Source organism: Actinomadura craniellae (genome assembly GCF_003289645.1).
Taxonomy (GTDB): Bacteria; Actinomycetota; Actinomycetes; order Streptosporangiales; family Streptosporangiaceae; genus Actinomadura_D; species Actinomadura_D craniellae.
This window is the reverse complement of sequence record NZ_QLYX01000016.1, coordinates 1-111,785: the sequence shown is the minus strand read 5'-3', so window position 1 is coordinate 111,785 and position 111,785 is coordinate 1. Positions and strand designations below refer to the sequence as shown.

111 protein-coding genes, 1 tRNA gene, 1 pseudogene and 1 riboswitch are annotated in these 111,785 nt (G+C 72.8%); of the genes and pseudogenes, 63 read left to right on the top strand and 50 right to left on the bottom strand.

Going from position 1 to position 111,785, the window contains the following annotated elements:
* Window positions 1-331 precede the first annotated feature (331 nt).
* Entirely contained in the window at window positions 332-703 is a 372-nt protein-coding gene (locus DPM19_RS28280) for a hypothetical protein (RefSeq protein ID WP_111871102.1), read from the top strand.
* Window positions 704-722: 19 nt separating this feature from the next.
* On the opposite strand, the gene DPM19_RS28275 is transcribed toward DPM19_RS28280, so the two are convergent.
* The 10 genes from DPM19_RS28275 to DPM19_RS28230 form a co-directional block, all read right to left on the bottom strand.
* Window positions 723-2,786, bottom strand: coding sequence for a transglycosylase domain-containing protein (locus DPM19_RS28275; protein ID WP_158566921.1), 2,064 nt, complete (start codon window positions 2,784-2,786; stop codon window positions 723-725).
* Window positions 2,787-3,078: 292 nt separating this feature from the next.
* Entirely contained in the window at window positions 3,079-4,209 is a 1,131-nt protein-coding gene (locus DPM19_RS28270) for an FKBP-type peptidyl-prolyl cis-trans isomerase (RefSeq protein ID WP_111871100.1), read from the bottom strand.
* Between the two features lie 182 nt (window positions 4,210-4,391).
* Window positions 4,392-5,444 carry an MSMEG_0565 family glycosyltransferase gene (locus DPM19_RS28265; RefSeq protein ID WP_111871099.1) on the bottom strand — a complete coding sequence of 351 codons (1,053 nt, stop codon included), beginning with the start codon at window positions 5,442-5,444 and terminating at the stop codon, window positions 4,392-4,394.
* 7 nt (window positions 5,445-5,451) lie between these two features.
* Window positions 5,452-6,279 carry a carbon-nitrogen hydrolase family protein gene (locus DPM19_RS28260; RefSeq protein WP_111871098.1) on the bottom strand — a complete coding sequence of 276 codons (828 nt, stop codon included), beginning with the start codon at window positions 6,277-6,279 and terminating at the stop codon, window positions 5,452-5,454.
* Complete coding sequence (locus tag DPM19_RS28255; protein ID WP_111871097.1) at window positions 6,276-7,118, bottom strand: carbon-nitrogen hydrolase family protein; 843 nt, start codon at window positions 7,116-7,118, stop codon at window positions 6,276-6,278. The genes DPM19_RS28260 and DPM19_RS28255 overlap by 4 nt, the downstream gene beginning before the upstream one ends.
* Complete coding sequence (locus DPM19_RS28250; RefSeq protein WP_111871174.1) at window positions 7,115-8,497, bottom strand: MSMEG_0567/sll0787 family protein; 1,383 nt, start codon at window positions 8,495-8,497, stop codon at window positions 7,115-7,117. Before DPM19_RS28250 ends, DPM19_RS28255 begins: the two co-directional genes overlap by 4 nt.
* Before the next feature lie 5 nt (window positions 8,498-8,502).
* Entirely contained in the window at window positions 8,503-9,573 is a 1,071-nt protein-coding gene (locus DPM19_RS28245; RefSeq protein WP_111871096.1) for an MSMEG_0568 family radical SAM protein, read from the bottom strand.
* A 10-nt stretch (window positions 9,574-9,583) separates the two neighbouring features.
* Window positions 9,584-10,096, bottom strand: a complete 513-nt coding sequence (locus DPM19_RS28240; RefSeq protein ID WP_111871095.1) for an MSMEG_0572/Sll0783 family nitrogen starvation response protein — start codon at window positions 10,094-10,096, stop codon at window positions 9,584-9,586.
* 19 nt (window positions 10,097-10,115) lie between these two features.
* Entirely contained in the window at window positions 10,116-10,931 is an 816-nt protein-coding gene (locus DPM19_RS28235; protein WP_111871094.1) for an amidohydrolase family protein, read from the bottom strand.
* Window position 10,932: 1 nt separating this feature from the next.
* Entirely contained in the window at window positions 10,933-12,222 is a 1,290-nt protein-coding gene (locus DPM19_RS28230; RefSeq protein WP_233510841.1) for an MSMEG_0569 family flavin-dependent oxidoreductase, read from the bottom strand.
* A gap of 308 nt (window positions 12,223-12,530) precedes the next feature.
* On the opposite strand from DPM19_RS28230, the gene DPM19_RS28225 reads away from it, so the two are divergent.
* Window positions 12,531-13,280, top strand: a complete 750-nt coding sequence (locus DPM19_RS28225) for a potassium channel family protein (RefSeq protein ID WP_111871092.1) — start codon at window positions 12,531-12,533, stop codon at window positions 13,278-13,280.
* 307 nt (window positions 13,281-13,587) lie between these two features.
* Here DPM19_RS28225 and DPM19_RS28220 read toward each other — a convergent pair whose 3' ends face one another.
* On the bottom strand, window positions 13,588-14,397 hold the full coding sequence (locus DPM19_RS28220) for a maleylpyruvate isomerase family mycothiol-dependent enzyme (RefSeq protein ID WP_199485327.1): 810 nt from the start codon (window positions 14,395-14,397) through the stop codon (window positions 13,588-13,590).
* 17 nt (window positions 14,398-14,414) lie between these two features.
* Complete coding sequence (locus DPM19_RS28215) at window positions 14,415-14,978, bottom strand: NADPH-dependent FMN reductase (protein ID WP_111871090.1); 564 nt, start codon at window positions 14,976-14,978, stop codon at window positions 14,415-14,417.
* 81 nt (window positions 14,979-15,059) lie between these two features.
* Between DPM19_RS28215 and DPM19_RS28210 the strand changes: the two genes are divergently transcribed.
* The 6 genes and pseudogenes from DPM19_RS28210 to DPM19_RS28185 all read left to right on the top strand — a co-directional run bounded on the left by DPM19_RS28210 (window position 15,060) and on the right by DPM19_RS28185 (window position 17,997).
* Entirely contained in the window at window positions 15,060-15,524 is a 465-nt protein-coding gene (locus DPM19_RS28210) for a MarR family winged helix-turn-helix transcriptional regulator (RefSeq protein WP_111871089.1), read from the top strand.
* A gap of 256 nt (window positions 15,525-15,780) precedes the next feature.
* Complete coding sequence (locus DPM19_RS28205) at window positions 15,781-16,053, top strand: hypothetical protein (protein WP_111871088.1); 273 nt, start codon at window positions 15,781-15,783, stop codon at window positions 16,051-16,053.
* Between the two features lie 28 nt (window positions 16,054-16,081).
* Entirely contained in the window at window positions 16,082-16,423 is a 342-nt protein-coding gene (locus DPM19_RS28200; RefSeq protein WP_111871087.1) for a cupin domain-containing protein, read from the top strand.
* Window positions 16,424-16,451: 28 nt separating this feature from the next.
* A complete protein-coding gene (locus DPM19_RS28195; RefSeq protein ID WP_199485326.1) occupies window positions 16,452-16,892 on the top strand; it encodes a hypothetical protein in 441 nt (146 codons plus the stop codon).
* A 5-nt stretch (window positions 16,893-16,897) separates the two neighbouring features.
* A pseudogene (locus tag DPM19_RS36510) lies at window positions 16,898-17,356 on the top strand (nucleotidyl transferase AbiEii/AbiGii toxin family protein); the annotation flags it as partial.
* 503 nt (window positions 17,357-17,859) lie between these two features.
* Window positions 17,860-17,997 carry an integrase gene (locus DPM19_RS28185; RefSeq protein ID WP_233510840.1) on the top strand — a complete coding sequence of 46 codons (138 nt, stop codon included), beginning with the start codon at window positions 17,860-17,862 and terminating at the stop codon, window positions 17,995-17,997.
* 66 nt (window positions 17,998-18,063) lie between these two features.
* Here DPM19_RS28185 and DPM19_RS28180 read toward each other — a convergent pair.
* Window positions 18,064-18,137, bottom strand: a tRNA-Arg gene (locus DPM19_RS28180).
* A gap of 56 nt (window positions 18,138-18,193) precedes the next feature.
* A complete protein-coding gene (locus DPM19_RS28175) occupies window positions 18,194-19,543 on the bottom strand; it encodes an FAD-binding oxidoreductase (protein WP_111871085.1) in 1,350 nt (449 codons plus the stop codon).
* A 45-nt stretch (window positions 19,544-19,588) separates the two neighbouring features.
* On the opposite strand from DPM19_RS28175, the gene DPM19_RS28170 reads away from it, so the two are divergent.
* From DPM19_RS28170 to DPM19_RS28160, 3 genes are all read left to right on the top strand, one after another.
* On the top strand, window positions 19,589-20,809 hold the full coding sequence (locus DPM19_RS28170) for a CobD/CbiB family cobalamin biosynthesis protein (RefSeq protein WP_111871084.1): 1,221 nt from the start codon (window positions 19,589-19,591) through the stop codon (window positions 20,807-20,809).
* A 186-nt stretch (window positions 20,810-20,995) separates the two neighbouring features.
* A complete protein-coding gene (locus DPM19_RS28165) occupies window positions 20,996-22,492 on the top strand; it encodes a cobyric acid synthase (protein WP_111871083.1) in 1,497 nt (498 codons plus the stop codon).
* Window positions 22,493-22,544: 52 nt separating this feature from the next.
* Window positions 22,545-23,141: a DUF1444 family protein gene (locus DPM19_RS28160; protein ID WP_111871082.1), complete on the top strand. Its 597-nt coding sequence runs from the start codon at window positions 22,545-22,547 to the stop codon at window positions 23,139-23,141.
* On the opposite strand, the gene DPM19_RS28155 is transcribed toward DPM19_RS28160, so the two are convergent.
* On the bottom strand, window positions 23,138-23,614 hold the full coding sequence (locus tag DPM19_RS28155) for a DUF3592 domain-containing protein (RefSeq protein WP_146779017.1): 477 nt from the start codon (window positions 23,612-23,614) through the stop codon (window positions 23,138-23,140). The two genes, DPM19_RS28160 and DPM19_RS28155, sit on opposite strands and share 4 nt — an antisense overlap.
* A gap of 65 nt (window positions 23,615-23,679) precedes the next feature.
* Window positions 23,680-24,723, bottom strand: coding sequence for a Gfo/Idh/MocA family oxidoreductase (locus tag DPM19_RS28150; RefSeq protein WP_111871080.1), 1,044 nt, complete (start codon window positions 24,721-24,723; stop codon window positions 23,680-23,682).
* Between the two features lie 126 nt (window positions 24,724-24,849).
* On the opposite strand from DPM19_RS28150, the gene DPM19_RS28145 reads away from it, so the two are divergent.
* The 4 genes from DPM19_RS28145 (at window position 24,850) to DPM19_RS28130 (ending at window position 28,304) form a co-directional block, all read left to right on the top strand.
* Complete coding sequence (locus DPM19_RS28145; protein WP_111871079.1) at window positions 24,850-25,203, top strand: VOC family protein; 354 nt, start codon at window positions 24,850-24,852, stop codon at window positions 25,201-25,203.
* Window positions 25,204-25,252: 49 nt separating this feature from the next.
* Complete coding sequence (locus DPM19_RS28140; protein WP_111871078.1) at window positions 25,253-25,471, top strand: hypothetical protein; 219 nt, start codon at window positions 25,253-25,255, stop codon at window positions 25,469-25,471.
* A gap of 339 nt (window positions 25,472-25,810) precedes the next feature.
* Complete coding sequence (locus DPM19_RS28135) at window positions 25,811-27,286, top strand: outer membrane protein assembly factor BamB family protein (protein ID WP_111871077.1); 1,476 nt, start codon at window positions 25,811-25,813, stop codon at window positions 27,284-27,286.
* Between the two features lie 58 nt (window positions 27,287-27,344).
* The gene (locus DPM19_RS28130) at window positions 27,345-28,304 is read left to right on the top strand and encodes an alpha/beta hydrolase (RefSeq protein ID WP_111871076.1); all 960 of its coding nucleotides are present in this window, start codon (window positions 27,345-27,347) and stop codon (window positions 28,302-28,304) included.
* 11 nt (window positions 28,305-28,315) lie between these two features.
* On the opposite strand, the gene DPM19_RS28125 is transcribed toward DPM19_RS28130, so the two are convergent.
* On the bottom strand, window positions 28,316-29,278 hold the full coding sequence (locus DPM19_RS28125) for a quinone oxidoreductase family protein (protein ID WP_111871075.1): 963 nt from the start codon (window positions 29,276-29,278) through the stop codon (window positions 28,316-28,318).
* Between the two features lie 244 nt (window positions 29,279-29,522).
* Between DPM19_RS28125 and DPM19_RS28120 the strand changes: the two genes are divergently transcribed.
* Both DPM19_RS28120 and DPM19_RS28115 read left to right on the top strand, forming a co-directional pair.
* Window positions 29,523-29,795: a hypothetical protein gene (locus DPM19_RS28120; RefSeq protein ID WP_233510837.1), complete on the top strand. Its 273-nt coding sequence runs from the start codon at window positions 29,523-29,525 to the stop codon at window positions 29,793-29,795.
* A 110-nt stretch (window positions 29,796-29,905) separates the two neighbouring features.
* Complete coding sequence (locus tag DPM19_RS28115; protein WP_111871074.1) at window positions 29,906-30,184, top strand: DUF6504 family protein; 279 nt, start codon at window positions 29,906-29,908, stop codon at window positions 30,182-30,184.
* A 3-nt stretch (window positions 30,185-30,187) separates the two neighbouring features.
* On the opposite strand, the gene DPM19_RS28110 is transcribed toward DPM19_RS28115, so the two are convergent.
* The 5 genes from DPM19_RS28110 to DPM19_RS28090 form a co-directional block, all read right to left on the bottom strand.
* On the bottom strand, window positions 30,188-30,877 hold the full coding sequence (locus tag DPM19_RS28110) for a DUF4328 domain-containing protein (RefSeq protein WP_111871073.1): 690 nt from the start codon (window positions 30,875-30,877) through the stop codon (window positions 30,188-30,190).
* A 74-nt stretch (window positions 30,878-30,951) separates the two neighbouring features.
* Complete coding sequence (locus DPM19_RS28105; RefSeq protein ID WP_146779016.1) at window positions 30,952-31,347, bottom strand: hypothetical protein; 396 nt, start codon at window positions 31,345-31,347, stop codon at window positions 30,952-30,954.
* An 81-nt stretch (window positions 31,348-31,428) separates the two neighbouring features.
* Window positions 31,429-32,454, bottom strand: a complete 1,026-nt coding sequence (locus tag DPM19_RS28100) for an LLM class F420-dependent oxidoreductase (RefSeq protein ID WP_111871071.1) — start codon at window positions 32,452-32,454, stop codon at window positions 31,429-31,431.
* A 99-nt stretch (window positions 32,455-32,553) separates the two neighbouring features.
* Window positions 32,554-32,751 (bottom strand): DUF397 domain-containing protein, encoded by a 198-nt coding sequence (locus tag DPM19_RS28095; RefSeq protein WP_111871070.1) that lies wholly within the window; start codon window positions 32,749-32,751, stop codon window positions 32,554-32,556.
* A 6-nt stretch (window positions 32,752-32,757) separates the two neighbouring features.
* A complete protein-coding gene (locus DPM19_RS28090; RefSeq protein WP_111871069.1) occupies window positions 32,758-33,594 on the bottom strand; it encodes a helix-turn-helix domain-containing protein in 837 nt (278 codons plus the stop codon).
* A gap of 170 nt (window positions 33,595-33,764) precedes the next feature.
* Here DPM19_RS28090 and DPM19_RS28085 point away from each other — a divergent pair, with 170 nt between their 5' ends.
* Window positions 33,765-34,262, top strand: coding sequence for an ATP-binding protein (locus DPM19_RS28085; protein ID WP_111871068.1), 498 nt, complete (start codon window positions 33,765-33,767; stop codon window positions 34,260-34,262).
* 7 nt (window positions 34,263-34,269) lie between these two features.
* On the opposite strand, the gene DPM19_RS28080 is transcribed toward DPM19_RS28085, so the two are convergent.
* Window positions 34,270-34,893 carry a TetR/AcrR family transcriptional regulator gene (locus DPM19_RS28080; RefSeq protein ID WP_111871067.1) on the bottom strand — a complete coding sequence of 208 codons (624 nt, stop codon included), beginning with the start codon at window positions 34,891-34,893 and terminating at the stop codon, window positions 34,270-34,272.
* A 72-nt stretch (window positions 34,894-34,965) separates the two neighbouring features.
* A riboswitch (cobalamin riboswitch) is annotated at window positions 34,966-35,089 on the top strand.
* 56 nt (window positions 35,090-35,145) lie between these two features.
* On the opposite strand from DPM19_RS28080, the gene DPM19_RS28075 reads away from it, so the two are divergent.
* The 17 genes from DPM19_RS28075 to DPM19_RS27995 all read left to right on the top strand — a co-directional run bounded on the left by DPM19_RS28075 (window position 35,146) and on the right by DPM19_RS27995 (window position 55,617).
* Window positions 35,146-37,158 (top strand): putative cobaltochelatase, encoded by a 2,013-nt coding sequence (locus DPM19_RS28075; RefSeq protein ID WP_111871066.1) that lies wholly within the window; start codon window positions 35,146-35,148, stop codon window positions 37,156-37,158.
* A gap of 16 nt (window positions 37,159-37,174) precedes the next feature.
* Complete coding sequence (cobO, locus tag DPM19_RS28070) at window positions 37,175-37,777, top strand: cob(I)yrinic acid a,c-diamide adenosyltransferase (protein ID WP_111871065.1); 603 nt, start codon at window positions 37,175-37,177, stop codon at window positions 37,775-37,777.
* 4 nt (window positions 37,778-37,781) lie between these two features.
* Complete coding sequence (locus DPM19_RS28065) at window positions 37,782-39,149, top strand: cobyrinate a,c-diamide synthase (RefSeq protein WP_199485325.1); 1,368 nt, start codon at window positions 37,782-37,784, stop codon at window positions 39,147-39,149.
* Window positions 39,150-39,488: 339 nt separating this feature from the next.
* The gene (locus DPM19_RS28060; protein WP_111871064.1) at window positions 39,489-40,106 is read left to right on the top strand and encodes a cobalt-precorrin-5B (C(1))-methyltransferase; all 618 of its coding nucleotides are present in this window, start codon (window positions 39,489-39,491) and stop codon (window positions 40,104-40,106) included.
* Window positions 40,103-41,374 carry a precorrin-6y C5,15-methyltransferase (decarboxylating) subunit CbiE gene (gene cbiE, locus DPM19_RS28055; protein ID WP_111871063.1) on the top strand — a complete coding sequence of 424 codons (1,272 nt, stop codon included), beginning with the start codon at window positions 40,103-40,105 and terminating at the stop codon, window positions 41,372-41,374. Before DPM19_RS28060 ends, cbiE begins: the two co-directional genes overlap by 4 nt.
* Window positions 41,371-41,868 carry a cobalamin biosynthesis protein gene (locus DPM19_RS28050; RefSeq protein ID WP_233510829.1) on the top strand — a complete coding sequence of 166 codons (498 nt, stop codon included), beginning with the start codon at window positions 41,371-41,373 and terminating at the stop codon, window positions 41,866-41,868. Before cbiE ends, DPM19_RS28050 begins: the two co-directional genes overlap by 4 nt.
* Window positions 41,865-42,473: a precorrin-8X methylmutase gene (locus DPM19_RS28045; protein ID WP_111871061.1), complete on the top strand. Its 609-nt coding sequence runs from the start codon at window positions 41,865-41,867 to the stop codon at window positions 42,471-42,473. The genes DPM19_RS28050 and DPM19_RS28045 overlap by 4 nt, the downstream gene beginning before the upstream one ends.
* A 93-nt stretch (window positions 42,474-42,566) precedes the next feature.
* Complete coding sequence (gene cobC, locus DPM19_RS28040) at window positions 42,567-43,595, top strand: Rv2231c family pyridoxal phosphate-dependent protein CobC (RefSeq protein ID WP_111871060.1); 1,029 nt, start codon at window positions 42,567-42,569, stop codon at window positions 43,593-43,595.
* Entirely contained in the window at window positions 43,588-44,667 is a 1,080-nt protein-coding gene (cobT, locus tag DPM19_RS28035) for a nicotinate-nucleotide--dimethylbenzimidazole phosphoribosyltransferase (RefSeq protein WP_233510828.1), read from the top strand. Before cobC ends, cobT begins: the two co-directional genes overlap by 8 nt.
* A 92-nt stretch (window positions 44,668-44,759) precedes the next feature.
* A complete protein-coding gene (gene cobA / locus DPM19_RS28030) occupies window positions 44,760-45,998 on the top strand; it encodes a uroporphyrinogen-III C-methyltransferase (protein ID WP_233510826.1) in 1,239 nt (412 codons plus the stop codon).
* 173 nt (window positions 45,999-46,171) lie between these two features.
* Window positions 46,172-47,830, top strand: coding sequence for a GTPase family protein (locus DPM19_RS28025; protein WP_233510824.1), 1,659 nt, complete (start codon window positions 46,172-46,174; stop codon window positions 47,828-47,830).
* Window positions 47,827-49,482, top strand: a complete 1,656-nt coding sequence (locus tag DPM19_RS28020) for a GTPase family protein (RefSeq protein ID WP_111871056.1) — start codon at window positions 47,827-47,829, stop codon at window positions 49,480-49,482. Before DPM19_RS28025 ends, DPM19_RS28020 begins: the two co-directional genes overlap by 4 nt.
* A gap of 115 nt (window positions 49,483-49,597) precedes the next feature.
* Window positions 49,598-50,197 carry a single-stranded DNA-binding protein gene (locus tag DPM19_RS28015; RefSeq protein ID WP_111871055.1) on the top strand — a complete coding sequence of 200 codons (600 nt, stop codon included), beginning with the start codon at window positions 49,598-49,600 and terminating at the stop codon, window positions 50,195-50,197.
* A 543-nt stretch (window positions 50,198-50,740) separates the two neighbouring features.
* The gene (locus DPM19_RS28010; RefSeq protein WP_111871054.1) at window positions 50,741-52,063 is read left to right on the top strand and encodes a sensor domain-containing diguanylate cyclase; all 1,323 of its coding nucleotides are present in this window, start codon (window positions 50,741-50,743) and stop codon (window positions 52,061-52,063) included.
* 56 nt (window positions 52,064-52,119) lie between these two features.
* On the top strand, window positions 52,120-53,784 hold the full coding sequence (gene ettA / locus DPM19_RS28005; RefSeq protein ID WP_111871053.1) for an energy-dependent translational throttle protein EttA: 1,665 nt from the start codon (window positions 52,120-52,122) through the stop codon (window positions 53,782-53,784).
* A 197-nt stretch (window positions 53,785-53,981) separates the two neighbouring features.
* A complete protein-coding gene (locus DPM19_RS28000) occupies window positions 53,982-54,419 on the top strand; it encodes an acyl-CoA thioesterase (protein ID WP_111871052.1) in 438 nt (145 codons plus the stop codon).
* A gap of 34 nt (window positions 54,420-54,453) precedes the next feature.
* Complete coding sequence (locus DPM19_RS27995) at window positions 54,454-55,617, top strand: MFS transporter (protein WP_233510822.1); 1,164 nt, start codon at window positions 54,454-54,456, stop codon at window positions 55,615-55,617.
* A gap of 201 nt (window positions 55,618-55,818) precedes the next feature.
* On the opposite strand, the gene DPM19_RS27990 is transcribed toward DPM19_RS27995, so the two are convergent.
* The 4 genes from DPM19_RS27990 to DPM19_RS27975 form a co-directional block, all read right to left on the bottom strand.
* Window positions 55,819-57,363 carry a glycoside hydrolase family 13 protein gene (locus tag DPM19_RS27990; RefSeq protein WP_111871170.1) on the bottom strand — a complete coding sequence of 515 codons (1,545 nt, stop codon included), beginning with the start codon at window positions 57,361-57,363 and terminating at the stop codon, window positions 55,819-55,821.
* Window positions 57,364-57,408: 45 nt separating this feature from the next.
* A complete protein-coding gene (locus DPM19_RS27985; protein ID WP_111871050.1) occupies window positions 57,409-57,792 on the bottom strand; it encodes a globin in 384 nt (127 codons plus the stop codon).
* A 36-nt stretch (window positions 57,793-57,828) separates the two neighbouring features.
* Window positions 57,829-58,836 (bottom strand): mechanosensitive ion channel family protein, encoded by a 1,008-nt coding sequence (locus DPM19_RS27980; RefSeq protein ID WP_233510819.1) that lies wholly within the window; start codon window positions 58,834-58,836, stop codon window positions 57,829-57,831.
* A 92-nt stretch (window positions 58,837-58,928) separates the two neighbouring features.
* The gene (locus DPM19_RS27975; protein ID WP_111871049.1) at window positions 58,929-59,213 is read right to left on the bottom strand and encodes a hypothetical protein; all 285 of its coding nucleotides are present in this window, start codon (window positions 59,211-59,213) and stop codon (window positions 58,929-58,931) included.
* Between the two features lie 310 nt (window positions 59,214-59,523).
* On the opposite strand from DPM19_RS27975, the gene DPM19_RS27970 reads away from it, so the two are divergent.
* Window positions 59,524-61,113, top strand: coding sequence for a tetratricopeptide repeat protein (locus DPM19_RS27970; RefSeq protein ID WP_233510816.1), 1,590 nt, complete (start codon window positions 59,524-59,526; stop codon window positions 61,111-61,113).
* Here the strand turns inward: DPM19_RS27970 and DPM19_RS27965 are convergent.
* Window positions 61,061-61,843, bottom strand: a complete 783-nt coding sequence (locus DPM19_RS27965) for a class I SAM-dependent methyltransferase (protein WP_233510814.1) — start codon at window positions 61,841-61,843, stop codon at window positions 61,061-61,063. The genes DPM19_RS27970 and DPM19_RS27965 overlap by 53 nt on opposite strands.
* Before the next feature lie 46 nt (window positions 61,844-61,889).
* Complete coding sequence (locus DPM19_RS27960) at window positions 61,890-64,043, bottom strand: prolyl oligopeptidase family serine peptidase (protein ID WP_111871048.1); 2,154 nt, start codon at window positions 64,041-64,043, stop codon at window positions 61,890-61,892.
* A 127-nt stretch (window positions 64,044-64,170) separates the two neighbouring features.
* On the opposite strand from DPM19_RS27960, the gene DPM19_RS27955 reads away from it, so the two are divergent.
* The 4 genes from DPM19_RS27955 to DPM19_RS27940 all read left to right on the top strand — a co-directional run bounded on the left by DPM19_RS27955 (window position 64,171) and on the right by DPM19_RS27940 (window position 66,022).
* A complete protein-coding gene (locus tag DPM19_RS27955) occupies window positions 64,171-64,647 on the top strand; it encodes a DUF11 domain-containing protein (RefSeq protein WP_111871047.1) in 477 nt (158 codons plus the stop codon).
* Window positions 64,648-64,908: 261 nt separating this feature from the next.
* Window positions 64,909-65,418 (top strand): HNH endonuclease, encoded by a 510-nt coding sequence (locus DPM19_RS27950; RefSeq protein WP_199485324.1) that lies wholly within the window; start codon window positions 64,909-64,911, stop codon window positions 65,416-65,418.
* 20 nt (window positions 65,419-65,438) lie between these two features.
* Window positions 65,439-65,657, top strand: coding sequence for an FmdB family zinc ribbon protein (locus tag DPM19_RS27945; protein ID WP_111871046.1), 219 nt, complete (start codon window positions 65,439-65,441; stop codon window positions 65,655-65,657).
* The gene (locus DPM19_RS27940) at window positions 65,657-66,022 is read left to right on the top strand and encodes a cupin domain-containing protein (RefSeq protein WP_111871165.1); all 366 of its coding nucleotides are present in this window, start codon (window positions 65,657-65,659) and stop codon (window positions 66,020-66,022) included. The genes DPM19_RS27945 and DPM19_RS27940 overlap by 1 nt, the downstream gene beginning before the upstream one ends.
* A 39-nt stretch (window positions 66,023-66,061) precedes the next feature.
* On the opposite strand, the gene ilvD is transcribed toward DPM19_RS27940, so the two are convergent.
* Both ilvD and DPM19_RS27930 read right to left on the bottom strand, forming a co-directional pair.
* Window positions 66,062-67,924 (bottom strand): dihydroxy-acid dehydratase, encoded by a 1,863-nt coding sequence (gene ilvD / locus DPM19_RS27935; RefSeq protein ID WP_111871045.1) that lies wholly within the window; start codon window positions 67,922-67,924, stop codon window positions 66,062-66,064.
* Between the two features lie 169 nt (window positions 67,925-68,093).
* Entirely contained in the window at window positions 68,094-68,879 is a 786-nt protein-coding gene (locus DPM19_RS27930) for a nuclease-related domain-containing protein (protein WP_111871044.1), read from the bottom strand.
* A 245-nt stretch (window positions 68,880-69,124) separates the two neighbouring features.
* Here DPM19_RS27930 and malQ point away from each other — a divergent pair, with 245 nt between their 5' ends.
* Window positions 69,125-71,176, top strand: coding sequence for a 4-alpha-glucanotransferase (gene malQ, locus DPM19_RS27925; protein WP_111871043.1), 2,052 nt, complete (start codon window positions 69,125-69,127; stop codon window positions 71,174-71,176).
* Between the two features lie 110 nt (window positions 71,177-71,286).
* Here the strand turns inward: malQ and DPM19_RS27920 are convergent, their stop codons facing one another.
* Window positions 71,287-72,297: a hypothetical protein gene (locus DPM19_RS27920; protein ID WP_111871042.1), complete on the bottom strand. Its 1,011-nt coding sequence runs from the start codon at window positions 72,295-72,297 to the stop codon at window positions 71,287-71,289.
* 64 nt (window positions 72,298-72,361) lie between these two features.
* A complete protein-coding gene (pepN, locus tag DPM19_RS27915) occupies window positions 72,362-74,908 on the bottom strand; it encodes an aminopeptidase N (RefSeq protein WP_111871041.1) in 2,547 nt (848 codons plus the stop codon).
* A gap of 166 nt (window positions 74,909-75,074) precedes the next feature.
* Here pepN and DPM19_RS27910 point away from each other — a divergent pair, with 166 nt between their 5' ends.
* The 8 genes from DPM19_RS27910 (at window position 75,075) to DPM19_RS27880 (ending at window position 81,366) form a co-directional block, all read left to right on the top strand.
* A complete protein-coding gene (locus DPM19_RS27910; protein WP_325050293.1) occupies window positions 75,075-75,665 on the top strand; it encodes a mycothiol-dependent nitroreductase Rv2466c family protein in 591 nt (196 codons plus the stop codon).
* Between the two features lie 115 nt (window positions 75,666-75,780).
* On the top strand, window positions 75,781-76,470 hold the full coding sequence (locus DPM19_RS27905) for an energy-coupling factor ABC transporter permease (RefSeq protein WP_199485323.1): 690 nt from the start codon (window positions 75,781-75,783) through the stop codon (window positions 76,468-76,470).
* A 5-nt stretch (window positions 76,471-76,475) separates the two neighbouring features.
* The gene (locus DPM19_RS35885; RefSeq protein WP_199485322.1) at window positions 76,476-76,784 is read left to right on the top strand and encodes a PDGLE domain-containing protein; all 309 of its coding nucleotides are present in this window, start codon (window positions 76,476-76,478) and stop codon (window positions 76,782-76,784) included.
* Between the two features lie 2 nt (window positions 76,785-76,786).
* Entirely contained in the window at window positions 76,787-77,539 is a 753-nt protein-coding gene (gene cbiQ, locus DPM19_RS27900) for a cobalt ECF transporter T component CbiQ (RefSeq protein WP_325050292.1), read from the top strand.
* Window positions 77,536-78,300, top strand: coding sequence for an energy-coupling factor ABC transporter ATP-binding protein (locus DPM19_RS27895; RefSeq protein WP_111871038.1), 765 nt, complete (start codon window positions 77,536-77,538; stop codon window positions 78,298-78,300). The genes cbiQ and DPM19_RS27895 overlap by 4 nt, the downstream gene beginning before the upstream one ends.
* A gap of 82 nt (window positions 78,301-78,382) precedes the next feature.
* On the top strand, window positions 78,383-79,321 hold the full coding sequence (locus DPM19_RS27890; protein WP_199485321.1) for an ATP-binding protein: 939 nt from the start codon (window positions 78,383-78,385) through the stop codon (window positions 79,319-79,321).
* Between the two features lie 40 nt (window positions 79,322-79,361).
* Window positions 79,362-80,840, top strand: a complete 1,479-nt coding sequence (locus tag DPM19_RS27885) for a hypothetical protein (RefSeq protein WP_146779015.1) — start codon at window positions 79,362-79,364, stop codon at window positions 80,838-80,840.
* Window positions 80,841-80,895: 55 nt separating this feature from the next.
* Window positions 80,896-81,366, top strand: a complete 471-nt coding sequence (locus tag DPM19_RS27880) for a ribose-5-phosphate isomerase (protein ID WP_111871035.1) — start codon at window positions 80,896-80,898, stop codon at window positions 81,364-81,366.
* Between the two features lie 148 nt (window positions 81,367-81,514).
* Here DPM19_RS27880 and DPM19_RS35475 read toward each other — a convergent pair whose 3' ends face one another.
* Complete coding sequence (locus tag DPM19_RS35475) at window positions 81,515-81,673, bottom strand: hypothetical protein (protein WP_158566920.1); 159 nt, start codon at window positions 81,671-81,673, stop codon at window positions 81,515-81,517.
* A 188-nt stretch (window positions 81,674-81,861) separates the two neighbouring features.
* Between DPM19_RS35475 and DPM19_RS27875 the strand changes: the two genes are divergently transcribed.
* A complete protein-coding gene (locus tag DPM19_RS27875) occupies window positions 81,862-82,980 on the top strand; it encodes a PP2C family protein-serine/threonine phosphatase (protein WP_111871034.1) in 1,119 nt (372 codons plus the stop codon).
* A gap of 14 nt (window positions 82,981-82,994) precedes the next feature.
* Here DPM19_RS27875 and DPM19_RS27870 read toward each other — a convergent pair whose 3' ends face one another.
* Both DPM19_RS27870 and DPM19_RS27865 read right to left on the bottom strand, forming a co-directional pair.
* On the bottom strand, window positions 82,995-84,596 hold the full coding sequence (locus tag DPM19_RS27870) for a serine/threonine-protein kinase (RefSeq protein ID WP_158566919.1): 1,602 nt from the start codon (window positions 84,594-84,596) through the stop codon (window positions 82,995-82,997).
* A 693-nt stretch (window positions 84,597-85,289) separates the two neighbouring features.
* On the bottom strand, window positions 85,290-87,623 hold the full coding sequence (locus DPM19_RS27865; protein WP_111871032.1) for an ExeM/NucH family extracellular endonuclease: 2,334 nt from the start codon (window positions 87,621-87,623) through the stop codon (window positions 85,290-85,292).
* 286 nt (window positions 87,624-87,909) lie between these two features.
* On the opposite strand from DPM19_RS27865, the gene DPM19_RS27860 reads away from it, so the two are divergent.
* Window positions 87,910-88,902 (top strand): DUF2637 domain-containing protein, encoded by a 993-nt coding sequence (locus DPM19_RS27860; protein WP_111871031.1) that lies wholly within the window; start codon window positions 87,910-87,912, stop codon window positions 88,900-88,902.
* Window positions 88,903-88,943: 41 nt separating this feature from the next.
* Entirely contained in the window at window positions 88,944-89,762 is an 819-nt protein-coding gene (locus DPM19_RS27855; protein ID WP_111871030.1) for an ATP-grasp domain-containing protein, read from the top strand.
* A 205-nt stretch (window positions 89,763-89,967) separates the two neighbouring features.
* On the opposite strand, the gene recQ is transcribed toward DPM19_RS27855, so the two are convergent.
* A complete protein-coding gene (recQ, locus tag DPM19_RS27850; protein ID WP_111871029.1) occupies window positions 89,968-91,818 on the bottom strand; it encodes a DNA helicase RecQ in 1,851 nt (616 codons plus the stop codon).
* 109 nt (window positions 91,819-91,927) lie between these two features.
* Between recQ and DPM19_RS27845 the strand changes: the two genes are divergently transcribed.
* The 3 genes from DPM19_RS27845 to DPM19_RS27835 all read left to right on the top strand — a co-directional run bounded on the left by DPM19_RS27845 (window position 91,928) and on the right by DPM19_RS27835 (window position 96,055).
* On the top strand, window positions 91,928-92,554 hold the full coding sequence (locus DPM19_RS27845; protein WP_111871028.1) for an alpha-ketoglutarate-dependent dioxygenase AlkB: 627 nt from the start codon (window positions 91,928-91,930) through the stop codon (window positions 92,552-92,554).
* A gap of 635 nt (window positions 92,555-93,189) precedes the next feature.
* The gene (locus tag DPM19_RS27840; RefSeq protein ID WP_146779014.1) at window positions 93,190-94,200 is read left to right on the top strand and encodes a hypothetical protein; all 1,011 of its coding nucleotides are present in this window, start codon (window positions 93,190-93,192) and stop codon (window positions 94,198-94,200) included.
* A gap of 328 nt (window positions 94,201-94,528) precedes the next feature.
* Complete coding sequence (locus DPM19_RS27835) at window positions 94,529-96,055, top strand: PepSY-associated TM helix domain-containing protein (RefSeq protein WP_158566918.1); 1,527 nt, start codon at window positions 94,529-94,531, stop codon at window positions 96,053-96,055.
* Window positions 96,056-96,102: 47 nt separating this feature from the next.
* Here the strand turns inward: DPM19_RS27835 and DPM19_RS27830 are convergent, their stop codons facing one another.
* Window positions 96,103-96,870: a crotonase/enoyl-CoA hydratase family protein gene (locus DPM19_RS27830; RefSeq protein WP_111871025.1), complete on the bottom strand. Its 768-nt coding sequence runs from the start codon at window positions 96,868-96,870 to the stop codon at window positions 96,103-96,105.
* 513 nt (window positions 96,871-97,383) lie between these two features.
* On the opposite strand from DPM19_RS27830, the gene DPM19_RS27825 reads away from it, so the two are divergent.
* Window positions 97,384-97,908, top strand: coding sequence for an ATP-binding protein (locus DPM19_RS27825; RefSeq protein ID WP_111871024.1), 525 nt, complete (start codon window positions 97,384-97,386; stop codon window positions 97,906-97,908).
* A gap of 153 nt (window positions 97,909-98,061) precedes the next feature.
* Window positions 98,062-99,102, top strand: coding sequence for a DUF4331 family protein (locus DPM19_RS27820; protein ID WP_111871023.1), 1,041 nt, complete (start codon window positions 98,062-98,064; stop codon window positions 99,100-99,102).
* Between the two features lie 26 nt (window positions 99,103-99,128).
* On the opposite strand, the gene DPM19_RS27815 is transcribed toward DPM19_RS27820, so the two are convergent.
* The 6 genes from DPM19_RS27815 to DPM19_RS27790 form a co-directional block, all read right to left on the bottom strand.
* Complete coding sequence (locus DPM19_RS27815) at window positions 99,129-100,985, bottom strand: DUF2075 domain-containing protein (protein ID WP_233510812.1); 1,857 nt, start codon at window positions 100,983-100,985, stop codon at window positions 99,129-99,131.
* Between the two features lie 145 nt (window positions 100,986-101,130).
* Window positions 101,131-101,487 (bottom strand): nucleotide pyrophosphohydrolase, encoded by a 357-nt coding sequence (locus DPM19_RS27810; protein ID WP_111871022.1) that lies wholly within the window; start codon window positions 101,485-101,487, stop codon window positions 101,131-101,133.
* A 26-nt stretch (window positions 101,488-101,513) separates the two neighbouring features.
* The gene (locus DPM19_RS27805; RefSeq protein WP_111871163.1) at window positions 101,514-101,708 is read right to left on the bottom strand and encodes a DUF397 domain-containing protein; all 195 of its coding nucleotides are present in this window, start codon (window positions 101,706-101,708) and stop codon (window positions 101,514-101,516) included.
* 34 nt (window positions 101,709-101,742) lie between these two features.
* Window positions 101,743-102,915 carry an ATP-grasp peptide maturase system methyltransferase gene (tgmC, locus tag DPM19_RS27800; protein ID WP_111871021.1) on the bottom strand — a complete coding sequence of 391 codons (1,173 nt, stop codon included), beginning with the start codon at window positions 102,913-102,915 and terminating at the stop codon, window positions 101,743-101,745.
* Window positions 102,916-103,056: 141 nt separating this feature from the next.
* Entirely contained in the window at window positions 103,057-103,245 is a 189-nt protein-coding gene (locus DPM19_RS27795; RefSeq protein WP_111871020.1) for a DUF397 domain-containing protein, read from the bottom strand.
* Window positions 103,246-103,259: 14 nt separating this feature from the next.
* A complete protein-coding gene (locus tag DPM19_RS27790) occupies window positions 103,260-104,123 on the bottom strand; it encodes a helix-turn-helix domain-containing protein (RefSeq protein WP_111871019.1) in 864 nt (287 codons plus the stop codon).
* 301 nt (window positions 104,124-104,424) lie between these two features.
* On the opposite strand from DPM19_RS27790, the gene DPM19_RS27785 reads away from it, so the two are divergent.
* Window positions 104,425-104,886, top strand: a complete 462-nt coding sequence (locus DPM19_RS27785; protein WP_111871018.1) for an ATP-binding protein — start codon at window positions 104,425-104,427, stop codon at window positions 104,884-104,886.
* On the top strand, window positions 104,883-105,452 hold the full coding sequence (locus DPM19_RS27780; RefSeq protein ID WP_111871017.1) for a hypothetical protein: 570 nt from the start codon (window positions 104,883-104,885) through the stop codon (window positions 105,450-105,452). The genes DPM19_RS27785 and DPM19_RS27780 overlap by 4 nt, the downstream gene beginning before the upstream one ends.
* A 155-nt stretch (window positions 105,453-105,607) precedes the next feature.
* Here DPM19_RS27780 and DPM19_RS27775 read toward each other — a convergent pair whose 3' ends face one another.
* The 3 genes from DPM19_RS27775 to DPM19_RS27765 form a co-directional block, all read right to left on the bottom strand.
* On the bottom strand, window positions 105,608-106,213 hold the full coding sequence (locus DPM19_RS27775) for a DUF6879 family protein (RefSeq protein ID WP_111871016.1): 606 nt from the start codon (window positions 106,211-106,213) through the stop codon (window positions 105,608-105,610).
* On the bottom strand, window positions 106,206-106,475 hold the full coding sequence (locus tag DPM19_RS27770) for a hypothetical protein (protein WP_111871015.1): 270 nt from the start codon (window positions 106,473-106,475) through the stop codon (window positions 106,206-106,208). The genes DPM19_RS27775 and DPM19_RS27770 overlap by 8 nt, the downstream gene beginning before the upstream one ends.
* 107 nt (window positions 106,476-106,582) lie before the next feature.
* Complete coding sequence (locus tag DPM19_RS27765) at window positions 106,583-107,536, bottom strand: ribonuclease HI (RefSeq protein WP_158566917.1); 954 nt, start codon at window positions 107,534-107,536, stop codon at window positions 106,583-106,585.
* A gap of 373 nt (window positions 107,537-107,909) precedes the next feature.
* Between DPM19_RS27765 and DPM19_RS27760 the strand changes: the two genes are divergently transcribed.
* The 3 genes from DPM19_RS27760 (at window position 107,910) to DPM19_RS27750 (ending at window position 109,590) form a co-directional block, all read left to right on the top strand.
* Entirely contained in the window at window positions 107,910-108,443 is a 534-nt protein-coding gene (locus DPM19_RS27760) for a hypothetical protein (protein WP_199485320.1), read from the top strand.
* A gap of 207 nt (window positions 108,444-108,650) precedes the next feature.
* Window positions 108,651-109,010 (top strand): hypothetical protein, encoded by a 360-nt coding sequence (locus DPM19_RS27755; protein ID WP_111871012.1) that lies wholly within the window; start codon window positions 108,651-108,653, stop codon window positions 109,008-109,010.
* A gap of 172 nt (window positions 109,011-109,182) precedes the next feature.
* A complete protein-coding gene (locus DPM19_RS27750; protein ID WP_111871011.1) occupies window positions 109,183-109,590 on the top strand; it encodes a YccF domain-containing protein in 408 nt (135 codons plus the stop codon).
* Between the two features lie 61 nt (window positions 109,591-109,651).
* Here DPM19_RS27750 and DPM19_RS27745 read toward each other — a convergent pair whose 3' ends face one another.
* Window positions 109,652-109,891, bottom strand: a complete 240-nt coding sequence (locus DPM19_RS27745) for a helix-turn-helix domain-containing protein (protein WP_111871010.1) — start codon at window positions 109,889-109,891, stop codon at window positions 109,652-109,654.
* Window positions 109,892-110,208: 317 nt separating this feature from the next.
* Window positions 110,209-110,718, bottom strand: a complete 510-nt coding sequence (locus DPM19_RS27740; RefSeq protein ID WP_111871009.1) for a DinB family protein — start codon at window positions 110,716-110,718, stop codon at window positions 110,209-110,211.
* Window positions 110,719-110,825: 107 nt separating this feature from the next.
* Between DPM19_RS27740 and DPM19_RS27735 the strand changes: the two genes are divergently transcribed.
* Complete coding sequence (locus DPM19_RS27735; RefSeq protein ID WP_111871008.1) at window positions 110,826-111,044, top strand: hypothetical protein; 219 nt, start codon at window positions 110,826-110,828, stop codon at window positions 111,042-111,044.
* 21 nt (window positions 111,045-111,065) lie between these two features.
* Here the strand turns inward: DPM19_RS27735 and DPM19_RS27730 are convergent, their stop codons facing one another.
* Window positions 111,066-111,533, bottom strand: a complete 468-nt coding sequence (locus DPM19_RS27730) for an NUDIX domain-containing protein (RefSeq protein ID WP_111871007.1) — start codon at window positions 111,531-111,533, stop codon at window positions 111,066-111,068.
* Window positions 111,534-111,785 lie beyond the last annotated feature (252 nt).

Here is a 111,785-nt window from a genome sequence, read left to right as displayed (position 1 = left end):
CACCCCTTGTGCTCAGCTCGCCTCGTAGGTTCCCCTGAGGCGGTTGCGGACCCGACTACGCTACACGGGCGAACCGTCATAAAACTGTCAGGCCGGTGATGGATGATCGTCCCCCGGGCGCCCGCGCGGGCCGGTGCGATCGGACCCGATCGCCATGCCTGTGCGGGTCGTGCGATCGCCGGTCCGCCGCGTTCCCGGGCCGGCCTCCGGACAGCGTAGGCGCCCCGCGCCGCGCGTTCCACCCGTCCAACGTGATTGCCGTTGCGGTGAACCAATGCTGTCCGGTGCGCGATCATATGAGGTGCTTACGGGGTTCATCCGGGAGGATTTAATGGGAAATGTCACGGGGATTGTCCTTGCCGGAACCTGTGCGACGCTGCTCCTCACCGGCTGCGGGCTGATCGGCGGCGGTAACAAGGACACCATCTGCCAGCAGGCGACCGTGGCGTTCGACCGGTTCGCGAGCTCCGTACGCAGTGCCCCCCCGACGGACAAGGCCCGGTGGAAGCAGTCGGCCGACGCCTTCGCCGCCCGGATGGACGCGCTCGCCGGCCAGGCCGAGGACGCCAAGCTGAAGAAGGCCCTCCAGGACGAGTCGGCGGACGCCCGCACCGCCGGGAGCGCCCTGGCCACCGGCGACGCGGCTCCGTTGCAGCGGCTCGTCACCGCCACCCCGGCGCGCGTCGGCGCCGCCTGCGCCTGAGCGCCCCGGCCGGGCACGGCTAGGGGGCGTACGGCCAGTCCTCCGCGGGCTCGCCGGGGTCGTACGGGTCGTCGGGGAACGGCGGCCGGGTCGGCAGGGAGGGCCGCTCGGTGGGGAACTCCGGCGGCGGGGACGGCTCGGGCGGCTCCACCGGCGACTCCGGGCCTTCGGTGGGCGGCCCGGGCCGTTCGGAGGGTGAACTGCTCGGCGACTGCGGCGGGCCGCCCAGGTAAACGGACGGCGAGCCGAACTCCTTGACCGGAATGTCCTTGATGGCCACGGCCTCGCCCATGTACGACCGCCAGATCTGCGCCGGCAGCACCCCGCCATAGATGGAGTAACCGGGGATCTCCAGCGGCTTGTTGTCGACCCGGAAGATGCCCACCGAGGTGGCGAGCTGCGGAATGTAGCCGTTGAACCAGATCGCCCGCCCCTGGACGCCGGTGCCGGTCTTGCCCGCGACGGGCCGCCCGTCCGGCAGGTTCGCGGCGGTGCCCGTGCCGCCCTGGACGACCTGCGCCATGGCGTAGGTGGCGTCCCGGGCCACCCGGGAGTCGAAGACCCGCACCCGCTTCTCGCTGAACTTCTGGACGTTCCCGTCAGGCCGCTCGACCCGTTTCACCACGTACGGCCGGCGGAACGCGCCCTCGGCGGCGAACGCGGCGTACGCGCCCGCCTGCTGGGCCGGGCTGACCGCGGTGACACCGAGCGACAGGGTGGGCGCGGTGTCGCCGCCGTTGGCGGTGAGCTGCTTGCGCGGGATGCCCAGGCTCTCGGCCATGTCGGTGACCTTGTCGAGGCCGACCTTGAGGCCGAGGTTGACGTACGCGGTGTTGACCGAGTTCTGGGTGGCGCCGACCAGGTTCAGCATCCCGTAGCTGGTGCCGCTGTCGTTCTGGATGCGGGCGCCGTTGAAGTACTGCGGCGAGCCGCCGTTGACGACGGTGCTGAGCCCGTATCCGGCGTCCAGGGCCGCGGCCAGCACGAACGGCTTGAAGCCCGAGGCGGCCTGCGCCCGCGACCCGAAGGAACTGCTGAGCTGCCGGTCGAGGTAGTCGCGCCCGCCGTACATGGCCACCACCTGGCCGGTGCCCGGGTCGACCGAGACCAGCCCGGTGAGCACGTTCTTGTCGGTCTTGTCCGGCAGGATGGACTTCACGGCGTCGCCGGCCGCGTCCATCAGCCGCTTGTCGAAGGTGGTGACGATCTTCAGCCCGGCCCGGTTGATCTCGTCCTCGCTGAAGCCGCGGCGCTCGATCAGCTCCTTGCGGGCGATGTTGACCATGTAGCCGACCTGGCCCCTGAGGATGTCGTGGTTGGACTGGCGCACCGGGACGGGGAACTTCATCGCCGCGGCGTCGGCCTCGGTGAGCACGCCCGCCTGCACCATCCCGGTGACCACGGTCCGCCACCGCTGCTCGGCGTAGGGCCGCCGCTCGCCGGCGGCGTCGGCGAACTCGGTGGGCCGCTGGATGGCCGCGGCGAGGAACGCGCCCTGCGCGGGGGTCAGGTCGCCGACGTCCTTGCGGTAGTAGGCCTTGGCGGCGGCCTGGATGCCGTAGGAGTCGCGGCCGAAGTAGATGGTGTTGAGGTACTGCTCCAGGATCCAGTCCTTGGACTTCTCCCGGCCGACCTTCAGCGAGACCATGACCTCCTTCACCTTGCGGGTGAGGGAGCGCTCCTGGCTGAGGCCGCTGTAGTAGTTGCGGACCATCTGCTGGGTGATGGTCGAGCCGCCCTGCACCTGCTCGCCGGAGACGGTCGACCAGAAGGCGCGGGCCGTGCCCCGCACCGACACGCCGGGGTCCTCGTAGAAGGTGCGGTTCTCGGTGGCGATCACCGCGTCGCGGATGTGCCGGGGCACCTCGGCGAGCGGCACGGCGTCGCGGTTCACCCCGGTCTTGGCGATGGGCGTCTTGCCGTCGGCGTAGTAGAAGACCGGCCCCTGCGCCTTCGCCTTGGCCTGCGGCGAGGGGATGGGCGTGAACAGGTAGGCGACGGCGAAGATCGCGACGACGAGGCCGAGGAAGGCGAGTAAGCCGAGCCCGAACCGGCGGGCGAGCCTGACCCGCCGTGACCCCACGGCGGGAGGTCTCTCCCTCTCGGAATCCGGTTCCGGCTCATGATCCTCGGAACCGATGTCGCTGCTGCTCACACGCCCCCCGTGATGTGTTCGTTACAGACCCTACCCGAGGCGGTTCACCCTCTAGAGGACGGCCACGGATACGTCTCGGTTGACGGTTACCCCCTGGTAATCGAAGGAATCATGGAACGCCGACGGCGGGGCACCGGACCCGGTGCCCCGCCGTCGGTAAGGCCGTATCAGGCGGGTTCGGCTCGCCTTCACCTCCGCGAACCGCCCGCCCCTCCCTGGCTCAGGCGGGCATCGCCCCCAGGATGTCGACCACGAACACCAGGGTGTCGGTGCCCTTGATCCCGGCCTGCGGGTTGCCTTCCTTGCCGTACCCGTCCCCGGGCGGGATGACGAGCAGCACCCGGCTGCCGACCTTCTTGCCGACCAGGCCGTTGTCCCAGCCCTTCACCACCTTGCCGACGCCGATCGGGAAGGTCGCGAACTCGCCGCGCTGCCAGCTGGAGTCGAAGACCTTGCCGCCCTTCCAGATGCGCCCCTCGTAGTGGGCGACCAGCGTCTGGCCCTTGGCGACCACCGGGCCGGTGCCCTCGATCAGGACCCGGGACTCCAGCTTGCCGGGCGGATCGGCGTCGGGCACGGTCACCTTGGGCGCCTCACCGGCCTTCTTCGGCTTGGTGACCTCGGGCAGGTCCGGGTCGGACAGCTTCTTCTCGGTGCCGGACACCGCCGCGCCCTTCGGGACGGCACCCACCACGTCCATCACGAACACCAGCGTGTCGGTGGGGGCCACGTTGAGCTGCGGGTTGCCCTCCTTACCGAAGGCGTCGGCGGGCGGCAGCTCCATGATCAGCCGGCTGCCCGCGGTCTTCCCGAGCAGGGCCTTGTCGATGCCCTTCACGCCGCTCTTGCCCACCACCATGTTGGTGGCCTCGCCGCCCTGCTCGTAGGTGGAGCCCAGCTTCTCGTGGACGCTCTTGTCGCCACGCTTGTCCGCGCCGTCCTTGCCCCACTTGAAGAAGATGAACTTCACGTAGGCCGAGTCGCCGTTGGCGAGCTTGTGCCCCTTGCCCACGACGGGCGCGGACACCTTGAACCCGGTGGGCAGGGCCTTCTTGGGGATCTCGACCTTGGGCTCCTTGCCGAACGCCCCGCTCGCCTCGATCACCGGGGCGGGCCGGGTCACCATGTACGTGGTGCCCGCCGCCACGGCGAGGATCACAACGAGCACCCCGGCGGCCGTGAGGCGGCGCCGCTTCTTGGCCTGGGCGGCGGTCATGCCGGAGGGCCGGTAGCCGCCACCGCGCTTGGAGTTGATCCCGTGGGGGGTGAACTCCGAGCGTCCGATGTTCTTCGCGGCCGGCAGCTTCGCCTTCACCACCGGTTTGCCGCGGGGCTTGTCATCCTCAGACATGTTCCTCACTTGTTTCCGGCTCGACGACACGACGGGGGCCCTGCACAGCCTTGCACCCTCGACCTAAGCTCGCCGTGAAATCGGGGCAAGGCAGACCGTCCCGGAAATCTACCGGCACCGCCGGGGTCCGCACACCGCGGCCAAGTCTCGTGCCCCGCACCCCCCGCTGTCACGCCCGCAGTTCACAGCGCGCGGTAGAAGTCGAGATGCGCCCGCGCCGCCGCGGTCCAGGTGTGCCGGGCGGCGAGCGCCCGGCCCGCCGCCCGGCGGGCCGGATCGGGCACCGTCAGCGCCTCGCGCAGCCGCGCGGCCAGCGCGGGCGCGTCGCCGCCGTACCGGGCGGCCGGACCGAAGACCTCGCGGAAGACCGGCAGGTCGCGGACGACCAGCGGGGTCCCGGCGGCCAGCGCCTCCAGCGCGGCCATCCCGAACCCCTCCTTGACGGACGGGAAGGCGAACGCCGCCGCCCCGGCGACCAGGGCGGGCAGTTCGTCGTGTCCGACCGGGCCCAGCACCAGCGGATCGGCGTCCAGCTCGGCGGCCCGGCGCTCCCACCGGGCGCGGTAGTCGCGGTAGTCGAACAGGGTTTCGCCGCCGGCGATCACCAGCCGGACCCCGGGCAGCCCGGCCCGCAGCAGCGCGTACGCCTCCAGCAGGTCCAGCGAGCCCTTGCGCGGCTCGATGCCGCCCACCGTCAGCACGTACCGCCCGTACCGGGTGCTCTTCGGCGCTCCGGCGAACCGTTCGGCGTCCACCCCGTTGGGGATCACCGTCGCGGTGATCCCCCAGCCCGCGGCCAGCTCCGCCGCGACGGCGGCGGACACGCAGATATGGGCGAACGGGGTGACGACGGCCCGCTCGTGGCAGGCGGCGAGCTCCGGGGTGGTGAACGCGTCGAGGTGGTGCACGGTCCGCACGCACCGGTCCACCGCGTTGGCGCTGATGCAGTCCTGGGCGTGCACCACGTCGTACCCGCCCGGGTCGAACGCGGCGCGCAGCGCCGCGATCGAGCGCAGCACCCGGCCGCCCACGTCCTCGCCGGGCCGGTCCGGGAACGGGACGACGCGCAGCCGGACGGCCGGGTCCACCGGCCGGAAGAACCCGGTGTCGCCGCCCCGGCCCAAAGTCCACACCGTGACGTCCTGCCCCAGCCCGGCCAGCGCCTCGGCCAGGGCGAGGGTGTGCACCACCCCGCCGCGCGGCCGGGTGGAGTAGCTCAGCAGGGCGATCCTCACCAGGGCCTCACCGGGCCGTCCCGTAGGCGTCGGGGCGGCGCTCGCGCAGGTGCCCGAGCACCCGGCGGGCGCGGGCGACCTCCGCGCCGACGTCGATCTCCGCCACCGCCAGCCCGGCCTTGGCCCAGGTCCGGGCCAGGACGTCCCCGCCGGGGCCGACGACCTTGGCCTGGCCGAGGAAGCGCATCCCGCCCAGGGTGCCGGTCTGGTTCGCCGAGGCCAGCACCACCTGGTTCTCGGCGGCCCGCGCCCGGTCGTACAGGTCGAACAGCCGCGCCTGCCGGTCCTGCGCCATCCGGGGCGCCCGGTTGGTGACACTGGTCGGCCACGCCGACAGGCAGGCCAGGATCTCGGCGCCGTCCAGGGCGAGGGCCCGGGCCGACTCGGGGAAGGTCTTGTCGTAGTCGATCATCATGCCGAGCCGGCCGACCGGGGTGTCGAACGCCGCGAACCGGTCGCCCGCGGCGTAGGCGACGGCCTCCCCGGCGGGCAGGTGCACCTTGCGGTGCCGGCCGAGCACGCCGTCGCCGCTGACGCAGACGGCGGCGTTGTAGCGGTCGGCGCCCGCCGCCTCGCAGTAGCCGAGGCAGACCACCATCTCCCCGGCCAGCGCCGCCACCCGCAGCAGCAGCGGGTCGTCGGCGGGCAGCGCCGGGGGCAGCGCCTCCGGGTCGGGCCGGCGCAGGTCGGCGAGGTAGCCGCCCAGCGCCGCGTCCGGCAGGACCAGCAGGGCCACCCCCGCCTGCCGGGCGTCGGAGATCAGCTTGGCGATCCGCCGCAGGTCGAAGTCCAGGTCGCGGCCGAAGTGCGCGGCGGCGGCCGCGATCCGGATCATCCGGCGGGCACCGGCCTGCCGTAGGCGTCCGGCCGCCGGTCGCGCAGGTGCCCCATCGACCGGCGGGCCGTGGCCAGGGCGGCGGGCACGTCCAGCTCGGCGACGGCCATGCCGCCGTCGGTGCCGGTCCGGGCCAGTACCTCGCCGCCGGGCCCGACGACCTTGGCGCTGCCCACGAACCGCAGCGAGCCGAAGGAACCCGACTGGTTGGCCGACAGCCAGACGATCTGGTTCTCCAGCGCCCGGGCCCGGTCGAACAGGTCGAACCGGTGGGTCCACCGGTCGTCGGCCAGGTCGGCGGCCGGCCGGGTGCGGCTGGCCGGCCACGCCGAGACGCAGACCGCGATCTCGGCGCCGTCCAGGGCGAGGGCCCGGGCCGACTCGGGGAACGCCTTGTCGTAGCAGATCATCATGCCGAGCCGGCCGACCGGGGTGTCGAACGCCGCGAACCGGTCACCCGCGGCGAACGACGCGTCCTCCCCGAGCGGCTGGTGGACCTTGCGGTGCCGGCCGAGCACGCCGTCGCCGCTGACGCAGACGGCGGCGTTGTAGCGGTCGGCGCCCGCCGCCTCGCAGTAGCCCGCGCAGATCACCATCTCCCCGGCCAGGGCCGCCAGCCGGCGGATCTCCGGCCCGGCCGGATCGAGCGGCGGCGGCCCCTCGTCGGCGGAGCCGCCGTCCAGGCTCGCCAGGTAGCCGCCCAGGCACGCCTCGGGCAGCGCGAGCAGCCGCACGCCGACCTGCCGGGCCCGGGCGACCAGCTCCGCGATCCGGACGAGGTCCGCCTCCAGGTCCCGGCCGAACGGGGCGGCGACCGCGGCCATCCGCAGCGCGCTCATGCCGTCCCCAGCCCGGTCACGCCGCCGGCGACGGCCTCGGTCAGCTCGCCGTCCGGCCAGCGCAGCAGCACGCCCGAGCCGGCGGTCAGCTCGCCGCACTCGGCCCCCACCGCGGGGCCGCCCGGGAGCCGCGGCCCGCCCGCCGTGATCATGGCGAAGCCGGGGAAGCAGGTCAGCCAGTCGCCCATGCTGGCCGCGGCGGGCCGGGGCACCCGGTCCACGTCGAGGACGGCCGCGCAGCCGCTCGCCTCGGCCAGCATCCCGAGGGTGCCGGCGATCCCGGCCATGGACACGTCCTTGGCCGCGGCGGGCCGGGCCCGCGCGACCGAACCCAGCATCCCGCGCAGCTCGGGGGCGCTCCGCCCGGTGGTGGAGTCCCACTGCCGGCCGGCGTACCCGCGCCGCCAGCCGCCCGCCAGGTCGGCGGTCACCCGCACCCGGTTACCGGGCCGGCCGCCGCCGCCCGGGATCGGGTCGGCGGTGCGCCCCAGCGCGGTCACCGCCAGCGACGCCGGCACGCCGAGCTGGGTGTGACCGCCGAGGACCGGCACCCCGTACGCCTCGCTCGCCCGGCGCAGCCCGGCGAGCACCCGGCCGGCGAACGAGCGGTCCCGGGCGCCCAGCGCGTCCAGCAGCCCGACCGGCTCGGCGCCCATTGCGGCCAGGTCGTTGACGTTGACCAGGACCGAGCACCAGCCCGCCCACTCGGGATCGCGCTCCACCATCGACGGGAGGATCGCGTCGCAGGCGGCGACGAGGTCGCTGTCGGGCACCGGGGCGCCGTCGTCGCCGACGAACCCCGCCCCGCCGGGCGCCAGCCCCCGCAGCAGCGGGCCCAGCCCGCTCTTGGTGGCGGCGGCCTGGGCGGCGATCCGGCCGATCGGCCAGCGCATCAGCAGGTGCGGCCGGCCGGCGACCGGCACGGGCCGGACCCGGCGCCAGCCCAGCCGGGCGAACAGCCGCTCGTACCGCAGCTGGACGGTCGCCTCGAAGCGCAGCGCGCCCGCCTGCTCGGCCCGGGCGCAGGCCGCCCGGATCAGGGCCGGCGCGACGCCCTGGGCGCCCCGCGCGGCCGGATGGACGACCAGCCGCCCGCCCGCCCACCAGCCCAGGTCCGGGCCCTCGCCGACCGGGCCGAGCCGGACGCCGCCCACCACGGTGCCGCCGCGGTCCCGGGCGAGCAGGACGACCGTGCGGGGGTCGCGGTCGCGCTCGTCCCGGTCGGAGCGCTCGAAGAGCCGCTGCTCCTCGACGAACACCCGGGTGCGCAGGGCGTGGTAGGCCGCCAGGTCGGCGGGGCGCTCGGCCGCCTCGACCCGCAGCGCGGGCCGGCGGCGCAACGTGTTGCGGTCGCCCAGCAGGGCGAGGGTGTCCTCCATCTTGATCATCCTCCCGCGGCCCGGAGCGCGCTGCACGCGCCACAGGCCGCACAGCCCGCGCCCTGCGCGGCACCGGTCATGCCCGCCCGGGCCAGCAGCGCGGCCACCCGCCCGGTCACCTCGCGGACCAGCGCCGGGGCGGGGCCGGGCACCCCGTCGCGGCGGGCCAGCGAACCCACCAGCGGCCGGAACGGGACCACGAACGGGTACACGCCCCGTTCGATCAGCCGGCCCGCGCCCGCGACCAGCTCGTCAGGGTCCTCGCCGAGCCCGATCAGCAGGTAGGTGGAGACGCGGTTACGGCCGAACACGCGGACGGCCTCGTCCCACGCCTCCGCGTAGCGTTCCAGCGGTACGGTCGCCTTGCCGGGGGTCCACCGCCGGCGCAATTCCTCGTCCAGGGTCTCGACGTGGATGCCGATCGCGGTGGCGCCCGCCCGGCGCAACTCGCTGATCCAGCCGAGGTCGGCCGGGGGCTCGCACTGCACCTGGACGGGCAGCCCGGGCACGGCCGCCAGCACGGCCCGCACCGACCGGGCCAGCACCCGGGCGCCCCGGTCGGGGCCGTGGGTGGTGCCGGTGGTCAGCACCATCTGCCGCACCCTGTCCAGCCGGACCGCCGCCGCGGCCACCTCGGCGAGCTGGTCGGGCGTCTTGGCCGCCACGGTGGAACCCGCGCGCAGCGACTCCTCGACGGTGCAGAACCGGCAGCGGTCGGGCTCGGCGTACCGGACGCAGGTCTGCACCACGGTGGTGGCCAGCACGTCCGCCCCGTGCAGCCGGGCGATCTTCTCGTAGGGGACGCCGTCGGCGGTGGCCAGGTCGTAGAAACGGGGCCGCCGCACCGGCTGCACGGCGAGCCCGGTGTCGGCCCCGCCGCGCCACAGCCGGCCGTCGCGCACCTCGAAGGGGCTGCCGGGGTCGACCGGGAGCGCGGCGCCGGCACCGTCGAGCACGAGGTGGCCGTCGTCGCTGGGGCCCGCCCCGCCGTGCCGGTGGACCGGGACGGTCGATCTGATGCCCCGGACGGCGACCTCCGCCCTGATGTCGAGCCGCCCGTCGGTGCCAGCGCTCACGGGGACCCCCTCAGAACATGTAGGTGGAGTTGATGATGGCGCCCTTGCGGGCGTAGTGGATCAGCGCGTCCTGCACGTCCAGCGGGTGCGTGGGGATGACGCCCTCGATCAGGTCCTCCTCGCGCGCGCCGTGCAGCGAGAGGCCGAACCGGCAGCAGTAGACCTTGCCGCCCTCGGAGATGAACGTGGCCAGCGAGTTGTTGATGTTGTGCTCGCCGGGGAAGGCGGAGTTCCCGGTGGTGGGGAAGCCCCGGGTGGCCAGGCAGTTGAGCGAGCCGGGCCCGTAGAAGTAGATCGCCGACTCGAATCCCTTCCGCAGCGCCCGGGTGGCCTGGAGGATCGCCACGAAGCTGACGGACGACTCGTGCGCGATGCCGTGCACCAGCGTGAAGTACGTCTCGCCGTCCTCGGCCTGGTAGTCGGGGAAGACCTTGGTGCCGCCGTAGATGCTGGACCCCTCCGGCAGCGAGGGGTGCGGTACCTCGGTGAGGCTCTGCTTCTCCAGGTCGGTGAGCTCGGTCATCTCTGCGCTCCTTGATCGTTCAGTCGTACAGTTCTTCGAAGTTGCCGCGGAAGACGCGGCCGGCCAGTTCGGGGTCGCCGACGGCCGCGCGCAACCGCGCGTGCTCCCCGGCGTGGTCGCCCCAGGGCTCGTCGCTGGCGAACAGCACCCGGTCGTGGCCCAGCCCGCGCCGTTCGATCTCGGTGGCCAGCCAGCGCGGGGCGAACCCGATCGCCCAGGACAGGTCGGTGTAGACGCGCTTGCCGGCGGCGATCCAGTCGAAGAACCGGCCGCCGGCCAGCTTGATGTGGCCGCTCATCCCGCCGCCGAAGTGCACCAGGTGGATCCGCGTCCCGTCGCCGTACCGCTCGACCAGGTCACCGACCCGGTCGATGTCGGAGGCGGCGCCGGGGGAGGTGTGGACGTGCACGGTCAGGTCGTGCGCGCGGGCGGCGGCGAAGATCCGGTCGAGGGCGGGCCGGCAGCCCGCGTCGTCGGGGCGCCCGCCGAGCAGGAAGCTGAGCTTGAGCGCGCGCACGCCCCGCTCCGCGACCAGGCCCAGCGCGTGCTCGGTGCGGGCGGCGTCCTCCGGCCGGGGCGAGACCCACAGCCCCGCGCGGACCCGGTCGTCGGCGCCGGCGGCCTCCACGACCAGGTCGTTGAAGCCGAAGGCGACCGCCGGGTCGGGGACGCCGTAGTTGGGCAGCACCAGGGCGCGCTCGACGCCCTGCTCGTCCAGGTCCTTCAGCAGTTCGGCGACGGTGCCGCGGGCGGTCGTGTCGGGGTGGACCGGCGGGCCGCCGTAGAACGGGTGGGCGGGGAGCCGGCCCAGGTGCCGGTGCGCGTCGAAGTGCATGTCACGTCCCCAGCAGTTCGGGATGGACGCGGTAGTCGGCGTGGATCCGGTAGCGCGGCTCCTCCGGGGCGGCGCCGCGCAGCAGCGCGGCCAGGTGCTCGGCGTCCCGCCCCACCCCGGAGAACCGGCCCGAACCCCAGGTGTGCTGCCAGGGCAGGCCCAGGAAGTACAGCCCCGGGAAAGAGGTCACCCCGCGGTGGTGGACGGGGTAGCCGGTGCCGTCGAAGACCGGCACGCGCAGCCAGGAGTGGTCGCGGCGGAACCCGGTGCACCAGACCACCGCGGAGATCCTGTCCAGGGGTGGGGACCCCGGTTCCGCCGGGGGGTGCCAGACCGGGACGTAGCGGTCCTCCGCGGGGGCCTGCCGCCCCGTGTCGGCGATGAACGCGTCGATGGCGTCCTTGATGCTCTCGCTCACCCGGTCGGCGTGGTCGAGGTCGGCGGCCAGGCCGTCGCCGCACCTCAGACCGTCCGGTTCGATCCCGGCGAGCCGCCCGTACAGCCGCATACCGGTACGGGCCAGGGCGCGCAGGTCGATGTCGCGCCCGCCGTCCCGGCCGGTGACGTAGTGGTTGGCGCGGGCCCGCACCGCGTCGTGGTCGTCGAACTCGTCGATGCCGCGGTCGTAGTAGCCCATCAGGTCGAGCCAGGCGACGACGTCCCGACCGCGGTAGCGGCGGGCCACCCGCGGGGCGCTCCCCACGCACAGGTGCACGGCGCGGCCGGCCAGGTGCAGGTCCTCGGCGATCTGGCAGCCCGACTGGCCGGTGCCCACGACCAGCACGTCGCCGGGCGGCAGGGCGCCCGGGTTGCGGTACTCCGCGGAGTGCAACTGCCGGATCCGGGCCGGCAGCCGCTCGGCCGCCCGGGGGATCACCGGCCGCTGGTACGGGCCGGCGGCCACCACCACCCGGTTCGCGGTCAGCGTGCCGCGGTCGGTCCGGACCAGGAACCGGTCACCGTCGGCGCGCACCTCGGTGACGGTGACGCCCTCCAGGACCGGGGGGTCGAACGAGGCCGCGTACCCCTCCAGGTAGCGGACGATCTCGTCGCGTCCCATGAAGCCGTCAGGGTCCTCGCCCTGGTAGGGGAAGCCCGGAAGCCGGCACTGCCAGTTGGGGGTGACCAGGCAGAACGTGTCCCAGCGGCGCTCGCGCCACTCGGCGGCGATCAGGTCGCGCTCCAGCACCACGTGATCGAGGCCGTCGCGCCGCAGGCAGTGGCTCATCGCCAGGCCCGCCTGCCCGCCGCCGATCACGACCACGTCGTGGCGGGCCCCCGCGGGGATCACCGAAGCCGCCTCTGGGGCACCCGGACCTCCTGGTGAGAGCCCTGAACCTGATATCCACAGTCCATTCATCGGCGGTTTCCCGATGGTTTCATCCGGAACAAACGCCGGTTACCGCGATCCGCCGCGGATTGCTGCGAGATGTCGGGCAGCTCACGTAATGTCCGCACGGGTCACAGCGGCGTCGCCCCGGCGGCAGGCCATGCTTCCCGGCTCCTCCGGCTCCCGGCCGGGCGACTGGACGGGGAAGTGCCGCCGGAGCGGTTCGATACCGTCCCCTTCGAGTGATTTGCCTGGGGGAGAGGTCTGTTATGTCCGGACCGGGTAGGGAAGATCGTCGGCTTGCCTGGGAGCGGCGGGCGGAGATACCGCTGCTGGTCGCCGCGACGGTTTTCCTCGCCGCCTACGCGGTGCCGATCGTGTGGCCGGACCTTTCCCCGGCCACCGACCGCACGGCCGAGCTGGTGATCGTCGGGGTGTGGGCCGTGTTCGGGGCCGACTACCTGGTGCGGCTGGCCCTGGCCGGTGAGCGGTGGCGGTTCGTCCGGACCCACCTGCTCGACCTGGCGCTGCTCGTCCTGCCGTTCCTGCGGCCGCTGCGGCTGCTACGGCTGGTGTTCGTGCTCCAGGTGCTGCACCGCCGGGCCCAGTTCACCTTCCGCGGCCGGGTGGTCACCTACACGGTCGGGGCGGTGGCCTTCGTCGTCCTGATCGCCAGCCTCGCCGTGCTGGACGCCGAGCGCCGCAACCCCGAGGCCAACATCCAGAACATGGGCGACGCCCTGTGGTGGGCGCTGACCACCATCACCACCGTCGGCTACGGCGACCACGCGCCGACCACCGGGGAGGGCCGGCTGGCCGCCGCACTGCTGATGGTCGCCGGGATCGCCCTGCTCGGTGTCGTCACCGGCTCGCTGGCCTCCTGGTTCGTCGAGCGGCTGCGCGGCGTCGAGCAGGCCGAGGAGCGCACCCAGGCGGCCCTCGCCGAGATCCTCACCGAGATCAGGTTCCTGAACGCCCGCCTGGACGCCCTCGAACGGAGGCCTTCACCCGGCGACTGATCCCGGCCAATGCGTCTGACCAGCCGGTTCCGTCCGTCGGCTGAAGGCCCGCGACGTCGTCCACCGGGGACGGGGCTCCCGTGGGGGAGCGGCCCGGCGTGGTCAGGGCGCGGGCCGCGGCCGGGCGTTCCCGGCTACGCCCCGAGGGCCGCGCTCGAGTGTCCCCGGCTGTGCATCGAGGCCCGCGGCCGAGTGTTTCCGGCCGCGCCTCGATGGCCGCGACCGAACCTCACCTCTCGGTGACCGTCCCGGCCCGGAGCGGTCACCCGGCGGCCGCGTTCGATCGCGTGCTGCCGTGACCGGTGGGTCACCCCAGGGTGAGGCGGCCTGGGGCTGGCGGATGCGGCCAGGGCGGCGGCGCGGGGAGCGGCCCGTCCGGGCGTACGGCCAAGCCGTCCGGGTGGACGGCCAGGTCGGTGCCGTCGGCGCGGCCGCTGAGCCAGCCGAGCAGCAGATGCGCGGGCCCGGTGACCTCGGGGCCGCCCGGGGCGTGGTCGAACGTGGCGGCGAGGTCCAGGTCGGTGGCGGCGACGCGCGCTCCCGCCAGTTCGCCCAGCTTGTCGCCGGGCAGGACGGTCAGGCCGGCGAGCGTGTCGTCCAGCGCCCACCGCACGTACGGCCCGGACCAGTCGGCCACCCGGTGGCCCGCCGCCAGGTCCACGTGGTGGGCCTCGACCTCCTGCCACCGGCGGTACACGGTGAACCAGGCGGGGTGCGACCAGCCCGCCAGCGCCTGGACGGGGGCGTGCCAGGCGTCCTCGGGGAGCGCGCGCACCTGCCCGGCCAGCCGTGCCGCCGACTCCTCGACGTCGTCGGCCAGGGCCGCGGCCGGCCGCCCGGCGCCGGACTCGATGTCGGCGTTCCGGGCGGCCGGGCTCGGGTACTGGGCGATCTCCGTCCCCGTGCGGGCCCACTCCAGCAGGTTCCACAGCGAGTCCGCGTTGCGGGCGATGTGCGTGGCCAGGTGCCCCCGGCTCCACCCCGGCAGCGCGGACGGTGCCCGCATGTCGGCGTCCGCCAGCCCCCGCAGTGTCGTGACGAGCCGTCCGGTCGCCGCGGTGACCTCGTCGAAGTCGGTCCGCCAGTCCATGCCCGCACCCCCGTCATCTCCCGCCATCAGGGGGATTGTACGGATCAGGCGGCGGTGCGCAGCGGGGCGAGCGCGGTGCTCCACGCCACGACCTGGTCCAGCGTGGCGGTGAGCGCGTCGAGCTGGTGGACGCCGGGCTTGAACACGCTGAAGTTCTCGAAGTCGGTGTGGAGGGACAGCGCCACCTGGTTCCGCACGTCCGCCATCATGAGCTCACCGGCGATCAGGCGCAGGTGCTCCACGGCGCGGGCGCCGCCGACCGTCCCGTAGCTGACAAAGCCGACGGCCTTGTTGTTCCACTCGGCGAAGAGGAAGTCGATGGCGTTCTTCAGCGCGCCGGACGTGGAGTGGTTGTACTCGGGCGTCACCATCACGAAGCCGTCGAACGAGGCGATCTTGCTCGCCCAGTTCAGCGTGTGCGGCTGGCTGTACTGGCCCATCGACGGCGGGTATGCCTCGTCCAGGTGCGGGAGCTTGTAGTCGAGCAGGTCGACGAGCTCGAACTCGGCGTCGGTGCGCCGCGACGCGATCTCGTGCACCCAGCGGGCGACGCCCTCGCCGTTGCGGCCGGGGCGGGTGCTGCCGAGGATGATCCCGATCCTGGTCATATGGTGACTTCTCTCTGTGAGTTGATTGCTTCGTCAAGCAACATACTCATGCTTTCTTCGTCAAGCAAATAGAATGTCGGCATGCCAGCCGCCACAGAGCCACCCGTGCGCCCCCTGAACGCCGAGGAAGACGCGGTGCTCCGCGCGCTGGGCCGGATGATGAACGTCCTGCCCCGCGTCATGGACGCCGAGCTGGTGCGCGAGCAGGGACTGCCGCTCACCGAGTACCTGGTCCTGATGTACCTGTCCGAAGCCCCGAACCGGCGGCTGCGGATGAGCGAGCTCGCCGCCGCCTGCGCCCTCTCGCTGAGCGGGATGACCCGCATCGTCACCCGCCTGGAAGCGCAGGACCTGGTCCAGCGGGTCAAGTGCGACGAGGACGCCCGCGGCCTGAACGCCGTCCTCACCGACACCGGCCTCGCCCGCCTGGAGCAGGCGTGGCCCTCCCACCTGGCCAGCGTCCGCCGCAACGTCTTCGCCCACCTCGACGGCCTCGACCTCACCCGCCTCGCCCACGCCCTGGAACACATCGGCACCCCCGGCTGACGCACTCCCGGCCTTCGCGGCTCCCTCGGCTGCCGGGGCCTTTCCGAGCGCAGTGCTTGGACGACCTGTGGCGCTGCTCTCTTTCCGTGGCGACCCCGGCTTGGTCGGCGGATCCAGGATTCGGCCTCGGCGACTGTCCGCGAGAACCTAAGCATCCCTTTTCGGACTGCCGTCGGCAGTTGACCTCAACCAGAGTCGAGGTTTTACGGTACTGATCGACTGGCAGGAAGTCGTCCCCCGTGCTGAGGAGCAGGTAGTGATCGTCACCATCGCCAGGGTCGCCGACCCTCACCGGTTCCTGGAGGTCTTCGAGACCGTCGGAGCGGAGAAGCGGCGGGAGCACGGCTGCCGGGGCGCCCGGGTCTATTTCGATCCCGACGACGCGCACCGGGTGTGGTCCGTCTTCGACTGGGACGCGAAGGACTACGACGAGTTCCTCGCGGACCCTGAGATCCCGGCCATCGCACGCGAGCTCGGGATCCAGGCGCCTCCCGTGCACGCCGTCGCCGCGACCGAGCTCGACGCCTGACCACTATGTAGGGAGAGAAGGTTTCAGAATGGCTGTTACGCCCTTGCGGGCTCGCAGGTTCAGCTCGGCGATCGGCGACGACGCCGTCCGCTTCGGCGACCGGATCCTCATCGCGTCCGCCCTCGACAAAGAGGCCGGCGGGTCGATGAGCGCCTACACATCCTTCCTCTACGCAGGGGCGCGCGCTGACCTGCCGGCCTCCTACGCGGAGGTCTGGGTGGTGCTCAGCGGAGCGCTACGAGTGGGCACCGAGAGCGACGCCGTGACAGTGCGCGCAGGCGACTTCGTGCACGTTCCAGAGCAGGCGCCCGGGGTCGTCGAGGCACTCGAGGACACCACGATGGTCTGCGTGTCGGTGCCCGCTCACTGATGGGGGCGGCGGTCACTTGATCCCCGGCATGGTGATGAACCGCAAGGCGGTAGAGGCGCTGCTGATTACCGGCCGCATGAGACATGCCTTCGGGAAAGAGCCGGACCGGCGCATTGGCAAGCTGCGCGGGGCTGGGGAGGGGTGGGGCACACTGGGTTGTATGCGGTACGCGGACAGTCGGGCTTATGCGTTGCCGGAGGATCTGGCCCTGTTGGAGGGGCCGGTCTCCGGTGTTGTCGAGCTGCCTCGTCGTCTCGACTGGTCGGAGCAGCATGTCTATGACCTGGACGATCCGGCTCAGCTGGGTTTGATGTATGAGCGGGTGATCCGTGAGGCGTCCTCGCAGGAGGATCTCGCCGCCTACCTCAACGCCCAGGTCCTCGCCGCCTGCTGGGGTCGGCTCTATCTGCCGGTGCAGGTGCGCCGGCTCTGGGAGAGTCGTTTCCCGCTCCTCGCCGCGGCCGCGTAGCCGGGATGGACCCTCTCCATGAACGGGTGACGCGCATCGGTCTCGCCGCGACCGGTGAGTACGGGTTCGCGCTCGCCGGCGGGTACGCCGTCCAGGCGCACGGCTTCCTCGACCGGGTGTCCGAGGACGTTGACCTCTTCACCGTGAACGAAGCCAGAGCCCAGTTCCAAGAGGCGGTCACCGCTGCGATCGACGCCTACCGCAGGGAGGGGTTCGGCGTTGAGACGGCCCTGGCAGGAGATGGTTTCGTCCGGTTGCTGCTCACCTCGTCGGATGGCCGGTCGGTGAAGGTGGAACTGGGCATCGACTGGCGTGCACATGCTCCCGTCACGCTGGCGGTCGGCCCCGTTCTCCATCCTGACGACGCGGTGGGCAACAAGGTCGCCGCCCTGTACGGCCGGGCAGAGGTACGTGACTTCGTCGACGTCGAGGCGATCCTCCGCAGCGGCCGCTACGCCACCCAGGATCTACTGCGCCTCGCCACCACCGCGGACCCGGGTTTCGGCCGGACATGTTCCTGCTCGCCCTCAACGCCCTCGACCGGCTTCCCGACCAGGCGTTCACGGTCCACGGCCTCTCTTCGGCCCGCACTCACGAACTCCGCCAGCGTTTCAAAGCCTGGGCAGCCGAGATCGCCCACTAATGGCCCAACGGCACGAGCACCCCAGAAACGATCAAGACCCGGGCCGGGGATCATGTCCCTGGCCTGGGCCTTCGGTGTGGAGCGGGTGACGGGAATCGAACCCGCGCTATCAGCTTGGGAAATTACAACCCACGAATGCTGCTTACCTGCGGCATCGCTGACCTGCATGAACACCGCCAACGAAGATCAACAACGGGGATTGCTCAAGGTTGATCAGGTCCCACAGCGCGCCCAAGCGGGGCGAGAAGCCCGCGAACCCGCTGCCCCCTGCCGGGGCTGCACGGCCTTCGCCACGTCCACGCCACGACGCTCCTGCTCGCTGGCGTGCCGGTCCACGTGGTGGCGGCCCGGCTCGGCCACGCTGACCCGGCGATCACGCTCCGGGTCTACGCACATGTGATCAACGAGCAGATGGCCTCGGCCGCCGACGTGTTCGCCGATGCCGTCGAGCAGGCCGGATAGCGGCCTGTTAGCAAGACCGTTGGCAAAAGCGCCTCTTCCATGATCGGAAGGGGCCTTTGACGTGGGCGCCCCGGGCAGGACTCGAACCTGCGACCATCAGATTAGAAGTCTGGTGCTCTATCCGGCTGAGCTACCGGGGCCGGTACCGGACGAAAGGGTAGCGTCCGCCGTCCAGACAGGCGAGCAAGTTCCCGGCTCACCCTTGACCGGACGGCCGGGCAGGGAAGAGAACCCCGGGGTTGAGCAGGCCATACGGGTCCAGGGCCCGCTTCACGGCCCGCATGGCGGCGATCTCGGTGGGGGAGCGGGTGAGGTCGAGCCAGGGCACCTTGGCGGTGCCGATGCCGTGTTCGGCGCTGATGCTGCCGCCGGCCCGGCCGACCCGGCGCAGCACCGTTTCGGTGACGGCCTCGGGGTCGGCGGCGCCGAGCAGGTTGACGTGGGCGTTGCCCTCGGCGAGGTGGCCGAAGAGGTACGGGGTGGCCGGCAGGGATTCCATTTCGGTCACGAAACCGGCCAGGTCGGGCAGGGGCACGGTCACGTCGAGCTTGACGGGGACGCCGGCGGCGGAGATCGCCTCGGTGTGGGCCTCGCGGTAGGTCGCCAGCCGGTGCCGGTCGGCGGAGTCGGCCGCGACCACCGCGTCCCGGAGCCGCTCCAGGTCCGCCAGCAGGTCGAGTACGGGGGGCGCGGGGGCCGCGTATTCCACCAGCACGTACGCGCCGTGCGGTTCGGTGAAGGGCGCGGGCAGGCCGGTGTGCTCCCGGACCAGGGCCAGCCCGGTGGGCAGGAAGAACTCCGCCAGTTCCAGCGAGTCGAGCGAACGCAGCGCGTCCAGGGACGCCACCGCGTCGGCGAGGGAGCCGAAGGCCAGCAGCGCCGTGGTCCGCTCCGGCGGCCGGGGGACGAGGCGCAGCCGTAGCGCCGTGACGATCCCGAGGGTGCCCTCGCTGCCGACCAGCAGGCCGGTCAGGTCGTAGCCGGCGTTGTCCTTGGGCAGCCCGGACAGCCGGTCGATCGCCGAGCCGTCGGCGAGCACCGCGGACAGGCCCGCCACGTTGGCGCGCATCGTCCCGTACCGCAGCACCCGTTCCCCGCCCGCGTTGGTGGCGGCCATCCCGCCGACGGTGGCCGAGTCGCGGGCGGCCAGGTCCACGCCGAAGTCCAGCCCGGCCGTCCGGGCGTGCCGCTGCACGGCGGTGAGGGTCGCCCCGGCCCCGGCGGTGAGCTGCCGGGCCGTGCCGTCCACCGGGCCCAGCCCGTCCAGCCGGCGCAGGCTGAGCAGCACCTCGCCCGAGCGCGGCACCCCGCCGCCGGCCAGCCCGGTGTTGCCGCCCTGCGGGACGACGGGAACGCCCTCCGCGGCGCAGATCCGCACCACCGAGGCGACCTGCCCGGTGTCGCCCGGCCGCACCACCAGCCGGGCGGGCCCGCCGAACCGCCGGGTGAAGTCGGTGGTGTAGGACGCGGTCAGCGCGGGGTCGGTGAGTACGTGCGCGGCCCCGACGACCTCGGCCAGCCGGGCGGCGAGCGGATCGTTCTGCATCGCCCCATCGTCCCCCACACCGGACACGCTCTATCGTCTATCCCCGTGTCTAGAGATCGGAAGGCGGAGGCCGCGGCGCGGGCGGCGGGGCTGCTCGCGGGCGTGGCGCTGGACGCCGTGTTCGCCGACCCCCGCCGCAGGCACCCGGTGGCGCTGTTCGGCCAGGCCGCGGGGGCGCTGGAGCGGCGGCTGCACGCGGACTCCAGGGCGCGCGGCGCCGCCTTCGCCGCGGCCTGTGCGGGCGCGGCGGCGGGGCTCGGGCTGGCCGGTGAGCGCGCCGTCCGGGGACGTCCCCTGGCCCGTGCCGCGCTGACCGCCGCGGCGACCTGGGCCGTGCTGGGCGGCACGTCGCTGGGCCGGGAGGGCACCCGGATGGCCCGGGCCCTGGAGGACGGCGACCTGGACGCGGCCCGGGCCCGGCTGTCGCACCTGTGTGCCCGCGACCCGGCGGGGCTGGACGCCGCCGCACTGGCCCGCGCCACCGTCGAGTCCGTCGCCGAGAACACCTCCGACGCCGCGGTCGCCCCGCTGCTGTGGGGGGCGGTGGCGGGCGTGCCCGGCCTGCTCGCCTACCGGGCGGTCAACACCATGGACGCGATGGTCGGCTACCGCAGCCCGCGGTACGCCCGGTTCGGCTGGGCCGCGGCCCGCCTCGACGACGCCGCCAACTGGGTTCCGGCCCGGGTGACGGGCCTGCTCACGGTGGCGGTCGCTCCCGTCGGCGCCCGCCCGTACACCTCGGGGACGCGGCGGGGCGTCCCGGCCGTCCGGGCCGGGGAGGAGACGCGGCGGTGGCCGGCCCCCACCCCGGAGGCCAGGCGCGGGGTCCTACGGGCGGGGGAGGACGCGCGGCGGCCCGCCGCCGTGCGCGAGTACGTCACCGCGGAAGACCGGCCGGTGGCGCGTCTCCAGGAGCCGCCCGGCTGGTACGAGGGGCGGCACCGGCGCGCGTTCCGCGGCCAGGTGCTGGGCGCGGCCGACCGGGCGCGCCGGGCCTACACCACCCTGCGCCGGGACGGCGCTGCGCACCCCAGCCCCAACGCCGGCCGGTGCGAGGCCGCGTTCGCGGGCGCGCTGGGCGTGCGGCTGGGCGGCGCCAACGTCTACGCCGGCCGGGTCGAACACCGCCCCACGCTCGGCGACGGCCGCCCGCCCGAGCCCGCCGACATCCACCGCGCGGTGCGGCTGTCCCGCGCCGTCGTCGTGGGCGCCGCGCTGCTGGCGGGCGCGGTCGCCGCCACCCGGCGGCGGGACGCGCGGCGATGAGGGGCGCGCCGCTGGTCGTGGGGACGACACCAGATGCGGGCAAGAGCGTTTCGATGGTGGGGTCGGGCCGGTGGCCGGCTCGGAGTAGTGGGCTGCGGTGAGGGGTGTGCTGCTGGTCGCGAGGGCGACGTCGGACGCTGGTAAGGGCGCCCTGATCGCGGGGTCGGGCCGGCGGGGTGGGCCGCGGTGAGGGGTGCGCTGCTGGTCGCGGGGACGACGTCGGACGCGGGTAAGAGCGTCCTGACCGCGGGGCTGTGCCGGTGGCTGGCCCGCCGGGGTGTGCGGGTGGCGCCGTTCAAGGCGCAGAACATGTCCCTCAACTCCATGGTCACCGCGGACGGCGCGGAGATCGGCCGCGCCCAGGTGATGCAGGCCCAGGCCGCCGGGATCGAGCCGACCGCGCACATGAACCCGGTCCTGCTCAAGCCGGGCAGCGACCGGCGCAGCCAGGTGGTGGTGCTGGGCCGCCCGGTCGCCGACGTCGACGCCGTCGGGTACCGCGCGCACAAGGACCGGCTGCGCGAGGTCGCGCTGGCCTCCCTGGCCCGGTTGCGCGCCGAGTACGACGTGGTGATCTGTGAGGGCGCGGGCAGCCCGGCCGAGATCAACCTGCGCGCCGGCGACATCGCCAACATGGGGTTGGCCCGGGCCGCCGGCCTGCCCGTGCTGGTGGTCGGCGACATCGACCGGGGCGGGGTGTTCGCCGCCCTGTACGGGACGATCGCGCTGCTGGAACCCGCCGACCAGGCGCTGGTCGCGGGCTTCGTAATCAACAAGTTCCGTGGCGCGCCCGAGTTGCTGGCGCCGGGGCTCGACCAGATCACCGCGCTGACCGGCCGTCCCGTGCACGGGGTGCTGCCCTGGCTGGACGGCCTCTGGCTGGACGTCGAGGACTCCCTGGCGCTGGACGGCCCCCGCCCGCCGACCCTGCCCCCGCACGGCGCGCAGACCCTGCGGGTGGCCGTGGTGCGCCCACCCCGCATCTCCAACTTCACCGACCTGGACGCGCTGGCCGCCGAGCCGGGGGTGGCGCTGCGGTACGCCACCTCGCCGGGGGAACTCGCCGACGCCGACCTGGTCATCCTGCCGGGCTCCCGCGCCACCGTCGCCGACCTGGGCTGGCTGCGCGCCCGGGGGCTGGCCGCCGAGATCGTCCGCCGGGCGCGGGCCGGCCGCCCGGTGCTCGGCATCTGCGGCGGCTTCCAGATGCTCGCCGGCGAGATCGTGGACGACGTCGAGTCGTGCGCCGGGCCGGTCGAAGGGCTCGGCCTGCTGCCCGTCCGGGTGGAGTTCGCCCCGGAGAAGACGCTCGGCCGGCCGGAGGGCCGGGCGTACGGCGAGCCGGTCCGGGCCTATGAGATCCATCACGGGGTGGTCGCGGTGGAGGGCGGCGAGCCCTTCCTGGACGGCTGCCGCGCCGGCGCGGTCTGGGGCACCACCTGGCACGGCGCGCTGGAGAACGACGGCTTCCGGCGGGCCTTCCTGCGCGAGGTGGCGGCGGCCGCGGGGCGCGACTTCACCCCGGCCCCGGACGTCTCGTTCGCCGCCCTGCGTGAGGCCCGGCTGGACGCGCTCGGCGACCTGGTCGAGCGGCACCTCGACACGGCGGCGGTGGAGCGGCTGATCGAGCGCGGCGCCCCGGACGGCATGCCCGTCGTCCCGCCGGGCGGCCCGCCAGGGTGAACCGGCCGGTGCGGGTATCGTGATCCACTCTGATCCCGCTAGGAGAACATGCATGCCCGAAACGCGGCAGAGCCTGATCGTCCCGCTGATGAAGGCCCACGTGCCGGTGGAACTGCAGCTGGAGTTCCCGCTGCCCACGGAGGAGGAGCCGATCCGCGAGCCGTTCGCCGGCGAGCTGTACGTCTCGTACGCGCTGGAACTCCCCGAGCGGTTCGAGTACATCGCGTCCCGGCACTGCGTCGAGCTGGGCCTGCCGGCCGCGGAGCTGCGCGAGCGCGCCGCGGCCAACCTGCGGATCCGCCGCCCGGAGCTGACGCTGAACTGGTACCCGGACGCCAGGGCGGTCTCGATCGGCTGCGGCGGCGACCTGGAGGCCGGGCTGCTGCTCGACGACGGGTTCCTGGAGAAACTGTCCCAGGACGTCGAGGGCGACCTGGTGGTGGCGGTCCCGGCCCGGGACGCCTTCGTGGCCTCGGGCACCGGCCACCCGGACGGCCTGGAGAAGCTGCGCTGGGCGGTCGACCGGGTGTGGTCGGACTCCCGCCCCGGCGCCTCCGCCGAGTCGCTCACCGGCTCCTCCCCGCACCCCCTGCTCACCCGCGACCTCCTGGTCCGCCGTGCCGGCGCCTGGCAGGTGCTGCCCGCCTAGATGCCGCCGGTCCAGATCAGGACGCCCCACGCGCCCATCGCGAAGGCGGAGACGCAGCCGACCGGGACGCACACGCAGACCAGGGCGGTGCCGGGCCAGCTCATCCGCATCGCCTTGCCGGGGTCGTCGGGCGGGTACACGACCTTCGCCTTCGCGCCCACGGAGGGCCGGTAGTTCCCGGATCTCAGCTCGCTCATGGGGACGGCCGAAACCCGCTGCCCCGTGCGCGTGGTGTAGTCGACGTACGCGGTGAAGGTCTTGATCCGCCCGGTGTCCGGATCGGGGTTGGACCCCTCAACCCGGACGATGCGCGCGGTCGCCGTGTGGCCGCGCAGCCGCAGGGAGACCGGCCGGTAGATGTGCCACACGACGAGGTAGACGACCGCCGCGGCCTGGCCCAGGCCCACGGCGACGAAGAAGACACCGGCCAGTAGCCGCATGGTGCGCTCCAGGCCCCACACCGCTGCGCCCACGGCACCGGCAGGGTGCCCATCGGACGCGCCCGGGACCGGGACGGTTCCCCGGAATCCGGGAGGGGTCAGCCGGCCGGGGCGGTGAGGCGCGCGGCCTGGAGGGCCGTCTCGATGACCTGGAGGCCGGTGATCGCGTCCTCCAGGGCGACCGGCGGGGGCTCCCCCCGGCCGATCGTGCGGGCCACGGCGGCGTAGAACTCCTGGTAGGCGCCGGGCAGGGTGGTCACCGCCCGGGTCGAGCCGGGGGTGCCCAGCAGCCCGTACGACTGCGGGCCGCCCTCGCCCCAGCCCTCGTCGAGCGGGGTGCCGCCGGCGCGCAGCGCGTCCTCCTGCGGGTCCATCCCGTACACCATGTAGGCGGAGTGGTCGCCGAGCACCCGGAACCGCGGCCCGAACTGGGCGGCGACCGCGCTCATCCACAGGTGCACCCGCACCCCGTGTTCGTAGCCGAGGGCCACGAACACGTCGTCGGGCGCCAGCGCGCCCGGCCGGCGCGTCTCGATCTCGGCGTACACCCCCGTCGGCGGGCCGAACAGCACCAGCGCCTGGTCGATCAGGTGCGAGCCCAGGTCGTAGAGGATGCCGCCGGCGTCCGCCGGGTCGGAGCTCTCCTTCCAGCCCTCCCGGACCTCCGGCCGCCACCGCTCGAACCGGGACTCCAGCCGCAGCGGCGTGCCGAGGGACCCCTCGGCCAGCAGCGCCTGGACGGTCCGGAAGTCGCCGTCCCAGCGCCGGTTGTGGAACGGGATGACCGGCAGCGCCCTGGCGGCGGCCAGTTCGGCCAGCCCGCGGGCCTCGGCGGCGGTCGTCGCCACCGGCTTGTCGACCACCGCGGGCAGCCCGTGCTCCAGCGCCGCCCGGGCCAGCGGGACGTGCAGCCGGTTCGGTGTGCTGACCACCACCAGGTCGTAGGCCGCGGCGCTCTCCCAGAGAGTCTCGGGCCGGTCCACCACCCGGGTGTTGAGGTAGCGCTCCCGGACGGCCTCCTGCCGCTCGGGGCTGCTGGTGACCACGGCGGCCAGGGTCAGGTCCGGATCGGCGTCGATCAGCGGGGCGTGGAACACCGCGCCCCCGACCCCGTATCCGATGAGTGCGACGCGCAAGGACATACCTCGATCATCCCCCATTCCTGATCGCGTTAGCGCAGCTAGCCGTCCCGCAAGATGATCGTCCCGGCTCCACCGGATCCGCCCGGACCCGGGAGAACGACGGTGGGGCGCGGTATACAGGGCCGCATGGACTCCTCTCCGATCACCGGGTTGCGGGCGCTGGCGTTCGACTGCGCGGACCCGCCCGCGCTGGCCGGGTGGTGGCAGCGGCTGCTGGGTGGGTCGATCGAGATCGACTCCTACGGGGACGCGTCGCTGCACACCCCGGACGGGCTGACGATCGACTTCCTGGCCGTGCCCGACGAGAAGGTCGTCAAGAACCGGCTCCATCTCGATCTGGGCACCACCGACCTGGCCGAGGCCACCGAACACGCCCTCGCGCTCGGCGCCACCCGCGCCGACGACGTCTACGCGGGCCCCCGCTGGCAGGTGTTGCGCGACCCGGAGGGGAACGAGTTCTGCCTGCTGCGCCCGCGTTGAGCCCGCTGTTCGTACCCGTCAGGCGGCGGGTGGGCGCATACTGGTGGCAATGAAACCGTCGCGGCGCCACCTGCCTTCCAGTCCCTTCAACGTTCCCGACGTCGACCCACCGCCCCTGGAGGAATTCGCCCTCCAGGATCGGGTGAGTCACGACAAGTACGGCCTCGGTTCGGTCATCGGTGTGGAGGAGGGGGTCGCGGTACTCGTCGACTTCGGCTCGCACCGGCAGCGGATCCTGGCCCCCTATCCCAAGCTCGTCAAGCTCTGACCCGATGCTCCCCCGCCCGGCGGTCCGGGCGGTGGAGTCATCGTGCCCGAACCTCCGTGACGGGCGGCCTTTCCTGAGAACGACGAGGTCCACGGCCTCGGCCTGATTCCTCTCCGAGCGCGACCGGCACGTGCTGCGCCACGACGGCGATCTGCCCGGTATCAAAGAGATCCGCTGGAGCGATAGTCCCTGATGAGCCCCGGACCTGAACCGGGGCGAACGGGGAGAACGCTGCCAACCTTCCGGGCTGGCCGTGAGTCTCACGGACTGGTGCGGAGGCGGTCGGGCGGCGCGGTCCGGTCGCCCCCGCACCAGTGATGCGACGGAGAGGAACGTGTCATGGACGTGCGGCGGATCAGGTCGGTCTCCCTGGCGGTGGGGGTGGTGGCGGCGGTGCTGACGGGCATCGCGCTCACCCTCCTGATCAGGAGCTTCGTGGCGGTGGGGGTGGAGGCCGAAGGGTCCTGCGGCGGCGGGGCGAACTCCTGCCCGCGCGGCACCGGCTGGATGCTCGGCCTCTCCATCCCGCTGCTGTGCATCGCCTCGCCCCTGCTGTTCATCGGGCTCGCCAAGTCCGGGCTCGGCGGCCCGTTCGCCACGCTGGCCGCCGTGCTGAGCCTCGCGGTGGGCGTCGTGCCCGGGTGGGCCGTCTACGGGTGGGCGCACGGCGAGACGCTCAAGCGGGTGTGGGCGGCCCCGCCCGAGCGGCCCAACTCCGTGGCGGGCGAGGGGTCCTGGCTGCACGGCGGGACGATCATCCGGGGCCGGTTCGACGGGCTCGTCGGGTACGACGTGGCCACCGGCCGGCAGCGGTGGTCCTACGACGTGCCGCAGACCGACGTGCTGTGCGGGATGAGCCAGACCACCGCCGGCGGGGTGGGCCTGGTCGCGCACGCGGTCGAGCACCGGCCCTGCACCGGCATCGTCGCGGTCGACCTGGAGACCGGCCGCCCGCTCTGGCAGAAGCGGCTGGGAGAGGTGCCGGGGCTCTCGCAGAACATGGAGCCCGGCACGCTCGCCGTGGCGGGCGGCACCGCGGTGGTGCAGGCCTACGAGCTGCTGACCGGCTACGACCTGCGGACGGGCGCCCAGCGCTGGGAGAGCCGGGCGCCCGAGGGGTGCCGCTTCGGCGGGACGGCCGCCGGCGGCGACCAGGCGCTCACCGAGCTGAACTGCCTCCCCGGGCAGCCGAAGGCGCGGGCGCTGGACCTGGCCACCGGCCGCGTCCGCTGGGAGGTCCCGGTGCCGTTCCGCGGTGCTTCCGCGAACATCAAGCTGCTGTCGGCGGCCCCGCCCGTCCTGCACGTGACCGGGGGCGGCCAGCGCGGGGCGAACGCGCTGATCTCCTTCGGCGCCGGCGGGCGGGTCACCGCGACGATCCCGGTGGACGGCGGTGACCAGCGGCTCGACATCAACGAGTACGGCTTCGACGCCACCCCGCTGCGCAGGCTCGTCGTCCACGGCGACCTGATCATCGCCGTCACCACCGAAGTCGGGGGAGCCGAGAAGGAGGTCATCGCCTACGGCCTGGCCGACGGCCGGATGCGCTGGCGCACCGAGGTCAGGGACACGATGGCGATCACCATGGCCGGCGACCGCCTGCTGGCGCTGGAGGGCGGCGGCCTCAACGCCCCGAAGCTGCACTCCCTGGCACTGCGCGACGGCCGCCCGACCCACCTGGGCGCCATCCTCGTCGACGTGTTCGCCGACGAGGTCGGCCTCTACGCGCAGGGCCCGCACGTCATCCTGGTCAAGGAGCGGGCCACCAGCGACGACGAGCACCCGATCGCGGTCTTCCGCACCGCCGCCGACTGAACCGTCCCGCCCCGGCCGGACCCTGCGCGGCACCGGCCGGGGCAATACCCTGACGCCCATGACAGCCCCCACGGAAGACGTACTGGGCCCGGAGTACGAGGCGATCGAACTGCCCCTGGGCGAGGACGCCGAGGGCGAGGTGGTCGCCACCCTGGTCCGGCGGCGGGGAGAGGCGGTGAACGACCGGGCCGTGCTGTACGTGCACGGGTTCGTCGACTACTTCTTCCAGCGGCACCTCGCCGACTTCTACCTGGCACAGGGGTACGACTTCTACGCCCTCGACCTGCGCAAGTACGGCCGCTCGCTGCGCCCGCACCAGACGCCCAACTTCGTCGACAGCCTCACCGACTACTTCCCGGAGATCGACGAGGCCGTCCGGATCGTCCGCGAGGAGGACGGCCATGACGTCCTGCTGGTCAACGGGCACTCGACCGGCGGGCTGGTGGCGGCGCTGTGGGCCGACCGCAGCGGCGACCGGCTGGACGGGCTCTTCCTCAACAGCCCCTTCCTCGACCTCAACGTCCCGGCCCTGACCCGCCGGGTGGGCTCCGGGCTGGCCTGGACGCTGCGCCGGCCGTTCCCCCGGGCGACGCTGCCCGCCGCGGTCTCCGAGCTCTACGCGCGCAGCCTGCACCGCGACCACGACGGCGAGTGGGAGTTCGACCTGGCCTGGAAGCCGCTCACGGGCTTTCCGGTGCGCGCCGCCTGGCTGGCCGCCATCCGCCGCGGCCAGCGGCGGGTGCACGCCGGGCTCGGCATCGACGTGCCGACCCTGGTGATGGCCTCGACGCGCAGCGTCAGGCCCCGGCCCGGGGTGGTCGACCTGTCGAGCGCCGACGCGGTGCTCGACGTGGAGCACATGGCCCGCTGGGCGCCCCGGCTCGGCTCGCACGTCACCCTCGTCCGGATCGAGGGCGGCATGCACGACCTGGTCCTGTCACCCGGCCCCACCAGGGACCGGGTGTTCACCGAACTGGCCCGCTGGATGCGCGGCTACCTCCCACCCCCCACCGCCTGATCGGCGGAGGGTCAGGGGAGCAGGAGGAGTTTGCCGGTGGTGCGGCGGCCGGCCAGGTCCTCGTGGGCGGTGCGGGCGTCGGCGAGCCGGTAGCGCCGGCCGATGTGCAGCCGCAGTTCGCCGCGGGCGATCCGGGTCAGCACGTCGGTGGCCCGGGTGGTCAGCTCCTCGCGGGTGGCGATGTGGTGCACCAGGGTCGGGCGGGTCAGGAAGAGCGAACCGCTCGGGGCGAGCCTGGCCGGGTCGAAGGGCGGTACCGGGCCGCTGGCGGCCCCGTACAGCGCCAGCGTGCCGCGTCGGCGCAGCGCGGCCAGGCTGTCCTCGAAGGTGGCCTTGCCGACCCCGTCGTAGACGACCGGGACGCCCTCGCCGCCGGTCAGCTCGCGGACGGCGGCGGCGCACCCCGCGTACCCCACGATCTCGTCGGCCCCGGCCTCCCGGGCGAGCCGCTCCTTGTCCGGGGTGGAGACCGTGCCGATTACCCGGCCGCCCAGGAGCTTGACGTACTGGGTGAGCAGCAGCCCCATCCCGCCCGCCGCGGCGTGGACGAGCACCGTGTCCCCGGGCTGCACGGCGTAGGTGGAGTGCGTCAGGTAGTGGGCGGTCATTCCCTGGAGCATCGCGGCGGCGGCGTCCTCGGCCGACAGCGCCGCCGGTACCGGCACGGCCCGGTCCGCGTCGATCACCGCCCGCTCGGCGTACGCCCCCCGCACGTCGGAGGAGGCGACCAGGTCCCCGGCGGACAGGCCGGTGACGTCGGGGCCGACCGCGGTCACGGTGCCCGCAGCCTCGATGCCGGGGGTGAACGGGAGCGGCATCTTGTAGTGCCCGCTGCGGTGGTAGATGTCGATGAAGTTGACGCCCGCGGCGGCGACGTCGATCACCACTTCCCCTGGTCCGGGGACGGGATCTGCGCGGTCGGCCGGGGCGAGCACCTCGGGTCCGCCGGTCCGTTCCACCACGATCGCGCGCATCGGGTTCCACCTCTCCGTCGAGTTGATCAGATCCAGCTTCTCAGGTCGCGGCTTTCTCCCACCGATTGCGCTGACAGAGCGGGCGCGGAGCCGCCGAAGGTGTCAGAATTCGGGGTGACCGACCTGGTCGAACAGCTTGTGCGAACCCCTCCCGGGAGTCATCCTGAATACCGAATGTTGCCGTACGGACACCGCAGGCCACGCGCGGCGACGTCTCCACCCCTTCGAAGGCGGCTGATCCATCGTGGCGGTGCTCGGGTCCGACGAACTGGCTGAAGCCCGGCGCTATCACTTGGCGGCCCTGGCCCGTGAGGTTGAGGTACGCGGGCTGCGCTGGCGGCTCGCCGGGGCCGAGGAGTCGGTGCTCAGGGTGGTCAATCCGCACACCCGGCGGCAGGCGATGGTGCTGGCCAGCCTGGTCGGTGACGGCTGGTGCTACCTGTGGCCCGGGGGCGGCATGGGTGATGCCCGTGACCCCTCCTACGCCGCCGACCAGATAGCCCGCCTGCTCGCCTGATCGTCTTGCCTCCCGGCCGCGGGGGTGCCTAGACTGCCGTGCGAACGTCTGTTCGAACAGGCCGTCTGTCTTCCCCCGACGGCTGGGCCGTGAAGGGGGGCGGGCACTGGATGAGCCGTGTTTTCGGCGACCCCGTGAACGTGTGGGTGGACGAGACCGGCCGGCCGACCAGGTTCATCTGGCGGGAGCAGCTCCATCCGGTGCGGCGGGTGCTGGAGCACTGGGTGGCCACTCGCGACTGGTGGCGGCGGCGCGATCCCGACGCCGACGACCATGGCGAGCGGGAGTTCTGGCGGGTCGAGGCGTCCGCCGGTGACTCGATCATGATCTGCGAGCTGCGTTTCGACGCGGCCACCCGCAGTTGGCTGCTCTCCCGGGTGTGGGACTGAGCCTCACCGGATGACGGTGGGGTGCTCGATCTGCAGGCGGGTGATGTGGAAGACGGTCGCCATGCAGAGCGCGGCGGCCAGCGCCTGCATCGCGGCGGCGGCGATCCCGATCTGCACGCTGAAGCGGGCCGAGGCGAGGCTGTCGAACCCGACCGAGGGGAACAGCCGGGTCAGGAAGATCGCGGCCAGCAGGGTCAGCCACCAGGCCGCCACAACCATGCCGGCCGCGTGCCGATCGGCCGTGCGCAGCCGTCCGCTGCTGACCCACACGTCGTGGACCAGCCGGGGCGGCACCCACAGGTTGGCGATCGGGCAGAACCAGCCGGCGACCACCCAGCTCCGGCGGTGCCGGCGGGGTCCCGACGCATGTGCGTGCGCCCGCCACAGCCAGGCCAGGTAGAGCACCCCGGTGACGGCGGCGAGCGCGCCGGAGATCGTGAAGACCTCGCCGTAGGGGGCCAGCACCCGGCCGGCCACCACCGGGTCGAAGGTGTCCCGGGTGATGTGGTCGAGCGGCCGGACCAGCCGCAGCATGCCGATCGCGGTGCCCAGCGAGACGAAGGCGTTGAACCCGAGCATCATGAAGACGGCCACACCGACGGCGCGGAAATCGCGCCGTCTGGCCCACGCGCCACACGCGGGACAGCGGGTGACCTGGGTGGGGATGATGTCGCCGCAGAGCGTACAAGGCATGGCCGACCTCCGGGACTTTACCGTCCGTATCACCGGATACTACGTACTCTTTGGCGATGCCATGGACGTGCAGGTCAGAACAGTAGCCGGAGCGTCGCGTACGTCATTGTGACGGTAACGCCGAGCCAGGCGGCGAGCAGCCCGCCCGCGCCGCCCGCCGGGTCGAGCAGCCGGGCGGGGCGCAACCGGGTCAGCGCGGCCAGCGCCCACCAGCCGGCGGTGGCCGTGGCGATGCCGTACAGCAGGCCCTGGCCCAGCGACGCGCAGAACAGCACCAGCCCGGGCGGGGTCAGGGCATGCACGGTCAGCGCGGCCTTGCGCCGCGTTCCGGCAGGCCAGCGCCACAACCCGGCCGCGACCACCACCCAGCCGGCCACCGCGCAGAGCCACAGCGTGGTCGGGACGAGGGCCGGCGACAGCGCGCTCACCCGGCCGCCCGGCGGGCGGCGATCGGGCCGAACATCAACCATCTCCCCGAGATCGCGGCATCGGTGTCCCTACCGCCACCATCTTCCCAATCTCGGCGGGGTATTCCGTCCCGGGCAGGCGGCTCAGCCGTGGACGGCGTCGCGGATGGCGCGCAGCGTGGGCTCGTCGCGGACACCGGCGATCAGCAGGGTGGTGACCGGGCTGTCGCGCCAGAGCGCGACCCGCTCCTTGATCCGCTCGATCGGGCCGAGCAGCGAGATCGAGTCGGCCAGCTCGTCGGGCACGGCCTTGATCGCCTCGTTCCGCCGTCCGGACAGGAACAGTTCCTGCACCCGGGCGGCCTCCTCGGCGTACCCGAGCCGTCCGATCAGGTCGAGGTGGAAGTTGCGGTCCTTGGCGCCCATCCCGCCGATGTAGAACGCCAGCGGGATCTTCGCGAGCTCCAGCGCGCCGGCCAGGTCGTCGGTGACGATCGTCGTCACCGTGGCGGCGATCTCGAAGCCCTCAGGCCGGCCGGCCAGAGACGCGCCGAACAGCGGCTCGATCTGCTCCGGATCGACGAAGAGCGGCAGCCAGCCGGCCGCGAGTTCCGCGGTCATGGCGATGTTCTTCGGCCCCTCGGCCCCCAGGTAGACGGGGATGTCCGGGCGGACGGGATGCGCGATCGAGCGCAGTGGCTTGCCCAGCCCGGTGCCGCCCGGGTACGGCAGCGGGTAGTGCGGCCCGGGGGAGGTCACCGGAGCCTCGCGCCGCCACACCTGGCGGACGATGTCGAGGTACTCGCGGGTACGGGCGAGTGGCTGCGGGAACGGCACGCCGTACCAGCCTTCCACCACCTGCGGGCCGGAGACGCCCAGCCCGAGGATCACCCGCCCGCCCGACAGCGCGTCCAGGGTGAGCGCGTGCATCGCGGTGGCGACCGGGGTGCGGGCCGAGATCTGCACCACGGCGGTGCCCAGCTTGATGGTCGAGGTGCGGGCGGCGTACCAGGTCAGCGTGGTGAAGGCGTCGGAGCCATAGGCCTCGGCGGTGAAGACCGAGTCGTACCCCAGCCGCTCGGCGGCCAGCACGGTCTCGGTCTGGTCGTCGGGGTCTCGCTGCCAGTAGCCGACGTTGATGCCCAGCTTCAGCTCTTCGGTGGCCGTCATGGCCGCGCCCCCTCGGGTCGGTCGATGGGGGCAATAGTAGAACGAGTTCTAGTTTTTGGGGAGGGCCGGGCCCGGAGGTCCGGGCCCGGCCGGCAGGCTTCAGCCCCTGAGGGAGCCGACGAACGCGCGCCACTCGGCGCCCGTGAACAGCAGGACCGCGCCGTGCGGGTCCTTGGAGTCGCGGACCGCGCGCGGTCCGGAGGGGAGGGCGGCGACCTCGACGCACTGGTCACCGCTGCCGCTACGGGAGGACTTGCGCCAGGCGGCGCCGGCTATTTCGCGTGGTAGATCGATCACTACGAGTTACTCCTCGGCCGCCTCGGAGATGAGGCGGATGGAATCTGCGGGGGACAGGGCCGAACCGGCGATGCGGTCGAACCGCTCCCTATGTTGCCCTGTTTCCGACGCACTTTCGAGGTAAACGTCGCCCATAGTGCCCTCTACGTAGGCGATATCGGGGTCGGCGGGGTCCGGATACGACAAAATCGTGAACCTACCGTCGAGTCCGGCATGAGCGCCCGCCTCGTACGGCAGTACCTGGATCGTGACCCGGGGCCGCCGGGCGGCCTTGTTCAGCGCCCGCAACTGGGCGCCCATCACGGCGGGCCCGCCGATCGGGCGCCGCAGCACCGCCTCGTCGAGCACCACGTGCAGATGCGGGGCGTTGGTCCGGTCGAGCAGCGCCTGGCGGGCCTTGCGCGCGGCGATCCGGCGATCGACGTCGGCCGTGGTGGGCAGCATCCGGCCGGTGCCGATCACCGCCCGGGAGTAATCCTCGGTCTGCAGCAGGCCGTGGATCAGCAGGGCGTCCCAGGTGCGGATCTCGGACGCCTCGTCCTCCAGCGCGACGTAGCTGCCGGTGAACACGTCGACGTAGGCGGTCCACCAGCCGCGCTGCCCGGCCTGGCGGGCCAGCGCGATCAGGGCGTCCCGCTCGGGGCTGGGCACGCCGTACAGGTCGAGCATGTCGGCCACGTCGCCGTGGCGGGGACGGGTCTGCCCGGTCTCCAGCCGGGACACCGTCGCGCGGGACCAGCCGAGCCGGTCGGCGACGTCCTGCAGGGTCAGGCTCTTCTCCTCGCGCAGCCTGCGCAACTCTCGCGCCAGCCGGCGGCCTCGTACGGTGGGCCGGTAGGTCATGGGCACAGTCTGCTTGCGCCGATCACCACCGCACAACGAGAACGGCGACTCCGGTCAGGCCAATCTGGCCAAGAGAGTTGCAGGAGCGCAATTCTCGCGCCAGGCTGTCTCGTACTCGCTCGGGGACGCAGAGTGATCATGCGGGTAGTAGGTGACCGTGGAGGGACCCCGTGGTAGCGCCATCAGAGATCAGCGACCCGCACAGACGCACGGACCCGGACGGCCTCGTCCGGGTCCTCCCCACCGACGCCACCTGCGCCCGGGTGGCCCGGGCGCAGGTGGCCGAGACGCTCCGCGAGCTGGGCTTACCGCCTGAGACGGTGGCCGACGTCCAGCTCATGGCGAGCGAACTGGCCACCAACGCCCACCGGCACGCCGCCGGGTACGGGCCGCCCGAGCTCTGGCTGACCGGCGGCGACGGCGAACTGCTGTGCGGTGTCTTCGACGGCCACACCGAGTGCGTCCTGCCCGGCTACTCGTGGACCTCGGGCGACCACGGCCGGGGGCTCGACGTCGTCGCCACCCTGGCGGAGGGGCGCTGGGGCAGGCGGCCGGCGCGCTCCCGGCGGTGTGGCCGGCCGGGCAAGCTCGTCTGGTTCGCGGTCCCGGTGCCGCCCGCGGTCGCCGAGCGGCTGGGCGACCGCGCCGAGCGCGCCGCCGGCTTCTGAACGGCGCTCAGCCCCGGCGTTCGAGCGCCGGCGCGATGTCCTGGATCATGGTCAGCAGCGACCGGGCGAGCAGCGTGTGCACCTGGTCGCGTTGGAGCGTTCCCTGCTGGAGCCACTCGCGGGTGGCGGCCTCGGCCAGGCCGGAGTAGACGCGCAGCACCGCCCGCAGGACGTCGGTCGGCCCGGGCGGCCGCAGCACCACGAGCATCTGCTCGACGGTGCGGTCATGGGTGCGGTCGACGATCCGCCGCAGTTCGGGGTCCTGGCCGAAGCCCTCGGCGTCCAGGGCGGCGAACCAGGTCGTGGCGTTGGACTCGGCCGCGTCCAGGAACAGGTCCACGCAGAGGTCCACCAGTTCCGGCAGCGGGCGCTCCCCGGCGGGCGGCGCGGCGCGGGCCGCGATGTTCGTCACGTCCTCGGTGAGCCGCCGGACGACCTCCAGGAACAGCTCGCGCTTGGCGCCGAAGTAGTAGTGGATCAGGCCGCGGCGGACGCCCGCCTCGGCCGCGATCGCCGTCGTGGAGACCTTGGCATAGGGCAGCTCGGTGAACATCCGCCGGGCGACCGCGAGGATCTGCCCCCGGCGCTCGTCCCGGGCGAGCCGGCGGTACCGAGGCCGTGCTTGCACCATTTTCCCAGCTTAGTGCGACCACGGGTTGGGCGCTGCCGGGCGGTATGCCATTCTTGGCGGGCGACGGACGCGGAGGAATCCGGTGCGAATCCGGGGCTGTCCCGCAACTGTGACCAGGGAGCCCTGCCCCATCACGAGCCACGGCGGAGCCGCCGGAAGGCCGGGGCAGGGCAGCGATCTGGGAGCCAGGAGACTCCGGCCGTCGGACCTGGCCGCCACGGGCGTGGACACCCGAGGAAAGGATCTTGAGGCATGCCGCCGAGCGCATCCGGAGCGGGGGAGGGCTACCCCTTCTCCGCCGTCGTGGGGATGGACGACCTCAAGCTCGCCCTGCTGATCAACGCCGTCTCCCCCGGGGTGGGCGGCGTCCTCGTCCGGGGCGAGAAGGGCACCGCCAAGTCGACCGTGGTGCGCGCGCTGGCCCGGCTGCTGCCGCCGGTCGAGGTCGTGCCGGGCTGCCGGTTCGCCTGCGACCCCGCCGACCCCGACCCCGGCTGCCCCGACGGGCCGCACGGCGCCGGGACGGACGTCCGGCCCGCCCGGCTGGTCGAGCTGCCGGTCGGCGCCTCCGAGGACCGGCTCACCGGTTCCCTCGACATCGAACGGGCGCTGACCGAGGGCGTCCGGGCCTTCGAACCGGGCCTGCTCGCCGCCGCGCACCGCGGGGCGCTGTACGTGGACGAGGTCAACCTGCTGCACGACCACCTGGTCGACCTGCTGCTGGACGCCGCCGCGATGGGCCGTTCGTACGTGGAGCGCGAGGGGGTCTCGGTCCGGCACGCGGCCCGGTTCCTGCTGGTCGGCACCATGAACCCCGAGGAAGGCGAGCTGCGCCCGCAACTGCTGGACCGGTTCGGGCTGACCGTCGAGGTCGCGGCCACCCGCGACCCCGCCGAGCGCGCCGAGGTGGTCCGCCGCCGGCTGCGCTTCGACGCCGACCCCGCCGGCTTCGCCGCGCGGTGGGCCCCCGCCGAGGCGGAACTGGCCGGCCGGATCGCCGCCGCCCGCGACCGGCTGTCCGAGGTGGCGCTGACCGACGCCGCGCTGCGGCAGATCACCGCCGTCTGCGCCGCGTTCGAGGTGGACGGGCTGCGCGCCGACCTGGTCACCGCGCGGGCGGCGATCGCGCTGGCCGCCTGGTACGGCCGGACCGAGGTGACCGCCGAGGACGTGCGCACGGCGGTCCGGCTGGCGCTGCCGCACCGCCGCCGCCGCGACCCCTTCGACGCCCCCGGCCTCGACGAGCGGAAACTCGACGACGTGCTGGCCGAGCACACCGACCCCGAACCCCCGGACGACCCGGGCTCCGGCGGCCCCGACTCCGGCGGCTCCGGCCCCGACGGCCCGGGTTCCGGCGGTCCCGCCCCCGAGGATCCCGGCGAGGGCGTGACCGTGCCCGCCCCGGCGGAGCCCCCGCCCGGCGCCGGGGAGGACGCCCCGGCCCGGAGCGAAGCGCCCGCCGGCGAGCAGGAGGCGGTGGCGCCCGCCGACGCGACGTACCGGCCCCGGCTGTTCACCGTCCCGGGGCTGGGCAGCGGGGCACCCGGCCGCCGCTCCCGGGCGCGCACCGCGCACGGGCGGGTCGCCGGCGCCCGCCCCGGCGCCCGGGGGATCCACCTCGCCGCCACCCTGCGCGCCGCGGCCCCGCACCAGCGGACCCGGGGGCGCGGCGGCCCCGGGCTGGTGATCGCGCCCGGCGACCTGCGCGAGCCGGTCCGCGACGGGCGCGAGGGGAACCTGGTGCTGTTCCTGGTCGACGCCAGCGGCTCGATGGCCGCCCGGCGCCGGATGCAGGCGGTGAAGGGCGCGGTGCTGAGCCTGCTGCTGGACGCCTACCAGCGGCGCGACAAGATCGGGCTGATCACTTTCCGGGGGACGTCCGCCGAACTGGCGCTGCCACCGACGTCCTCGGTGGAGGCCGGTGCCCGCCGGCTGCGCGAACTGCCCACCGGCGGCCGGACCCCGCTGACCGCGGGGCTGCTGCGGGCCGCCGAGGTGCTGCGCGTCGAGCGGCTGCGCGACCCGGCCCGCCGCCCGCTGCTGGTCGTGGTCACCGACGGCCGGGCCACCCACGGCCCCGACCCGCTGCTCGCCGCCGGGGCGCTGGCCGGGATCGCGAGCGTGGTGGTCGACTGCGAGTCCGGCCCGGTCCGGCTGGGCCTGGCGGCCCGGCTGGCGGAGCGGCTGGGCGGCGAGTCGCTGCGCCTGGAGGAACTGGCGGCCGACGCGCTCGCGGGCCTGGCCCGCGAGCGGCGGGTCGCGTGAGGGAGAGGATCCGCTGATGCCGCAGGGGAAGCCGGAGTACGTTCCGGAGGACGGGTTGACCACGCGCCAGCGCCGCAACCGGCCGCTGGTGGTCGTGCACACCGGGCCCGGCAAGGGCAAGTCCACCGCCGCGTTCGGGATGGCGCTGCGCGCCTGGAACCAGGGCTGGCCGGTCGGGGTGTTCCAGTTCGTCAAGTCCGCCAAGTGGCGGATCGGCGAGGAGCAGGCGCTCCGGGTGCTGGGGGAGTCCGGCGCGGGCGGCCCGGTGGCCTGGCACAAGATGGGCGAGGGCTGGTCGTGGATCCAGCGCCCCGGCACCGCCGAGGACCATGCCGAGGACGCCCGCGAGGGCTGGGCGCAGATCAAGCGCGACCTGGCCGCGCAGACCTACCGGTTCTACGTGCTGGACGAGTTCACCTACCCGATGAAGTGGGGCTGGATCGACGTCGCCGAGGTGATCGAGGTGCTGCGCGACCGGCCCGGCGCGCAGCACGTGGTGATCACCGGCCGGGACGCCGCCCCGGAACTGCTGGAGTTCGCCGACCTCGTCACCGAGATGACCAAGGTCCGGCACCCGATGGATCAGGGGCAGAAGGGCCAGAAGGGCATCGAATGGTGACCGGATGGTGAGGGTGCCCCGGCTGGTCGTCGCCGCCCCGGCCTCCGGCGCGGGCAAGACGACCGTCGCCACCGGGCTGATGGCCGCGCTGGCCGCCCGTGGCCTGGCCGTGTCCCCGCACAAGGTGGGGCCCGACTACATCGACCCCGGGTACCACGCGCTGGCCACCGGCCGGCCCGGCCGCAACCTCGACCCGTTCCTGACCTCGACCGACCTGCTCGCGCCGCTGCTGGCGCACGGCGCGGCGGGCGCCGACGTCGCCGTGATCGAGGGGGTGATGGGGCTGTACGACGGGGCCGGCCTGGACGATTTCGCCTCCACCGCGCACGTCGCCCGGCTGCTGGGCGCCCCCGTGGTGCTGGTCGTCGACGCCGCCGCGGCGGGCCGGTCGGTGGCCGCCACCGTGCACGGCTTCCGCACGTTCGGGGACGTCCGCATCGGCGGGGTGATCCTCAACCGGATCGGCTCCGACCGGCACGAGGAGATCTGCCGCACCGCGGTGGAGGAGCTGTCCGTGCCGGTGCTCGGGGCGCTGCGGCGGGACACGGGCGTGGACACCCCCTCCCGGCACCTGGGTCTGATCCCGGCCGCCGAGCGCCGCGCCGACGCGGTGGCGGCGGTCGCCCGGCTGGGCGAGCTGGTCGCCGCGGGCTGCGACCTGGACGCGCTGCTCGCCCTGGCCCGCACCGCGGAGCCCCGCCCGGCCGTCCCCTGGAGCCCGGCCGGGGCGCTCACCGCCGAGCCGGTCCCCGGCCGGCCGGTGGTGGCGGTGGCCGGCGGGGCCGCGTTCACCTTCGGGTACGCCGAGAACGAGGAGCTGCTGGCCGCGGCCGGGGCCGAGGTGGTGCGGTTCGACCCGCTGCGCGACGAGTCGCTGCCCGAGGGCACCGCGGGGCTGGTGATCGGCGGCGGGTTCCCGGAGATGTACGCGGCGGGGCTGTCGGCCAACGCGCCGCTGCGCGCCGAGGTCGCCGCCGCCGCGCGGCGCGGGCTGCCGGTGTACGCCGAGTGCGCCGGGCTGCTCTACCTGGCCCGGGAACTCGACGGCGCCCCCATGTGCGGGGTGATCGACGCCACGGCGGCGATGACGCCGCGACTGTCGCTGGGGTACCGGGCGGCCGTGGCGGTCGCCGACTCGGTGGCGGCCCGCGCGGGCGAGCGGGTGCACGGCCACGAGTTCCACCGCACCGCGGTCGAGCCCGGCCACGGCACCGTACCGGCCTGGCAGTGGACGCCGGCCGGCCCGGAGGGTTTCGCCTCGGCGTCGTTCCTGGCGTCGTATCTGCACCTGCACTGGGCCGGCGCCCCGTCCGTCCCCGGCCGCCTGGTCGCGGCCGCCGCGGCGTCGCTCGCCCAGGGCCCGCGTCGGTGAGCTCGCCGGCCGGGGCGGTTCCGGGACGGGCTGGTGGAGAGTGGCCATCCGCAGGACACTCCCTGTGTGGTCGCCTACCAGTGCTCCCGGCCCGACGTGCCGGCCCTCGAGTGCGTTCCCGGGCGACACCGGCGAGGAGCACTGCCGGGGAAGCACGCCTTGGCGCCGGCCGCCGGCGGCACCCGCTCGCGCCTTCGCCACCCGGGCGCTTCCACGGCTGCCGGCACCCGCTCGCGCCCCTGCCGCCCGGGCAGTTCCGCGGTTTGCGGCGCGCCGACCGCACGCCCCGCCGGTGACTCCGGGAGGCTCATCGCCCACGAATCCCCGAAAGAGGCGGACATGAGCGAGGAACCCGAGCAGCCGCGTACCGGCCGGACCGCGGAACCCCCCGAGTCCCGCCGGCCCGGCGGCGTCGAGCAGGCCGTCTCGGCGTCGGCCGCACAGGGCGAACGGACCCTGGTGCTGTACACCGGCGGGCCCACCGGGAAGGGCGCCAGGAAGATGCTGCCCAAGCTGCCCGAGGTGTGCTTCGTGGCGGTGGGCGACTCCACCGGGGCGGCGCTGCGGCGGGCGGTCGAGCACGGAATACCCCAGGTGATCTTCGTGGGGACGGCCGACGACCTGACCGGACTCGCCGCCGGGGCGTTGGTCTCCACCGAACCGCTGGGCGAGATCACCGCCGAGATGGGTGGCTCCCCGGAACTGGCCGCCGAGGTCGGTGCCGCCGGCACCGTCCGGCACGCCTACGAGCTGTGGGAGGCGGCCGGGCTGCTCGGTCCGTGCGGCCGGGAGCTGTGCCGCCGGGCCGCGGGCGTGCTGGAGCGCTTCGCCGCCGGGGAGACCGCGGCCGACCCCGCCCTCGCCGCCGCGCCGGGCGGGCCCCTGGCCGTCCAGGTCGTGCTGGTCGACTTCACCGGCGGGCGCATGGTCGGCATGTACGGGCGGCTGGCACGATGATCACCGTGGTGGGGTATGACGGCGGGCCGCCCCCGGAGGTGGCGCTGGAGCGGCTGGCCGCGGCCGATCTGGTGGTGGGCGGGGCCCGGCACCTCGCCGCGCTGCCGCCCCCCGGGTCCGCCCGCACCGTCGTGCCGGGCGATGTGGACGCGGCGCTGGAGGAGATCGACGCCGCCGCCCGGGAGGGCAACACGGTGGTGCTGGCCGGCGGCGACCCCGGGTTCTTCGGCATCGTCCGGGCACTGCGTGCGCGCGGCCACCGACCCGAGGTGATCCCGGCGGTCTCCGCGGTGGCCGCGGGGTTCGCCCGGGCCGGGCTGCCCTGGGACGACGCGCTGGTGGTGTCGGCACACGGCGGGGAGCTGCGCCGGGCGGTCAACGCCTGCCGCGCGCACCCCAAGGTGGCGGTGCTGACCGCACTTGGCGCGGGCCCCGCCGAGCTGGCCCGGGCGCTGTTCCCTCAGCACCCCCGCGCGTTCGTGGTCTGCGAGGACCTGGGCGGCCCTGCCGAGCGGGTCGTCCACTGCCGCCCGGCCGAGGCCACCACCCGGCCCTGGCGCGACCCCGACGTGGTGCTCGTGCTCGACTCCACCGCCCCGCCCGCCGGGCGGGGCTGGCTCGCCGGGGCCCGGCCGGGCCCGGCCGGCTGGGCGCTGCCCGAGGACGCCTTCGAGCATCGCCACCCGGTGGTCACCAGGGCCGAGGTGCGGGCGTTCGCGCTGGCCCGGCTGGGCCCCCGGCTCGGCGACCTGGTCTGGGACGTGGGCGCGGGCAGCGGCTCGGTCGCGATCGAGTGCGCCCGGTTCGGGGCCGCCGCCATCGCGGTCGAGCGGGACGAGGAGTCGTGCGAGCGGATCCGCCGCAACGTCAGGGCGCACGGCGTGAAGGTCGCGGTGTCGCGGGGCATCGCCCCGGCGGTGCTCGACCACCTGCCCGACCCGGACGCGGTCTTCGTCGGCGCCGGCGGGATCGAGGTGGTCGAGGCCTGCGCCGCCCGGGCGCTGCGGGCGGTGGTCGTCGAGCTCGCCCCGGTCGAACGCGTCCGCCCCGCCCTGGAGGCGCTGCGCGCGGCGGGCTTCACCGCCGGCGCGGTCCAGCTCCAGGCGGCCCGGCTGTCCCCGCTCCCCGGTGACGTGCACCGCCTGGCCGCGATGGATCCGGTCTTCGTCGTCTGGGGGGTGCGGCCCGGGCCGGAGCGTCCCCCGGTGCCCCCGCCGGCCCCGTCCCGTCCCGCCGCCATCGCCGAGCTGCCCGAGGAGAACGCGTGACCGCCCGCGGTGCCAGAGCGGGCGAGGCGCCCCGGGGCGGGCGCGGCGGGCCGGTCCGCCGGCCACCGTCCCTGGTGGTCGGGGTCGGGGCGGTGCGCGGGGTCACGGCGGCCGAGGTCGGCGCGCTGATCGACGCGGCGCTGGCCGGCGCCGGGCTGGCCGCCGCGTCCGTGCGGTGCCTGGCCACGATCGACCGCAAGGCCGCCGAGGAGGGCATCCTGGCCGTGGCCCGGGCGCGCGGGCTGCCGGTGGAGACCCGGCCCGCGGCGGTGCTGGCCGGGGTCCGGGTGCCCAATCCGGCGGAGACGGTGCGAGCGGAGACCGGCACGCCGAGCGTGGCGGAGGCGGCGGCGCTGCACGTGGCGCGGTCGCTCGGCCGGTCCGCCGAACTGGTCGTGCCCAAGCGCGCGTCGGCGAACGCCACCGTCGCCGTCGCCCGGCTCGCCGAACGTACAGAGATCTGCCCGGCCGACGCCATCGAGGAGCTCTCATGACCGCTCGCCGCCCGCACCCGATCGAGGTGCGCTCGTACCAGATACTGCGGCAGCGGGTGGACCTGTCTCCGATGCCGCCGCTGTGGCGGGCGGTCGCCGAGCGGGTGATCCACGCCACCGCCGACCTGGACTACGCGGTGGACCTCGTCACCGACGAGGCCCATCTGGAGCGGGGGCTGGCCGCGCTGCACGCCGGCGTGCCCATCGTCACCGATGTCGTGATGGTCGCCGCCGGCATCACCGCCCGGGACGCGATCTGCCAGGTCGACGTTCCCGCCGCGGCCCGGCTGGCCAGGGCCGCCGGCATCACCCGGTCCGCCGCCGGGGTGCGCCTGGCGTACGCCGAGGTGGGGCCGGGCGCGGTCTGGGTGGTGGGCTGCGCGCCGACCGCGCTGGAGGAACTGATCCGCCGGGACGTCCGGCCCGCCCTGGTGATCGGGCTGCCGGTCGGCTTCGTGGGCGCGGTCGAGTCCAAGGCCGCGCTGCGGGCCAGCGGCCTGCCCCAGCTCAGCAACGTGTCGGAAAAGGGCGGCTCCACCGTCGCGGCGGCCGCCGTCAACGCCCTGCTCTACTACGACTTCGGCCGCCGAAGGGGGAGCATATGAGGACCGATTCGCCGCCGCGGGCCGGCCGCGGTTTTACCGGCCCGGACACCGAGGTGCACGAGGTCGCCCGGCCGTTCCGGAAGGGGTACGGGCATGTCGGGCACTGAGCACGACCTGCGGCACCACGGCGATGCCGAGGTGGGCGGAGGGCTGGCCGACTTCGCGGTGAACGTGCGGACCGGTACCCCGCCGCCGTGGCTGGCCGACCGGCTGCGCGCGTCCGTCGCCGACCTCGCCGGCTACCCCGACCAGACCGCCGCGCGGGCGGCGGTGGCCCGGCGGCACGCCCGCCCACCCGAGGAGGTCCTGCTCACCGCGGGCGCGGCGGAGGCGTTCGTGCTGCTCGCCCGGGTGCTCGAACCGCGCCATGCCGTGGTTGTCCACCCCCAGTTCACCGAACCGGAGGCCGCGCTGCGCTCGGCCGGGCACCCGGTCGGTCGCACGGTGCTCGGCGGCGACTTCACGCTCGACCCGGCGCTGGTGCCCGACGCCGCCGACCTGGTGATGGTCGGCAACCCGACCAACCCCACCTCGGTGCTGCACCCGGCGGAGACGATCACCGCGCTGTGCCGGCCAGGCCGCACGGTCGTGGTCGACGAGGCGTTCATGGACTGCGTGCCGGGCGAGCCCGAGAGCCTGGCCGCCGACCGGCGTCCCGGGCTGGTGGTGCTGCGCAGCCTCACCAAGACCTGGGGCCTGGCCGGGCTGCGGGCGGGCTACGTCCTGGCCGGGCCGGACCTCGTCGCGGCGCTGGCCGAGGCCCAGCCGCTCTGGGCGGTGTCCACCCCCGCCCTGGTGGCGATGGAGGCGTGCAGCGACCCCGCCGCGGTGGCCGAGGCGGAGGCGTGGGCCCGGGAACTGGCCCCCGAGCGCGCCCGGCTGGCCGCCGCGCTGGCCGACCGCGGCCTGCACGTGGTGCCCGGGGCGCGGGCCTCCTTCCTGTGTGTGCGCGCCGCCGACGGCATCGGGCTGCGCGGGGCCCTGCGCGAGCGCGGATACGCCGTGCGGCGCGGCGACACCTTCCCCGGACTGGGACCCGGCTGGTTGCGGATCGCGGTCCGCGACAAGGCCATGAACGACGCGCTACTGGAGGCACTGGATGAGCTCGGACCCCATGAGTGACCTGATCGAACGTACCGTCGCCGCCGTCCCCCGGCCCGACGAGGCCGCGATGCGCGACGCCCGCGCCCACCAGGACCGGCTGACCAAGCCGCGGGGCGCGCTGGGCGCGCTGGAGGACGTGTCGGTGCGGCTGGCCGGGCTGGCCGGGACGTGCCCACCCCCGCTGCCCGCCCCCGCCGCGGTGGCGATCTTCGCCGCCGACCACGGCGTGCACGCCCAGGGGGTGAGCCCGTGGCCACAAGAGGTCACCGCGCAGATGGTGGCCAACTTCGCGGTCGGGGGAGCGGTGGCGAACGCCTTCGCCAGGCAGGTCGGCGCCGAGGTCGTCGTGGTGGACGTGGGCGTGGCCGCCGACCTCCCCGCCGCGCCCGGCCTGCTGGACCGCAAGGTGGCCCGCGGCACCGCCGACCTCTCCCAGGGCCCGGCGATGACCGCCGAACAGGTCCGGCGGGCCGTCGCCGCGGGCATCGAGGTGGCCGGGGGACTGGCCGACGCCGGCCACCGCTGCCTGATCACCGGGGACATGGGGATCGCCAACACCACCGCCTCGGCCGCGCTGATCGCCGCCTTCACCGGGCTGCCCGCCGAGCGGGTCACCGGCCGCGGCACCGGAATCGACGACACCGTGCACGCCCGCAAGATCGAGGTCGTCCGCACGGCCCTCGCCCGGCACGGCCTGCCCGGCGGGGACCCGCTGGACGTGCTGGCCGCGGTCGGCGGGCTGGAGCACGCGGCGCTGGCCGGGTTCATCCTGGGCGCCGCGGCGCGCCGGGTGCCCGTGCTGCTCGACGGGGTGATCGCCGGAGCGGCCGCGCTGGCCGCCGCCGCGCTCTGCCCGGACGTGGTGGCCGCCTGTGTCGCTGGTCACCGTTCCGTCGAGCCGGGTCACGCCGCTACCGTGGAACACCTGGGACTTCGTCCCCTGGTCGATCTTGAGCTGCGGCTCGGTGAGGGCACCGGCGCCCTGCTCGCCCTGCCGCTGGTACAGAGTTCGGTCCGGGTGCTGCACGAGGTCGCCACGTTCGACTCCGCCGGTGTCAGCGACAAAGAATCACGCTCGGCTATCGACTGAAGCCGAGCACTCTCCATGTCCACCCGATCCCGAGTACCTTTGGTCCGCGAACGCTCATGCCCGCCACACCGCATCCTGATCGAGAGAACACCGTGCCCCCCTACCTGATCGGCCTGCGCCTCGACGGGCGACGCGTCGTCGTCGTCGGCGGCGGCCGGGTCGCGGGTCGTCGCGTGCCCGCCCTGGTGGCGGCCGGGGCCGATGTGGTTCTCGTCTCACCTGAGATCACCCCCTCGCTGGAGGACCTGGTCGTGGCCGGGCGCATCGTCTGGCACGACCGCCCGTACACCGACGGCGACTGCGCGGGCGCCTGGCTGGTGCACGCCTGCACCGACAAGGCCAAGGTCAACGCCGAGGTGGCCGCCGCGGCGGAGGAACTGCGCGTGTGGTGCGTGCGGGCCGACGACGCGCAGGCCTCCGCGGCGTGGACGCCCGCCACCGGCCGGGTCGGCGAGACCACGGTCGGGGTGCTCGCCGGTGGCGACCCGCGGCGGGCCGCCGGCCTGCGCGACGCCGTGGTCGACGGCCTGCGCGACGCCACGCTGGCCGCCCGGCACTCCCGGGCCAAGCCGGTGGGGGTGGCGCTGGTCGGCGGCGGCCCCGGCGACCCGGGGCTGATCACCGTGCGCGGCCGGCAGTTGCTCGCCCAGGCGGATGTGGTCGTCACCGACCGGCTGGCCCCCCGGCTGCTGCTCGACGAGCTGTCGCCGGACGTCGAGGTGATCGACGCCGCCAAGATCCCCTATGGCCGCACCGTGGCCCAGGAGCGCATCAACGACCTGCTGGTCGAGCACGCCTCCCAGGGCCGCTTCGTGGTCCGGCTCAAGGGCGGTGACCCGTTCGTCTTCGGCCGGGGCTCCGAAGAGGTGTTGCACTGCGCCCGGCACGGCATCCCGGTGACCGTGGTGCCGGGCATCACCAGCGCCGTGGCGGTGCCGTCCGCCGCGGGCATCCCGGTCACCCACCGGGGCGTCGCGCAGGAGTTCCACGTGGTGTCCGCGCACCTCGCCCCGGACGTCCCCGGATCGACGGTCGACTGGGCCGGCCTGGGCCGTTCCACCGGCACCCTGGTGCTGTTGATGGCGGTCGAGCGGATGGGCCTGATCGCCACCGCGCTGATGCGCTATGGTCGGTCGCCTGACACGCCTGTCGCCGTGATCCAGGACGGTACGCTTCAGGATCAGCGGACACTTACCGCCACATTGGGCACGGTGGCGGATGAGATGGTCGCTGCGGGTGTGCGGCCACCGGCCATCGTGGTCATCGGCGATGTGGTGGACGTGGCGCGACAGATCGACATGACAAGAGCCGACATGGGACGGGATCCGTGACATCCCCGGCAGATCAGAGCGCTGTGGACGCCGGAGCCGAAACCGGCCCCGAGCGCGATGCCTCTTCGACAGCCCCTTCGCCAGCTCCTTCGTCACCCAAGGAGGCCGACACGTCCGCTTCGGGGGCCGATGAGAACGCGCCGCCGCCGCACGCGCGGCCGGATCTGGGGCGCGTGCTGACCGAGCTGCGCGACCAGATCGACTCCCTCAGCTTCGTCCTGGAGGTGCCGGGCGTCGCGGAGGCTCGCGAGGCGCAGTCGGAACTGCGCAACCAGCTCGAGGACTACGTGCTGCCCCGCATCAGCGGGAAGGGCACCCCGCTGCTGGTGGTGCTCGGCGGGTCCACCGGTGCGGGCAAGTCGACCCTGGTCAACACGCTGGTCGGCTCCCGGGTGAGCGCCACCGGCGTGCTCCGCCCGACCACCAGCAGCCCGATCCTGGTCTGCCACCCCGACCACACCGAGTGGTACCTGGAGGGCCCGCTACTGCCGGGCATGGGCCGGGTCCCCGGGCCCGCGCCCGACGCCATCGCCGGCGACCAGCTCGTGATCATCGGCAGCGACACGCTGCCCGAGGGGCTGGCACTGCTCGACAGCCCCGACTTCGACTCGGTCTTCGAGGACCACTACGAGTTCGCCACCAAGCTGATGGCCGCCGCCGACCTGTGGCTGTGCGTCACGACCGCCGCGCGCTACGCCGACGCCCAGGTGTGGCAGATGCTCCAGCGCGCCAAGGAACACGGCGCCACCATCGGGGTCGTGCTCTCCCGGGTGCCGCAAGGCGCCGGGTCCGAGGTCGTCGAGCACTTCGCCGCGATGCTGGAGGAGCACGGGGTCGGAGAGGCCCGCCGCTTCACCATCCCCGAGACCCGCATCGAGAACAGCCGGCTGCCCGAGGAGGCAGCCGAGGAGATCCGCGAGTGGCTGCTGCACCTGGTCGAGGACGGCTCCCGCCGCACCACGGTCATCGGCGACACCCTCAGCGCGGTGCTCGACAGCTACCGCACCCGGGTTCCCGAACTGGCCAAGCAGGTCGAGCTCCAGGTGGAGAAGCGCGGTGAGCTCCGCCAGGAGGTGGAGGCCTGCTACGCCACCGCACTCGCCGAACTCGACGAGGCCACCCGCAACGGCTCGCTGCTGCGCGGCGAGGTGCTGGCCCGCTGGCAGGACTTCGCCGGCACCGGCGACCTGGTCCGGGCGCTGCACGTCCAGCGGCCCCGGCTGCCCCGCAAGGGCGGCCGGCGCCGGCGCACCCCGGCCCGGGTGCGCTCGCTCAAGGCCGCGCTGCGCAGCGCGCTGGAGTCGCTGATCCTCTCCGGCGCCGAGAGCGCCGCCGAGCAGGTGATCGCCCGCTGGCGGGCCAATCCGGCCGCGGGTGAGATGCTCGCCGAGCCGGCCACCGAGCTCGGCCTGGTCTCGCCCGAGCTGTCCCGCCGGGTGACCCGGGCGGTCAGCGCCTGGCAGGACCACGTCCTCGAACTCATCCGTACCGAGGGCGTCACCAAGCGATCCGTGGCCAAGCTCGTCTCCTTCGACGAGGACGCGCTGTCGCTCGTCCTGATCGTCGGGCTGCTCGGCTACGGCACCACCGATGTCACCGTCGAGGGCGGCACCAGCGCGGTGTCCCAGCGGCTGCTCAAGGCGCTGTTCGGGGCCGAGTCGCTGCGCGGGATGAGCGCCAAGGCCCGAGCCGATCTGCGCAGCCGGATCGGCATGTTGTTCGACGAGGAGGCGATCCGGTTCGGGCAGGCCCTCGACTCCGCCGGCATCGCCGACGAATCCACCGCGGTCCAGCTCTACCAGGCCACGTACAACCTCGAGGTCGCGCGATGACCACGACCACCACCCCCGAGATCGCCGAAGAGCCCGCGTCCGGGCGCTCGGAGCCGGGGCTCACCGAACGGCTCGACGGCCTCGACCGGCTCGTCACGCTCGGCGCCGGCCGGCTCGACGAGCCCCTGCTGGACGAGGCCGGCGAGTTGCTGACCAGGGCCGGCGAGCGGCTCCGGCTGTCCGGCGGCCACACCGTCGTCACCCTGGCGGGCGGTACCGGCAGCGGCAAGTCCTCGCTGTTCAACGCCATCTGCGGGCTGCAGCTGTCGCCGACCGGGGTGCGCCGCCCGATGACCTCCCAGGCGCACGCCTGCGTCTGGGGGCTGGACGGCGCGGGCCCGCTGCTCGACTGGCTCGCCGTCGACAAGCGCCACCGGTACGCGCGGGCCAGCGCGCTCGACCGGTCCGACAGCTCGCTGCAGGGCCTGGTGCTGATCGACCTGCCCGACCACGACTCCATCCAGGCGGTGCACCGGGCCGAGGTCGACCGGTTCGTCACCGTCGCCGACCTGCTGGTCTGGGTGGTCGACCCGCAGAAGTACGCCGATGCGGCGCTGCACCGCAACTACATCGTCCCGTTCGCCCAGCACGCCGACGTCACGCTGGTGGTGCTCAACCAGGTCGACCGGTTGCAGCCGGGTGAGGCCGAGGACTGCGTGTCCGACCTGCGCCGGCTGCTGGAGGCCGAAGGGCTGGCCGACCCGCGCATCGTGACGACCAGCACGGTGACCGAGGACGGCGTGGCCGATTTCCGCGAGGTGCTGGTCGACGCCGTGGCCGCCCGGCGGGCCCGCAGCCGGCGGCTGATCGCCGACATCGACCGGATCGCCGAGCGGTTCGTCGAGTTCCGGGGCGAGGCCGAGCCGCCCGCCCAGATCGAGCCGCGCCGGGCCGCCCGGCTGGTCGAGGCACTGACCGACGCGGCCGGCGCGCCCGCTGTCGCCGAGGCGATGGAGAGCGCCTACGAGCTGCGCGCCGTCGACTACGTCGGCTGGCCGGTCGCCAAGCTGGTCGACCGGCTGCGCAGCGACCCGCTGCGCAAGATGCGCCTCACCGAGCTGCGCGAGGAACTGCGCGGCGCGTTCACCGGGCCGGTCGGCGCGCAGCAGGGCGACGTCGACAACGCGCTGCAGGGCATCACCGACGGCGTCGTCACCGAGCTTCCGCCGGTCTGGGCCCGCGCGGTGCGGGCGGCGAGCCGGTCGCGGGCCGGCGAGCTGCCCGAGGCGCTGGGCGGCTCCCTCAAGGACGCGCTGCCGGTCTTCAACCAGGTGCCGAACTGGTGGTGGCTGGTCAAGACCTGGCAGTACTTCCTGGTGCTGGTCACCCTGCTCGGGCTGGTGTGGATCACGCTGCTGGTGGTGTACGGCGTGGCCGGGTCGGGTTCGGGCTCGGGGCTGTTCGACGACGCGGGCCTGATCCCGTATGTCACGGTCCTGGTCGCCTGCACCCTGGGTATGGGCGCGCTGACGTCGTCGGCCTGCCGGAACCTGGTCGCGCTGTCGTCGGCCAAGCACGGCGAGCGGATGGAGGCGCACATGCGCGAGCGCGTCGGCGGCGTCGCCCAGGAGAAGGTGCTCGACCCGATCGCCGCCGAACTCGCCGACTACGCGAGCTTCCGCACCGCGGTCGAGGAGTTCCGTCCCGCCTGAACCTCTCCCGCCGGGTTATCCACATCCGGCGGCCGGGCTGGTCCGGGGTGCGGGCGGTGCGCCACGGTGGAGTGCGTAAGGGCCGCAGGTCCTGAGAGCTCCCCGTGGAGGACGCATGAACGACGCGCACATCACCGTCATCGGCTGGCTGGCGGAGGACCCGCACTACACGATGACCACGAACGGCACGCCCTTCCTGTCGTTACGGGTCGGCTGCACACCGCGCCGGTTCGACCGGCAGACCGGGCGGTGGCAGGACCAGACGCCCATGTTCCTGACCGTCAACTGCTGGCGGAACCTCGCCGACAACGTCAACGCCTCGGAACTCCGGCGGGGGCAGCCGGTCGTCGTCACCGGCCGGCTCCGCATCCGCGAGTACGTCAAGGACGGGCAGTTCCGGTTCTCCCCGGAGGTCGAGGCGACGACCCTGGGCCACGACATGACCCGGGGCAGCGCCCACTTCCGGCCGGTGCAGCGCGGCGGCGCGATGACCGACGACGACCGGCTGGAGGCCCAGCAGGCCAACGACCGTTGGGCGCTGGGCGGCCCCCGCACCGAATCGGGCCCGGACGCCTCCCAGGACGAGGGCTCCACCGGCGACCCCTGGGCGGACGGTTCCCAGGCGGACCGGGGAGACGGCACTCCCGGCGGAGCAGACCAGGAGGATGGAGGTGATCAGGGCGACCCCGTCGACCTGCGGGCCACCGCGGCCTGATCGCCTGCCGCCTCCGGCCGCCTGGCCGGGCCACACCGCCGGTCGAGTCGCCAGGTTGGCCCCACCGGTCAGGTCGTTCGGCTGCCGCGCCCGGTCGCACGGCCCTGTAGCGGAGGCTGATTCTCCTGGTTCGGCCTGCCGCTGAACGGTGGGCCGGATCGCCTGCCTGATGAGGTGGCGTGGTGGCCTGGTGGGTTGGCGGCCTGCCGGGCGGGCTGAGCGTACGCCTGATCGGCCGGGTTGGCACGCACCTGGCCACGCTAGGTCAGAGGTGTGCAGGGTGGCGGGTGGCATCGGGGGGTGACGTCCATACGGGCGACACCCCCCGATGCAATCGGGGTCCTGCGGCTGCCTAGATCCAGGAGATGCCGCGCATGGTGTCTTCCCCCTCTGGGATGTGCTGCGGACCCACCGGAGCACGGTCGCGGAGCGGCCGTTTCCGGGGTGCGCCCACCTTTGCGCCTATGAAGGTACCGGTTTTCCTCCCACTCCGCACATGTTGCAACTATCGTGTTACACAACGTGATGCGTTAGGGGGGAAGGATGGCCGCTGTGCAGTCGTCCGCCGAAGACCGCGGGGACCTCTCGCGCGGGCCGCGGTGGCGCTCCTCCTGCAAGAGGGTGGCGTCCGGTCTGCGCCCGTCGACGCCGGCGCACCCGCTGCCGCTGGCGTGTTATGTGCTCATCGTCGGGGGGCTGCATCTCGCCCTGATCGTGCACGGGCTGTGGGTCACGCCGCTCGACCTGGCCGAGCTGGCCACCTTCGGGGCGCTGCTGGCCTGCGGTGCGGTCTGCATCGAGGCGTCCCGCCGGCTCGGCATGCCCGCGGGTGTGGCCCGGGACCTGCTGTCGGCGTGGTGGCTGCCGATGGCCCTGCTACTGCCCCCGGTGTACGCGCTGCTCGCGCCGGTCCCGCTGCAGGTGCTGCTGCAGTTCCGGGTCCGCCGCACGCTGCTGCACCGGCGGGTCCTGGTGGCGGGCGCGCTGGGGCTCGCGGGCGCCTGCGCGTCGTACGCCTTCCACCGGGTGGTGCCCGCGCCGCTGAGCGACGCCCCGGACTGGCTGGTCGGGTCGTTTCCCGGCATCCCCGCCGCGATCGGCTGCGCCGTGCTGTTCACCGTGATCAACACTGCGGTGGTGGCCGTCGCCGTGCGCGCGGCCAACCCCGAGAGCGGCTGGCGCGAGGCGCTGTGGAACCGCGAGAGCCTGCTGCTCGACGTGGTCGAACTCTGCCTGGGCATCCTGGTGGCGATCACCTGTGCGCTCTCGCCGGCCCTGCTGCTGCTGACCCTGCCGCCGGTCGTCCTGCTCCAGCGCAGCCTGATGCACCAGCAGTTGCAGGCGGCCGCCCGCACCGACGCCAAGACCGGCCTGCTCAACGCCGCGGCCTGGCAGCGCGAGGCCGATACCGAACTGTCCCGGTCGCACCGCTCGGGCGAGCCCCTGGCGCTGCTGCTGATCGACCTCGATCACTTCAAGCGGGTCAACGACACCTACGGCCATCTGCTCGGCGACCAGGTGCTCATCGCGGTGGCCAACACCCTGCGCGGGCAGGTGCGCGACTACGACGTCGTTGGCCGGTTCGGCGGCGAGGAGTTCGTGGTGCTGCTGCCGGGCGCCGACACCGTCGAGGCATGCCGGGTGGCCGAGCGGCTGCGCATCCGGGTGCGGCGGCTGTCCATCCCGGCGGAGGAGGGGCCGGTCTCGGTGACCATCTCCATCGGGCTGTCGCTGCTGGGCGTCCACGGCAACGACCTCATCGAGTTGCTGACGGCTGCCGACCTCGCGCTGTACCGGGCCAAGGAGTCCGGTCGCGACCGCGTCTGCCTACCGGCGGGAACCCGTCCCCGCACCCTCGGCGGCTGACTCAGATCCCGGACGAGTGGCCATGGAAGGGCCCACGACCCCATAGGCTTGACGGCATGGCCGAGTACATCTATACGTTGCAGCGCGTGCGCAAGGCGCACGGCGACAAGGTCGTCCTCAACGACGTGACGTTGAGTTTCCTGCCCGGTGCGAAGATCGGCGTGCTGGGCCCGAACGGTACCGGCAAGTCCACGCTGCTGCGGATGATGGCCGGTCTCGAGCAGCCCTCCAACGGTGACGCGCGGCTGATGCCCGGTTACACGGTCGGCATGCTCCAGCAGGAACCGCCGTTGAACGAGGAGAAGACGGTCCTCGGCAACGTTGAGGAGGGCGTCGCCGAGACCAAGGCGCTGCTCGACCGGTTCAACCAGATCGCCGAGCAGATGGCGACCGACTACACCGACGAGCTGATGGAGGAGATGGGCCGCCTCCAGGAACAGCTCGACCACCGCAACGCCTGGGACCTGGAGAGCCAGCTCGAACAGGCGATGGACGCGCTGCGCTGCCCGCCTCCGGACGCCGATGTGACCAAGCTGTCGGGTGGTGAGCGCCGCAGGGTCGCGCTGTGCAAGCTGCTGTTGCAGGCCCCCGACCTGCTGTTGCTCGACGAGCCCACCAACCACCTTGACGCCGAGAGCGTCCAGTGGCTGGAGCAGTTCCTGGAGAAGTACGAGGGCACCGTCCTGGCCGTCACCCACGACCGGTACTTCCTCGACAACGTGGCCGGCTGGATCCTCGAGCTCGACCGCGGCCGGTGCCACGCCTACGAGGGCAACTACTCCACCTACCTGGAGAAGAAGGCCGAGCGGCTCAAGGTCGAGGGCAACAAGGACGCCAAGCGCAAGAAGCGCCTGGAGGACGAGTTGGAGTGGGTGCGCTCCAACCCCAAGGCGCGCCAGACCAAGAGCAGGTCCCGGCTGCAGCGGTACGAGGAGATGGCGGCCGAGGCGGCCAAGACCCGCAAGCTGGACTTCGAGGAGATCCAGATCCCGCCGGGCCCGCGGCTGGGCAGCACGGTCATCGTGGCCGAGGGGCTGACCAAGGGCTTCGGCGACCGCCTGCTGATGGAGAACCTGTCGTTCAACCTGCCGCCGAACGGCATCGTCGGCGTCATCGGCCCCAACGGGGTCGGCAAGACCACCCTGTTCCGCATGGTCGTCGGTGAGGAGCAGGCCGACTCGGGCGCCCTCAAGGTCGGCGAGACGGTGCAGGTGTCGTACGTCGACCAGGGGCGCGGCGGCATCGACCCGAAGCAGAACGTCTGGCAGGTCGTCTCCGACGGGCTCGACCACATCAAGGTCGGCAATGTTGAGATGCCGTCGCGGGCGTACGTCGCGGCCTTCGGCTTCAAGGGGCCCGACCAGCAGAAGCCCGCGGGCGTGCTGTCGGGCGGCGAGCGCAACCGGCTCAACCTGGCGCTGACCCTCAAGCAGGGCGGCAACGTGCTGCTGCTCGACGAGCCCACCAACGACCTCGACGTCGAGACGCTGGGCTCGCTGGAGAACGCGTTGCTGGACTTCCCGGGCTGCGCGGTCATCACCTCGCACGACCGGTGGTTCCTGGACCGCATCGCCACCCACATCCTGGCCTGGGAAGAGGGTTCGAGCTGGTTCTGGTTCGAGGGCAACTTCGCCGACTACGAGAAGAACAAGATCGAGCGGCTGGGCGCCGACGCGGCCCGCCCGCACCGCGTCACCCACCGCAAGCTCACCCGGGACTGACCCCGTGGCCCGCCCGGGTCGAGTGCGGGAGCGGAGCGGCCTGGGCGGGGCGAGCGGTCCGCGTGGCGACCGAACGCGACGAGGGCAGATGAGGGGCAGCGGTCGCCGCCCCGCCGGGCCCAGCCCGGCGGGGCGAACCGGCCGGTGAGTACGATCGGGCTGTCCAGACGCGCAGTCGACACCCCTTTGGCGAGGACATGACTGATTCCGCGGTGCCCCCCGCAGACTTCCGGCACGTCTACGAGTTCCACATCAGGTTCGGCGACATCGACTCGCAGGGGCATGTCAACAACGTCAAGTTCCTGGGCTACCTGGAGGACGCCCGGCTGGAGATGTTCCACGGTGATCCGGTGCGCAAGGGCGAGCAACCGGTGCGCGGCATGGTCGTCTTCCGGCACGAGATCGACTACAAGCTGCCGCTGCTGCCCAGCGTGCACCCCATCCGGGTGGAGACCTGGGTGACCGAGGCGCGGGCCGCCTCGTTCAAGCTGGCCTACGAGGTGCGCGACAACGAGAACGTCTACGCCACGGCGATCTCCACACTGGCTGCCTTCGACGTTGAGGGTAACCGGCTGCGCCGCTTCACCCCGGAGGAGCGCGAGTTCATCGGACGGTACCTCGCACCCCAGGGCTAGCATGTCTCATATTTCGGACATGTAATATCACCATGTGAGCGACCCCCCCGCACGGCGCTGGACCATGCTCGGCCTCGGGCTGGGCGCGATGATCAGCGGTTGCGCCTTCCAGTTCGGCATGCCCTACCTCATCCCCGCACTGCGCGCGGAGGGACTCTCCCTGGGCGAGGCCAGCCTGCTGGTCACCTGCCCGATGGCGGGCCTGCTGTTCACCCTCATCGGCTGGGGAGTGCTCGCCGACCGCCGGGGGGAGCGGTTCGTCCTCGGCCTGGGGCTCGGCCTCGCCGCCCTGTTCCTGGCCGCCGCGGCCGCCGTGGACGGGACGCTGCCCAAGGGCGCCTGCCTGGTGCTGGCCGGGGCCGCCGGGGCGTCCGTGCACGCCGCCAGCGGCCGGCTGATCCTCGGCTGGTTCGCCCCCACGGAACGCGGCCTGGCCATGGCGATCAGGCAGAGCGCCCAGCCGCTGGGCGTCGCGGTGGGGGCGGCCGCGCTGCCCCCGCTGGGAGCCGGCGGAACCGGTCGCGCACTGCTGGCCCTGGCCGGCTGCTGCGCGGTGATGGGACTGCTGGCCGGGCTCTTCGTCCACGACCCGCCGCCCGGCCCCGCCCGGGCCGGCGAGCGCACGAGCTCCCCCTACCGGACCCCCGTGCTCTGGCGGCTGCACACCTCCGCCGCGTTCCTCGTCGTCCCCCAGTTCGCGGTCGCCACGTTCGCACTGGTCTACCTGGTGGACGCCCGCGACTGGGACCCCGCCCCCGCCGGGCGGCTGCTGGCCGCGGTGGCCGTGGCCGGCGCGCTGGCCCGGCTCGGCGCCGGGCTGTGGTCCGACCGGGTCGGCAGCCGGCTGCGCCCCTACCGGACGCTGGCGGTACTGATCGGTGCGATCATGGCGGCACTGGCGCTGGGCGCCGCCACCGGCTCGCCCGCGGCCGTGGCCGCGCTGCTGGTCGCCGGGGTGCTCACGGTCAGCCCGAACGGCCTGGGCACCACCGCCGTCGCCGAGTACGCCGGGCTCTCCTGGGCGGGCCGCGCCCTCGGCATCCAGAACACCTTCCAGAACGTCCTGTCCACCGCCACCCCGCCACTGCTGGGCGGGCTGATCGGCGCCACCGACTACGCCACCGCCTTCGCCGTCGCGGTCGCCTTCCCCCTCCTCGCCGTCGCCCTCATCCCCATGCACGCCGAACACGCCCCTTGACCGGCCCGCGCGGGCCGCTGCGGTCCCTGCCTCGGCTCAGGGGGTGTCGTTGTCGCACTCGCCTCGCTCGGTCGCTGCGCGGACCGCTCGTCCCGCGCAGGCCGCTGCGGTTCCTCCCTCGGCTCAGGCGGTGTTCGTTGCCGTCTTCGTCTCGTTCGGCCGCTGCGCGGACCGCTCGTCCCGCGCGGGCCGCTCCGCTCTCTAGACGGGGAGCCGGAGCCAGGCGGCGGTGTCCGGGGGGACGAGGCCGCCGGTCAGGGGGCCGCTGGTGAGCAGCGGTTCGCCCAGGGGCAGCGGGACGGGTTCGGTGCCGCAGTTGACCACGCACACCAGCGGGCCGCGGCCGAAGGCCAGCACGGTGTCCGGAGCCTCCAGCCAGTCCATCGTCTCCGGCAGCTCCGGCAGCAGCTCGCGGCGCAGCCGCAGCGCCTGCCGGTAGTACGACAGGGTGGAGCCGGGGTCGGCGCGCTGTGCCGCCACGGTCAGCTCCGCCCAGCCGGGCGGCATCGGCAGCCAGGGCCGGGCGTCCTCGGGGGAGAAGCCGTACGGCGGGGCCGACCCCGACCAGGGCAGCGGCACCCGGCAGCCGTCGCGGCCGGGCCGCTCGCCTCCGCCGTGCAGCCAGACGGGGTCCTGCCGGGCCTCGTCCGGCAGGTCGAGCACCTCCGGCAGCCCGAGCTCCTCGCCCTGGTAGAGGTACGCCGAGCCGGGCAGCGCCAGGACCATCAGCAGCGCGGCACGGGCGCGGGCCAGGCCGGTGCCGGGCGGGTCGTCGTAGCGGGTCCGGTGGCGCACCGCGTCGTGGCTGGACAGCACCCAGGTGGGGGCGGCGCCGTAGGGCGCGGTGGCCTGCAGGCAGTCGGTGACGACCTGCCGGAACGCCGCCGCCGACCACGGGGCGAGCTGGAGGTCGAACTGGAACACCTGGTGCAGCTCGTCGGGGTGCAGGAACCGCGCCAGGGCGTCCGGCTCGTCGGCCCAGACCTCCCCGATCGCCATCCGGTCGCCGCCGTAGGAGTCCAGGACGCGCCGCCAGTCCCGGTACAGCTCGTGCACCTCGGGGTGGTCGTACATGACGTCCCCCGGCGGGTTCGGCCCCAGGTCGGTCAGGGCCGGGTCCTTGAACAGCCCGCCCGCCACGTCGATGCGGAAGCCGTCCACCCCACGGTCCAGCCAGAACCGCAGGATCCGCTCGAACTCCCGGCGCACCTGCGGGTTCCGCCAGTTCAGGTCGGGCTGTTCCGGCGCGTACAGGTGCAGGTACCACTCGCCGTCGGGGACCTGCTGCCAGGCCGGCCCGCCGAACGTGGACGGCCAGTCGTTGGGCGGGCCGCCGCCGGGCCGGCCGGGCCGGAACAGGTAGCGGTCGCGGGCCGCCGAGCCGGGCGGGGCGGCCAGCGCCTCCAGGAACCAGGGGTGCTGGTCGGAGGTGTGGTTCGGGACGATGTCCACGATCACCCGTAGCCCGGCGTCGTGGGCGTCGCGGACCAGCGCGTCGAAGTCGGCGAGCGAGCCGAACCGGGGATCGACGTCGCGGTAGTCCGCGACGTCGTAACCGCCGTCGGCGAGCGGGGACGGGTAGAAGGGGGTCAGCCAGAGGGCGTCGACCCCCAGCGCGAGCAGGTGCGGCAGCCGGGCGCGGAGCCCCGCCAGGTCGCCCTCCCCGTCACCGTTGGAGTCGGCGTAGCTGCGCGGGTAGACCTCGTAGACGACGGCGTGCCGCCACCATGGAGTTTCTTGGGCCATGTCCGGCGGTTTGCCCCAGCGCGGCCGGGCCATTCACCCCAGGGCTCAGTCGGGGGAGTTGATCAGGCTGTGGGCGGCCATCGTCAGGTACCGCCACAGGGCCGTCTCCAGTTCGGCGGGCAGTTCCAGCTCGTCCACCGCCGTGCGCATGTGCCGCAGCCAGGCGTCCCGCTCGGCAATGCCGATCTTGAACGGGACGTGGCGCATCCGCAGCCTCGGATGCCCCCGCTGCGCACTGTAGGTACCCGGGCCGCCCCAGTACTGGATCAGGAACATGCGGAGCCGGTCCTCGGCCGGGCCGAGGTCCTCCTCGGGGTACAGCGGGCGGAGCAGGGGGTCTTCGGCGACCCCCTGGTAGAAACGGTGGACCAGCCGCCGGAAGACCTCGTCGCCGCCGACCGCCTCGTAGAACGTCACTTCTTGAGCCATGGCGCCTTTCACCCTATGCGAGGCGGGGACGTCCGGTCAGCCCGCCGGGGGAGTCGCCACCGTGACCCCCGCCTCGTCGAATGCGATCTTGACCCGTTCGCGCAGTTCGCGCGCCACGTCGGCCTGCCGGCCCGGCGCGGTCTTGACGACCACCCGGACGATCACGGCGTCGCCGCTCAGCCCCTGGACGCCCCAGACGGACGGCTCCTCCAGGATGATCTCGTCCCAGTCGGGGTCGGCGGCGAGCAGGTCGGCGGTGGTCTTGAGGGACTGCTTGACCTTGGCGGTGTCCTCGCCGTAGTCCACCGGGATGTCGAGCACGGCCCGGCCCCAGTTCTGCGACTCGTTGCCCACCCGCAGGATCTCGCCGTTGCGCATGTACCAGACGACGCCGTTGACGTCGCGCAGCCGGGTGACCCGCAGGGTGACCGCTTCGACGGTGCCCTTGGCCGGGCCGACGTCGATGATGTCGCCCACCCCGTACTGGTCCTCCAGCAGCATGAACAGGCCGGCCAGGAAGTCCTTGACGATGTTCTGCGCGCCGAAGCCCACCGCGACGCCGATCACGCTGGCGCTGGCCAGGACGGGCGCCAGGTTCAGCCCGATCTCGCCGAGGACGCTGAACAGGGCGGTACCCATGATCACGATGGAGGCGATGCTGCGCAGCACCGAGCCGAGCGTCTTCGCCCGTTGCGCCCGCCGCTCGCTGAGCAGCGCCGGGCTGCCGTCGAAGACGGTGCGGGAGCGCTCGCGCACCCGTTCCGACATGGTGCCCTCGGCCATCCGGAGCGTGATCTTGGTGATCGCGTTGTGCGTGATGCGCCGGATGATCAGCGCGATCACGAAGGTGATGACGATCGCCACCAGCCGGTTGGCCCACAGGTCGATGTTCCAGGCGTGGACGAACCGGGTGACGTCGCCGTTGTGCGTGACGTTCCAGACCAGCCGGCACGGGATCATGGGGTTCGGACCGCAGAAGTCCTCGGGCCTGCCGCCGTTCTGGAAGAGCGGGGCGAGTGCGGTCGGCGCGTCGCCGGGCAACACGAGCGGAACCCTCCCGAGGTCGGTCGTCCGGCGTCCTGGCGCCGTGCAGTGCCGATCGTAAGGGACGGAGATGACCGAAGCGGACTGCCGGCTCAGTCGGCGGGCCGGGCCTCCAGCACCCTGGCCAGCTTGGAGGCGGCGCCACAGGGGTCGTCGACCCGGTGCATGCGCTCGCCCCAGGACCACCAGTAGTAGTGGTCGGGGGTGTCGGGGGCGGGCGCGCACCCGACGTCTTCGGCGAGCCCCGCCGCCGCGGGATTGACCACGCGCAGGAAGGCCGGGCCCGACCGGGTCCGCACCACCCGGGCGACCAGTCCGAGCGAGCCGAGCTCGTGCTCCAGCACTTCGAGGTAGCTGACACGGCTGTCGCTGACCACCTGCGCCCCTTCCCTGAACGATCGGGACCTTGCGGATACGAACGGTTCCGTTGAGTGAGGATTGCAATTCTCAGCAAGCCGGTCAAGGTGCTTGCGTGCATACCAATGAGGATCGTGGGGCTCGTGGAGGAAAATCCGTGCCCTGGGGAGGTGAATCCTCCTGCGGAGAGGCGGCAGGGTGTTCGAGTTCCGGGAAAAGCACTACATTGCCCGTCCGGCGGGATTACTGTGCGTGCGCGTCCGGTGATGAGGCCGTGTTCCGCGTCCCTCGCCGCACGCCTGGCGGCGAGGTGTCTGAGGAGGCCGGGGAATGCCGGAACCCGCCCGAAAGGAGACCGATCTGGCGCGCCGGGTGCGCGCCCGCGGTCTGGCCCGCGGCCGGTCGCCCGTGGCGATCGCCACGGAGATCCACGACCAGTGCGCCCCCCTCTTCGGCACGAGCCGGGTCAGGGCCCACCGCCTCGCCCGCGGCATCGCGCTCTCCGACGTGGTCGCCCAGGTCCGCGCCCTGTACGAGGCGGAGGGCAAGCCCCCGCCCAAACTCGGCGAGACGCTGCTGTCGGCCTACGAGAGCGGCCACAAGCGTCCCGGCTCGGAGTACCTGCACTACCTGTGCCGCGTCTACCGGACCGAACCGGACGACCTGGGCTACCCCGGCCCCTGCCTCTGCGGCAGCGATCACGGCACCGGTACCGGCGTCGTGCCGCGCCGGCCCGCGGGCGAGCCCGGCACGCTGGTCGGGTCGGTGGTCGCCGCGGTCCCGGACGACCGTCCGTGGCGCGCGACCGGCGCCGAGCCCCCCGCCACGGCGGACGCCGACGAGGAGGAGACCGTCCTGCGCGGCGTCCTGCTGCGCCTCCTGGCCGGCGCGGGCGTCGTACCCGACGGCCGGTTCCTCGGCGCGGTCGACGGCGTCCGCCGCCGGATGGACGACGCCCTGGTGAGCTCGACCGTGACGGCGACCATGCTCGACCAGTGGGCGGAGACGGCCCTCGACCAGGGCCGCCGGTACCAGGCCACGCCGCCGGTGCGGCTGCTGTGCGACGTGCTGCTGGACCTCGCCGAGGTCCGCCGGATGTGCGAGCGGCGCCAGCCGCTGGAGAACCAGGAGCGGCTGTGCCGGATCGCCGCGCAGCTCGCCGGCCTCGCCGGGTTCATCATGACCAACCTGGGCGACCACCGGCTGGCCCGCTCGTTCTTCCGGACCGCCCGCACGGCGGCCGACGAGACCGGCGACCGCGCCCTGCGCGCCTGGGTGACCGTCCGCGAGTCGCTGGTCCCCCTGTACTACGGCGACCCCCCGGAGGCGCTGATCCTGGCCCGCAAGGCCCAGGACCTGGCCGGCCGCGCCCCCGGCGTCGCCGCCGCCATGGCCCCGGCGGTGGAGGCCCGCGCGCTCGGCATGCTCGCGCTGCAGGGACGTTCCGACACGGTGCCCGCCGCCCGCCGGGCCCTGGTCCGCGCCCGCGCCGTCTTCGACCGGCTCCCCCAGCCGTGCACCACCGACCTGGCCTTCGGGTTCACCGAGCGGCAACTGGCGTTCTACGAGGGCGACACGTTCACCGCGCTGGGCGACCACCGGCGGGGAGAGGAGGCGCTGAGCCGGGCGCTCACGCTGTACGCCGCGACCGACCGGGTCGACCGCACCCTGGTCCGGCTCGGCCGGGCCGCCTGCCGGCTGCACGCCGGGGACCCGGACGCCGCGCTGTCCGCCGCCCGGGAGGCGATCATCGAGCTGCCGGTCGAGCACCGGTCCGACATCCTGCTGCACCGGGCCCGCCTGCTCGGCGTCGCGGTGCGCGACCGGCACGGTGAGATCCCGGAACTCGCCGAGTTCACCGAGGCGATCAGTCCAGCCGGCCGCCGACGTACTGCATCAGGGGATAGCGGCGCCGCCTGAGCTCGACGTAGCCGCGGGCGGCGAGGGCGTCCACGATCTCCTGGTGGCCGAACACCTCCACCCCGGTCAGCCGCCCGGCGATCGACACGGCGGTGCCCACCGGGGCGAGGTCCGGGCGGCGGCTGGTCAGGATGACGATGCGCCCGCCCGGCCGGAGCACCCGGGTCATGGAGTCGAGCGCCCGCCAGGGGTCGTCGAAGAGGTACAGCGCTCCGTAACAGCAGACGGCGTCGAAGGACGCGTCCTGGAACGGCAGGTCGGTGGCGTCCCCGCGCACATAGCCCACCTGCGGGTCCGTGGTGTCGGCCACCGCCCGGGCCAGCATGCCGGGCGCGGCGTCGATCCCCACGACCAGCCCGCGCCCGGCCACTCCGGCGGCCAGCGCCCGGGTCACGTTGCCCGGACCGCACGCCACGTCGAGCACGACCCGGTCGGGCCGGTGCGGGTCGCCCGGCCGGCCCAGGCCCAGCCAGTTGCGGGCCAGCGCGTACTCCTGCTCGGTGCTCGGCCCGAACGGCCCGCCCTTGGCGATGCCGAAACCGACCGGCCGCCACACCCGCTCGTAGATCTTCGGCAGCAGGGACGACCGCATCGCCCGCTGCGCGACGGTCGGTGGCGGTGCGGGGGCCGCGGGCCCCAGCAGGTCCAGGTAGCCCGCGGACAGGTCGGGCTCGGCGGGCGGGACGTCGAGGCGCCTGATGATCCGCCCCATGACGGTCGATACGGCCATACCACCATTCGATCACCAGGCCGTGCCGTCCCGCCGGTGAACCCCCCTAGAGTTCCAGCCCGGTCTGGCCGGCGACGAAGCCGAGCATGTCGACCGCCATCTCCACCGTGCGGCTGACCGCCCGTGCGCCGTGCCCCACCTCGGTCTCGGTGCGCAGCAGGATCGGCGCCGCCCCCGCGGTGGCGTGCTGGAGCGCCGCGCACATCTTGCGGGCGTGCAGCGGGTCGGTCCGGGTGTCACCGGCGAACGACATGAACAGCGTCGCCGGGTAGTCGACCCCCTCCTGCACCCGGTGGTACGGGGAGTACGACAGCAGCCAGCCGAGCTCCTCCGGGATCGCGGCCGAGCCGTACTCGTCGTTCCACGTCTGGCCCAGCCCGGAGTGCTCGTAGCGGACCATGTCGAGCAGCGGAGCCGAGCAGATCACCGCCCGGAACAGCTCGGGCCGCTGGGTCAGCGCCGCGCCGACCAGCAGCCCGCCGTTGGAGCCGCCCGAGATCGCCAGCCGGTCGGCGGCCGTCCAGCCGTCGGCGATGAGTTTCTCGGCCGCGGCGTGGAAGTCGTCGAAGACGTTCTGCTTGCGCTCGCGCATCCCGGCCCGGTGCCACTCCTCGCCCTCCTCGGAGCCGCCGCGCAGGTTGGCGATCGCGTACACCCCGCCGGCCTCCACCCAGCTCAGGGTGGCCGCCGAGTAGGCCGGGGTGAGCGGGACGTTGAAGCCGCCGTACCCGTACAGGATCGCCGGCCGAGGCCCGGTGTCGCCGGGCCGGGCCATCACCAGCATGCGCACCGGGGTCCCGTCGTAGGACTCGTAGGTGACCTGGCGGGTCTCGATCTCCGGGATGGCGATCCCGGGCGCCGCCGGCGAGCCCATGGTCGCGCTCGCCTTCTCGCTCGTTCCTCGCTCGGCGGCTCGCCGCTCCAGGCCGGGCGGGGCGGCCCATAGCGAGGTCTCCCCGGTGCGCGCGTCATAGCGGCGGACGCCCGCCGGGGTCACGTTGTCGGTGTAGGCGAACCAGGCCTCGTGCCCGCCCTCGGGCCGCTCGCCGATGCCGCCGATGGACCCGAGGCCGGGCAGCGGCACCGTGCCGATCCGGGTGCCGTTGCGCAGGTCGTGCACGGTGATCTCGCTGATCGCGTGCCGGATCCAGCCCACCAGCAGCACCGGCCGGTCCAGTTCCGGCCCGTCGAGCATGGCGAAGTCGGCGAGCACCGCCTCGGGGTCCTCGGGGACCAGGTCGCGCCAGGTCTCGGGGCCGGGGTCGCCCGGGTCGGCGACGCACAGCCGGCCTCGGGGGGCGTCGCGGTCGGTGAAGACGTACGCCCGGCCGTCGCGCCCCACATAGACGCCGCTCTGGGCGTCCACCCCCGACTGCACCACGGTGAGCGCGGGGGCCTCGGGCGGCGACTTCGTCAGGTCCGCGATCCACAGGTCGTTGCGGGGGGCCGTGCCCTGCTGGGCGGACAGCACCAGCCAGCGGCCGTCGCGGCTGACCGAGACGCCGTAGTAGTTGGTCTTGTCCAGGCCCGCGCCGAAGATCATGACGTCGTCGGTGTCGGGGTCGGTGCCGACCCGGTGCAGGTAGACCCGGCGGTGGTACTGGTCCTCGCCCTCCGGCACCTGGTCGGCGGGCAGCCGCCGCACGTAGTAGAAGGCCTCGCCGCCGGGCAGCCAGGCCACCGGGGAGTAGCGGCTGCGCTCGATCGGCCCCTCCACCGGCTCGCCGGTGGCGACGTCCAGCACGTGCAGCCGGGACTCCTCGTCGCCGCCCTGGGAGAGCTGGTAGGCCAGCCGCCGCCCCTCCTTGTCGGGCTGCCACGCGTCGAGCGTGGTGGTCCCGGCCGGATCGAGCGCGATCGGGTCGATCAGCACCCGCTCGCCCCCGCCGGGATCGACGGTGTAGAGCACCGCGTGCTCCTGCTCGGCGGTGCGGCGGGTGAAGAACCGGCGCTCGCCACGCCAGGCCGGGACGCCGACGGAGCCCACGCCCAGCAGTTCGGCGATCCGGGCGCGCAGCCGCTCCCGGCCGGGCAGCCCGGCCGCGGCCGAGCGGAAGAGCTCGTCCTGGGCGGCCAGCCAGGCGTGCGTCTCGGCGGAGCCGGCGTCCTCCAGCCAGCGGTACGGGTCGGGCACCCGGTGGCCGTGCAGGTCGTCGACGATGTCCTGGCGGCGGGCGGGCGGGTAGCTCGGTCGGCTCATGGCTCGCACCTTATGGCCTGTTCCCCCTGATTACTTCCGGTCAATCCATGGGAACGGTGCGTGACTGGCCAAGTGAACTCAGGTAGAAGTGGCGTTGGTCACAGAGATCGAAAATCACGGGGGATCCATGCAGAGCACCATCCTGGGCCGGTCCGCGGTTCCGCTGCTGGCGGCGGCCGCCGTACTGGTCATGCCGCCCGCGCACGCCGGGCAGCGGCTGGGCGAGATGAACTTCGACTACTCGACGCCACGGGTCGCAGCGGACGGCGAGCACGTCAGCTGGCAGTGGACGGTGACGAACAACGGCAAGGCGGACGTGGCCGACGTCCAGGTCGTCCACCGGCTGATCCCCGCGCTGAAGGTCACCAAGGTGCCGACCGGGTGTTCGATCATGTCGGACACGGTGCAGTGCCGCTACGACCGGATCGCGGCGGGCGCGCGGCGTTCGGGCACCATCGAGGTCGAGCTGCCGAGCGTCGAGCAGGGCGAGGCCCGGATCAGCGGCCGGCTGACCTGGCGGGAGGCCGACGCCAAGGGGCAGCCCGCGACGGCGCCGGTGCTGGAGACCTCCACCACCCAGCCGCAGGGGCGGCAACCGTCCTGATATCCGGGCACGAGCACCGAAACGGTCTCCGGCGGCACCGCCGGAGACCGTTCGTGTTCGCGAGATGGCCCGATTGGGGATTAATGGGGTAGCGGAGAACCCATCCCAGCAGCCACACTGATTTCAGCTCGGGTTCATCCCTGAGGAGGTCCTGGTGGCGGGTGCACAGGCGCCGATGACGACCGAGAAGCCTCGCGCAGAGGCGCGCTGGAGCGTGTCCTGCGGGGCTGCCGGCGCCTGGATACCGGCGGTGGACGGCTGATGCGGCAGGTGCTCCTCCTGAACGCGACCTACGAACCACTCACCACCCTGCCGCTGCGCCGGGCCGTCTGCCTGGTCCTGCGGGAGAAGGCCGAGGTCGTCCACCACGACTCGGCGGGCGCCTGCCTGCACTCGGCGACCATGACGATCGACGTCCCCTCGGTGATCCGGCTGCGCCGCTACGTGCGCATCCCCTTTCGCACCCGGGTGCCCCTCACCCGGGCCGCGCTGATGCGCCGCGACAATTACCGCTGCGTCTACTGCGGCCGCCGCGCCGAGACCATCGACCACGTGCAGCCCCGCAGCCGGGGCGGCAAGCACACCTGGGAGAACTGCGTCGCGTCCTGCATGACGTGCAACCACAGCAAGGCCGACCGGCTGCTGGAGGAACTGGGCTGGACGCTGCCCGTCGCCCCGGCCGTGCCGCGCGGCGCGCACTGGCGGCTGATCGGGGTCATCCACGACGGCGACCCGCAGTGGGCCGCCTACGTCTCCGAACCCGCCGCCTGAGCGGCCGGTACGCTGGGGGCGTGCCACGCTATGACTACCGCTGCCGCTCCTGCGGATCGACGTTCGAGCTGTCCCGGCCGATGAGCGAGGCGTCCGCCCCCGCCTCCTGCCCCGACGGCCACTCCGACACCGTGAAGCTGCTGTCCACGGTCGCCGTGACCGGCGCCGCGGGCCGCACCGCGCCCGCCCCGCCGTCCGGCGGTGGCGGTGGCTGCTGCGGCGGCGGGTGCTGCGGCTGATGCCCGAACTGATCGACGGCGCGGCCCGGGTGACCGCGGCCGGCGAGCCGCCCAAGCTGATCGACGAGTACGTCGGCGCCGTCAACACCGGCGAGACGCGGCTGAGCGTCGCGCACATGCGCAGCCCCTCGGGCTGGCAGGAGCCGGGCCAGCGCCCCGAGTTCGACGAGTTCACCGTGGTGCTGCGGGGCCTGCTCCTCGTCGAGCACGAGGGCGGCGAGATCGAGGTCGGCGCCGGGCAGGCGGTGCACACCCGGCCGGGCGAGTGGGTGCGCTACTCCTCGCCCGGGCCCGAGGGCGCCGAGTACATCGCCGTCTGCCTGCCCGCCTTCTCCCCGGACACCGTCCACCGCGACGACGGCTGACGGCGGCGCCCGCCCCGGCGAAGGGCGGGCGCCGTACGGTCAGCGGGCGAGCTGGGAGATGTCGCGGGCGGCGCCGGTGGAGGCCGAGGTGGTCATCGCGGCGTAGGCCTGCAGGGCGGCGCTGACCGGGCGGTTCCGGTCACGGGGGCGGTACTCGCCCAGGTGTGCCAGCAGCCTCTCCCGGCGGGCCGACAGCTCCTCCTGCGGCACGTCCAGCTCCAGCACCCGGTTTGGGATGTCGATGACGATCCGGTCGCCGTCCTCCACCAGGGCGATCACACCGCCCGCCGCGGCTTCCGGGGACGCGTGCCCGATGGACAGCCCGCTGGTGCCGCCGGAGAACCGGCCGTCGGTGATCAGCGCGCACGCCTTGCCCAGCCCGCGGCCCTTGAGGAAGCTCGTCGGGTAGAGCATCTCCTGCATGCCGGGGCCGCCGCGCGGGCCCTCGTAGCGGATGACGACCACGTCGCCGGCCTTGACCCGGTCACCGAGGATGCCCTCGACCGCGTCCTCCTGGCTCTCGAACACCACCGCGGGGCCGGAGAAGGTCCACAGCTCCTCCTCGACCCCGGCGGTCTTCACGATGGCGCCTTCGGGGGCGATGTTGCCGTACAGCACGGCCAGCCCGCCGTCGCTGGTGTAGGCGTGCTCCACGTCCCGGATGCAGCCGTTCTCACGGTCGAGGTCCAGGGCGTCCCACCGGGTGTGCTGGGCGTACGGCTCGACTGTGCGCACCCCGCCGGGGGCGGCGTGGAACAGCTCAACCGTCTCCGGCAGCACCTTGGGGGAGCGGATGTCGTGGGACTCCAGGAACGCGCCCAGGGTGGGCGAGTGGATCGTGCTCACGTCGCGGTGCAGCAGCCCGGCCCGGTCGAGCTCGCCAAGCAGCGCGGGGATGCCGCCGGCCCGGTGCGCGTCCTCGACGTGGTACTTCGCGGTGGCGGGGGCCAGCTTGCAGATGCACGGCACCCGGCGGGACAGCTCGTCGATCTCCTTGAGCCCGAAGTCGACGCCCGCCTCCCGGGCGGCGGCCAGCAGGTGCAGGATCGTGTTGGTGGAGCCGCCCATGGCCACGTCCAGCGTCATCGCGTTCTCGAACGCGTCGCGGGTGGCGATGTTGAGCGGCAGCACCGACGCGTCGTCGTCCTCGTAGTAGCGCCGGGTGATCTCGACGACGGTGCGCCCGGCCTCCTCGAACAGGGCCTTGCGGGCGGCGTGGGTGGCCAGCGTGGTGCCGTTGCCGGGCAGCGACAGCCCGATCGCCTCGGTCAGGCAGTTCATCGAGTTGGCGGTGAACATGCCCGAGCAGGACCCGCAGGTCGGGCAGGCGTTCTCCTCCAGCTCCGCCAGCTCGGCGTCGGAGACGCCCTCGTCGGCGGCGGCGATCATCGGGTCGATCAGGTCGAGCTTGCGGACGGTGGACGCCCTGCCGTCCACCACGGTGACCTTGCCGGCCTCCATCGGCCCGCCGGACACGAAGACGGTCGGGATGTTGAGCCGCATCGCGGCGATCAGCATGCCCGGGGTGATCTTGTCGCAGTTGGAGAGGCAGATCATCGCGTCGGCGCAGTGCGCGTTGACCATGTACTCGACCGCGTCCGCGATCAGTTCCCGGCTGGGCAGCGAGTAGAGCATCCCGCCGTGGCCCATCGCGATGCCGTCGTCGACCGCGATGGTGTTGAACTCGCGGGGCACGCCGCCGGCCTGCTTGACCGCGGCGGCCACCACCTGGCCGACCTCGCGCAGATGCACGTGGCCCGGCACGAACTCGGTGAAGCTGTTGGCGATGGCGACGATCGGCTTGCCGAAGTCCTCCCGCGCTACGCCGGTGGCGCGGAGGAGGGCGCGGGCTCCGGCCATGTTCCTGCCGTGCGTGACCGTGCGTGACCTGAGCGGAGGCATCGGAATTCTCCCTACCGGAGACGGAGAGGCTGGCCCCGGGCGGGGGCCGGTATGGAAAGTGTGTCCCCGATGGTATTGCCCCGTGGCCCGCCGCGGACCCGGCGGGCGGGTTCCGAACGGGAAAAGGGGAGGGCATTCCTTGTCCGAGCCTCCCGGAATGCCCTCCGGGTCAGTGCGACTGGTACTTCGGCGGCAGCGACGCGGACGCCGCCTCGTAGATCTGCTGGATGTCCTCCTCGGTCAGCAGCTTGGGCCGGCGGCGCAGGTACGCCTTGGCCCGGCCGCCCGAGTAGACGTCGACGTCGCGGACGGTCAGCACCTTCCAGGGGATCGCCGGCCCGTAGATCGCCACCGAGGGCTGGACCGGCACGTCGAAGCCGACCTGGGCGGTGAGCGTGCGGCTCGCCTGCTTGGCCTCCCAGCGCGCCTCGTCCAGTCGGTCCTTCTTGTCGATGGGCCCGTGGAACAGCTTGAGGTGGGACATGGTCCGCACCGGCAGGCGCTTGTCCCATTGCTCGGAGTCGATGGCGTAGACGCCGCTCGGCCCGATCACCAGGTGGTCGATCTTGCCGTCGCTGACGCCCTCGTCGTCGCGCGGGACCGCGCGCGCGTGCAGCACGTGGTAGCCGTGCTTGGCCAGGCCGCGCAACTGCCGTTCGGTGCGCCGCTCGGCCGACGAGGACCGGCCCCAGGCCTCCACGCTGGTGGTCTGGCGTGCCGCGCGCACCGAGTCGGCGATGATCGCGACGAGGGCCACCGTGAAGCCGACGCGGATCCCGAGGATCACGGCGCACACGATGCCGATGAGCAGCGAGATGCCCACGCGCAGGGCCCAGCGTCGGATGTTCTGGTCGTTCAGCATCTCGCCGAAGGCGGGACCTTGAGGGCGGCCCTGCGGCCGGCGGAACGGGCTTTCGCGGGGCGGCGGGTCGTTGCCCTGATCCGTGGTCGCCATGATGACGCTCCTGTTCTCCTTCCGGCCCGGCCAGGTGGTTTCCCGCAGTCATTTTCGGGTGCGAGGCGCGTGTCGTCTAGAAGGAAGCCGCCTTCGCCGGGGCACCGCTCGAAACCTTTCCCCGCAGCGGGCGTTCTGTACCTTTCCGTCCGGACTGAGTAGGGGCGCGGTGCCTTCCCAGTGGGTAAGGCGGCCTCCGGGACCTCGTTCCCCGGAAAAGCCGGTGCAGACCGAGAAGGGCCACGATGGACGCCGACCTCGCCAGACTCGCCAGGGAGCATCACGTCGAGCCGCAGTACGTCGACTGGCGTGGACGCCCCGCCGAGGTACCGCCCGAGACCATGGTCGCGGTGCTCGCCGAACTGGGCGCCGACGCCTCCACCCCGGCCGCGATCCGCGCGGAGCTGGAGCGGATCAGCGCGCACCGGGCACTGCCGCCCTTCCACGCCCACCACGCGGGCGGGCCCGGGATCCCCGTGCCCGAAGGGGCCGAACTGCAGCTGGCGGGGGCGGGCGAACCGGTGCTTCGGGACGGCCGCGCCCTGCCACCGCCGGACACCCCGCCCGGCCGGTACCGGCTGCACCTGCGGGCCGGCGGCCGCGAGCAGGCGACCGAACTGCTCGTCGTGCCCGGGCGGCTGCCGGAACCGCCCCCGGCCTGGGGCCTCATGACGCAGCTGTACTCGGTGCGGTCCGCCGGCTCGTGGGGGCTGGGGGACCTGCGCGACCTGGCCGAACTGGCCGGCTGGAGCGGGTCCGCGCTCGGCGCCGGGTTCGTCCTGGTCAACCCGCTGCACGCGGCCGAGCCCGTGCCTCCGCTGGCGCCGTCCCCCTACCTGCCGACGAGCCGCCGCTTCGTCGCCCCCTACTACCTGCGGGTGGAGGACGTCCCGGAGTACGCGGACCTGCCCGCCGCCGACCGGGAACGGGTGGCGGCCCTGGCCGCGCCACTGCGGGCCCGTAACCGCACCCTCGACCCGCTCGACCGGGACGCCGTGTGGACGTCCCAGCACACGGCGCTGACGCTGCTGTACCGGGTGCCGCTGAGCCCGGCACGGCAGACCGCCTACGCCGAGTACCGGAACCGGGAGGGCGCCGCGCTGACCTCGTTCGCGACCTGGTGCGTGCTCGCCGAGGAGCACGGCCCCGACTGGCGGAGCTGGCCCGTCCAGCTGCACGACCCCGGCTCGGCCGCGGTCGCCGCCGAGCGCGAACGGCTGGCCGGCCGGGTCGACTTCCACGCCTGGCTGCAGTGGCAGCTCGACGGGCAACTGGCCGCGGCCCAGCGGGCCGCCCGCGACGCCGGGATGCCGATCGGCATCATCCACGACCTCGCCGTCGGGGTGCACCCGGGCGGCGCGGACGCCTGGACCTACCAGCAGATGTTCGCCTCCGGGATGAGCGTCGGGGCGCCGCCCGACGAGTTCAACCAGCGCGGCCAGGACTGGGGGCAGCGGCCCTGGCACCCGCACCGGCTGGCCGCCGCCGGATACCGGCCCTACGGCGACATGCTGGCGAGCACGCTGCGGCACGCGGGCGGGATCCGGCTCGACCACGCCATGCAGGTCTCCCGGCTGTGGTGGGTGCCCGAGGGCGCCCCGCCCGACCAGGGGGCGTACGTGCGCTACGACCGGGCCGCGATGCTCGGGGTGCTGGTCTGGGAGGCGTACCGGGCGGGTGCCCTGGTGGTGGGCGAGGACCTGGGCACCGTCGAGCCGGAGGTCCGCGCCGACTTCGCCGCGAGCGGCGTGCTCGGCACCTCCCTGCTGTGGTTCGAGCGGGAGGCGGACGGCCGGCCGCGCCCGCCGCAGGAGTGGCGGGAGTCCGCCCTCGCGACGGTCGGCACCCACGACATGCCGCCGATCGCCGGCTACCTGCACGGCGACCACGTGGACCTGCGGGACCGGCTGGGCCTGCTCACCCGGCCGGTGCCGGAGGAACGCGCCGACCACCGGCGGGGGCTCGCCGACTGGCTGGCCCTGCTGGCCGGCCTGGGCCTGCTGGCGGCCGACCCGGCCGAGGTCGCGGCGGCCCTCGACCGGGGCGAGCAGCGCTACGACACCGAGCTGATCACGGCCTTGCACGCCTTCCTGGCCCGCACCCCGGCCCGCCTGATCGGGGTCTCGCTCGCCGACGCGGTGGGGGAGCGGCGGACCCAGAACCAGCCGGGCACCACTGACGAGTACCCCAACTGGCGGGTCCCCCTGGGCGACGCCGCGGGCCGTCCGGTCCTGCTCGACGACCTTCCGGCCGACGCCGGGCTCCAGGCGGTGGTGGACCCCGTCCGCAAGCGGTGAGGCCGGCGAGCGCGCCGGCAGGCGAACGCCTCGACGTCCTGCCCCGTCCGCGGGCGGTGCGGCCTCCCGACCCCGGCTGCGAGCGGTGCGGCCGGCCGCTCCCGGGGACGTCAGTCCAGGGCGGCGGCGATGCGGTCGGCGACGTCGTGCAGCAGGGTGTCGGGCCGCACCGGGGCGCCGGCGACCGCGGAGAACAGGGCGGGCAGGCCGGGCAGCGGGTACCCGTCGTCGGCGAGCACCGCCGCGCCGAGCGGACGGCGGGCGAGCGAGGTGCGCGACCGCCGCCAGGCGTCCAGCACCTCGTCGGGGGAGGGCACCCCGAAGCCGTGCCCGACCGGGGCGGCGTGCCGCAGCTTGACCAGCGCCCCGTCGGTGAACTCCAGGGCCAGCCGGCACCGGTCGGTGAGGGCCTCCCGGGTGCCGGCGTCCAGCCGGGTCACCACCGAGCAGGGGGTCCGGCACCGGACCGCGCACACCCCCAGCGCCCGGGCCACCTGGCTGTGCTGCCGGTCCAGGTAGGCCCGCCAGCCCGACGGCGGCTCGCCCGCCACCTTCAGCGCCCGCCCGGCGGCCGACTGGAGGGCCTGGGTGTGCTCGCACCGGCGCTCCGGCCGGCCGCCGGTGACCGGATCCGGGGTGCGCGGCTGCGGTACCCCGAAGTAGCTGCCCGGGCCGACGACCGCGGTCCGCAGCGGCTCCGGGTCCGCGGCATGGCCGAGCACCGGCTCCCACGCCAGCGCGGGCAGGTACTCGCCGGCGATGTGCACCGCGGCAGCCAGCGCCGCCATCTCGCGGCGCCGCCAGTGGATCTCGATGACCTCCAGCAGCAGCGCGTACGCCGGGCGCAGCGTGGCCAGCGCCCCGCGCGGCCGCTCCGCGGCCGACTGGGGCATCCGGCTGGAGCGGGCCCGGTCGAGGAGGTCGGCGGGCACCTCACCGGCGGCCTCGGGCAGGCCGAAGTCCTCGGCGTCGAGTTCCAGCACCCGCTGCCCGAAGGCGCACAGCGCGCCGATCGGCACGGCCCGCCCGGCGGGCACCGCCCCGGCCGCGACCAGGGCGGCCAGATCGCCGAAGGCGTGCCTGCGGGCCAGGGTGATCATCAACTCGTGCGCCGTCTTCACATCCTTGACTGTGCCATGTCCGGACCGGCCGGGGTGCCCGTCTCGGCCGGTCCGGACGGCGGTATCAGCCGGCGGCGGCATCCCTGGCGCGGGCGCGCAGCGCCCGGGCCACCCCGTCGCGGCCCTCCGACAGCAGCCGGGCCAGCGCGGCCGGCGGGTTCCGCTCGGCCAGGTAGGCGTCGGTGCGCTCGACCGTCTCCGGCGCGATCTGCAGGAACGGGTAGGCGACCTCGGCGAAGGTCTGCGCCATGTCGCTGCTCCACTCGTCCCACAGCCGGCCCACCTCGGCGAAGTAGGCGTCGGCGTAGGGTCGCAGCAGTTCGGCCTGGTCGGGCTCGACGAAGCCGCCCAGGGTGGCCCGGAACACCGCGTTCGGCAGCGTCCCGGAGATGACGCCCGCCCAGGCCGCGGCCTTGGCCGCCGCGGTGGGCAGGGCGGCCCGGCACGCCGCGGCGTGCCGCTCGCCCGCCGCCGTGGCGTCCCGGGCCAGCTCGGCGTCGATCTCGGCCTCGCCGGCCCGGCCGGTCACCACCAGGCGGCGCAGCAGCGCCCAGCGCAGCTCGGTGTCGACGGTCAGCCCCGCCAGGGTCTGCGAACCGTCGAGCAGCCCCCGGACGAGGTCCAGGTGCTCGGCGGAGACGGCGGTCGCGGCGAACGCCTGCACGTACCCGAGCTGGAAGTCGGACCCGGCGGGGGCCTCGCGAGCCAGGTCGGCCAGCGCGTCGCCCATCAGCCGCAGCCCGGTCTCGCGCCAGGCCGGGTCGGCGTACTGGTGGACGGCGGTGCGGGCCTGCCGCAGCAGCGTCTGCATCACGGAGATGTCGGTGACGCCGCGGACGCCCGACAGCACCAGCCGCACGTAGTCGCGGGTGGCCATCTCGGCGTCGCGGGTCATGTCCCAGGCGGCGGACCAGCACAGCGCCCGCGGCAACCCCTCACGGATGTCGCCGATGCCTTCGACCAGGGTGGCCTGCGAGTGCGGGTCCAGCCGGATCTTGGCGTACGTCAGGTCGTCGTCGTTGACCAGCACCAGGTCCGGCCGGGCGACACCGACCAGTTCGGGCACCTCGGTCCGGCCGCCGACGATGTCGAGCTCGACCCGTTCCCGCCGGACGATCCCCTCGGCGGTGCGGTCGTACAGGCCGATCGCGATCCGGTGCGAGCGCAGCGTCGGGTACTCGGCGACCGCCCCCTGGACCACCTCGAACCGGGTGAAGTTCCCTGCCGCGTCCACCTCGTACTCGGGACGCAGCGTGTTGACCCCGGCGGTCTCCAGCCACTCCTTCGACCACGAGGCCAGGTCGCGGCCGGAGGTCTCCTCCAGCGCGTCCAGCAGGTCGGCCAGGACGGTGTTGCCCCAGGCGTGCCGCTGGAAGTAGCCGCGCACGCCCTCCAGGAAGTTGTCGCGGCCGACATAGGCCACGAGCTGCTTCAGCACGCTCGCGCCCTTGGCGTAGGTGATGCCGTCGAAGTTGACCTCGACCGCCTGGATGTCGGGGATGTCGGCCGAGATCGGGTGGGTGGAGGGCAGCTGGTCCTGCCGGTACGCCCAGGCCTTCATCAGGTTGGCGAACGTCGTCCACGAGCCGGTCCACTTGGTGGCCTCGCTCTGGCACAGCACGCTCATGTAGGTGGCGAATGACTCGTTCAGCCACAGGTCGTCCCACCAGCGCATGGTGACGAGGTCGCCGAACCACATGTGCGCCATCTCGTGCAGGATCGTCTCGGCGCGCCGCTCGTAGGCGGCGTCGGTCACCCGCGACCGGAAGACGTAGTCCTCCAGGAAGGTCACGCAGCCGGCGTTCTCCATCGCGCCCGCGTTGAACTCGGGCACGAAGAGCTGGTCGTACTTGCTGAACGGGTACGGCAGGTCGAAGACCTTCTCGAAGTACTCGAAGCCCTGCCGGGTCACCTCGATGATCGCGTCGGCGTCGAGGTGCTCGGCCAGCGAGGACCGGCAGTAGACGCCCAGCGGGACGGTGCTGCCGTCCGGCCGCCGGTATTCGTCCTCGACCACGTGGTACGGGCCCGCGACCAGCGCGGTGATGTAGGTCGAGACGCGCGGGGTGGGCCTGAAACGCCACGTGCCGGTGCGGATCCCGTTGACGTCGGGGCGCTCGTTGGTGATCACCCGCCACCCCGAGCCCAGGGGGGTGGTGACGGCCAGTTCGAACGTGGCCTTCAGGTCGGGCTGGTCGAAGCAGGTGAACATGCGGTGCGCGTCGGCGGTCTCGAACTGGGTGTAGAGGTACACGCTCTGGTCGACCGGGTCGACGAACCGGTGCAGCCCCTCGCCGGACCGCGAGTAGGCGCAGTCGGCGACCACCCGCAGCTCGTTGTCGGCGGCCAGGCCCGGCAGCGGGACGCGGCCCCGGTCGGCGTCGTAGGAGGCGGGGTCGAGCGCCCGCCCGTTCAGCGTCACCTCGCGCACGACGGCGCCGTGCAGGTCGATGAACGTCGAGGCGCCCGGTTCGGCGCAGCCGAACCGGGCGACGGTGGTCGAACCGAACCGCTCTTCCCCGGTGGTGAGATCGAGTTCCACCACGTAGGACTCGACGTCGAGCAACCGGGCGCGTTCTCGCGCCTCGTCGCGCGTGAGGTTGCCTGCCACATGTACTCCTTGATCGGGATAGGACCTGCTCCCCCATGTCTACCAACGACGGGTCCGGCCCGCCGGGCGCCGGGCGGGAATAAGCGGCGGGACGCCTTGTTGGCACGAGGGCAATGCCCGTCATGGTGCTGGGAGGCACACCTTGTCGCAAGAAGCGCGTACTCCGGTGGATTTCTGGTTCGACCCCGCCTGCCCCTGGGCGTGGATCGCCTCGCGGTGGATCCACGAGGTGGCCGAGCTGCGGCCGATCGAGCCGCGCTGGCACGTGATGAGCCTGGCGGTGCTGAACGAGGGCCAGGACATCCCCGAGCAGTACCGGGAGTTCATGAAGCGGGCCTGGGGGGCGGTGCGGATCTGCATCGCCGCCGAGCAGAAGCACGGGCCCGAGGTGCTGGGCGCGCTCTACACCGAGCTGGGGACGCGGTTCCACCACGAGAAGGCGCCGGCGGAACGTGCCACCTTCGAGGCCGCGCTGCGCGCCGCCGGGCTGGACCCGGAACTGGCCGCGGCAGCGGAGTCCGAGGACTACGACGCCGCGCTGCGGGCCTCGCACGCCGACGGCATGGACCGGGTGGGCTACGACGTGGGCACCCCGGTGATCTCGGTGGAGGGGGTGTCCTTCTTCGGCCCGGTGGTCACCCCGATCCCGCGCGGCGAGGCGGCGGCCCGGCTGTGGGACGGCGTGCTGCTGGTCGCCGGAGTCGACGGCTTCTACGAGCTGAAGCGCAGCCGCGACCGCGATCCCAGCTTCGACTGACCCGAGCGAGCGTCCGGATTGCTATCGCTTGATAGCCGTTCTTGCGACTTTCTTGCAATAAGTGTGCTACGCCGCCAAACTGGCCGATAGCAGGACGAACGGTGATGGAGGCGGCGTGCACGTACCCGATGGATTCTTCGACGCACCCGTATCGATCGGCGCCGGGGTGGTCGCCGCGGCCGGGATCGGTGTGGCGCTGCGCGGCGCGCGGGCGGAACTCGACGACCGCACCGCGCCGCTGGCCGGGCTGACGGCCGCGTTCGTCTTCGCGGCCCAGATGATCAACTTCCCGGTCGCCGCCGGTACCAGCGGGCACCTGATGGGCGGCGCCCTCGCTGCGATCCTGGTCGGCCCCTACACCGGCCTGCTGTGCGTCTCGGTGGTGCTGCTGGTCCAGATGTTCTTCGCCGACGGCGGCGTGACCGCGTACGGCATCAACGTCACGCTGATGGCCGTCACCGGCGTGCTGGTCGCCTACGGGGTGTTCCGGCTGGTCACCAAGGTGCTGCCGGCCAACCGCCCGGCGGTGACCGGCGCCTCGTTCCTGGCCGCCGCCGTCTCCGTGCCCGCCTCCGCGCTGGTCTTCGTGGTCCTGTACGCGATCGGTGGCACCGCCGACATCCCGCTCGGCACGCTGACGACCGCCATGCTCGGGGTGCACGTGCTGATCGGTCTCGGTGAGGGACTGATCACCGCCGTCACGGTGGGCAGCGTGGCCGCCGTCCGGCCCGACCTGGTGTACGGGCTGCGCGGTACCGTCCGGCGGCCCCTGGAAGTCCGCACCGCCCAGCCCTCGGGAGCCTGAACCCTATGAGCACCAAGCGTTTCTTCGCCGCGTTCCTCCTGGTGGCCCTGATCGTCGCCGGCTTCGTCAGCTTCTACGCCTCCGGCGACCCGGACGGCCTGAGCAAGGTCGCCGAGGACCGCGGCTTCGCCGCCAAGGAGAAGGAGCACTCGCTGTCGGGTTCGCCGCTCGGCGACTACGGCGTCAAGGGAGTGGACGACGAGCGGCTGTCCGGCGGCCTGGCCGGGGTCATCGGGGTCGGCCTGACCCTCGCGGTCGGCGGCGGCCTGTTCTGGCTGGTGCGCCGCCGCGAACCCGCCGACACCCCGAGTTGAGCGTGATCGGGCGGCTCCACCGGCCGGGCGCCACCCCCGTGCACCGGCTGCCGCCGCAGTGCAAGATCGTGGCGACGGTGGCCTTCGTGCTCGCGGTGGTGGCCACCCCCCGGGAGCGGCTGTGGGCCTTCGGTGCCTACGCCCTCATGCTCGCGGCCGTCGCCGCGGCGGCCCGGGTGCCCGCCGGATTCGTCGCCCGCCGGATGACGGTCGAGGTGCCGTTCGTGGCGTTCGCCCTGCTGATCCCGTTCGTCGCGCACGGCCCCCGGGTGGAGGTGCTCGGCGTGGCGCTCAGCGAGAGCGGGCTCTGGGCCGCCGCCAACATCCTGGCCAAGGCGAGCCTGGGCGCGGCGGCGATGATCCTGCTGGCCGCCACCACCGAGCCGCGGGTGCTGCTGCTCGGCGTGGAGCGGCTGCGGGTGCCGCCGCTGCTGACCCAGATCGCCGGTTTCATGCTGCGCTACCTGGACGTCGTCGTCGGCGAGTTGCGCCGGATGCGGGTGGCGCGGGCGGCGCGCGCCTTCGAGCCGCGCGACCTGCGCGACGCGCGGGTGCTGGGCCGGGCGGCCGGAGCGCTGTTCCTGCGCTCCTACGAGCGGGGCGAGCGCGTCCACCTGGCCATGCTGAGCCGCGGCTACGAGGGCCGGATGCCGGCGGCGGACGAGGCCCCCGCCACCGCCGGCCAGTGGACGGCCGCGGCCCTGCTGCCCGCGGCGGCGGCCCTGGTCGCCGCCGGTGCCTGGCTGGTGGGATGAGCACGACACCGCCGTCGCTGGAGGTCCAGGGCCTCGCGTACGCCTATCCGGACGGCACCCAGGCGCTGTACGGGGTCGACGTCGTCATCGGCCGCGGCGAGCGGGTCGCGCTGCTGGGCCCCAACGGCGCGGGCAAGACGACGCTGGTGCTGCACCTGAACGGCATCCTGAACGGCGGGCTCGGCACCGTGCGGGTCGGCGGGCTGGCGGTCGACCCGAAGGACAGGAAGGCGCTGCGGGAGATCCGGCGCCGGGTCGGCGTCGTCTTCCAGGATCCCGATGACCAGCTCTTCATGCCGACGGTGCGCGAGGACGTCGCCTTCGGCCCGGCCAACCTGGGGCTGCGCGGCGCGGAGCTGCAAAGCCGGGTGGAGTCGGCGCTGGCCCGGGTCGGCATGTCGGAGGTCGCCGACCGCCCGCCGCAGCACCTCAGCTTCGGCCAGCGGCGCCGGGTGGCGGTGGCCACGGTGCTGGCGATGGAGCCGGAGATCCTGGTGCTGGATGAGCCGTCCTCCAACCTGGACCCGGCCGGGCGCCGGGAGCTGGCCGAGATCCTGCTGAGCCTGGATGTCACCGTGCTGATGGTCACCCACGACCTGCCGTACGCGGCGCAGCTGTGCCCGCGGTCGCTGATCCTGTCGGGTGGGGTGATCGTCGCGGACGGGCCCACGCCCGACCTCCTCGGCGACGAGGAGCTGTTGCACGCGCACCGGCTGGAGCTGCCGTACGGCTTCGACCCGGCGGTGGCGCGGCGCGGCTGAACCGGTTGCGCAGCGTTCCCGGACCGGTAACACTTGTACCCTGACAATGGCAACGGTTTTCATCGCCACTTCGGGGGTTTTTGTGAAGATTGCGTTCGTCGGCAAGGGTGGCAGTGGCAAGACCACCCTCTCGTCGCTGTTCGTCCGGCATCTGGCCGGGCGGGGCGCACCCGTCGTGGCGATCGACGCCGACATCAACCAGCACCTCGGCGTCGCACTGGGCCTCGATGAGGAGCGGGCGGCGAAGATCCCCGCCATGGGCGACGAACTGCCCGCGATCAAGGAGTACCTGCGCGGCGACAACCCCCGCATCGCCTCCGCCGCGGACATGATCAAGACCACCCCGCCCGGGCGCGGCTCCCGGCTGCTGCGGCTGGGCGGCGACGACCCGGTGCACGCCCTCGCCCAGGAGGTCGACGGCGTCTCCCTGCTGGTCACCGGGGCGTTCGGTGACGACGACCTGGGGGTGTCCTGCTACCACTCCAAGACGGGAGCGGTGGAGCTCTACCTCAACCACCTGGTCGACGGGCCGGGCGAGTACGCGGTGGTCGACATGACCGCCGGGGCCGACGCCTTCGCCTCCGGGCTGTTCACCCGGTTCGACCTGACGTTCCTGGTCGCCGAGCCCACCCGCAAGGGCGTCGGGGTCTACCGGCAGTACGCCGAGTACGCCGCCGGGTACGACATCCCCCTCGCGGTGATCGGGAACAAGGTGCAGGGCGAGGACGACGTGGCGTACCTGCGCGAGCACGTCGGCGACGCCCTGCTGACCTGGGTCGGCCAGTCCGCCGCGGTGCGCGCCCTGGAGCAGGGGCGGTCCGGGGTGGTGCTCGAACCGGGCAACGCGGCGGCGCTCGACCGGATGCGGGCCGCCGTGGACGCCCGGACCAAGGACTGGGCCGGGTTCCAGCGCCAGGCGGTGGAGTTCCACCTGAAAAACGCCCTTAGTTGGGCCAATCGGGCAGTGGGCGAGGATCTTGTGACCCAGATCGACCCGGAATTCGAGTTTCCTTCCCGGTAGCGGCTTCCCCGCCGTTCTGATCGGCATTAGCCTGCCCGGCATGACCGTCCGGCGCATGGTAGTGATGATCATTGCGGCTCTCGGCTCGGTGGCGCTGATCGCCCTGCTCTTCGGCAACCAGTGGTTGCGCGAGGCGCTCCAGCGCAGCGACTCCTTCTCCTACGGGGAGGGCGTCGGCCCGCTGCTGGGCATCCTCCTCTTCCCGTCCTGGATCCTGGTGCCGGACGAGGCCCAGGGGGGCGTCGCCCGGATGTTCGCCTACGACCTGGCCCTGGTGGTGCTGCTCGCCGGCCTGGCGCTGGTGCTCGCGGCCGGCCTGCGCGGGCTGGATCCCGTCAAGAACGGCCCGCACGCGCTCATCTTCGGCTGGTGGGCGACCACGCTGGCCGCGCTGCCCGCCGGGTGGCTGCGCGCCGCCCTCCTGTACGCGACCGAGGAGCGGGGCTCGATCGAATCCTTCCCGCGGCTGTCGCTGGCGCTCTGGCAGGGCACCGAGGGGGCCGCGACCTTCGGCGCGGTGTACGGCTGGGTGCCCGGGCTGGCGCTGCTGGCCGCCTACCTCGCCACCCGGCCCGGAAGGGGCGCCCCGGCCTTCTCCGGCCCCGGCGGCGTCCCCCAGCAGGCACCGCCCCCGGCCCCCCCGCCGCCCGGCGCCGGACCGCCCAGCACCGGACCGGGCTGGGCGCCGCCGCCCGCGTCACCCGGCGCGACGCCGACCGGCGGCTTCCCGGTGCCGCCCATCCCGCCGGCCGGTTACGCGCCCCCGCTGACCCACCAACCTCCGCCCCCGCCCGTTCCCGCGGGGGGAACCCCGCCACCGCCCGGTGGCGCGGCCCCCGACCCGGCGGGCCCCGTGGTTCCAGCCGGAACCGCGGGCCCCGGGGCGGCGGAACCGCCGGCTCCGGCCAGCGGCGCGGGTCCTGACCTGGCGGGTTCCGCGGTTCCGGCTGGCGGCGTGAGTTCAGAGGCGGCGGAACCGCCGGCTCCGGCCGGAACCGGGCCTGCGGAGGCCGACCTTCCCGAGGGCGAGGGGGCTGCTGCCGAGGACGGACCACGGGTGCCGGCCGGAGCCGCCCACGGGGCGGCCCCGGATCCCGTTGTGGACGGGCCCCCGGCTCCGGCCGGCGCCGGGCCCGCGGCGGAGGCGCCTGCCGCAGCGGGTGAGCCTCCGGTGGACGAGGGATCCGCGCCTGGCGCGGGTGAGCCTCCGGCGGGTGAGGGATCCATGCCGGGTGGAGGTGAGCCTCCGGTAGGCGAGAGATCCGTGCCGGGTGCGGGTGAGCCTCCGGCGGATGAAGGATCTGCGCCTGGCGTGGGGGAACCGGCGGCCCCGGCCGCCGAGGAGCCGGGTGGAGACTCCGGCGCGCCGGACGTCCCGGCCGGAGCGGGCTCCGATGATCCGGCTCCGGCCGGAGCCGGCCACGGCGCGGACGCAGGGCCTGCGGACCGGCCGGAGGTGGCGCCCGGCGGCACCGGGCGGGATGCTCCGGAAGAGGAGGGTTTCGCCCCGCCACGCTGATCGGAAACGACGCCCCCTGTCAAGGATCGGGGCGCGGACCTGTCAGACTTCCGCCATGCGCGTGTTTCTCGGATCCGACCATGCCGGCTTTGAGCTCAAGGAGCACCTCGTCGCCTGGCTGACCGCGGCCGGGCACGAGCCCGTCGACTGCGGGCCGGTCGCCTACGACGCGGTCGACGACTACCCGCCCTTCGTGCTCCGGGCCGCGGAACGGACCGCGGCCGAGCCCGGCACCGTGGGCATCGTCCTCGGCGGCTCGGGCAACGGCGAGGCGATCGCGGCCAACAAGGTCAAGGGCGTGCGGGCCGCACTGGTCTGGAGCGACGCCACCGCGGCGCTCGCCCGCGAGCACAACGACGCCAACGTCATCAGCATCGGCGCCCGGCAGCACGACACGGAGACCGCGACCCGGTTCGTCGAGCTGTTCCTGGCCACGCCGTACTCCAAGGAGGAGCGGCACACCCGCCGCATCGAGATGCTCGGCCGGTACGAGGAGACCGGCGAGCTTCCGCCCCTGCCGTACTGAACTCTCCCGGCACTCCCGTCACCTATCCGGCCGCGGCACCCGCAAGGGCGCCGCGGCGACGGTGACGCCGATGTTCTCGAACGCCTTGGTCGCGTGTCCGGCCGCGGCACCCCGCACGGGCGCCGCGGCCGTGGCGTTCCGGCGGGCGTCATCCCCGGGGCGGAGGCGCGCCCCGCTTGCCGAGCCGGCGGCGCTCGTTCTTGGAGGGGCGGGACGGCTTGGCGGGGACGACCGGGGGCGGCGCGCCCTCCGCATCCTCCCGGGAGACGTCGCGTGCCCGCATCGCGGCGTCCACCGTGATTCGCATGCCTGACTGGTTCGTCACAAAAGCCGTATACCCGGATCTTTCTCTGCGTAGCCGCTGGACGGCCTTCGACGCGTGGTGTTCCGGGGCCCCGGGTCGGCGTAACCTGAGGTGACTTTGTGGATTCGAAGAGTCATGAGTCGCTCGGATTTCCGCCGGGCCGCCCCGTTGCTCGATACAGTTTCGGAGTCATGCTGCAACGTCTGGTCCACCTTCTCCCGCCGAGGCTGCGCGCCGTGCTGCGCCGCGTCCCGGTGCTCGTGTGGATCTACCGGTGGCTCCGGCGCGGCAGGCTGACCCGCGAACGGTACGTGTTCGCCGCACTCTCCCTGGTCGCCGTCGGCCTCGGGCTGGCCGCCACCGCGTCGCGGACGTGGGCGCCCTCCGGCGCGCTGGTGCTCACCGTGCTGGCCGGCGGGTTGCTGCTACGGGTTCGGGCGTTCGCCGCGCTGCTCGGCGTGGTCGTGGTGGTGCTCGCCTACGACATGTGGCGGCTCGGCTTCTCCACGGTCGGCCCCGGCATCATCGCCACGATCCTGCTCGCCGGGGCGCTGGCGCTCGTTCTGGCCTACACCCGCCAGCAGCTCGGCGTGCAGGGCCTGCGCGGCGAGTACATGCTGCTGGAACTGCGCGACCGGCTGCGCCGCCAGGGTGAAATGCCGGAACTGCCGGCGGGCTGGGACTCCCGGGTGGTGATGGTCCAGGCGGGCGGGTCGTCGTTCGGCGGTGACTTCATGGTCTCCTCCTGCGACGGGAAGACCCTCGAACTGGCCCTGGTGGACGTCTCGGGCAAGGGTGTGGACGCCGGGACACGGGCGCTGATGCTCTCCGGAGCCTTCGGCGGGCTCCTTGGATCGATCCAGCCCGACCGGTTCCTGCCGGCCTGCAACTCCTACCTCCAGCGGCAGCGCTGGGACGAGGGCTTCGTTACCGCGGTGCACCTGGTCGTCGACCTGACCACCGGCGAGTACACCGTCGAGTCGGCGGGGCATCCGCCGGCCGTGCAGTTCGACGCGGGCAGCGGCACCTGGCGGGTCAGTTCGGCCAACGGCGTGGTGCTCGGGGTGGTGCCCGAGGTGCGGGGCGACGCCGATCGCGGGATGCTGCGGCCGGGCGACGCGCTGCTCCTGTACACCGACGGCCTGGTCGAGTCGCCGGGCAGCGACCTCGACGCCGGGATCGACCGGCTGCTCGGCGAGGCCGAACGGCTGGTGCCGCAGGGCTTCCGCAAGGGCGCCGAGGAGATCGTCAAGACCATGGCGGCCGCCCGTGACGACGACTGCGCCCTCGTCCTGATCTGGCGCACCTGACCGGCCTTCCCGGCTCAATCGCGATGCCCGTGCCCCGACGTACCGGACCGGTCGCGTTTCTTCCCCTGGTCTTCGCCCTTCTCCCGGCCCGGGTCCCCGGTGGCCGGTGCGGGCGCCTCACCCTGGACGACCATCCGCGGGGTCGCGGCCGGGCCGGGCCGGGCGGGTCCGGTCTGCGGTGGGCGCTCCGGGCCGGGCGAGGTCTGCGACGTCCGGTCACCGGAAGCGCCCGAGCCGGCCAGCAGCCCGGCCAGCAGCGTCACCGCCGCTGCCCCGGCGAGCGGCACCGCTCGCCGGACCCGGCTCCCGGAACCGACCTGTAGGCCCGCGCCGAACGGGGCACCGGCGCCGCGGAACGGCGTGCCCGCCCCGCCGAGCAACGGGCGGGCACCGCGAGATCCGCGGAACGTCGCACCGTGTCCGCCGAACGTCGCACCGCGTCCGGCGGACGGCCCGCCCGTCCTGATGGACGGATTTCCGCCCCCGCGGGCCGGGGCGCCGTTCTCGGCGAGCAGCGGTGCGGGCGCGGTGTCCTCGCCCGGGACGCGGTGGAACGCGCCGCGGCGGGTCCGAGCGGGCAACCGCACGGGGAACGGCAGGCGGCGGTCCCTCCGGGAGGCCGCGGCGGGCAGGGCGATGGGCAGGTGCAGGGCGATGGTGCGCTCCGGGGTGCGCTCGGGGCCGCGCCCGCCGGGGGCCGAGGGCATCGGGCGGCGCCCGGGCGGCCGGGTGGCGCCCGGGCGCCGCGGCCGGATCTCGGCGAGTTCGCCGACCAGGGCGAGCATGAGTTGCGGGGCGGCGGGCCGGTCCGCGGGGGCCTTGGCCAGCGCCGCCTCGATCAGCGGCAGCAGTGGCCCGGCCGTCGCGACGGCGCCGGTCAGGTCGGGCTCCCCGTGGACGACCCGGCGGGCCACCTCGATCGAGGTTCCGCCGCCGAACGGCGGGCGTCCCGTTCCCGCGTAGAGCACCAGGCAGCCCCAGGCGAAGACGTCCGCGGCGGGGCCGGCGTCCACGCCGGTGAGTACCTCGGGCGCGATCCAGCCGGGGGTGCCCAGGACGGTGCCCGGCGCGGGCGGCACGGCCGGTGTGTCCAGCGCCCGGGCGATACCGAAGTCGATCACCCGTGGACCCGACAGCGTGAGCAGCACGTTCTCGGGTTTGAGGTCGCAGTGCGCCAGCCCCCCGGCGTGGATCGCGGCCAGCGCGGTCGCCACTCCCACCGCCACGCCGTGCAGTTCCGGGTGGGGCAGCGGCCCGCTCTGGGCGATCCGGCGGGCCAGGGAGACCCCGCCGACGTACTCGCTGACCATGTAGAGGACGCCGTCCTGCTCGCCGTGCGTCAGCACCTGGGCCGTGCAGAACGAGGCGACCCGGCCGGCCAGCCGGACCTCGTCCCGGAACCGGGCGCGAAAGGCCGGATCGGCGGCCAGCCGGGGGTGGACCGTCTTGATGGCCACCGGCCGCCCCGTGCCCGGCTCCTCGGCCAGGTAGACCGTCCCCATGCCGCCCCGGCCGACCCGGCCGAGCAGCGGATGGCCGCCGATGGCGCGAGGGTCGCCCGGTTCCAGCGGTCGCACGCCGACAGGAAGTCGGTGTCGTACGTCCTGCTCGTCCACCGGCGTTCCTTTCGTCGGGTTCATCCGCCCTGCCCGGATAAGTCGTGAATATGTGCAGGTCGACAAGATCTTGAGATGAAACCTGAACGTCACCGGGATGTAGCACCCAGGGCACGGAGCGACGGCACTCTAGGTACCAGGTCGCCGCGGTCGAGAACCGCGGGGCCGGGCAGAGCGACGCGAAGGGTTCCGTCAGATCCTCCTCGACGGGCGGGACCTGGAACGTGACCGCCGCCCGGCGGACCGACGGCCGCCCGGTGGCTCCCCAGGGGTGGGAGGTGCCACCGGGCGGCCGCCGGCGATTTCTCCCGAAGATCCACGTAGACCGCGCCTCGAAGCGAGGCCGGCAGCCTCCCCGCGATGCCGGCCCGGCCGCGCCGGTTGCCTCCACGGAGGCTTCTGCCGACGTGATCCTTCAGCATCCAAGGCGCCGGAGCGCCCCGAACGCTGAAGGATCAGCCACGTTTCGCCCTCTGACCAGTGATCCTTCAGCATCCGGTGCGCCATAACGCCCTGAATGCTGAAGGATCACGGACGCAGATGCTTCGGTCCCCGTGGCGGGCGGCAGCCGGGACCGCTGCCGTGGTGAGGCTTTTGGTCTCACCACGGCATCGGGGCGGGCATTGCCGTGGCCCGGCGTCCGCCGGCCTCCGGCCAGCCTCTCCGTGAGGCCGGCCGGAGGCCGGCGCCGGGTCAGCCGAGGCCGGGTAGGCGCAGGCCGATCAGCACCGGGTCGTGGTCGGAGGAGCGGTAGGCGTCCGGCCGGTAGAGGCCCGGCGGGTTGTACTCGGTGTTGTAGTCGAGGATCAGCGGCTCGTCGCTGTTGATGTGCCAGATCGTGGTGCCGGTGACCCGCCACGCCAGCGTCCAGCCCGCCAGGGCGTGGTCGAGTTCGCCCGCCTGCCCGTTGAAGACGTAGCTGTAGCGCCGGTCCGCGGGCACGAAACGCTCGGTCTGGCTGGTCAGCCCGGCCGCGGCGAGCGTCTTGATCGGGTCCTCGGCGGCGTAGGCGTTGAGGTCGCCGATCACCAGCGGAGCGGGCACCCGGCGGGCCAGCGCCGCCAGCGCCTTGGCCTGGAGGACGCGGCGGGCGTTCCAGCAACCCTGCCCGTCTCCCTGGTCGGCGTCGGGTCCGGTGGCGTCCCCGCAGCTCTTGGACTTGAAGTGGTTGACCAGCACGGTGAACGGCAGGCTGCCGCGGGTGCGCATGAACGTCTGCGCCAGCGGCGGCCGCTCGAACACCGGCTCGTCGGACGACCGGGCCGGGCCCACCGGGCGGACCTTCCCGGGCCGGTAGATCAGCGCCACGTGGATCTCGTCGGTGCCCGGGTTCGGGTTGCGGACCCAGGCGTAGGTACCGGCGCCGGCCTCCGCGTTGAGCCGGTCGACCAGCGCCCGCACGGCCACGTCACCGTTGTTCTCGACCTCCATCAGGCCGATCACGTCGGCGTTCAGCCCCTTGATCGCGGCGGCGAGCTTGGCGAGCTGGCGCTCGCGCTCCTGCTCGGTGCCGGCCCCTCGGGAGCCCAGCGTGGTGAACCAGTTGAGCGTGTTGAAGGAGGCCACCTTCACATCGCCGCCGACCTTGGCCGGCGCGGCGGGCCGCGGGTTGCTCCGGGTGAAGGCCACCGGCTCGGTCGGCTGCAGGCGGTAGGAGCCGAAGCCGTAGCTCAGCACGCCGGTCAGGCCGGTCACCGTGTCGCCCAGCCGCAGCGCCGCCGGGTCGAGGTAGGGGATCTGGGCCGGGTTCTCCCGGGTGGAGCCGTCGTCGATCAGCAGCCGGCGCAGGTCGTTACCGGCCTGGGTGACGCCGTGCCGCCCGTCCGTGGGCTGGAACAGCCGGCCGCCCGCCGACACCGTCACCTCGCCGTACCGGCCGAGCTGGTAGTGCTCGCTGGCGGTCAGCCGCTGCGGGAAGGTGAGCAGCATGCCTTCCTGCGGCTCCGGCGAGCCGGTCCGGGGGAGCTGCTGGGCGGCGGGGGCGATGGTGCCGGTGCCGCACACGTCCACCGCGGTGACGGGGGACAGCTCGGTGAGCCCGTTGAACTCGATCGCCCGGCCGGTCACCAGCACCCGGTCGCCGGATCGCACCTCGGTGCGGGAGAAGACGAACAACCCGTCGGAGGTGGCGGGGTCGGCGTCGGGCGTGGGGTCCTGGACGAAGAAGCCGCCCAGCTGGTCGGTGCCCTGGAAGTCGCCGGTGACGATGCCCTCGACCCGGACGGTCTGCCCGGCCAGCGGCGTGCCCTCGCCCGTGCCCTGCACCTGGGCGATCTCGTGCGTGGCGGGGGTGTCGCAGGGGTTCCCGGTCGGCGTCGGGGTGGGTGTCGGGGTCGGTTCGGGGCCGCCGGCGCAGGGGGCCGCGGTCGTCGCGGTGTTGCGCGGTGCCGGGGCGCCGGCGGTGAAGTCGGTCGCGTTGTGGTCGGTGTCGGCGCATCCGTTGCCGTTGCGCAGCCCTGCGGTGGTGTTCGACAGCGCGGGGGCGGCGGCTCCCTCGAAGAAGTCGGCGCTCCCGTAGCCGACGAGGTCGGAGATCAGGGCCCGCTGGGCGTCGTCGCAGGGGGTGGCGCCGCCGTTGCAGGCCAGGCCCTGGTCGGAGCGGACCAGGGCGACCTTGCCGCCGGTCGCGCTCATCGCGGTCGAGCCGGTGCCGTCCGGTGCCGGCAGCGCCGTTCCGGAGCCGGCCCCGGCGCCCATCTGGACCAGGTGGTACCCGCCCGGGGTGATGGTGCCCTGCAGGGTCGTCCTGGCGGCGGCGAAGTGGCCGGTTCCGGTGGCGCTGGCGTACTGCACGGACCAGCCGGTCACGTCCACCGGTGCGGAGCCGCGGTTGAACAGTTCGACGTAATCATGGGTGAGAGGCGCGCCGGAGTTGCCACCTCCGCCGTACACCTGACTGATCACCACTGTGCCGGGTTCGGCCTGGGCTCCGGTGGCGCCGAGGGCGACCAGGAGTCCTGCGGTGAGGGTGACGGCGAGGGCCCCCGCACCTTGGCGGATTCGTCTGAAAGGTCGGGAAGGTGACATGGGCGGAGCGTAGGGTCGTGCCTCGTCCACGCCGCCAACTATTTGTGAAGTCTCCATCAACCCGTGATGTATTGCCCGGTATTGCCGTGAACAGGGTGAATACAGTGATCTCGTGGGGTGATGACCACGCGGCAAATGGGATAAATCGGACAAACTTCCTGGTTTTCTGGTCTGTTGCTCATTTGCTCGGAACGTGAGTGGCGAACCGCCCGCCGGAAGCGGTAACCAGCCGATATCCTCCTGAAGCTCACGATGTTCCACTGCGACGGGTAATGGGAGCCACGACATGACGGCCGGTGACAAGGCTCGCAGTCTCACTCGCTGGAGCGCCGTCGGCATCATGGCCGCCGCGGTGCTGATCGCCACGGGCGGCGGCTTCGCGCAGTCCTATGCCGGCCTGTACCACTGGGCGCTCGAACACGGTCTCACCGGCTGGAAGGCGCAGTCCTTCCCGCTGATGGTCGACCTGTTCATCATCGTCGGCGAACTCGGCCTCTTCCTCCTGGCGATCGACGCGTTCGTGCTCCACCGCCGGCACATGATGAGCTGGCTGGACTTCTCCCTGCCGCTGCTCATCGCGCTGGCCGGCTGGACCGCGAGCCTCATCTTCAACGTGGGGCACGTCTCCTCGCGGGAGTTCTCCTACCAGGCGACCGCGGCGGTACCGCCCATCGTGTCCATGCTGGGACTGTTCGTCCTGCTGCGCACGCTGCATCGCTACGTCCAGGAGGCGGCCGAGGAGAAGCCGGAGCCGCCCCCCGAGCCGCAGCGCGCCATCGCCTCGGTCACCCTGCGGCAGATCGCCCTGATGCCGGTCGCCGTCGCCCCCCAGCTGGCCCGGCCCGCCGACAAGGCGATCGGCGCCCCGACCCAGGCCCACGACGAGGAGCCCAAGGGACGGCACGCCATGAACGGCACCCGCCCGGCCGCCACCGGGAAGAAGCCCGCCCCGGCGCCCGCTCCCGCCCCGGCCCCCGCCGCGACCGCCACGGCCACCGCGGACGAGCCCGAGGAGATGCGGCAGCTGATGATGACGGCACTCGGCCGGCACAACGGCGACGTCCTCGCGGCCTGCGCCGACCTGCTCGGCGAGGGGCACGTGGTCTACGAAGAGGACATGCGCAAGACCCGCGAGAACCACTGGTTCCCCTACGCCGTCTACCGCCTGCTCGCCCGGCACGGCGGCGACGGCGAGCTGGTCGTGCAGGAGCTCGACGAGCGGGGCGTGGAGTACGACCCCACCGTCCTCCGGGACCTCGTCAACTCCTGGCGCGGATAATCCGGTCGAACGGGGCGCCGCTTCGGGGAGATGATTCCCCGATGAACACCCTGGTCTTCGGGCATCGCCCCGCCCGGTCGAGCCGGGCCCTGCCCCGGGCGGCCGCGGAACTCGGGCTGCGGGTGATCGAACTCGACGGTGAGCCGCTTCCCGACGCGCTGCGCGGCAGCGGCGCGCACCTGTACTGCGGGTTGCGCCGGGCCGACCGGCTCGCCGCAGGGCTGGGCATCGCCCTGCTGGAGGCGCCGCCCCGCTGGCTGGCCGACCTCCCGCGGGAGTTCACCGGCCGGGAGATCGTCACCATGCCCATCGAGCAGGCGTACCTGCTGCGCCGCCCGGTGTTCGTCAAGGTGCCGAACAGCAAGGACGTCCGCGCCATGACGTACGCCGACGGCAGCCGGCTGCCCGGCCCGGACGCGATCGACCCCGGCACGGTGGTGCTGGTCACCGAGCAGGTCCGGTTCCTGGCCGAGTTCCGCCTGTACGTGGCGGACGGGACGGTGCGCACCGGCAGCCAGTACGCCGCCGACGGCGAACCCGCCCTGGCCCCGCTGGACGGCCACCCCCGGCGGGCGGCGGTACTGGGCTTCGCCGTCGACCTCCTGGCCAGTGCGGCGCAGACCCTGCCCAGCGCGACCGTGGTCGACGTCGGCCTCATGCGCGACGCGACCGGAACGGAGCGCTGGAGCGTCGTCGAGGCCAACGGCGCGTGGGGGAGCGGCTGCTACGCGGCCGACCCGGCCCGCGCCCTCGACGTCATCCTGCGCTCGGCCCGCCCCCTGTCCGACCTGGACGCCCACGACCGCCGGTTCGTCCGCACCGGCCCCACGGACGCTGCCCCCACCCACCCGGCACGCTGAACCTCCCCTGCGCTGAAACCTCCCAGCGCGGATCCCGGGATCGGGACCACCGGCTGCGGTGTACCGATCGCCACGGCGCTACCCGGCGGCGGATCCTTCGGCATTCGGTGCGCCGTAACGCCCCGGATGCTGATCCAAGGGGTAGAGGCTCCGGGCCGCCGCTTTCCGTGGTCGGCCGGGAGCGGGAAAGGCCGCCGGGCGGGGCTCAGGTCGCCGGGTCGGTCTCCGCGAGGACGTCGAGGATCTGCTGGCCGTACTTGGCCAGCTTGTTCTCGCCGACACCGCTCACCGTGCCCAGTTCGGTCAGCGAGGACGGGACCCGGGCCGCGATCTCCCGCAGCGTGGCGTCATGGAAGATCACGTAGGCGGGGACGCCCTGCTCCTTGGCGGTGGCGCCGCGCCAGGCGCGGAGCCGCTCGAACAGCGGGACGGCCGACTCGGGCAGGTCGACCGGGGCGCCGCGCTTGGCCTTGGCCGCCTTGGCGGGCCGGGCGGCGCGCTCGGGTTCGCGGCGTAGCGGCACCTTGCGTTCGCCCCGCAGCACCGTGGTGCTCGCGGGGGTGAGCACCAGCGTGCCGTAGTCGCCCTCGACGGCCAGCAGCCCCTGGGCCAGCAACTGGCGGACGACCCCCCGCCACTCGATGTCGCGCAGTTCGGTTCCGATGCCGAACACCTTCAGGGAGTCGTGGCGGAACTGCTCGACCTTGGGCGTCCGCTTGCCGAGCAGGATGTCGACGATCTGGCCGGCCCCGAACTTCTGCCCCCGTTCCCGGTCGAGCCGGACCACGGTCGACAGCACCTTCTGCGCGGGGATCGTGCCGTCCCACGACTCCGGCGGGGCCAGGCAGGTGTCGCAGTTGCCGCACGAGGTGCCCTGCTGGCCGAAGTAGGCGAGCAGTTGCGTCCGGCGGCACTCGACCGTCTCGCACAGTGCCAGCATGGCGTCGAGGTGGACGCTCAGCCGGCGGCGGTGCGCGAGGTCGCCCTCGGAGGTGTCGATCATGCGGCGTTGCTGCACGACGTCCTGCAGGCCGTAGGCCATCCAGGCGGTGGAGGGCAGGCCGTCGCGCCCGGCCCGGCCGGTCTCCTGGTAGTAGCCCTCGATGGACTTGGGCAGGTCGAGGTGGGCGACGAACCGCACGTCGGGCTTGTCGATGCCCATCCCGAACGCGATGGTGGCGACCACGGTCAGGCCGTCCTCGCGCAGGAAGCGCGACTGGTGCTCGGCCCGGGTGCGGGAGTCGAGCCCGGCGTGGTAGGGCACCGCCGGGACGCCGTTCTCGACCAGGAACGCGGCGGTCTTCTCCACGGAGTTGCGGGACAGGCAGTAGACGATGCCGGCGTCGCCGGCGTGCTCGGCGCGCAGCAGTTGCAGCAACTGCTTCTTCGGGTCGTTCTTCGGGACGATGCGGTACTGGATGTTGGGCCGGTCGAAGCTCGCCACGAAGTGCCGGGCGTCGTCGAGGTTCAGCCGGGACGCGATCTCGGCGTGGGTGGCCTTGGTGGCGGTCGCGGTCAGCGCGATGCGCGGCACGTCGGGCCAGCGCTCGTGCAGCCTGGACAGTTCGAGGTAGTCGGGTCGGAAGTCGTGCCCCCACTGGGACACGCAGTGCGCCTCGTCGATGGCGAACAGCGAGATCGTGCCGCGGTCGAGCAGCCGCAGCGTGGACTCCACCGACAGCCGCTCGGGCGCCAGGTAGAGCAGGTCGAGCTCGCCCTGGAGGAAGGCGGCCTCGACCGTGCGCCGCTCGTCGAGGTCCTGCGTGGAGTTGAGGAACCCGGCCCGGACGCCCAGCGCCTGCAGCGCGTCGACCTGGTCCTGCATGAGCGCGATCAGCGGCGAGACGACGACGCCCACGCCCTTCCGCACCAGCGCGGGGATCTGGTAGCAGAGCGACTTGCCGCCCCCGGTCGGCATGAGCACGAGCGCGTCGTGACCGGCGATGACATGCTCGATGATCTCCTGTTGGTCGCCCCGGAACGAGTCGTAACCGAAGACGCGCTGCAGGGTCTGCGCCGCCTCGCTCGCCGTGGAGTCGATCTCAAGGGAGGTCATTCGCCAACTCTACGGAAATCGCCCCGGTCCCGACTCGGTAACCGCCCACCTGTGGAAAACCCGTTCGATCGAACACCTGTTTGAAGGCTGATGCTACGCTCGGCGGGTGATGGAGGGGTTCCAGGGGTCGCTGCTCGACTGCGGCGGCCCGGCCGGCCCCGGCCCGCTGGGAGCTTCGGTCCGGCGCACGCCGCTGGCCGGCGGCGCCTGGGTCGACGTCCGCCCGGGCTGGCTCGGGGGCGCCGACGCGCTGTTCGAGCGGTTGCTGCGGGCGGTCCCCTGGCGCGCCGAGCGGCGCCGGATGTACGACCGGGTGATCGACGTCCCCCGGCTGCTCGCCTTTTACCGCGAGGGCGAGCCGCTGCCCGACCCCGTCCTGGACGAGGCGCGGCGGGCGCTCGACGCGCACTACGCCGCCGAACTCGGCGAGCCGTTCCGCACGGCCGGCCTCTGCCTCTACCGCGACGGCCGCGACAGCGTGGCCTGGCACGGCGACACCGAGGGGCGCGGCGCGACCGAGGACACCATGGTCGCGATCGTCTCCCTGGGCACCCCCCGCCCGCTGCTGCTCCGCCCGCGCGGCGGTGGCCCGGTGGTGCGCCACGACGTCGGCCACGGCGATCTGCTGGTGATGGGCGGCAGTTGCCAGCGCACCTGGGAGCACGCGGTGCCCAAGACCGCCCGCTCCGTCGGCCCGCGCCTCAGCGTCCAGTTCCGCCCGCGCGGCGTCCGCTGAACCGGAGGCGGGTGATCGCGGACGGGCCCCGCGCGAAATCTCCGCAGCTGTGCGAGCATTTTATTTCGGAGTTTTGTTTGACGGGTGTGGGCTTTGGGGTGACTGATAGCCGGCGCCTATTTTTTTGTGTCCTGGCGGCGATGCTTTTCCGCACCGGGTGTTGTTGCCGGCTGGGCGTTCGGTTGCTCCTGTACCTCGAAAAGATCTATTGACATGGGGTCTGGGCTGGCGCCATTCTGTGGCCGATCATTCGATTGCGCGGTCGGCCGCGGCGGGATCTCGTTGGCCGGGGCGCTCGGCATGTCGGTATCCGCCCAGCTCGGGGCGGTTCTTTGGTGATGGCGACGGGTGCGGTGGTGCGGCCGTTGCCGTTGTCGCAGGTCTTCGGAGCTACGGAGAAGACCCTCTCGTAGTTCGCTGATAGATCTATTTGTGAGTGCTAATGGCCAATCCATTATTCATCTCTCAGGAATGGATCGCTGGCTGTGGAACGGTGTAGGCACGTAGGGCTGCGTAGTTCTCGATCTACTATTGACACACAGTTTAATAGACTTCATCCTGTGGGGCACCGTTTGATTTAGGTCGGCGCACTTACGTGTCCCAGTGGACTGGGTTCTTTTAGAGGAGGAAGACCGTTGTCCCTACGAAGACTGTCGTTCGTGGCCGCCGTGATGCTGGTGGCGGCCTCGCTCAGTACCGGTACCGCGGGAGCGGTCGGTAAGGCGGCCGCCCCCCAGGCTCCCCAAGCCGCCCCCGCCGCTGCTCCCGCCGCCGCCGTGCCGACCACCACGAAGGTCGTGCGCTACGGGCCGTTCACGCTCCCCGGGAACCCCACGGGGACCCACGAAGAGCGCGGCCTGCTGGCTGAGATCGCGGCCAACGAGTTCGCGTTCGACATCCCGCGCCCCTGTGACGACTGTTTCATCACCGGGATCCAGCCCGACTTCACCTACCCGGACGGCACGAACGCCAACGTCGACACCGGCCCGATGATGCACCACATCGTGCTCAACCATGCCCTGAAGCTCGACGTCACCTGCGCCTTCTGGCCACAGACGCTGGTCGGCAAGCGGATCTTCGCCTCCGGCAACGAGCGGACCGGCCGGACCCTGCCCGCGGGCTACGGCTACCGCGTCAACAAGGGCGACCGGTGGAACATGATCTACGACCTCATGACCATGAGCCCGGACGAGAAGACCGTCTACATCGAGATCACCTACACCATCGCCGACAGCAACTCCGGCCTCAAGCCGCTGACCCCGTTCTGGATGGACGCCGGCGGCTGCCTGCTCCCGTACTACGACGTCCCCGCCGGGGAGAACGTCAAGACCTGGGACTGGACCTCCTCGATCAGCGGCAAGCTCATCGCGATCGGCGGCCACGTGCACCACGGCGGCCACTCGGTGAAGCTCACCAACGCCACCACCGGACAGCTGTACTGCGACTCGGTCGCCAGGTCCGGCGAGACACCCGAATTCATCGACATGCACGGGAACAAGGAGATCTCGTCGATGACGACCTGTCTCGGTGATCCGGTGGCAACGATCAACAAGGGAGACCGATTGCGGATCTCCGCCAAGTACGTCTCCGACCACGGCCACAAGAACGTGATGGGAATCATGATCGGCTGGCTGGCCGAGGAATGACAGGCCCCGGTGGCCGGGGGCGGACGCGCCCCGGTCCCGGTCACCGGTAACCACCCGGTGAGCGCCGGAGGCCCGGCCTCCGGCGCTCACCGCAGACCCCTCCCGCACCGGCCACGTACCCCACGGCGGCCATCGACCCGGGCGGACCCCGCACCCGCCCCGCAGCACAGACGTCCCGATCACGAGCCCGTGACGGGCATCCGGCCCGGCCTTCCAGGCCGACCCTCAGCTCCGGTGGCCGGGGGCGAACGCGCCTCGCTCCCGGTCACCGGATTCCACCGGAGTCCTCTCGCCGCCGTGCGGCCGTATGTCGTTCGAGGAGTTCACCATGTCCGTGGATACTGCCGCCCGACCGTCGGTCGGGCCGCCCTCCCCTTCTGACCAGGGGGTTCGCTACCGGGCCGTGTGGCGGTGGCATTTCTACGCCGGTCTGGTCGTCGCCCCCGTACTGCTCGTCCTGGCGATCACCGGATCGGTGTACCTGTTCAAGTCCCCATACGAGGAATGGCGGTACCGGGACCTGATGGCCGTGCGGCCCGCCGGGACGGCGCAGCCGCTGGCAGCGCAGATCCGGGCGGCCACCGCCACGCATCCGGACCGGCCGATGGTGTCGGTGATCCCGGCGACGAAACCGGACCGCTCCACCAAGGTCACGCTGGCCGGGAAGGAGAGCGGCCCGTTCGCGCCCGGACTGTCGGTGTACGTCAACCCCTACACCGGCAAGGTGCTGGGGGAGGTCGACGAGTCCGCCACCCTGATGCGGAAGGTCCGCACCATCCACGGTGAGCTCATGGCCGGCAAGGTCGGCGACCGGATCGTGGAGGCCTCCGCCTGCTGGGCGCTCATCCTGGTGTGCAGCGGGCTGTACCTGTGGCGACGCGGCCCGGCCCGCAACAAACTCCGCAACCGCAAGGGCAACGGGCCCGGGACCGGAGCGGACGCGGCCACCGGCGCGGACGGCGCCACTCGCACCGGCGGCGGCACCCGCAACGGCCGTAACGGCCGGCCGCTGCTGCGGCGGGTGCACGCGCTGACCGGCGCGAGCGCCGGGATCGTCATCGTGTTCCTGATCCTGTCGGGCCTGCCCTGGTCGGGGGTGTGGGGCGAGGGGCTGAGCAACCTGTCCGCCCGCCTGGGCTCCACCGCTCCCGACGGGGAAAAGTACGCCCGCGAGTCCACCCCGCTGGCCGGGGACCTGACCCAGGACCCGGCCACCAAGGTGCCCTGGGCCGGGGAGAAACAGCCCGTCCCCTCCTCCACCCCCGGCGGCGGGCACGCCGGGCACGGCGGGCACACCGGCGGCGCGGTGGGGGCCATCCCCGTGGAGACCGCGCTGGCCGCGGCCCGCGCCCAGGCCACCCACTGCCCGCCCCCCGAGTGCGACTTCATCGTGCTGCTGCCCAAGGGACCGCGCGGCGTCTACACCGTCAACGTCGATTCACGCCGCGACCCCGGCCGGCAGCGCACTCTGCACGTGGACCAGTACTCCGGCAAGGTCCTTGGCTCCTACGGGTGGTCGGAGTACGGGGTGCTGGCCAAGGGCGTCGAGCAGGGCATCTCCCTGCACGAGGGCCGCCGTTACGGCCTGCCCAACCTGCTGGTCATGCTCGGCGCGTGCCTCGCGCTGATCACTTTGACGGTGACCGGGGCGTGGATGTGGTGGAAACGCCGCCCCGAAGGGAAACTGGGCGCCCCCGCCCGCCCGGCCGACAAACGCACCAGCTTCGGCCTGATCGCCATCATGGTCGTCCTGGGCGTCCTGTTCCCCCTGGCCGGCATCACCATGATCGCCGCCCTGCTCTTCGACACCCTCGTCCTCCGCCGCATCCCCGCCCTCAACCGCCGCTTCGGCTGAGCACCCGCCCGGCGCCCCCGGCACCCCCGGGGGCGCCGGGTACGCGGTCACAGGGAGTCGAAGGAGCCGTGCCGGCCGGCTCCGGCGGAGAAGCGGGCCGCGCCGTCGAGCGCGTCCGCCGCCAGCGACACCTGGCCGTGCCGGAACTCGGCGGCCAGTGCCTCCTGCTCGTCCAGCCCCTCCTGGTCCAGGGCCGACGCGCGGTCCTGACGCAGGCAGGTCTGCGGGAAGCGGGCGATGTCGGCCGCGAGTTCGCAGGCGGCCGCCACCGCCTGCCCTGCCGGGACGACCCGGTTGGCCAGCCCGATCCGCAGCGCCTCGGCCGCGTCCACCGGGCGGCCGGTGAGGATGAGGTCCATCGCATGGCTTCGTCCGATGAGGCGCGGCAACCGGACGGTGCCCCCGTCGATCAGCGGCACCCCCCAGCGCCGGCAGAACACCCCGAAGACGGCCGTCTCGTCGGCCACCCGCAGGTCGGCCCAGATCGCCAGTTCGAGGCCGCCGGCCACGGCGTGCCCGCTGATCGCGGCGATCACCGGCTTGGACAGCCGCATCCGGGTGGGGCCCATCGGGCCGTCGCCGTCGGGCTCGGCGCGGTTGCCGTCCGCGGTGCCGATCGCCCGCAGGTCCGCGCCTGCGCAGAACGTCCCGCCCGTTCCGTGGAGCACCGCGACGGCGGCGTCCGGATCGGCGTCGAAGTCGCGGAACGCCGCGGCGAGCGCCTCGGCGGTCGGCCGGTCGACGGCGTTGCGGCGCTCCGGCCGGTCGATGCCGATCAGCGTGACCGGCCCTTCCCTGCGGACGACGACCGTCATCAGCGCCCTCCCGATCGCTGCCGGCCCGCGACCGGTCGCGGGCCGGCGAAAGACAGCGGAAGAAGCCCACCCTAGGCCGTGCGTCCGGTGGGCTGTTCTGTCCCCGGCCACCGGAACCGCGAAGGCACCGGCCTGCTCGCCGGAGGTTCCGGAGGCGCGCCGGGGTTGGGCCCGGTATGGGCCTCAACATGGGCCTGTGGGCCCATGCCTGTCATTTGCCGGGAGGCATAAACTCCCCAGGTGATCGACCGGTGGAGGCTGGGGGCCGATATTCCTACGCACGGTGACCGTGGCGAGGCATCCCGCGACGCCGCCGCTGAATCCGGAATGTCCAGTGCATTGCAAGTTTCCGACACTTCGAGTGCGAAGCCCTGTCTCGCAATATCGTGAGGCCGACAGAACCTTCACCGCGGTCGGCTGAATGGCGGGCGGGGAGCGCCCGCACGCCTGGCCGGTGAGCCGATCCACGGGACGAAAGCTCGGGCGGGTGAGCCGAGTGAGGGAGGGATCCGGATGACGGTCGCCAGAAGGATCTCCCGTAATGCCGCCCGTTCCCGCACACCGGACGAGACCACGACACCGGCCGGAACGCGGCCCCAGCCGATGTCGCCCGAGAGATGGCGGCAGAGCGGTTCCCTGACCTGGCGGCGGACGTACCCGGGCCAGGCTGACCGGGTGGCGGACGCGCGGCGGTTCGCCGCGCTCCTGCTCGTCGACACCGGATGCGACCACGAGGCGAGGTTCGTCGTCTCCGAACTGGCCGCCAACGCGATCCTGCACACCCGGTCGGGCGAGCCCGGCGGCTGGTTCGGCGTCGAGATCGCCCTCGGCGACCATGTCCGCATCGCCGTACGTGACCTGGGCGGCGGCGCGGTCCCCGCCATCGCGCCGGGACGGCCCGCGGAGTCGTGGAGCGAGAACGGCCGCGGCCTGGCGGCGGTCGCCGCGCTGGCCCTGCCGATGGGCTACACCGGCGACCCGGGCGCCGGGCACACCGTCTGGGCCCATCTCGCCCTGCCCCGCCCGGGCCGGCCGTGAGCCGATCCGGCGCCGGCTTGGGACGGTGTTGGAGCCCGGCACACCCTACGGCCTGATATTTCACCCGACCTTGGGCGTCCGACTCATTTATCCCGCCAATGATCGAGGGAGGGCGTTCGGCAGACCATTCACACGACATGTGAGATCACTGCCATGTCCCACCACCTCGACTCCGAACCGGCCCGCCAGGACAGCCGGCTCGACATCACCGACCTCTACGTCTTCCGCGGCGAGGCGGGAACCGCCTTCGTCCTGGACGTGAACAGCTCGCTCACCGGACCCGGCGCACGACCGGGCTTCCACCCCGAGGCCCGCTACGAGTTCAAGGTCCACTGGGGCGGCGCGGCCCGGGAGGACCTCACCTACCGGGTGACCTTCGGCGAGCCGGACCGATCCGGCGGGCAGTCCATGGCCCTGCACGTCCTGACCGGCGCCGACGCGGGCGACGACACGGCGGCCGGCGACCTCCTCGCCGAGGGACGCACCCACGCCCCCGTCCCGGGCCTGGACGGGCTGCGGCTGTGGGCCGGCCGGGTCCGCGACCCGTTCTACGTCGACCTGACCCAGGTCCGCGCCATCAACGCCGCCGTCAAACACGGCACCCGGGTCGAACTGCCGGGCTGGAGCCCGGACGCGGCCAAGAGCGACTTCGCGGGCACGACCGTCCACTCCATCGTGCTGGAGACCTCCGACCGGGACCCCTATCTGGGCTCCGGCCAGGACATCGGGGTCTGGGTGGCCACGAAACTGGCCACCGACGCCGGCGGCTGGCGGCAGGTGAACCGGGAAGGCCACCCGATGATCTGGCCGATCTTCCGCCCCGACGACAGCGATTACGCCGCCCAGGCGAACACCGTCCACCCCGCCGAGGAACTGGACGGCGAGAACGACCACATCGCGCGGCTCGTCGCCCGCGCCGTCACCGCGCACGGCACCGCCGGCGACCCGGTCGCCTACGGCAGGGCCGTGGCCCGGCGCCTGCTCCCCGACCTCCTGCCCTACCGGACGGGCGCCCCCGGCGACTTCGGTTTCGCCCGGCACAATGGACGCACCCTCGCCGACAACGCGCCCGAGGTGATGTTCTCCCTCGTGCTGAACTCCGCGATGCGAACCGGGCTCACCGCCGAGCAGTTCTCCGACACCCGCGACGACCATTTCCCGTACGTGGTGGCGGACCCGCCCGCGACCGGCTGACCCGCAGGCGTCGTTTCCACGCGGGATCAGCCGATCAGAGCGGCGAGGAAGTCCTGTGTCGGCCGGTCCACCGAATAGAGGACCGTGCCCTTCATGCCGCGGGTGAGCAGGACCTTGTACGTGTTGCGGATGAGCCTGTCGGCGTCCTCGTCGCTGACGGTCCGCGGGCGGAGGGCGGGATCCCTGCTCTTCGTCCGGTCGGTGACCAACCGGCCGTCCCGGTAGACGATGTCGGGGCCGAGGACGACGCCGTTCCAGTCGTACTCGAAGCCCTGAGCCGTGTACACGCAGCCGACCTGCTCGAATCCGCCGTCCTGGGTGGCCCACAGTTCGCTGGGCGGGGCATCCCCCACGGCGCGATCTCCCTTGACGTTCCAGGGCCGGGCCCAGTCGCCGATCACCACGTCGGGGACCAGCCGCCCGTCTCGGGCGGCGCTCCAGGGCCAGCAGAATCCAGCGGTCATCCGCGCGGAGTCGCCGCCGCCCATCCGGCCGCGGAGCAGCGACTCGAGTTCGTGGGGCGAGTCGGCGAGGGCGACGTCGAAATGGTCGTCGTCCTGCCACGGTTCCGGACTGCCGCCGTCGAGACCGAGGAGGCGTAGCACCCATTCCTCGTACTGGAGGCTTCCGCCGCAGCGGAACTGCTCGTCCAGCGAGACCTCGACGACGGACAGTCCCTTGGACGCCGCGCGGTCGCGGATCTCCCGCACGGTGCCGATCTCTCCGGGCCGGACGACCTGGTGCTCGTCGAGCAGGAACACCGGAACCCGGGCCGCGTCGATCAACTCCTCCACCTGGGGCCTGCCGGTGCGCAGCCGCGCCGGGGTGAAGCGATTGGCCGACACCTCGCGGATGCGGTGCGCCTCATCACAGATCAGCACGTCGAGCCGGTTCTTCTCCGCGTCCACGAAGTTGTTGAAGTACTTGAACAGCGTCTTGGTCTTCGGGGACCCCTTGGCCACGTGCCGTCGCATCGTCTGCGTGAACGACTTGGACCCGGTCGCGTGCAGGACGCCGAGGCCCTGCCGCCACAACTCGCCCAACAGGGACAGCGCGATGACGCTCTTGCCGCTGCCCGGGCCACCCTTGATCACCACGACCGTCTTGACGTCCTCCCGCCGGGCCTTGTCCACCCGATTCAGGACGATCTCGTAGGCCAGGCGCTGCTCGGCGAGCAGGACGAACTGCTCCCGATTCTTGATCTCCTCGGCGGCGACCTTCAGCAACTGCTTGGAGGGACGCACCTTGCTGGACAGCAACCGGTCGGCCGCCCGCGCGCCCGGGGCCGGGGCGAACCGGTCGCGCAGGTACTCCACGAACGCTCCCCGGGTGCTCATCGTGAACAGCCGGGTCCGGTCGTTCTTCACCGCGTCGTACAGGTCGAGGACGTCACCGCGCTGCGCGTTGTGCAGGTAGGCCGCCGCGTGGACGGCGTCCGGGTGGTCGGCCAGGACGGTGGCGAAGTCGAGGATGTAGTCGCAGTAGCCCTGCGCCTGGAGTGCGGGATGGAGCTTGGGCTTGCCGCCCATGTTCTGGACCAGCACCCGGCGCGGGTCCTCCTCCCAGAGTTCCGCGTGACTCCACTGCTTCAACTCGACGACGAGGTAGGCGTCACCGCCCGTCCGGCGATCGACACCGGCGAGTACCACGTCGGCGCGCTTGCTGGTCAGCGGAAGCTGGTACTCGACGAGCATCTCGACATGGCCCAGCCCGGCGTCGACCAGGTCCTGCGCCACGACCGGCAGGCTGCGTTCCCAGGACCGCCGCTCGGACGCCGAGACGCGGACGCCGTTCTTCATCAACATCTGCTCGGCGATCACTTCGGCGAACTTGACCTCGGCCGGTGACAGCAAAGCCATGGCGGTGCGACGGAAGACCGTCACGGGACCTACCCCCAGGCAGCACGAAGATCTCGTGCGGTATGGGGGCGTGTCCCTGACCGGCGGTCAGCGGAAGCCCGTCGGGCCGCAACTCCTTACGCGAGCAGGCTAGCGGCGATCGCTGACGATCAGGGCGGTTCGCCCGATCTCAGGCGAGCGGGGGAGCCTTGCGGTACGTGCCGCGGTAGACCGCCGGGTCGTACCGCCGCTCGTTCTCCCGGTGCTTGTCCAGCGCGGCCTCGACCGGGTCGACACCGAGGACGTCCGCGAGCCGGACCAGGTAGCCGAAGACGTCGCCGAGCTCGGCCCGCACCCGGGCGGCGGCCGCAGGGTCGTCCATGACCCGCGCCGACTCCTCGGCCGTCAGCCACTGGAACTCCGCGACCAGTTCCCCGACCTCCCCGGCCAGCGCCATCACCAGGTTCTTGGGCGTGTGGTAATGCTCCCACTCCCGCACGGCCGCGAACTCCCGCAACCGCCCCGCCAGCTCTCCGATGTCACCCACCCGGCCAGGCTAGATCCCCGCACCGATCAGCCGGGACGACCCACCTTGAGGGCACCCAGGAAGGACGCCCACTCGCGGCGACCGAACTCCAGGACCAGGGCGGGATCGCCCTTGGAGTCGCGCACGCCGATGGCGCCATCGGTGGCACGAGCGACTTCGACGCACGCGCCATTGGGGTCGCTGTGACGTGCCTTGCGCCAGCGGAGGTATCGCGTGGTCATGTGCAGATCCATCTCATCGAGAGACCGGTGCTGATCAGCATGGCAGCCGCCATGCGAGGGCGTCGTGGCCCGGGACGAACACCCTTTGCTCGTGGGACGTGATGTCGATGCGGAAGTGCTCCAGAGCGGGAGAACCGGCGTTCCGCCATTCGGTCAACGCGGTTTCGATGAGGTCCCATGGCGGGGTGGGCCCGGTTTCCTGGACGGACCAGGTGTCGTCGTCGTGCCGGGTGACGGCCGAGACCGACCCGGTTTCCTGGTCCGCGTAGTAGTCGACCGCCGGGCCGGAGTTCATGCTCCTCCCGCCGTGCTGGGCCCGGGGGGCGGCGAGTTGCGCGATGAAGAGGGCCGTCGGGTCGTCGAGCGCGTCCGGGGGGACGGTGGCCGGTCGCGGTCGCGCGGAGTCCACCGGCTGGGTCTCGTGGATCTCGGTGGGCGGAGGTTGCTGGGAGCGCGCCATCATGAACGAGTACGTCTCGGGGAGGAAGCGGCCGGTCGCCGTCTCGTCGGCGTTGACCTCCACCTTCGCGTACGCCGAGCCGTACAGCCATCCGGAGAGGGTGGTGAGGACGGTCGCCCCCGGTCTTCCCTGGACGATCCATGCGGGCGGGATGCTCCGCACCGAACAGGTGGCGATGATCCGGTCGTAGGGGGCGTGGGCGGCGCACCCCGCGAGGCCGTCCCCCGTGATGAGCGTCGGCGTGTAACCGGCCTGGTGGAGGTTCCGCGCCGCGCGCGCGGCCAGCCCTGGATCGGTTTCGACGCTCACGACGTGCTCGGCGCCGAGACGTTCGCAGAGCAACGCCGTCGAGTAACCGGTACCGGTACCGATTTCCAGGACATCGGACCCGGTGTGGACGTCAAGATCCTCCAACATTGCCACGACCAGTCCCGGGAGAGTGGAGGACGAGGTCAGGCTTCCCGCGTGGATCGGTTCGCGCACATCCCCCGGATGGATTCCGCCATCGATCTGGGTGACCCATGTCTCGTCCTGGTAGGCGAGCCGAAGCCGCTCGTCCTCGCTGACGGTCGCGGGCGTCACCGGCTCCCACATCGTTCCCCGAGGAGTGCTCAGGCGACGGAAGAACTCGGGCACGAACAGGTGGCGCGGTACCGTTTCGACGGCACGCCGCCATTCCGGTGAGCGGAGGTCCCCGGAACTCCACAACCGCTCCGCGAGCCGCCGGCGCAGTACCTGATCGCTCATACCTTGCCGGTGCCCTCGCATCCGCCGCACTGTTCGGTTGAGCCCTTGTTGTCCTTCCCATCAGGCGTGACCGGGACTTTGCCGCGCCCGTTGCATACGGAGCAGTTCTCTTTCTTGCCGTGCTTTCCCAATGTCTCTTCCTCAATCCGTTTCTCGGATGTACTTGAGGAGAGCGGCCCAGTCGTGGCGGGTGAACTCAAGAACGCGTCCCGGGTCGCCCTTGGAGTCGCGTACGCCGATGGTGCCGTCCCCAGCCTGGGCCACTTCGACGCAGTTGCCGTTGGGTTCGGTATAGCTCGACTTGCGCCATCCGCTGTAATCCCTGGTCATGAGCCCAATCCTGTCTATGTAGTCAGTCGGTTCGCCATCCGGTCGAGAAACGCAAGGCTGTCGTCGGGGGACAACGAGGCGTCCTGGAGGCGACTGTGTATACCGGTATACCTTGCCACCTCGTTGCGCTTGGTGAGGATGATGTCGGTAGTGACGGTATCGACCACCGCGACCGAAGGATCTTCGGACTCAGGATAGGAATAGATCGAAAACGACGCTTTGGGAAGGAATCCTCCACCTATGCGCGTGTCGTGCGGTAGGACTTGAAAGGTGATGCGCTCACTCTCCATGACGACCGTGATGAGTTTGCGGAGTTGGGCGGCCATCACCTCAGGAGGTACGGCGAGACGATGGATCACGCACTCGTCAAGGACGCCCTCGTACGAGGGGCCGTCCGTACCCAACAGATGACGTTGCCGGGCGGTGCGGGCTTCAGCCATCCGGTCTGGCAGGTAGTCCAGAGGTCCCTGACATTCGTCCAGTTCGACCATGGCCGCGATGAACTCGGGCGTCTGTAGCGGAGCCGGAAGCCCTGTCTGGTTGTAGTCGCGGATGGTGGAGGCACCAGATTCAAGATCTGCATACAGACGCTGGCGGGCCCCCATGACGTTGGCGAACTGATCCCACCAACCTTTCCTGGCGGCGGTCCGGGCCAGATGAATGATGTTGTCGTGCTCCTTGCCGGTGACGTTCAGTCGTTCCAGCATGTCCATGATCTCGAATGCCTCGGGGCGGGTCTGGGCGGTCTCCAGTTTCGAGAGCTTTCCTCGTGACTGGAAAACAGCCTTGGCCACCTCGTCGGCGGTGAGGTTGCGGTCCTCACGCATCTTGCGTAGCGCGGCGGCCAGGCGGAGTCGACGGACGTAGGGGCTGAACATCGGTGGCCTCCCCGAGAGGCGTCCTGGGCCGCGATGGCCGTAACTGCTTGACTACTCGACGTATAGCCCATGGTTTGGCTGGTCAGGGCATGTCTGCCTGAGATGGGCAGGCCGCATGTGGCCACGAAATAGAACCGCCACGGTGCCGGGCCGCTCGGATGCTTGGCGGCGAAAACCGCCCCAGGAGCCAAGGTCGGGAGCCGAATCGATGGGTTGAGGGCCGGTCACAGTGTGAATATGAGGTCGCCGTCCGTGAGCGGGTGGCGATCACATGCCGAGCGTCCCTCTCCGGAGGTCCCCCATGCTGCTGACACATCCCCCCATGGCCGAGGCCGCGCCGCTGTACTGGCGGCGGGCCTTCCCCGGTGGCGCGGTGCAGGCCCGCGCCGTCCGCCGGTTCGTGGCCTGCCTGCTGGACGGGTGTCCCGTCCTGGACGACGTGCTGCTGGCGGTGGACGAGCTGGTCGTCAACGCCGTCCGGCACACCAAGTCCGGGCAGGCGGGCGGCTCGTTCACGGTCGGAGTCGTCCGAGACGGCGGCGGGGTCGCCGTGTCCGTCGCCGACCAGGGCGGGCCGGACGAGCCGGTCGCCCGGGACGCCGGCCCGCTGGCCGAGTCCGGGCGCGGGCTGCGCACCGTCTCGCTGACCGCCGCGAGCTGGGGCTGGCACGGCAACGAGTCGGGCCGCGTCGTCACCGCCGTGTTCACCGAACGCGCGGGGGACGGGTCGGGCGTGGCGGGTGCGGCGAGGTGGTCCGCGTGAAGCCCCCGGCCGCCGACCTGCACGCGCGGCTGCACGCCCGCGTCTGCTCGGCACTGCTCGCCGCGATGCGCGCCGACGTCACCGCCATCGACACCGTGGCGGGCCTCGCCACCGATCTCGACCCGCACACCGCCGGGTTCCTGCGGGAGTCCCGCCGCTTGGTGCTGGCCTGCGCCGCCGCCGTGTCGTCCGTCCTGGACGTGCACCGCCCCACCACCGCGCCGGACGCGCCCCGGGTGTGCCGCGAGTGCGGTACCGGCGGCTGCCGCACCCTGAACGCCGTCCTCACCGTGCTGGACGCCTACGCGGCGGGCCCCGCCGGGATCGACCGCGCCGAGGCGTGGCGCCGCGCCGACCGCTTCTTCAACGGCCGCGGCGGCCCGCCACTCCCGGTGGCCGTCGAGGACATCGGCGACGGCTTCGCCGCCCGCGCGTTCACCCCGTCCGAACCGACCGGCCCCCTCCTGGTCGTGGACCGCCGCACCGGCCGCCTCACCCGCTGGCCCCCCATGCCCCGCGAAACCCTCATCGCCCACTACCGCCACCACCGCACCGGCCTCCCCTGACCGGCTCCACCCGTGGCAAAGGACGTCCTTGTGCGGGAAGTGCCATGCGTTCCCGGCCTCCGGAGGTCACAGGGAGGCGGCGGGAGGCTCCATGGACGGCCATGGGCGTGTGCCATGCGGAGATCTGCGGAGAATCGGCATGGGACCGGGCGGCCTCAGGAGACGGGGGCGGGGAGCGGTGCTATCTCGCGGTCGAAGAAGTCCATCAGGGGTTCGCCCTCGTCCCACAGGGCCGCGATCTGAGCCCCGGTCGCCTTGACCACCTCGGGGTCGGTGACGCGGCGGGCGCCGCACGGGGCCCACCGCTCGTCGTAGCGGACCTCGTAGGCCACGCGCTCGCCCAGGACCACCACCTCGGGAACGGGCCGGTGCCGTTCGAGGTGCCCGAGCCGGGAGGCCTCGATGACCCGCAACTCGAACCCCTCCTCGACCAGTAGCCGGAAGTAATGCATTTCCCATTGCAGGTAGCGGCTGATCGGGAACTCGATGACCCGCAGTCTCCGGAAGGGCGTCCCGCGCCGGGCGAACAGCCGTGCCTCCTCGCGGGCGGCCGGGCGCTCTTCCTCGAAGACGCCGATCGCCCCCTGCCAGTCGCCGTCCATCAGCGCCCGCCAGGCCGGATCGTGCGGCTCGCTGAAGTACTGGGCCCGTTCGAGTTTCCAGATGTCGCCGGTGAGCCGGGCCCGTTCCGCGGCGGAGTCCCGGTGGTAGGCCGGGCGGTCGAGGATCTTTCCGTCGGCCTCGCGCAGCCGCTCAAGCATCGGCGATGTCCGGCTTGGCGGCCCGGAGCATCCTGCCGGGCAGGACCACTAAACGCTCGTCATGCCCGATCCGCACCCCGGCCGGCAGCCTCCCGGCGTACGTCTCGGTGAGGTCCCGGCCGATCATGGCGACGTCACCGTTGTCGAGTTCCCAGATCTCCGGGCAGTCGTCGCCGGTGCGGCTGTCGCCCAGTTCCGCGGCGGTCTTGCCCAGCCGGCGTTTGAAGGCGGCCGAGGGGTCGGCCTCCCAGGGACGTTCCATGGCGCTGCCTCCCGGACAGGCTTGGACCGGATGGCGCGATTTTCGCATGCGGGTGGCCGGTTGGCAGGTGCGCAGCCCACATGGACAGGGGAATCCGACCGCTGCGGCTACCGGCGCGGTGTGCTTCCTCGCCGGACGTCCCCTCGGCCATGGGGCGGGCTGTCCGTGGCGGCCTGGTCGTGCCATGCGGCGAGGAACGCGCCGGCCAGGTCGGAGGCGTGTTCGGTGAGGCTCGTCCGGTCGCCGGTCTGCTCGCCGCCGACGCAGCGCCGCGCGAACCTGGACAGGCTGTCGGCGGCCTCGTTGAGGGGGTGGCCGGTGTGGCCGGTGACGTGCTCGAACCGTAGCCGGGGACGTTCCGCGACCAGCTCGGCGAGCCGGGCCAGCGTGGGCTTCCCGCTCCTGCCCGGGGAGGCGGTGCGGGGGCGCATGCTGTACCCCTCGGGCATCGCGCCGACCTCGCCCGCCTGCCATCTGCGCAGGTAGCTGATCGCTCCCTGGCTGTCGGTCAGCACGGTCATCTGCGGGACGTCGGTGAGGTCTTCGAGCATCATGTGGACGGCGCGCAGCTCGCCGCTCAGCGCCCCGCCCCGGCGGTGCGGGTTGAGCCGGCCTTCGAAGATCCTCCCACCGCATCCCCAGCGGCCGTCGGTGGTGATGTAAGCCCAGCCGAGCAGGTCGCCCCGCCTGCGGCGCCCGCCTTTCTTGGCGGAGGCGTCGGTCGCGGCTATCAGCGGACCCGACCTCTCCTGCCCGGGAACCAATCCCCGCAGTCCCCGGTACATGATTGCTAAAGGCTTGGAGGTTGGGGGTGGGGCCGGGGACGGCGGCGGGAGCCTGGCCACCAGGGACTCGGCACGTCCCATCATCTCCGTGGCAGCGGGCAGGTCCTTGAGATACGCGGCGTCGAAGGCCAGGCGCACGAACTCGGCGACGTCCCGGTTCCGCCGCGGCCTGAAGAGGTGGGGACGCAACGCGACGGCCCGTTCCCGCAGCGCTCCGGGGAGCAGGCTCAGCGAGTTCTCGAATTCGGCGACGGTCAGCCAGGGGGTGTCGCTCATGGCGTCCTCTGCGGTGAGATCGCTTGCAGGAGCCTTGGTACGCCGCGGTGACGGCTCTCGGCGGGCTGATGGTCCAATATGGCCTATTTTTACTGATCCTGAGTAGGAAACGGGTAAGTTCCGCGAAGCGGGGCTCGGGCGTGTCCGCGCGCGACGCCCGCCAATACGGCGAGACGTAAAATGTCGTTCCTGTACGTGCAGTTTTGGTACACGCAGTGGCTTCGCGAACATGACGGGAACTTCCGGATCGCTCTTGGCGCGTGTTCGAAATCCGAACCCGATCGGTGTGGCCGTGCGATCTGTCCGGCCGCGGGCCGGTCGGTGCATACTCGGGGTCATGCGTGTGGGGTTGGCCCATCATTTCGGTTGGGCCGTGGCCATCACGGCGTCGGCCGACCACCAGGTCGTGGACCGTCGGCGGATCGAACTGATCGAGCCCGGCATGCCGACGGCGCCCATCCACCACGAAGGCAAACCCCTCGACGATGCTGCGGCCGCGGAGCTGGTGGCCCGGGTGCGGGCGTCGGTGGCCCGGGCGACGTCGGCTTCGCTGGACGAACTCGCCTCCGCACTGCGCGAGCCGATCATCTCGGTCTCGCTCCGCGCATGGCCCCCCGACTTCCCCGAAGACATCACCGTCCAGCGCCGTGCGCCGTACGAAAGTCGCGCGGATTCCGTCATGTACCGCCAGGTCCTGGCCGGGCTCGCACGTGAACGTGGCTGGACCGTCCACTGCTACGACGCCAAGAACGTGGAGAACCAAGCTGCCGGGATCCTGGCGGAGCGGGCCGAGGAGGTCCTGCACGGCCCGCGGGCCAGGTTTGGGCCGCCCTGGGGGAAGGACCAGCGGATGGCGCTCGCGGCAACGATCGTCGCCGCTGGATGTCGCGCCGTACCGGGGGCCTAGCGGATATTCGAGACCGGCGGGTTTGTATTTGTGTCACCCGACATGTTTCATGGAAATGATCATTTCGTTGAGCGGGGAGAAGGAGATTGCAACCATTTATCGGGTGGCCGATACGGGGGAAAGGTTCTGGGGGTGGAAGCGGCTGTTATTGACTTATCGCCAGGAGTGTCGAAGTATGCAATGCGGGCACGCAATCATGGGGGTCGCATGGTGTACATTCCCGTTCTCACTGAAGCCCTTCTGGTGAAGGGGGCTGTTGCTCTCAAGGCACTCCTGGCGGCAAAGGGGGCCGCTGTCTCTTACGGCGGGCACGTGGTGGCGCAGCAGGCCGGAGGCCAGGCTTTGCACGCACTCGCCCAGGGCCTCTTCGGCCAACACGCCGTAGGGCTTCTCCCGGCGCTCAGCAACGCCCTCCAGGTCGGCGCCGCGACCCTGGTTTTGGGCGGCGTAACCTACACGGTTGCCGAAGTGGCTGCGTACATCATCATGTCGCTACGGGAGGAGGGCTACTCGGATGCCGAGATCAGGCGGTTCCTGCTAGAGCAATACGGCATCGAGTGGTCATGACAACGATCTCCAGCACGGGTAGGCGTTTGACGTCCCGCCGGCCACCGGTCGCGGTCGGCGGGACGTCATTAGGTGAGGCCGATACAGGCGCGTGGGGCGCCCTGGTGGAGGTCCCAGCCATATGGGACAGAGCCGTCAAAACCTCACCGGCTCCCGGTCTTAGACTGTTTCCATGCGGACGCTTCTGAATGTGCTGTGGCTGGTGCTCGCCGGGTTCTGGCTGGCCCTGGGGTACGTCGCCGCCGGCATCATCTGCTGCATCCTCATCATCACGATCCCGTTCGGCATCGCCTCGTTCCGCATCGCCGGCTACGCGCTCTGGCCCTTCGGCAGGAGCATGGTGCGCAAGCCCGGCGCGGGAACCGCCTCCCTCATCGGCAACGTCATCTGGATCGTCCTCGTCGGCTGGTGGCTGGCCCTGGGCCACCTGGTCACCGGGGCGCTGCTGTGCCTGACGATCATCGGTATCCCGTTCGGCATCGCCAACTTCAAGCTGATCCCGATCTCCCTGACCCCGCTGGGCCACGAGATCGTGGACACCGGCGACTCCACCGCCTTCCAGCCCCCTCGGACCGCATAGCCGCTGACGCCGTACGACGCGTCCGCCCGGCCTGTCCGCCCAACGGCGGCGGTTCACTGGCCTAGGCCGGTGTCCAGCAACGTTCATCGTGCCCACACCACCGTCCGGTGATCTCCAGGATGTCGAGGATCTTCATGACCTCGGCGAGGTCGGGGCGGACGTGGGCGTTCTCCAGCTTGGAGAGCTTGGCGCGGGACCGGCACAGCCGCCGGGACAGCTCGTCGGCGGTCATCCCGCGCTTTTCGCGCAGCACGCGCAGTTCGGCACCCAGGCGGCGGCGTCGGACGAAGGGGCTGGTCACCGGTGACCTCCGGGGGATCAGGTCAGGAACGGTACGGGCCGAGCGGGGCGGGTTCCGGCATGTCCACACAGTGTTACCACGCGAAATCGGAGCGTTTCCATGAAATTCCTGTGTGTTCGGTGGCCGAAAGGCACCGCCCACCCGCCTTTCAGCGGCGTCCCGAACTCGAACATCCGAAATCCGAACGTTCGGATCGCGCACACGCCACCCGCGAGCGCCGCTCTCTCGCCCGTACCGTCCACCACCGATGCGGACAAAGAGCCGATTCCACCCGCCAGCAAGCACCCCCGCGGGGCGGAGGCGCTGGACCGGGTCGCTCAGGCTCCCACGGTTCCGTCGATGCCCTCGCGCAGGAAGTCCGCGTGCCCGTTGTGGCGGCCGTACTCCAGCAGCACGTGGACCAGCACCATCCGGAGCGAGACCTCCTCGTCCCACCGGGGCTGGTACCCGGCCAGGTCCAGCGACCCGGCCTCCCGTTCGATGCGGCGGGAGTTCTCGACCTCCGCTTCCCAGGCCGTGAAGGCCTCGGCCCTGGTCGACCCGCTCGCGTCGTACGCCGCCTGGAAGTCGATCTTGTCGGACCAGACCATCGGCGCGTCGTTGTCCTCGAACACCCGGCGGAACCAGGCGCGCTCCACCTCGGCCATGTGCCGCACCAGGCCGAGCAGCGAAAGCGTCGAAGGTGGCATCGACCGCCGCCGCAACTCCGCGTCGGTGAGCCCGTCGCACTTCATGGCGAGCGTCGCCCGCTGGTAGTCGAGGAAGGCCCGCAGCGTTTCACGTTCACTGCCGGAGTGCGGCGGTTCCATCCGGCGATCAACGGTCACTCGTCATGCTCCTCATCACCGGCCGGCCTCGGACGTTGCCGCAGGAAATCCGATCATGGCATGTGGGGTGCCCGTGACCCCAGAACACCCAAGCGCGTTTCGACTGGGTGCTGTCACGTATCGAGATCGCCGCGGTCACCGAGCAGATCGCCCACCGGGCCTCCCGGCTGCTGGCGGGTGCTTCGCTGCACGGTCACAAGTACGCCATCGACGCGCTCGTGGCCGCCACCGCGCTGCTGGCCCCCGGGCCGGCGGTGATCCTCAGCAGCGACCCTGAGGACTTGACCGTTCTGACCCAGGGGCGCGTCCGTATCGTCAAGGTCTGACCCGGGGCCGCCGGCCGGTTGTCAGCGGGGCCGGGCCAGCCGGGCCAGGGTGAGGTCCAGGGGCTGGACGCGGCCGTCGAGCGGTTGGATGCCGTCCCACCAGCAGATCGCGCCGATCTCGGAGTTCGGGACGAAGCCGTCGTGCGGGGTGGCCTCGATGGTGTAGAGCGCGGCGTACTCGGCGCGCTGTCCACGGGCGAGGAGGAACAGGGCGTAGCCGGCAAAGTCGAGGTCGTCGGCGCGCAGGCCGGTCTCCTCGTGCAGTTCCCGGGCCGCCGCCTGGCGCGGCGTCTCGCCGGGGTCGATCATGCCGCCGGGCAGTTCCCAGTAGCGGCGCCGCAGGTTAAAGCCCAGCAGTAGCCGGTCGCCGTGCCAGGCCGCGACCAGCGCGAGCGGCAGCGGCGCGTCGCCGAACCGGGTCGACTCGGCAACCCGGTGGAAGGCCACCAGCCTGTTGCCGTCGTCATCGACGGCGAGAGTGTCGCCCATACCCGTCTCCGCCACGTCACCGACCCCAGCGCAACCCGCTGCACCGACCATTCCTTCTCACCGTGGGCTTCGCCACCGCATGCGCTCACACCAGGTGATCCTTGAGGATTCAGGGTGTCATAGCACAATGCCACTAAGTTAGGCATGTTGCGAGGACGCGGATGGTAGGCGGCTCATTGTGTCGAGTTCCGCGATGATGGGGTTTCTTGACGATATAAGCGTTGTGGCGACCTCGTTTGATCACGCGTGGGT

Coding starts and splice junctions, on each gene's coding strand:
- tgmC (WP_111871021.1), bottom strand. CDS start 102,915: ATGAGCGATCAGGTACTGCGCCGGCGGCTCGCGGAGCGGTTGTGGAGT.
- DPM19_RS28090 (WP_111871069.1), bottom strand. CDS start 33,594: ATGACCTACCGGCCCACCGTACGAGGCCGCCGGCTGGCGCGAGAGTTG.
- DPM19_RS28260 (WP_111871098.1), bottom strand. CDS start 6,279: ATGATCCGGATCGCGGCCGCCGCCGCGCACTTCGGCCGCGACCTGGAC.
- DPM19_RS27860 (WP_111871031.1), top strand. CDS start 87,910: ATGACGGCCGGTGACAAGGCTCGCAGTCTCACTCGCTGGAGCGCCGTC.
- DPM19_RS28280 (WP_111871102.1), top strand. CDS start 332: ATGGGAAATGTCACGGGGATTGTCCTTGCCGGAACCTGTGCGACGCTG.
- DPM19_RS27855 (WP_111871030.1), top strand. CDS start 88,944: ATGAACACCCTGGTCTTCGGGCATCGCCCCGCCCGGTCGAGCCGGGCC.
- DPM19_RS28000 (WP_111871052.1), top strand. CDS start 53,982: ATGACTGATTCCGCGGTGCCCCCCGCAGACTTCCGGCACGTCTACGAG.
- DPM19_RS27865 (WP_111871032.1), bottom strand. CDS start 87,623: ATGTCACCTTCCCGACCTTTCAGACGAATCCGCCAAGGTGCGGGGGCC.
- DPM19_RS27880 (WP_111871035.1), top strand. CDS start 80,896: ATGCGCGTGTTTCTCGGATCCGACCATGCCGGCTTTGAGCTCAAGGAG.
- DPM19_RS28135 (WP_111871077.1), top strand. CDS start 25,811: ATGGACGTGCGGCGGATCAGGTCGGTCTCCCTGGCGGTGGGGGTGGTG.
- DPM19_RS27940 (WP_111871165.1), top strand. CDS start 65,657: ATGCCCGAACTGATCGACGGCGCGGCCCGGGTGACCGCGGCCGGCGAG.
- DPM19_RS28160 (WP_111871082.1), top strand. CDS start 22,545: ATGCCCGAAACGCGGCAGAGCCTGATCGTCCCGCTGATGAAGGCCCAC.
- DPM19_RS28200 (WP_111871087.1), top strand. CDS start 16,082: ATGGCTGTTACGCCCTTGCGGGCTCGCAGGTTCAGCTCGGCGATCGGC.
- DPM19_RS27950 (WP_199485324.1), top strand. CDS start 64,909: ATGCGGCAGGTGCTCCTCCTGAACGCGACCTACGAACCACTCACCACC.
- DPM19_RS27885 (WP_146779015.1), top strand. CDS start 79,362: ATGACCGTCCGGCGCATGGTAGTGATGATCATTGCGGCTCTCGGCTCG.
- DPM19_RS27895 (WP_111871038.1), top strand. CDS start 77,536: ATGAGCACGACACCGCCGTCGCTGGAGGTCCAGGGCCTCGCGTACGCC.
- DPM19_RS28240 (WP_111871095.1), bottom strand. CDS start 10,096: ATGACCGAGCTCACCGACCTGGAGAAGCAGAGCCTCACCGAGGTACCG.
- DPM19_RS35885 (WP_199485322.1), top strand. CDS start 76,476: ATGAGCACCAAGCGTTTCTTCGCCGCGTTCCTCCTGGTGGCCCTGATC.
- DPM19_RS28130 (WP_111871076.1), top strand. CDS start 27,345: ATGACAGCCCCCACGGAAGACGTACTGGGCCCGGAGTACGAGGCGATC.
- DPM19_RS28060 (WP_111871064.1), top strand. CDS start 39,489: ATGAGCGAGGAACCCGAGCAGCCGCGTACCGGCCGGACCGCGGAACCC.
- DPM19_RS27825 (WP_111871024.1), top strand. CDS start 97,384: ATGACGGTCGCCAGAAGGATCTCCCGTAATGCCGCCCGTTCCCGCACA.
- DPM19_RS27955 (WP_111871047.1), top strand. CDS start 64,171: ATGCAGAGCACCATCCTGGGCCGGTCCGCGGTTCCGCTGCTGGCGGCG.
- cbiE (WP_111871063.1), top strand. CDS start 40,103: ATGATCACCGTGGTGGGGTATGACGGCGGGCCGCCCCCGGAGGTGGCG.
- ettA (WP_111871053.1), top strand. CDS start 52,120: ATGGCCGAGTACATCTATACGTTGCAGCGCGTGCGCAAGGCGCACGGC.
- DPM19_RS28210 (WP_111871089.1), top strand. CDS start 15,060: ATGCCAGCCGCCACAGAGCCACCCGTGCGCCCCCTGAACGCCGAGGAA.
- DPM19_RS28065 (WP_199485325.1), top strand. CDS start 37,782: ATGGTGAGGGTGCCCCGGCTGGTCGTCGCCGCCCCGGCCTCCGGCGCG.
- DPM19_RS27775 (WP_111871016.1), bottom strand. CDS start 106,213: ATGCTTGAGCGGCTGCGCGAGGCCGACGGAAAGATCCTCGACCGCCCG.
- DPM19_RS27845 (WP_111871028.1), top strand. CDS start 91,928: ATGGAGGGGTTCCAGGGGTCGCTGCTCGACTGCGGCGGCCCGGCCGGC.
- DPM19_RS27750 (WP_111871011.1), top strand. CDS start 109,183: ATGCGGACGCTTCTGAATGTGCTGTGGCTGGTGCTCGCCGGGTTCTGG.
- DPM19_RS28225 (WP_111871092.1), top strand. CDS start 12,531: ATGTCCGGACCGGGTAGGGAAGATCGTCGGCTTGCCTGGGAGCGGCGG.
- DPM19_RS28150 (WP_111871080.1), bottom strand. CDS start 24,723: ATGTCCTTGCGCGTCGCACTCATCGGATACGGGGTCGGGGGCGCGGTG.
- DPM19_RS28140 (WP_111871078.1), top strand. CDS start 25,253: ATGAAACCGTCGCGGCGCCACCTGCCTTCCAGTCCCTTCAACGTTCCC.
- DPM19_RS27965 (WP_233510814.1), bottom strand. CDS start 61,843: ATGGCCGTATCGACCGTCATGGGGCGGATCATCAGGCGCCTCGACGTC.
- DPM19_RS28010 (WP_111871054.1), top strand. CDS start 50,741: ATGGCCGCTGTGCAGTCGTCCGCCGAAGACCGCGGGGACCTCTCGCGC.
- DPM19_RS28215 (WP_111871090.1), bottom strand. CDS start 14,978: ATGACCAGGATCGGGATCATCCTCGGCAGCACCCGCCCCGGCCGCAAC.
- recQ (WP_111871029.1), bottom strand. CDS start 91,818: ATGACCTCCCTTGAGATCGACTCCACGGCGAGCGAGGCGGCGCAGACC.
- DPM19_RS27785 (WP_111871018.1), top strand. CDS start 104,425: ATGCTGCTGACACATCCCCCCATGGCCGAGGCCGCGCCGCTGTACTGG.
- DPM19_RS27960 (WP_111871048.1), bottom strand. CDS start 64,043: ATGAGCCGACCGAGCTACCCGCCCGCCCGCCGCCAGGACATCGTCGAC.
- DPM19_RS27730 (WP_111871007.1), bottom strand. CDS start 111,533: ATGGGCGACACTCTCGCCGTCGATGACGACGGCAACAGGCTGGTGGCC.
- cobC (WP_111871060.1), top strand. CDS start 42,567: ATGTCGGGCACTGAGCACGACCTGCGGCACCACGGCGATGCCGAGGTG.
- DPM19_RS27755 (WP_111871012.1), top strand. CDS start 108,651: ATGGTGTACATTCCCGTTCTCACTGAAGCCCTTCTGGTGAAGGGGGCT.
- DPM19_RS28270 (WP_111871100.1), bottom strand. CDS start 4,209: ATGTCTGAGGATGACAAGCCCCGCGGCAAACCGGTGGTGAAGGCGAAG.
- DPM19_RS28195 (WP_199485326.1), top strand. CDS start 16,452: ATGGTGATGAACCGCAAGGCGGTAGAGGCGCTGCTGATTACCGGCCGC.
- DPM19_RS28145 (WP_111871079.1), top strand. CDS start 24,850: ATGGACTCCTCTCCGATCACCGGGTTGCGGGCGCTGGCGTTCGACTGC.
- DPM19_RS27930 (WP_111871044.1), bottom strand. CDS start 68,879: ATGGCGACCACGGATCAGGGCAACGACCCGCCGCCCCGCGAAAGCCCG.
- DPM19_RS27795 (WP_111871020.1), bottom strand. CDS start 103,245: ATGACCAGGGATTACAGCGGATGGCGCAAGTCGAGCTATACCGAACCC.
- DPM19_RS27770 (WP_111871015.1), bottom strand. CDS start 106,475: ATGGAACGTCCCTGGGAGGCCGACCCCTCGGCCGCCTTCAAACGCCGG.
- DPM19_RS27830 (WP_111871025.1), bottom strand. CDS start 96,870: ATGACGGTCGTCGTCCGCAGGGAAGGGCCGGTCACGCTGATCGGCATC.
- ilvD (WP_111871045.1), bottom strand. CDS start 67,924: ATGCCTCCGCTCAGGTCACGCACGGTCACGCACGGCAGGAACATGGCC.
- DPM19_RS28115 (WP_111871074.1), top strand. CDS start 29,906: ATGAGCCGTGTTTTCGGCGACCCCGTGAACGTGTGGGTGGACGAGACC.
- DPM19_RS35475 (WP_158566920.1), bottom strand. CDS start 81,673: ATGCGAATCACGGTGGACGCCGCGATGCGGGCACGCGACGTCTCCCGG.
- DPM19_RS27805 (WP_111871163.1), bottom strand. CDS start 101,708: ATGACCACGCGATACCTCCGCTGGCGCAAGGCACGTCACAGCGACCCC.
- DPM19_RS28045 (WP_111871061.1), top strand. CDS start 41,865: ATGACCGCTCGCCGCCCGCACCCGATCGAGGTGCGCTCGTACCAGATA.
- DPM19_RS27985 (WP_111871050.1), bottom strand. CDS start 57,792: ATGGCTCAAGAAGTGACGTTCTACGAGGCGGTCGGCGGCGACGAGGTC.
- DPM19_RS28110 (WP_111871073.1), bottom strand. CDS start 30,877: ATGCCTTGTACGCTCTGCGGCGACATCATCCCCACCCAGGTCACCCGC.
- cobT (WP_233510828.1), top strand. CDS start 43,588: ATGAGTGACCTGATCGAACGTACCGTCGCCGCCGTCCCCCGGCCCGAC.
- DPM19_RS28015 (WP_111871055.1), top strand. CDS start 49,598: ATGAACGACGCGCACATCACCGTCATCGGCTGGCTGGCGGAGGACCCG.
- DPM19_RS27835 (WP_158566918.1), top strand. CDS start 94,529: ATGTCCGTGGATACTGCCGCCCGACCGTCGGTCGGGCCGCCCTCCCCT.
- DPM19_RS28075 (WP_111871066.1), top strand. CDS start 35,146: ATGCCGCCGAGCGCATCCGGAGCGGGGGAGGGCTACCCCTTCTCCGCC.
- DPM19_RS27875 (WP_111871034.1), top strand. CDS start 81,862: ATGCTGCAACGTCTGGTCCACCTTCTCCCGCCGAGGCTGCGCGCCGTG.
- DPM19_RS27970 (WP_233510816.1), top strand. CDS start 59,524: ATGCCGGAACCCGCCCGAAAGGAGACCGATCTGGCGCGCCGGGTGCGC.
- DPM19_RS28250 (WP_111871174.1), bottom strand. CDS start 8,497: ATGGAGGACACCCTCGCCCTGCTGGGCGACCGCAACACGTTGCGCCGC.
- malQ (WP_111871043.1), top strand. CDS start 69,125: ATGGACGCCGACCTCGCCAGACTCGCCAGGGAGCATCACGTCGAGCCG.
- DPM19_RS28235 (WP_111871094.1), bottom strand. CDS start 10,931: ATGCACTTCGACGCGCACCGGCACCTGGGCCGGCTCCCCGCCCACCCG.
- DPM19_RS28220 (WP_199485327.1), bottom strand. CDS start 14,397: ATGGCGGGAGATGACGGGGGTGCGGGCATGGACTGGCGGACCGACTTC.
- DPM19_RS28020 (WP_111871056.1), top strand. CDS start 47,827: ATGACCACGACCACCACCCCCGAGATCGCCGAAGAGCCCGCGTCCGGG.
- DPM19_RS28080 (WP_111871067.1), bottom strand. CDS start 34,893: ATGGTGCAAGCACGGCCTCGGTACCGCCGGCTCGCCCGGGACGAGCGC.
- DPM19_RS28105 (WP_146779016.1), bottom strand. CDS start 31,347: ATGGTTGATGTTCGGCCCGATCGCCGCCCGCCGGGCGGCCGGGTGAGC.
- DPM19_RS28125 (WP_111871075.1), bottom strand. CDS start 29,278: ATGCGCGCGATCGTGGTGGAACGGACCGGCGGACCCGAGGTGCTCGCC.
- DPM19_RS27990 (WP_111871170.1), bottom strand. CDS start 57,363: ATGGCCCAAGAAACTCCATGGTGGCGGCACGCCGTCGTCTACGAGGTC.
- DPM19_RS27790 (WP_111871019.1), bottom strand. CDS start 104,123: ATGTTCAGCCCCTACGTCCGTCGACTCCGCCTGGCCGCCGCGCTACGC.
- DPM19_RS27820 (WP_111871023.1), top strand. CDS start 98,062: ATGTCCCACCACCTCGACTCCGAACCGGCCCGCCAGGACAGCCGGCTC.
- DPM19_RS28100 (WP_111871071.1), bottom strand. CDS start 32,454: ATGACGGCCACCGAAGAGCTGAAGCTGGGCATCAACGTCGGCTACTGG.
- DPM19_RS27765 (WP_158566917.1), bottom strand. CDS start 107,536: ATGAGCGACACCCCCTGGCTGACCGTCGCCGAATTCGAGAACTCGCTG.
- cobO (WP_111871065.1), top strand. CDS start 37,175: ATGCCGCAGGGGAAGCCGGAGTACGTTCCGGAGGACGGGTTGACCACG.
- DPM19_RS28175 (WP_111871085.1), bottom strand. CDS start 19,543: ATGCAGAACGATCCGCTCGCCGCCCGGCTGGCCGAGGTCGTCGGGGCC.
- DPM19_RS28255 (WP_111871097.1), bottom strand. CDS start 7,118: ATGAGCGCGCTGCGGATGGCCGCGGTCGCCGCCCCGTTCGGCCGGGAC.